Below are 110,033 nucleotides of genomic sequence, written 5' to 3' on the forward strand. Positions count from 1 at the left end.
CGAGTCGATCTTGGTAATTCATAGAAGGGATTGCGAATACAATTTTATCAATTGCATGATTCTCGACCACACCTTCTAATTGTTCGAGCGTTCCCAACACTCTTACACCGTTAACTGTCAGATTTTGAAGATGACTGTTATCATCAATAAACCCAACTGGATTCATACGATGATTATCTGACTGATTGATTTGACGGACTAACATACGACCCGCTTGACCAGCACCGATAATCAACGTCCTTTTTTCAGTTTTACGCCGCTTCATTTTTCTCCCGCCTAGAACAAGTCGGCGATCTTGCTTCCAAGTCACATAAATTCGTGACCCCAAACGAATGCCTCCTAACATTAGAAGAGATAAACAGAAACTAAGGAATAACATTCTTTCCATTGCTTCTCCGTAAACAGCAAATTGAAGGAGATACAAAGTCAACGTACTCATCATAAGCGTCACGGCAAGACGGATGGCTTCTGACATGCTCGCAAAACGCCATGCGACTCGATAAAGACGACTGATACCGGCCATCACGATAAATAGCGCGCTGTATAATAAAGCAGATTCTACAAAATGATTACGATCCACATTTTCAATAAATTCAATTGGATATAAAAAGAAGTATGTGACGAACATTGAAGATAAAATAGCCATAATATCAAGAAACACTAGTACGCTTGTTCGAAATGATTTTCGACTTAACTCAGGAATCAACATCTGTTTTCCTCCTTACTTCACTGGATTCAAAGAAGATTGTTCTTCCATCAGTTCGGTCATCATTTTTAATACATCGTCTCGGAGATCGTCTCTCTTTAATGCAAATTCAAGAATTGTTTGAATAAACCCTAATTTTTCTCCAACATCATAGCGTTTGCCATTGAATTCGTAAGCATATACACGCTCAACTTCATTCAAGCGCGTGATTGCATCTGTCAATTGGATTTCACCACCCGCTCCCGGGACTTGTGTTTCTAAGAAGTTAAATATTTGAGGAGTAAACAAATATCGGCCTAAAATGGCCAAATTCGATGGTTCTGTACCTGATGCCGGCTTTTCAACAAAAGATTCAACTTTATGTAAACCGCCTTCAAGTGACGCCTGTGGATCAACAATCCCATAACGATGAGTTACGTCGCGTGAAACTGGTTGAACTCCGATAATCGAACTCTCCGTTTTTTCGTACTGTTTAATCAATTGTTTTGTACAAGGGATTTCCGCCTGAACAATATCATCTCCAAGCATAACGACAAATGGTTCATTTCCGACAAACGCCTTTGCCTGCAAAACCGCGTGGCCAAGTCCCATCGGTTTTGACTGACGAATGAAATGAATATTAATATTGGTCGTTTCTTCAACCAACTTTAAAAATTCAGACTTCCCTTTTTCAATTAGAATTTGTTCGAGTTCTGGAACTGAATCGAAGTGATCTTCAATAGCGCGTTTGCCTTTACCGGTCACAATCAAAATGTCTTCAATTCCAGATTCAACGGCCTCTTCAATAATATATTGAATGGTTGGCTTATCTACAATTGGTAACATTTCTTTTGGCATTGCTTTTGTTGCTGGTAAAAAACGTGTTCCTAATCCTGCAGCCGGAATCACAGCTTTTTTAACTACTTTGCTTGCCATGATGCTCCTCCTCTATGGATAAATATACATTCTCTGTCTGATTCATAGAAAAAAGGATGTAACTTACATCCTTTCAAAATTATATTTTCAGATTATCACTTTAGACCTAATATAAAAACATACGAGGAGTAAAATAAACCTAAAATCGTTCGACAGTTGTCGACAAAAGAATCATATTTTTAGATGAATTGTCAATAATTAGTCTTTAACAACAAGTGAATTATTTTTTCCATTTTCCTCGCCAGTTTTTAACCGGTAGCGTCGGCGGATCGATAAATACGAAGTCATCCTTCATAATTGCTTCCGCATTGACTACGTAATTTTCCCACTTGTCTTGACCAAGTTCTTCACGAACAACTTTCTCGACTTCCTTCCAATAAAATGTTCGGCGGCCTGTGCTATGGGCATCTGATGCGATTAAATGGCTGAGTCCGTTACGAAGGAAAGCAAATGCGAGCTCTTTCACGTTCTGACCGAACTCTCCGGTCAAACTACTCGTCGTAATCTGCGAAAGCGCACCAGACGAGACAAAATCCATTAACCGTTTTGGGTTGGTTGCGAACTCTTTATTACGCTCGGGGTGGGCGATAACTGGCGTGTACCCTTCCGTTTGAAGCCCGAAGAATAATTGTTCTGCATAGGCTGGTACTGAGTCACTCGGAAACTCCACTAAAACGTAACGAGATTCGGCAAGTGATAAAGCCTTACCTTGCTCTAATGATTCAACAAGATCACCAAAGATTCGAATCTCTTGTCCAGCGTACAGATCGAGGTCGATTCCTTCTTGTCGCAAAACATTCTGTAATCTCGTGACAGCATTCGATACATCGAGCTGGCTTGTGTCAAACTGTGGATGAAACGCGTGGGGGGTGACCACGATTGCGGTCACCCCTTCACTTACGGCGCGCTTCGCCATCTCGACCGCTTGTTCGACTGTTTCCGGACCATCATCGACGGCCGGCAATAAGTGACAATGGATATCAATCATGGCACGCTCTCCTTTTATTCATATGCGTAGTAGTAATAATAATCGTCGCTACCTTGTGGCTCGCGTTTGTTCAAGACGACACCGAGGATATGTGCCTCTGCGAGTGTCAATTGTTCTTTCGCTTTGACAACCATCTGGCGATCCGATTTATCACAACCGACGACAAGAACGACACCGTCAACCTTTCGAGCTAAGAGGCGCGTATCCGCTACTTGCATCATTGGAGGGGCATCTAAAATGATGACATCATAGTTTGCTTTCAGTTCTTCTAATACACGATCCATCATCTTCGAAGATAATAACTCCGATGGGTTAGGCGGAATCGGTCCAGCCGCAATCAAATCTAAATTCTCGATTTGAGTCGTATGCGTCGCTTTATCGACAGTCGTCTTTTTAGCAAGCACAGTTGAGAGACCAATTCCATTTGACAAACGGAATGTAAAGTGGGCAGTAGGACGACGCATATCGCAGTCGACGAGTAACACACGTTTCCCTTGCTGTGCATAGACGACAGCAAGGTTTGATGACGTCGTCGACTTTCCTTCTCCTGACGAGGCTGACGTGATAACCATCGTTTGTAACTCGTCATCAATTGCCGTAAACTCCAAATTTGTTCGGATGGTCCGATACTGCTCTGAAATCGGTGACTTTGGCTTCAGAATCGTGATTAACTCTCGGCCTGACTTGTCATATTGTGTATGTTTATTTTTCTTCTTTCCGAACTTAAACATGGGCTCGTTCACCTTTCACGTTAGCTTGACGTTGTTGACGCATTTCGACTTTATCGATTACAGGGATTGATCCAAGAACCGGGAGTTCTAAAATGTTTTCAACGTCTTGTTCCGTCTTAATACGACGATCTAATACAACTTTAAGGAACGCGATGGCAACACCAATCATTAAGCCAAGAATAGTTGCGACCGCTGTATTCATCAGGACATTTGGTTTAACAGGTAACATTGGGACTGAGGCATTTGACAGAACTTTCACGTTATCCACGCTCATCAATTCTGGCACTTCTTTCGAAAAGACATCGCTGATTTCGTTAGCAATGTCCGTTGCTAGCACAGGATTTGTATGTTGAACTTTAATGTTGATGACTTGTGAGTTTTGTTCACTATTGACCGTAATTAAGTTTGCAATATTGTCAGGGGCACCCATTACATTTTCTTGAACCTGCTCTAAAATGGCTGGACTTTGAATGATGACCCGGTATGTGTTTACTAACGTTACTGATGACTGAATTTGGCCACTATCGATCATGTTGTTTTGCGATTCTTTAGGAGCAACCAATACTTGCGTCGATGCCTCATATGTTGGACTAATGACGAATGAACTCACTAAAAAGGCAATAAGCGCCGCGATGATTGCTAAACTGATGATGAGCCCTTTGCTCCGCTTTAAGATGGAGAACAACTCTCCAATAGAAATCGTTTCTTCTTTCATGCTCTTGTTTTCTCTCCTCTGTTTTAAAAGTCACTGCTGGAAAAAATCCGCAGATAATATTTAACAATCCCAATACCAAAACATTATAGCAAATTTCCTCATAGATGATGACCCATTTTTTAAATTTTGGTTTTTTTGGTATGTAAATCTGATAAACTTTGTTAGGAAGAACTTAACAAAAGGAGGAGACAATAGTGCACGTTAGTGAGCGCCTACTCCAGTTGTACGCAGACACGGATGCATCAACACGTACAAAATTGCAGAATACGATTAAACAAAATTTAGGGGACGGTAAACCGTTAAGTGTGTCCTACGAAGAATTGACGGGGTTATCGGATGCGACGCTACCCACAGAAGAAAAATCAGCGAAAGACTTCGCTGCTTGGATTAACGATGGCAAAAAAGATGCCATGTTCCTTCAATACTATATTTCTTTACTTGAAATGCATGAGAATGTATTAAACAAAGAAGCGACGATTCCTCAATCAAAATCAATTGATGAGACAGTAGCCAAGGAAACACCTATTGAGAAACAGGCACCGGCACTGATTCCCGAACCAACCGTAGTTCAAGATTCAAAACTGAAAGAAAAATCAACTGTCTCTAAACCACGATACACACCTGAAATTCCAGTTCCATCACGCACCGAGCGAGCAAAGTACAATCGAACAATCGAACCAGCCCGTCCACGTCGGAAATCCAGAAAATGGATTGTAACTCTCTTCTTCTTCGCTTTACTCATAGGAGGCGGATATATCGGGTATCCATATGTAGTGGACCTGTTGGAACCAAAACAAGAAGCCGAAATCGTGAAAGAAGCACCGAAACCGGATCCTGAACCGGTCGTCCAAGAACCAGAAACAAATTACGTCTGGCTGGCCTCAAAGAACGTCAACCTTGTCTCGGAACCGAACGGCACGACCGTCACGTATATTGGTGACATCGGTGACCGCTACGAAGTGTTGAACGAACAAGACAATCATGTCGAAGTAGATTTGGATGGGACGACAGCTTGGGCCCCGCTCGATGCTGTCACAACTGACTGGCCGACGCGCGATTTGACGGACAGTGCTTTGCTCGACTGGGTGAACACGAATTTGAACAACGAGTGGCTCAGCGAGTCGGCGCCTAACTTTTTTGCCATGAACGAAACGGCACTCACGGAGACAATCGGCGTTCCTTATGGTCGGGAGACGGATGCGTTGAATGCTTACGCCTTCTATAACGACGGTTTCTTCGTCATTCAACAGGACAAGGTACACGCCATTGACTGGACGAACACGCAAACGACGCGTGAGGCGTTCAGCCCGCTCGGTGAACCGATTCTTGAAACGGACGATGCGATGGTATATGAGAGTGAGACGTACTCACTCCGCTTATTCGAAGGTACGAACGGACAGACACGGGTACGACTGACTGAAAAATAAGAGAGTTTCACGGAAGGAGCAATCCCCATGAACACGATTCTTGTTACAGGAGGTGCCGGTTATATCGGTACCCATACCGTTTTACAATTACTTGAAACCGGCCACGACGTCATCGTCCTTGACAACTTGTCGAACAGCCGTCGTGAGGCGCTCGAGCGCGTCGAAGCATTGACCGGGAAATCGGTCACGTTTTATCTCGGTGACATCCTCGACCGCGAACTGCTCGAACAAATCTTTTTGACGCATACGATTGACGCCGTCATCCATTTCGCCGGACTGAAAGCTGTCGGTGAATCGGTATCCGAGCCGCTCCGTTATTACGAGAACAACGTCGTCGGCACGACCGTTCTCTTAGAAGTGATGAACGCGTTCGATGTGAAACGGATCGTCTTCAGTTCATCGGCGACCGTCTACGGCATGCCGGAACGGACCCCGATCGACGAGTCGTTCCCGCTCAGCGCGACGAACCCCTATGGCCGCACGAAACTGATGATTGAAGACATCATGCGCGACCTCGCCGTCGCCGACCCGTCATGGAGCATCGCCCTCCTCCGCTACTTCAATCCGATTGGCGCCCACGAATCGGGCCAGATTGGCGAAGACCCGTTTGACATCCCGAACAACTTGATGCCCTACATCACCCAAGTCGCCGTCGGTCGCTTGAGCGAATTGAGCGTGTTCGGTGACGATTACGACACACCGGACGGGACCGGCGTCCGCGACTACATTCACGTTGTCGACTTGGCCGAGGGTCACTTGAAGGCGCTCGACTACGTCATGGACCACACGGGTGCCGAGGCGTTCAACCTCGGGACCGGTACCGGCTATAGCGTCCTCGACCTCGTCCAAGCGTTCGAGGCGGAGAGTGGGAAAGCTGTCCCGTACAAAGTGACGCCACGTCGTCCAGGCGATATCGCCATCTGTTTTGCTGATCCAGCGAAGTCGAAACGTGTGCTCGGCTGGGAAGCGAAACATGACGTCCGCGCCATGTGCCGCGACGCCTGGAACTGGCAATCGAACAACCCGAACGGATATCGCTAACACCAAAACGAGTCCTCATCTTTGTCGATGAGAACTCGTTTTTTTCATTGTTTGATCCAAGCTACCCCATACACATCGAGTTCAATCGTCTCGATGGGTTCACCTGTGAACAGATTCGTCCCTCTCGCTCGCACGTTTACTGGCTCATTTCCGACGTTCGTATACAACATGAGCGTCTCCCCTCCGCCTTTCCGCTCGACCGTGAAGACGCGCTTATCAGACGTATCGATTCGCTGCTCCGCGTACGGTGAGAATGCCGGATGTGTCCGTTTGACGTTCAACTGGCTGATGATGCCAGAGAACACTTGCAGGCGGTACGGATTCGTCTTCAGCTCTTGGATGAGCGCATCGTGGTCGACCGGTGTCTCGACACCGAGCAGTGTTCGGTAATCGACGGTCGGGATGCCTTGGAGCGAGAACAGGATACTGTGCGCTGCGAGAATCATGTCGACGCTCGGCTCAATCAAATTTTTCTCGAACGGGTCACGCTCGTGAATCGACAAGAAGTTAAAGTATGTCTTCCCTGCTTCCGGCGCCTCGATCCGATTCGCCCAGTCGGACAACTTCTTGGCGTCACCTTGCGCGAAGGCGAGCATCGTGTGCGAGGCGAGGTCGAAGTGACAAATCGCATCAGCAACGCTGATGTATGAGCCGTGTGCCTGAACGTCTCCTTCATAGGCGAGAATCAATTGGCCGTTCGGTTTATAGTGATGGAGCACCGCGTGCCACAATTCGATGACGCGCTGGATGCTTTCTTCCGGCATCCCCCGGAACGACTGCACGTGGACACGCAGTTTCGTCGCGCCTTGGGCGAGCCGCTCGATGAAAGCGTCCGTCTCCTCGAGCAGATTGAACTGTAACTCGTTATAGACGTCAGGCTCCGTATCGTACATGAGCTCGAACTCATGCTTGAAGCGTCCGAGGTCCTCATATAATCGGATGCGCGGATTGATGGCCGTATCGGTCGGTTTGGCAGGATACGGGAACAGCGAGACGAGATACAAATCGCTAATCGACGCCTGGACGTGTTCCTTCAACAGGTCATGGAGTGCGTCCAAGTCGGGACTTCCATCCGTCGTGACGGCGTTCGCGTCCATCATGAGCACGCTCGTCTTCTCGCTCACACCTTCCCCGTCGTGCCAATGATGACCATCCCACTTCATGAACAGCTCCTGCCAGTCCTCTGATGTATGGTCATCCTCTAATCGGTTGATGATCGGTTCAACAGTTTCCCAAAGCATGTGATCCCTCCTCAGTGTCTCTTTATCAGTCCCACCGATACACGATTTTCAAACGCAAAAAAAGCCGTCCCTAAGGACGACTCAGTTCATCAAGCGCTGTAACTCCGCTTGGACATCGGCGAGTGAGGTTTCATTCGGATGCCAGTAATAGATGCCGTCCGACTCCAGACCGCCCGCTCCTTCGATGCGGAGCGTGCTGGCATTGCGGAACGCCTTCATATAGTCCGTCGACAACGCCACGAGCTCATTGAACTCGATGTTCGTCTTGGCCCGGTTGCCGGCGACGTCTAACAGCTTCGTCACTTTGTCGACCGAGAAGTCAGAACGTCCCTTCTCGACGATGGCCGCGACGACGGCGCGTTGCCGCTCTTGGCGGCCGAAGTCACCGTTCGGGTCGTCGTAACGCATGCGGGCGTACGACAATGCCGAGGCGCCGTTCAAATCGACCTGTCCGACTGGATACGAGTAGCCGTCCGACGAGAACGCGAAGTTGTTCGTCACCGTGATGCCGCCGAGCGCGTCGACGACCTCGGTGAACGCCTCCATGTCCGCCTCGACGACATAGTCGATCGGGATATCTAAGAGCGCTTCCACCGAATCCATCGCCATCTCGGCCCCACCGAACGCATAGGCGTGGTTGATCTTATCGTTCATACCTTTGCCGACAATCTCCGTCTTCGTATCGCGTGGGATGCTGAGCATTGCCCCTTCGTCCGTCGTCGGATTGAGCGTCATGACGATGATCGAGTCACTCCGTCCCTGCTCCCCGTCACGGCGGTCAATCCCGAGCAGTAACACCGATACCGACTCCTTCTGTTCAATCGTCTCGACTTGTTTCCGTTCCTCGCTGATTTCCAAGTTGTCATTTACTTTCGTCACCGTCTCGTTGACGTCCCGGTACATCGACCAGACGAACAAGCCCCCAGCGACGAGGAAAACCGTCAAGACGCCGAGCGTGATCGCCAACGCCTTTTTCCAGCGTGATTTCTTCTTATGTCTCGCCATGCGTGCACCTGCTTTCAAAATCGTTAGATATGGATATAATTCCCGCTTCACGTGTTGTATTATAGCACATTGTCAAAAAATGCTAACCATATCTTTTCAATTTTCATGGGAAATGTGTCTTATAGCGGGTACGCCTCATGTGTTCGCGCCAGCCCGCGTTGATTTCGGCCCCAAGCAGCATCGTCGCAGCCGTCAAGTAGAGCCAAATTTGCAATAAGATAACGATGCCAATCGTCCCGTACGTGTCCCCGAACATCGAGAACCGGTCGACGTAGATACTATAGCCCGTCGACAGCATCTGCCAGGAGATGACGGCAAAGACGGCACCTGGGAGCGTCTCCGTGAATTTGACGTGTTGTTGCGGGGCGATTTTATAAAACATCGAGAACGCAAAGATAAGGATGACGGTCGACAACGTATAGCGCGCTAAAGTCGCCAACCGATCGAAGTCCTCGAGCCGTGGGAACCACGTATACATGAGCTCGACGAACTCACGGCCGAAGATATGGAACACAATCAAGATGACGGCACCGACGCTGAAGGCGATGAGCGTAAGCAAACCAATCAAGCGACGAACGACGTAGCTCCGGGCCTCCGTCTCCCCGTAGGCGAATACGGTCAGTTTGACGAGACGGGCCGTCCCGTTCGATGCCGACCAGACGGCGATGATGGCCCCGATTGAGACGAGGCCGGCGTTGATGTTGCCGCTGACGTCATAGACGATCGACAGCATGTCGCGCACGCTCGAACCCGGGATGAGAATCTCAATCTGTTCGATCAACAAGGCGTCGTCGATGCCGAACCACGCCATGACGGCGAACAAGAGGACGAACGTCGGGAAGATGGCAAGAAACCAAAAGAACGCGAGCGTCGCGCTATAGTCGTTGATATGGTGGTCCTTGAACCGATGGCGGACGTCGATGACAAGACGGGTCAGGCGATCGAGCACTCGGGTCACTCCTTTTCTATTTATTATGACATAAAACAAACCGCCCCATCCGATTGGATGAGGCGATGCGTCACTGTTCCATCAATTGTCCGAGATACGACTTCACGTCTTCGAGTGAAGTGGCGTCCGGGTTCCAGTAATAGATGCCGTCGCTTTCTTTCCCGCCCGTTCCTTCGAGGCGAAGGACGTCCTGGTTTTTGAAAGCAGCCATATAGTCGCTCGAGAGCGTCCGGATGTCTTTGAACGTCATGTTCGTCTTGGCGTTGTTGCCGAGCACATCGAGCATGTTGTTGAACTTCGAGATGGAGAAGTCGTCTTTGCCTTTATTGACGAGCGCAGTGATGACATCACGTTGGCGCTCTTGGCGACCGAAATCTCCGCTCGGGTCGTCATAGCGCATACGCGTGTACGCGAGCGCCTCTGAACCGTTGAGCGTGAGTGCGCCCGGTTCGAACGTGTGCTCACCTGACGTGAACGCCAAGTTGTTCGTCACGTTGACGCCGCCGAGAAGGTCGACCGTGTCTTGGAAGCCCTTCATATCAACTTCGGCCACGTAATCGATCGGGATGTCGAGCAAGTTCTCGACCGTGTCGAGTGCCATCTCGGCCCCACCGAACGCGTAAGCGTGGTTGATCTTGTCAGAAGTCTCTTTGCCGACGATTTCCGTCTTCGTGTCACGCGGGATGCTGAGCATCGCGCTTTGATCCGTGTTCGGGTTGAGCGTCATGACGATAATCGAGTCGCTGCGACCTTGCTCGTCGGCACGACGGTCGACACCGAGAAGAAGAACCGAAATCGGTTTTTTGTCATTGATCGTCTCCGGTTGCATGCGCTCCGGGCTGAGGCCTGTCGAGTCGTTCAACCGCTCGACAGTCGAATCGACTTGATTATATAGATAGGCAGCTGCACCGGCTCCGATGAGCAGGAACAACCCTACGACGAGTCCCGCAATTTTTGCGATCCGTTTCGCTGGGGAACTCTTTTTACGACGTTTTTTCACTCGCTTCTTTTGCTCTTCCATGACTTAACACCTTTCATAAACCATTTTTATAAAAATACCAATTTTTATTTTAGCATGTAACCGTCTTTCATAACGTTATTTTTATAAAAAAGGGAAATTGATACAGCAAATTGGGAACGTATACATTCGTTGTTACTTATCGGTCTTTTCTGACGAACCATTGAGTGTTTTCTCCGCATTATTTTTCTCGACACCTTCACGCTCCAAGCATTTAGTCGCAATCTTGTCCGATTTGTACGTATAAAGACCCACTTCTCAATCATCAAACATCCGAAATCGTGTCAACTTTTTGTCGAATATGCTGTTTTATAGGTATGTTTCCTTATATTCAAACACCGTGATGAGACAAAGGGATTATTTTTTGTAATAATTGGCTTATCTATGATGAAAATACACATATAAATCCATTAATTGGTTGGAGGGGTTGTCAGATGCGCTACGTCGTCACTTGTTTTTTAGAGAAAGAAGAACCTTGTGTGTTTACGGTATATGGGGAGTCCAAACAGGATGCCGCTTTCACGTTTGAAAGAACGTTGAACGAGGCGAGCCCGCTCAACGACTATGTGGAGTTAAGTGACGGCAAGAAAGTGAAAGTCGGATCGATCCTCGCCTACCGCATCGATGAGGTACAGCCCCTCTTTTAAAGTCCATCCATTTCGGGTAACCCTTATAAGGAAACCAAATCAACGAACGGGGTGAACCGATATGGAATTAGGGATGATCGGACTTGGAAAGATGGGCTTGAACTTGGCGCTCAATCTGACGGATGGTGGACACCGTGTCCTCGGTTACGACCCGGGCAACGTGTCGACGAGCCAATTCGAGACGAAACAGTCGCTCGATGAAGTCGTCGAAGGGCTGAAGACGCCGCGTGTCGTCTGGGTGATGGTGCCGGCGGGCGACGTGACGGAGCACGTCTTGAACGACCTACATGCGTTGTTGTCACCAGGGGATATCGTCATCGACGGCGGCAACTCGAACTATAAAGAGTCGATGCGGCGGGCCGAGCAGTTCAAAGACAAGCTCATCTACTTCTTTGACGTCGGGACGAGTGGCGGCATGGAAGGGGCGCGACACGGCGCCTGTACGATGATCGGTGGGGATTTGGAGGCGTTCGGCAAAATCGAGGAGTTGTTCCACGACGTGTCGACGGATAACGGTTACTTGTACGCCGGACCGAGTGGCAGTGGTCACTTTTTGAAGATGATCCATAACGGCATCGAGTACGGCATGATGCAGGCAATTGCCGAAGGGTTCGAGATTCTTGAGAAGAGCCCGTTCGAGTATGACCACGAGCAAGTCGCCCGCGTCTGGAACCACGGCTCGGTCGTCCGCTCGTGGCTAATGGAGCTGACCGAGAGCGCGTTCCATAAGGACGCGAAGCTCGACGAAATCAAAGGGGTCATGCATGCCTCAGGGGAAGGCAAGTGGACGGTCGAGACGGCGCTCGAGTACGGCGTGCCGGCTCCGGTCATCGCGATGTCGCTCATGATGCGGCAACGTTCGCTCGAAGAGGACACGTTCTCCGGGAAAGTCGTCGCCGCCCTTCGAAACGAGTTCGGCGGGCATGCGGTTGAGAAAAAATAGTGAGATCAAACTAGTACTCGCTCTGATTGTAAAAGAAAGATTTCAGTCAACGATTCGACTGAAATCTTTCTGTTTTTTTGTGCAATATTTTCTACTGTGATAAATGTCTCTTTTATAATTTTCAAGGAAAATGTTACTACGAATGGAAAGTACAGCGATTAACGTCTTAAATATACTATAATCTGTAAAATTCTAACCTTTAAAATTAGCTTATGATGAAAGGAGCACCGTATCTTGTGTTGAACAAGGAGTGGAAAAACATGTTGAAACTTCATGAATATCCGTTAAACGTCTCGAAAAATCTACACAAAGCCACAAGGGAAATCCTTTATCGCCAACAGACGAACGATTGGCGAGATGTCGATTACACCTTCAATCGAATCGCCGACCAAGCGCTTCGCATCAGTGAACAAGATTCTCGTTTCCAATTCGAAGGAGAGACGATGCTGTATGGACCGATGACCATACTCAAATTAACACGCACGTTCCCGGATGGTGGGGAGATCTCGTTCCAAATGATGTATCAACAGGAAGTAGACGAGGCTTATTTTGTCATTCGCGTATTGGATTACATAAGTCGTTTGAAAACAGCCTGGTTGCCGCCTGGCTTTTTGTGCGCCGGACCGCACACTTATCAACACGTCCTCCAGTTCGAACCTTGCTTAGTCGACGAGCATTTCATTGAACACATCATCGATTATATGATGAAGCAGAAAACGTTGATCGAGAAACGCATCAAACGCTACGGAAAACCTGTGCATCCAAGCGACACTCGTCCATTCTTCGGTGAATAAGCATCAAAAAGGCAGCCTCGGCCGCCTTTCTCATTCCATTGTATTGCCTTCGGCCGGGATTGGCGTCTGCTTCAATAGGTTCGCGAAATGGTACAAGTTGTACGCCATGACGCGTCCATTCTTTTTCGTGAAGGCGTTGTCGCGCCCGGCATCGATGTACGAGTCACCCGGTCCGGCCTCGCCGACCCAGTACGCATCGACGTTCGGTGGGACGGTGAAGCCGATATGTGACAGGCCATACAGGATCGAAGCACAGGCATGTTTCGCCCCGTCCTCATTCCCCGTCACGACGACACCGCCGACCTTGTTGTAGTAGATGGCCTGGCCCAACTCGTTCGTCAAGGCGCTGCCCCCATACAACCGCTCGATGACTTGCGTCGCGACGCTGCTCTTCTCGCCGAGCCAAAGCGGTGTCCCGATGATAAGGATGTCGGCGGCTTTGACTTTCTCAAAAATCTGGGGCCATGCATCCCCGTCCCCTTCATCCTCGGTCACGCCGAACGCGACGTTGTAGTCGACGACGCGGACGATTTCCGAGTCGACCCCGAGCTTATCGAAGTGCGGGATGATATCCTTCATCAATCCTTCCGTATGCGAGGTCGTGTCCCCGCCTTTTAATGAACAGTTCAAGAATAAGGCTTTCATCGAATCCCTCCTTAAGTAATCAACAGTTTAATGTTCCCGGCCCGTAGAAAGATTAATCTCGTCGACACGCTTGCCTTCACATGGGAAAATTAGGATAGACCAGATTCGGGAGGACTTGCCAATGACACGTTTCATTCATATTGCCGATTTACACCATGCGAGACATACCGGGAATGCCATCACGGCGAACGGACGAGTTTTACCGTCCAAGCTGAGAAGCTCGCCCAGATCGCGGAAGTCATTCGACATGAAAACATCAAGGCGGTGCTCATCGCTGGAGACATCGAAGTGAGCGACCCCGAAGATTTCGTCTCGTATTTGAAGACATGGACCGCCCTCGGTGCATCCGTCTATTTGGTATACGGGGACCATGATATCCATCGGCTCGCTTACGACGACTGTTGGCGTCAGATTGAGCACGTGCATAGCTTCCTTCGACCCGGGTATGTCTTCGATGAAGCGCTCGGTGCCGCGATTTATGTGCTCAGCTGTGAGACGAACCAGACCGGGTTGAAAGAGGATGTCGCAAGGACACCGATGCGAGACGACCCGTACCCGAACATCTTCCTCGGTCACGGGGACCGACAACGGTTCCCCGCATCCGTCGTCGCCCGGCTCGGGTTCAGCTATTACGCCCTCGGTCATCATCATCGCTATGAGGTCACTCGACGTGGCGGTGTCGACCTCGTCTATCCCGGTCATGTCTTCTCGGTGTGGGACGGATGCGGCAAGGCATGGCCGACCGGCTATGTGATCGGTGAAGTCACGTCGTCAGGGATCACACACGAGTTTCGACCATTCACAGGTCCAGAGACGCGACGGCTCAGTTTCAATCCGTTCAGCCGGGACGGGTCATGCCTCTTGCTCACGCGCGACAATCTCGAGGGCCCGTCGGAACAATGGATTGAAGAAGACGAAACGGTATTACGCGAGCTCGTCCGCTCCACGTTAGCCGACTATCTTGATGATTATTTCGTCACACCGAGCCAATCGACAGGTTTTCCGACGCGCCGGCTGTCGATGACCGGACGAACATTGCTGGAAGACGATGAACGATTCGAGGAATTTTTCGCCCGCAGTTTTAAGGCGACGAAGACGACCCAATAAAAATGACCCCCGATGGTTCCATCGGGGGTCGTTTTACAAACATATGTTCGTTTTATGGTACAGCGCAAACAAGCGCCTATATATTCGCTTTTTCTATTTTTAGCTTAGCAAATCCCGCAACATAAGTCTATTCTTTCTCGGTCCAACTCCCTACAGTAAAGATAGACTCTTGAAAGGAGCACAACGATGGAATCATACCGCTGGGACCTCAACCTGAAGGTCCGCTTGTTCGGCGAAGGCCTGTTCAATCTGTTGTTTTGGATGTACTTCCCGTTCATCACCGTCTATTTTGCCCAAACGCTCGGCGTCGAGCTGGCCGGTCTGCTCATGGCCGTACCACCGCTGTTTCTTCTAATCGGTAGCTTAATCGGCGGTTCGCTGGCTGACGAGATCGGACGCCGTCCCGTCATGCTCGTCGGGACGTTCGCGCAAGGGTTCTTGTTCCTCGCCTTCGCCTTCTCGACGAACGCCTACGTCGACTATGTCACCTATATCGGCATCGGTTTCATGGGCGCCATTTATAAACCGGCGAGCTCGGCCATGGTCGCTGACCTCGTGCCAACCGAACATTTACGCGACGTGTTCGCGACGTTCATGGCGTCGAACAATATCGGCGCCGTGCTCGGTCCGATTCTCGGGGCGGTCCTCTTCTTCGAGCATCGCCAGGCGCTCCTGTTCGGTTGCGCTCTCGTCCTGTTCGGGTACGGCATGCTGCTCGCGGCGCTCACCCGTGAGACGCGGCCGGGCTCACCTGAGAAGACGGTCGCCAAAACATTCCGCACGCAGGGGCGGTCGTATGCGACGATTTTGCGCGATCCGTTGTTCCGCCTCTATTTGATTGCCGGGGTGTTCGCCTTGATTCCCATCATGCAGCTCGACGTGTATGTACCAGTCTATTTGATTGAACAGGCCCCGGCCACGTTCGACGTGTCGAACACCGTCCTGTTCGGATGGCTCGTCGCCTATAACGGGCTCTTGTTCGTCGTTTTCATCATTCCCGTCACGCGCGTGTTCCGGGCGTGGGACGAACGCCGCGTCTTCCTGTTGTCGACGTTCCTCGCCGGGTTCGGGACGTTCCTCGTCGCCTTCTCGTCGAACATCTGGTATTTGCTCGTCGTCACGACCGTGTTCACGTTCGGCGAGTTGATCCGCTCCCCGGTCAGCCAAAGCTTCGTCAGCCGCTATGCCCCAGAGGCGTCACGCGGACAATATCTCGCGGCCGATACGCTCCAAAACACGATTGGCAAGTTCCTTGCGCCGGTGACGGTGCTCGCCTCGGGCTTCGTCTCCCCGCTTGCCGTCTTCACACTCATTTTATTGTCGGCGCTCATCGGGATGGCACTGTATGCCCAACTGTTCCACCAGCTCACACAACAAGACGGATGACCGCGGTCATCCGTCTTTCGCCTGTCCATCGAATAATTCCTCGCCCCGCTTCACCCGACCGTCGGGATACTTGTAAGCGACATGCTCGAGCGACAGCTTCGTCGGCGTATCGAGGCCGGCCGCGGCCGTCATGTTATAGAGCCCTTCGCGGAGCGAGATAATATAGTTCGTCACGCGGTAACTTTTCTTGTCGACGACGAGGGCGTGCTGCAGTTTCGGGTCGGTGGTCGCGACGCCGACCGGGCATCGGTTCGTATGGCACACTTGCGCCTGGATGCAGCCGACGTTGAACATGAGACCCCGAGCGATATTGACGCAGTCGGCCCCGAGCGCGAGCGCGACGGCGATTTTGTCTGCCGTGACGAGCTTGCCGGAAGCGAACAAGGTGATACGGTCACGAATCCCATATTGCATCAGTAGTTGATGCACATACGGGAGTGCCGCCTTCAACGGCAGTCCGCCCGAATCGGCAAGCTCTTGGTACGTCGCCCCGGTCCCGCCTTCGCCGCCGTCGACCGTGATGAAATCGGGGTGTTTCCCGGATGACGCCATCTCTGAAACGAGCGCCTCGACGTCCGCGAGGCGTCCGACGACGAGCTTGATGCCGACGGGTTTGCCGCCGATGTCGCGCAACCGCTCGATAAAGGCGAGCAGTTCGCGGTCCGTCTTGAAATCAGAGAATCGGTTCGGGCTGTCAATCGTCACACCGACTTTGACGTTCCGGATGCGGGCAATCTCTTCCGTCACTTTCGCGCCATCGATATGGCCACCCCTCGTCTTCGCACCTTGGGCGAGCTTCAACTCGAAGGCACGCACTTGCGGAATCTCACTCTTCGTTTGGAACGCCGCTTCCGAGAATGTTCCGTCCTCGGTCCGGACGCCGAACAGCGCCGGCCCGATTTGACAGATGAGGTCGACCCCGCCTTTCAAGTGATGGTCTGACAGACCACCTTCCCCGGTGTTCATCCACGTCCCTTTGGCCCGGCCGAGCCCAATCGACAGCGCCGTGATCGCGTTCTCGCCGAGCGAGCCGAAACTCATCGCGGATTGCCCGACGAGGCCGCGGACGCGGAACGGTTCCCGGCACGTCTGTTTCCCGATGACGATGCTGTCTTCTTCCATCAATAAGGACGGGCCGACCTCGCGTTCGACGATTCGCTCTTTCCGCGTGAACAGGTTGTCCTCCTCGACTTGATAGAGGTGCGTCGTCACGGTCTCGCTGTTATCGATGCGGAGCTTGTTCCGGTTCGTCGGATAGAGCACGTTCTGCAGATAGAACCCGCCCCGCTCGAAGTCTCGCTCCGAGCCGAACCCGATAATGCGCGACTTATATTTCCCGGAAATAACGGCCGCCTCATAGTCGTTTCGCGAGAACGGTTTCGCCTCGTTGTCGTTCAAGAACAAGTATTGGCGCATCTCGGGCTCGACCTTCTCCAAGATATAGCGTACCTTGCCGAGAATCGGGAAGTTGCGGAGGACGGAGTGCTCACGCTGGTGGCGGTCCTTCCGCCAGAGGTACAAGATGAACAGGAACGGGGCGGCAATCGTCGACACCATCAGGACGAGCACGATGGCGAGCATCGTCGTATTCACGGACATGAGTGGTTCCTCCCTCACGTATAGTCCTTATCCGATACCACGGGTCCTTCCGAATGAAACGAAAAAAACCGACGTTTCCGTCGGCCCTTACTTCTTGATCAATTCGTTCGCTTTGTCGACTTTCTCTTTGTCGTGTTTCAATTGCTTCTCGATATCGTACGCCATGTACATATCGTTCTTGATCATATAGTCGGCGATCTCGGCATGGTCTTCGATCGCTTGGTTCAATTGCTTGATGAGCACTTTCCGGACCTCGGGTGACGCCGTCTCGGTCACGGCCACCGCATAAGCGCGGACGGCCGACTTAGCCGTGATGAGCAGATCGGTCGCAATCAATTCGTCCCGTTGTTTGCTGGCCCGTTTCAAGTTTTCCGTGATTCCCATCCGTCTCTCCTCCTTACGCCTTCTTCGGCAACAGTTGTTTCAGTTCACTGATCGCTTGCTCGGTGTTCTTCAAATGTTTGCGGGCGATCTTCTGCAACTTCTCGTCTTTGATGAGCGGTTCGCTCACGTATCCTTTGACGAGCCCCGCTTGCTTCAGCGTCAACATCTCATGAATCTCTAACACTTCATGGATGGCGAGTTTGTTTTTAGCCATGTCCGTTCCTCCTTTTAGCGTGTCGAATGAATGTGCGCTTCTTCGCGCTTATGCTTGAGCAACCAACCGTGGAACACGAACTCGACGACCGCGGTCACTAACGCCGTGTACAGCGCAAGCAATACGAAACTCGTCTCGGTCCCGATATCGAAGTCGAGAATCCACAGGAAGAACCACGTCAAGAAGAAGCCGAGGGCGAAATCGGCCGCTGTCGCAATCAAGTTACCGAATTTCCGTAATACGAACATGTCGCCCACCCCATAGGCGATCAGTCCGACCACTATCGAGATCCACGCGGCGTGGTACCAAGGGACATCGAACCCGAGCGTCAAAATCGCGATGAACACGACGAGTAACGTCCCTAGTTTCAGACTCAGCGCTTTTCCATGATTCACTTGCATCGATGTTCCCCCTTTCCCCGTGATGGCGTTTGTACATGGACCCTCTTTCCGTTCCCATAACTATTCAAACGAAAAGTTTCACGGTCATTATCGGACGAACATGATGAGAGTCAAACCATCACAATGGAAAGGTGGACTGTTAAATGCTGGACCTCAAGTCGGCTTCGGTAATGACTTGATCTCATGATTTTCTAGAAATATTTACAAATTGATTTCATGCCTTGTCCGGAAGGGATTTGACGGCCGGTCCTTCAATGACTTCCCCGTTCGGTTTGAAACGCGAGCCGTGGCAAGGACAGTCCCACGACCGCTCGGCCTGGTTCCAGTTGACGGTACAGCCCATGTGCGTACAGGCCGACCCGACCATCGAGACGTGTCCGTCGGGATCCCGGTAGGCAGCGACGTGTTCGCCATTATGTTTGACGATGGCACCTTCATCGAGACCGAGCTCATCCACTCGTTTGTCCGCCGGCTTCAATTTTCCTTTGACGAGTTCTTTGGCCACATCGGCATTCGTCTTGATGAATCGGGCCGCGTCCGCAAGCTTCCATTTCGAACGTGTCGGATCATACAGCTCCTCATAGCGGTTCGGTTGATTCGTGACCAGGTCGGCAATGAGTCGGGCCGCCACGATCCCTTGGCTCATCCCCCATTTCGAGAAGCCGGTCGCGACAAACACGTGCGGCGTATCGTTCGTCATCCGCCCGATGTATGGCACTTTGTCGAGCGTGATCAAATCTTGCGCCGACCAATGATGGGTGAACGTCTCGGTACCGAAATGCCGTGTCCCGAACTCGCCGAGCTTCTCGTAACAGGCCAACGTCTCTTCCTTATGGCCCGTCAAATGGTTCTCGCCCCCGAACATGGCCATCTTCTTGCCATTGTCGAGTTTGACGTGCCGGAGCGAGCGGCTCGGCTTGTCGACGCTGATGAACATGCCTTCCGGGAACATGTCGACCTCGGCCGAGACGACGTATGAACGCTCGACTTCCATCTTCGCAAAATAGAGGCCTTTGAAGTCGTTGAACGGGAAGTGGGTCGCGACGACGACGTCTTGCGCCTCGATCGTGTGGCCCGTGATCGTATCAAGTCGGTTCGGCGTCCCGTATTCGATGCCGGTCACCCGGGTCATCTCATAGAGTGTCCCTCCGAGCTCGAGGAACCGGTCCATCAGCCCTTGTAAGTATTTAACCGGATGAAACTGGATCTGGTCGCGCATGACGGTCGCCTTCTTGACGTCGTACGGCAACAGACCGTTCACTTCGTCCGTGGCGTCACCACCGTCGATTCCGAGTTGTTCATACGCCTCTTCTTCTTTCTCGAGTAGTTTCGCCGAGCTCGAAGACGAGAGAGAATACATATAGGCGTGCTGGCGCTCGAGGTCACAGTCGATGTTCAGTGTGTCGACTTGTTTCTCGAGGAAACGGAGCGCGTCCATGTTGGCCTCGTAATACAGTCGGGCGTTGTCTTCCCCGAGCGATTTGACGAGCTCCGTATAAACGACGCCGTGCTGGGCCGAGACTTTGGCCGTCGTGTAACCAGTCGTGCCAGTCGCGAAACGGGCCGCTTCGACTAGAACAACCTGCTTGCCTTGCTCAACCAACTGCAGTGCGGCGAGTACGCCGACGATGCCAGCCCCGACCACGGCAACCTCTGTCTTGACGTCTTCGTTGAGCGGTTTCAGCGTCTTTACCTCGACGTCGCGCCAAAACGATTTCGGAAAATCTTGTAACATACGTGTCCCTCCTCCAAGAAAATTCAACGGTTTCGAATGCATGGATGAATTACCCTTCATTCGAGAACGAGAAACAAAAAAAGAGACCTGGCTCAGGTCTCTTGGCTCAGGTCTCTTGGTCGCTCGGGATGACAATCTCATCGAACTGTTGGTCACGGCAAAGGGTGATGGCCTGCATCGCAAGCTGGTAGTCCACTTCCGGCAATGTGATCAGCTCGGTCGGGAGCACCCACTCCTTGTTGTTGTACAGATGGATGACGAGTTTGACGAGAATGAAATCCTGCTTCTCGAACGTGTTGTCGTCGATGATATTGGCCGTACTGATCTTGCCTTGCTCAAGGTCCATGTACGGCAAGAGGAGGTTCCGTACCCGCTCATTCCCGGCAATCACGTATAGGGCGGAGAAATACTCTTTCTTGACGTCTCCGGGATTAATGAGGCGCTGGGCCAACTGTTTGAACACGTCGTAGTGCTCGGTCGTCAAGAAGTTAAGGTTATCCATGTCTGTCGTTCCTCTCTGTGTAAGCGAAAATCAATCTGTTTATACTAATTCCACCCTTTTGCACTTTATAACCCTCTGACAATGCTTATACCCCCACCTGTATCTGCCAAATCTTTTCAAAATTTTAGGTTTTTATTTATTTTGAGAGTGGAACTATATCCTTGTCGTGCATTTACCAGTTGTTCAAAAAAGGAGGAGTTCCATGTTTCGTCATCAGAAGGAATTGCAGTTCGAAGTGAAAGTCGATCGTCCCGACCCACAGCTCGCCCGTCAAATCCAAGAGGTGCTCGGCGGTCAGTTCGGGGAAATGACCGTCATGATGCAGTACTTGTTCCAAGGCTTCAATTGCCGCGGAGAAGAAAAGTATAAGGACATGCTCATGGACATCGGGACCGAGGAAATTGGGCACGTCGAGATGTTGTGCGCCCTCATCTCGCAACTGCTCGACGGGGCGTCACCGGACGACCAGGCCGAGGCGGCGAAAGACCCGGCGACGGCGGCCATCCTTGGCGGGATGAACCCGCAACACTTGATTGTCAGCGGGCTCGGCGGACTGCCGACGAACTCGAACGGGGTACCGTGGAACGGGTCGTATATTGTCGCGAGCGGTAATTTGCTCGCCGACATGCGCTCGAACTTACACGCCGAGACGCAAGGCCGGCTCCAAGTCGCCCGTCTGTACCATATGACGAAAGACGAAGGCGTCCGGAAAGTGTTCCGCAAGATGCTTGCCCGTGACCGCTACCACCAATATCAATGGATGGCGGCCATCGATGAGCTCGAAGAGAAGAACGGCGTCATCGTGCCAGCAAGTTTCCCGGCGAAAGACGAGAAAGAAGCCGAGAAACACGGCCTCGAGTTCTGGGACTTGTCGGAAGGCGACGAGTCGAGCCAAGGCAAATGGGCGACCGGCAGCGCGCCGGACGGTGCCGGCGACTTCGTCTATTTGAGCGACCCGGCCCCGCAAGGCCAGAAACCGGTCATGGACATCCCGGACAAGACGCTCCATCACGATTTGGACGCCCCGGGCAGTGTCGAGAAAGTCGTCAAGAAAGTCGCAGATCAAATCAAACGGAAATAAGAAAAAGGCTGGCCCGAGGGTCAGCCTTTTCACATGCGCCGGAGCGAGATGGCTTCGCGCATCTTCTGGAGCGATTCCCTCCCCTCTTCCCCGCGTCGCATCATGACGACGGTGAACAAGGCGTCAATCAGACTGAGCTCGGCGATTCGGGAGGCGAGCGCTTCGGAGCGGAACTCCGTCTCTTGCGACACCGTATAGAGGGCGACGTCACACAGTTTCGATAGCGGTGACTTCGCGTAATTCGTGATGGCGATCGTCGGGACGCCACGCTCGTTCAACACTTTCGCCACGTCGAGCGTGTCTTTCGAGGCGCCCGAGTGCGAGATGAGGACGGCGACGTCGTCTTTCGTCAGCTGGGACGCCGACATGAGCTGCATGTGCGACTCGAGGTTCGCCGTGACGAACAATCCGCTCCGGACGAACTTATGATACGCGTCGAGCGCGATGACGGCCGAGCCCCCGCTGCCAAAGAACTCGATGCGCTTCGCCGACAGCAGCAGGGCGACCGATTTGTCGAGCGAGGCTGCGTCCAAGATTTGCCGTGTCGCCTCGAGCGTCTTCACGTTCGAGGTGAAAATTTTCTCGGCGATCTCATGTGGCGTGTCTTCGTTTGAGATGTCTTCATGGATGTCTTGGAGCGGCGCGACGACGTCGGTGGCGAGCGCGATCTTCAGCGCCTGATAGCCTTTGAAGCCGACGCGCTGACAGAAACGGAACACGGTCGACTCGGCGACGTCGAGGTCGTCGGCGACTTGGTTGATCGTATGGTGGATGATGCGTTCGGGCTGTTTCAAGATATAGTCGGCGATGCGTTGCTCTTTCTTGCTCAGTGTCGTATAGGCGCCACGGATGCGGGCCAGGCCGTTCATCGATTCCATGTGTCTCACCCTTTTTCTTTTTACGATACCGTTTCGAAAAAAAATCCGCAATTAATGACACAACTCCTTCACCGAAATGAATGCTTTACAAAAAGGAAAATAATTACTTTCGACGAACTCTTTGAATATGTTCGCACATGTAATACATAGGAGGTGATGTGTTGTTAGCGGAAATCAAAGGCAAAGTCAGTCGTACCGGTTCAAATTTATCAGAACGGTTGGAGGACAATTTAACGGGTAACGTATTTGGCGCGTTACGCTACATCCCATTTTCAGAAGGTATCGGAAAAATATTAGCAAATGCGGTTACTTCATCGGACATCAAATTGTGCATTCACCAAATCAACATTCAGTACTGGGCAAATGTAATTGAATTTTGGCCGTACGATCAAGATGGGGAACTAGACGCGCTAATAACTTTTGAAGATACGATTATCGGAATCGAAGTAAAATTCTTGAGCGGCCTTTCCTCGGTAGATGAGACAGACTCTATTCCGACAGAAGAGAGTAAACATCAATTGGGGCGAGAATCTCGAATCATTTCACGAAAAGGTGGTAAGAAAAACAAAATACTGCTTTTTGTGGCAGATCGACATATGTGCAGATTTGTTTATCAAGACATTAAAGATTCTAAACACGACATCATCGAGAAAGACGTCATGCTTGGCTATGTGTCTTGGCAAGACTTCTTGCATGAATTGAAACAATTGAATGGTCTCGACCCCTTTCAACAAATCATCATCAAGGATTTAATCGATTTGTTGACTCGGAAAGGATTTGAAGACTTCATCGATATGAATGTAAACCGTGCGCCCATCGTCCATGGAAATGCATACTTTAATTTTGCTGTATCCCATCACGTTGAAATTGATTTTACGACAGACCAATCTATCCACGAGGAGCTTTATTATGAACTCAACAGATAATGTTAGAAACGCCTTTCACGTCGTCTACAAAACCTATGAGAATGTACATAAATTGATGGATTATACGAAAACCATTGCACCCGAGAAGAGTCATTATGTAAGTGTTGTCGATAAGTTCCTACGCTATAAATCGGACAATGATTTCGCCGGTTGGTTTATCGGCGACTTCATCCTCATCTTCCAAGATCGAGATCATAGCGAATTTGAAAATGAATGGCGGGACGGACCTCTGTATGTTATGGAAATCGAGTTATACGATGAAGATTCAGAGATGAGCAATACGACTCTTCCATGCATTCGCTTATCTAAATTTATATATGACACCGAAACGATGCAGGGTTGGAGTAAGGGATGCTCGCCTGCAAACCATTGGAGATTCTTCGACCCTCTCCATAATAAAAACACGATGCAAATCACAGTCAAAAATGATTTTTCCATCCTTACTCCACTTAATCAAGATTACAGTCATCGGAACTACTGGGATGTAGAAAAAATAATTACCAAACAAACCCCTCTGATGGATGTCACTGCCGACAACGTCGTCGACAAGATCTTTGCTACGTTTGATTCGCTTTAACCTCTTCGAACGTTCCTCCTTTGTTTATAGGAGGGACGATTTTGTTTGAACACAAACGTGTTTAGAATCAGGCATCACGCGGTTCTCCACTTCTTGCTCAGTTTTTGTTAACGATTACACCTATGGGAAAGAGGGAAATGTAGTAGTCGGGTACGACACTCATTTCAATCGAGGTCGTCTGTTGAATCAGCCCTTCACTATTCATGTTAGGAAGTGATGTGTGTGTACACGATTGGCGTCGATATCGGGACGACGAGCACGAAAGCCGTCCTATTTCATAACCAGCAACAACTCGCGGTACATAACGTGCTGTACCCGCTCCTCACCCCGGACACGGAGACGGCCGAGCAAGACCCGGTCGTCATCTACGGGGCCGTGCTCGAGGCGATTTCTGCCGTCCGCGCCAAAGCCGATGGTCCGGTCCGATTCGCTTCGTTCAGTTCGGCGATGCATAGCTTGATTGCGCTCGATGCGTCAGGTCGTCCGCTCACCCACAGTATCACCTGGGCCGACAGCCGGGCCAACCCGTATACGCGAGAAATTAAACTCGACTTCGATGCGAGTGCGCTCCATATGCGTACCGGCACACCGGTCCATCCGATGGCGCCTCTATCGAAGCTGCGTTGGTTAAAAGCCGAGCATCCGGACGTGTTTGGCCAGGCGGCCAAGTTCGTCTCCATCAAAGAGTACGTCTTCTATCGCCTGACCGGGCGCTTCTTCATCGACCACTCGATCGCCTCGGCGACGGGCCTGTTCAATTTGAAAGAATGCGACTGGGATGCGGAGGCGCTTGACGTCGCCGGAGTCACACCGGAGCAACTGTCCGAGCTCGTGCCGACGACCGAGATTTTAACGCTTAAATCGGATGTTGTTGAGACGCTCGGCTGGGACTTCCCGCTCGTCATCGGGGCGAGCGACGGGGTGTTGTCAAACCTCGGGGTTGGGGCGTTCGAACCCGGTGTCGTCGCCGTCACGATCGGGACGAGCGGTGCCATCCGCACGGTCGTCCGGGAACCGGTCGAGGACCCGAAAGGACGCATCTTCTGTTACGCCTTGACCGACAAGCATTGGGTCATCGGCGGGCCGGTCAATAACGGCGGCATCATCCTGCGCTGGCTCCGCGACGAGTTCGCGGCGAGTGAGGTCGAGACGGCGAAACGGCTCGGGATGGACGCGTATGATGTGTTGACGCGCATCGCCGAGACGGTCAAGCCGGGCTCGGACGGTCTGTTGTTCCACCCGTACTTGATGGGTGAACGGGCGCCGCTTTGGGATTCGAACGCCCGCGGCTCGTTCTTCGGCTTGAGTATCCACCATAAGCGTGAGCACTTCATCCGCTCCGTGTTAGAAGGCGTCATCTTCAACTTGTATACGGTCATGCTGGCTCTCGACGAGTTGACGGGCGCACCGAATCGGATTCACGCGACGGGCGGGTTCGCCCAGTCAAGCTTGTGGCGCCAGATGATGGCCGACATTTTCGATACGCCGGTCGTCGTGCCGGAGAGCCATGAGAGCTCGTGCTTAGGTGCCGTCATGCTCGGGGAGTATGCGTTTGGGGACATCGACGACTTCACGGCCGTGCCGCAAGTGACTCATGAGCATGCGCCCAATCATGAAGCAACAACGATTTACCGGGAGTTGCTGCCGATTTATATCCGGCTCTCGCGTCATCTCGCGGAAGAGTATGAAGCGATTGCCGCGTTTCAGCGAAAGCATGTATGAAAACATCCAAGATTCCTCTAGATTGAGGAATCTTGGATGTTTTAGTAGATTTATAAATTTCGTTTCAGGGTAATTGCGCAATCTGTAATATAAAATAAACTAGTATTGCTTTTATAATTGTTCATCCATAACTAATAAAGGAGTCTTAGGTATATGACATATTATCAGGAAGTTGATGATGAGTATAAAACGATTAAACGTCTATCACAAAAACTAATTAATGCTAGCGCTAACCAAATTGTGTTAAACATCGGCGATAACACTATATCAGGAGTACACGGAGTCAAAAGAAAGTTGCAATATATTAATGAGCCATTCCAACTTCTCTCGGATTACCTCTCTTATACTTTTGAATTACATAATAAAGAATTAGAAGTTTCTCTTCAAATATACGAAAACATCAATAGTCATTATCGAATAAACTGCTTCAGCAATTATGGATCAGCATCGGGCCCATTATTTTCAATAAACTTAACTACAAGTTACGAAAATGATGTAATTACATTCAAACAAAAAATAAAATTCTCAGACCGAATGAAAGGCGATGCAGAAACAGCCAAACGCATCCGATTAAAAAAACAAGAAAGTATTAATCATTATTTACGGACAATTGGATATGATGTTGACAACAAGTCGAATGAGCTATATTTAGGTATGTATGATTGTAAGAACAATTCATTTATAGATACGACAGCAGAAAAACTAATTCATGATTTCTTGACCATTTCTATACTTAAAGGACATTACATGGGTAATAAAGGATACCAGTTTGAAGATTTCCCCGCGATATCTTAAGTAAATAGGCAGGTCATCTGGTTAGATGTCCTGCCTATTTTAATACTTCTTCACCGCTCGTACGTCACCATGACGAACTGTCCGGACGCGCGTTGGCTCGTCAGTTTCAACTTCGTCTCTTTCGTGCCTTCCGGGAAGAGCGGAATCCCTTCGCCTAATACGACCGGGGCGATAGCAACCTCATAGCTGTCAATCAAGTCGTGCGTCATTGCGGCCTTGATAACCTCGCCTCCTCCGACGATCCAAATGTCTCCGTCGATGTCTTGCTTCAACCGTTTGACGAGCTGTTCGATCGGCTCGTCAGTGAATGTGACGTGCTCGGCTTCCCGGTCCGGACTCCGCGTCAAAATATAGTTCGGAATCTTATCGTATGGGTAACCGTCCGGCTCAAGCACGAGAACTTCCTCATACGTCTTCCGCCCCATGATGACCGCGCCGACCGTTTGGAAGAAGTCCGCGTAGCCGTTGTCCCCTTCTCCCTCGACCGCGAACAACCAATCGAGTTGGTCGTTCGGGCGGGCAATTTTTCCATCTAAACTCGTCGCGATATATAAGACGACGTTTGCCATGATGAATTCCTCCTTGATTCGTGATACATTCAGCTTACTCGACAAACACGACAAAACATGACGGGAATGGATAAAATGAAAAAACGACATCTGCACTTGATTCGATTGTTGAATCGCGGGCAACGGTTCACAGCGGATGAGCTCGCTCTTGAGACAGGTGCCTCGGTTCGGACGATTCAACGCGACATGCTGACGCTCGAGGAACTCGGCTATCCGATTTGGAGCGTCCCCGGAACAGGTGGTGGCTATGAGATGTTACCGAATCGGCTCTTGCCCCCGCTCCAGCTCCGAGAACAGGAAGCGGTTGCGCTCTACCTCACCCTCAAATGGATGGAACAAATTCCGGACGTGCCGTTCGGTGACATGCGGGACACGCTGTCGGACTGGTATGTGAACGAATTGCCCCACGACCTCGAGATGAAAATCGCCCGGCTCGAAAAGAACATCCTTTGGCTCGGAAACAAAACCGTTCCACCGGCCCCATTCACGAAAGACGTGTTTCAAGCGGTCGAGCAACGGCGGAATATCGAGATGACATACGCGACGACGAAAGGATCACGCACGTTCACCGTCACTCCGGTCGGGATGGCGCTTCTCGATCTGAAATGGTACGTGTACGGCCTCTCGGAGTACGGACTGCGCCAATATCGCATCGACCGGATCGAAGCGATGCGCCTACTTGATGAGACGTTCGAAGCGGACGACTTGGCGATGCTCCTCGAGGCGAGTAATGAACGAATCGGTGTGACCGTTCGGCTCACCATCACCCCGCTTGGCCGTCGTCTACTTGAAGACGTATTACCCGATATCGGCGAAAAGAATGAGTGGGACGTACCGGAAGCCGAGCTCCCGTTCTTGTCGCGACAATTGCTAGCGGCCGGGGCGGAAGTCGAGGTCTTAGAGCCGACTGAACTGAGAGAGATGATGCGGGAGCACGCCGAAAGGTTATGGGATATGTATGAATAAAAAATGGGCTCATACCAACAAAGGTTTGAGTCCATTTATGAGTAGTGATAACGGCATTGTAAAATCTCTACATATTGATTTGTAACTCGATAGACGATTCTGTGCTCTGAATCAATTCTACGACTATAGAAACCTTGTAAGTTCCCTTTTAATGCTTCTGGTTTACCAATCCCATTCAAATTTCCGTTTCTTCTAACATCCTCGATTAACAAATTGATTCGCTTCAATTTCTTTTTATCTTCTTTTTGCCAATACAAATAATCTTCCCACCCATTGTCAGTGAAAAATAAAGATTTACTCATTCATTAATTCTCTTTCTGTAGCTTCATTATGTTCAATCTGTTTAATAGATTCTAATAGCCGCTCTGCATTCTTCGGGCTTCTTAACAAATAAATGGTTTCCATTAAGCTCTCGTATTCTTGTTCCGACATAATGACCGCATTTTCACTATTCTTTCGTGAGATGACAATCGCTTCACTATTTTCGTGAACTTGATCTAATACTTTTTTGAAGTTTTTACGTGCATCACTATAGGTAATTGTAGACATTATAACCACTCCTTCCATGTTCCAATTGTACTTTTTTTTGTACAATAAAACAACTGACCGATACTACGTGAACTACTCACCACTTGCTTGCTTCGCAACCTGAAGTGGGAGCTTCTTGGGAAGATCGTACTTTTACTAGCTACGATTATTGACCAAGCTCATCGGGCAGTCCCTGCCCTGAAGACATGATATCCTCGGCGAGGCGCAACAGGTTGAGGCTCGCATTGACGTCGCGGTCGTGGTGCGCGCCGCACGCGGCACATGTCCACTCACGGATATGCAGGCCCTTCCTGCCACCGTTCTCGCCGCAGGCCGAACAGACCTGGGTCGAGGCGAACCACGGGTCGGCCTTGATCAGCGTCCGCCCGTAGAATTTGCATTTATATTCCATCTGGCGGACGAACTCGCCCCACCCGGCGTCCCCGATCGACTTCGCCAGGCGGCGGTTTTGCATCATCTCCCTCGGTCTCAGCGTCTCGACCACGACGACTTGGTTCTCGTCGACGATGCGTCGCGACAGCTTGTGGAGGAAGTCGTTGCGCCGGTTTTTGACCTGCTCATGCTTCTTCGCGAGGAGGAGCCGGGCCTTCTCACGGTTCCTGCTGCCCGGTTTCTTGCGGGAGAGTGCGCGTTGCGCTCGTTTCAGCCGCGCTTCGGCCTGTCGCAGGTTGCGCGGGTTCGCGATCTTCTCCGTGACGAGGGCGTCGTTCGTCATGGTGGCAAAGTGTTCCAACCCGAGGTCGATCCCGACCGTGTGCCCGGCCGGGACCCACGGCTCGTCGTCCTGCTCGACGAGGAGCGACACGAAGAATTTGCCCGTCCTCGTCATCGACACGGTCGCCGAGCGGATCTCGCCGTCGAAGTCGCGATGCTGTGTGAACCGGATGAACCCGACCTTCGGCAGACGGACTTTTCCCGCCTCGATGCGGATCGTGCCGTGCTGGTTGTTCGTCGTGTAGGACGCGCGCGATTTCCGTCTCGACTTGAACACCGGGAAGCCGGCCGTCCCGGCGAAGAACTTCGCGAACGCCGCGTCGAGGTGCAGCTTCGCGTTCGCGAGCGCGAGGCTGTCCGCCTCGCACAGGAACGGGAACAGCGGCTTGTACGAGGCGGGTGTCGGCAGTTTGCGCTTCGGCCCGTCGCCCGCCTTCGCCTCCTCGTAAATGGCGATGCGGTCCTCGAGCAATTTGTTGTAGATGAAGCGGGCGCAGCCGATCGTCCGGACCAGGAACTCGGCCTGTGCCACGGTCGGGTGGAGCCGGTATTTATAGCCCTTCAACATGTTTCCCCTCCTCTCGGCCGATGATTGTGATGAACGCCTTCCTCATCCGATACCCGCGATGGGGGAAGGGAAATCTGACAGAATAACGAACTTATGTTCTTTATATCTGTCACAGGGGTAGCCCGTGGATGTGGGACCAGGTGATTCATCTCCCACCTACGCTGGGCTTCGCCCGAGACGCTTAGAGGTGGGAGAATTCTCGCCAAATTTAGTTAAATTTGAACAAATAAGAAAGGTGTTTTCTAATATGTACTCTTAAAATAAATAAAAAGATAACCCCTTGGACTCATATTACAAATGTAATTTAATGGTAAAATCGATATGTGGCTATCATAAAAAAGGAGTCTTGTTATGAATTATAAACTATCATTCTCCACGCTATTCATCTCAATCAGTGTCATCTCATTGTTCGCTATCATGGTGTACCTTAACGTCTCGACGCTCGAGCTGAACGAGACGATTGGTTCTGGGCTGTTCTACTTGAAAGGCTATTATGAGGAAGGCAACATGATTGTCACCGAGCAAGGGATTGGCGTCATCACGCTGCCGCTCGCTATCGGTCTCGTCGCTTCGACACTCATCAAAGGCGCTCAATTTTATCGTGCCTCGTCGGTTATGAACTAACCTTCTCATCTCGGACAAAGAGCCCAACCGTAAATCGGTTGAGCTCTTTTTTCAATTCGCTTGGTCCATCTCTTTATGCAGTTTGAGCAACTCATTCTTGTACAAATCCGAGCGTCCTCCAAAGATGGCCTGGATGTTATTTTTCACTTTCACGACCCCGGCTGCCCGAGTGCCTTCAACTCGTCCTCATCGATTTGGGACACATCTTTCAATTCGATACGGAGACGTGTGAAACAGGCATCGATATCGATGATGTTGTCACGGCCACCGAGCGCCTCTTGAATGGCAAGTGCCGTCGTTTGGATTGATGTCTTTCCTGATTTCTTTTCATTGTAGTCTTTGCGGGTAAACAGTTTCGTCTCTTGCTCCCCTCGACCTGGCGTCGCCAAGTTCCATTTTTTAATCGCGAACGTGAAGATGCCGTAATAGACGAAGAAGAATCCGGCCCCAACGACGAGGTTCATCCACCAGCGCGGCGTCCCTGGCAACACATTCACCAAGACATAGTCAATCAATCCCGAGCCACCGGCCCAGCCGATATGGGCGTCAAGAGCGTACATGAGCGCAAACGACACCCCTGTCAACACACTATGCACGACGTAAAGAAGTGGTGCAATGAATAAGAACGTGAACTCGATCGGTTCGGTGATCCCGGTCAAGAACGCCGTCCCTGCCGCTGCGAGCAAGAGGCCACGCACGACGGGACGCTTGTCCGGGTCGGCCTGACGGTACATGGCGAACGCCGCTCCAAGAAGACCGAACATGACGATTGGGAACTTGCCGGCCATAAAGCGTCCGGCCGTCACGTCGACACCTTCTGCGATTTGGGCGAGGAAAATATATTGATCCCCGCTCACAATCGAACCGTCAACCGTCGCCGTGCCGCCAAGTGACGTCCATAAGAACGGTGCGTACCAGATGTGATTTGACACTCCCACGATTGAAACCGTGGGATTCTGAAGTGCTTGTGCGAGCGCAGTCCATTTCTGTTTTGCTCAAGCCTTCAGATGAGGGTGTGCCATCACCCCTCCTGAGACAGACCCTATAGGTTCTCAGGCTGATGGACTGTTACCATCCATCACAGGTCGTTGCAGGTGTGCCCACCTGATGTTTTAGCGTCTTTTACGTGACGACAGGCATCGTTTTACCGGTCACATGGTTTCGTGACCGAACCGGATACGATTCTCAAGGAGCGATGGACACGGGCGTTTTAGAGACTTGTACTTGTCTATGGGATATATATACCCGAATGTCGGATGTTTTTCACATCCGAACTCACGTTCATTCCATGCCTAAAGGCGGGCTATGCCCGGTATGGGCTTTCCCGCTCGTAAAATCTGTAATCCGGTCGGAATCAATAAGCGTTCGAGCATTCCGTATAACCCGACGTAAGCCGGATTCGTCGCATCACTCGCGATGACGTTCGCCATCGCTGTGAGGCCGGTTTGAATCGGCGGCCAAATGAGCATCATAAAGAAACCGAGCAAGTTGGCGAAGATACTCAACCCGATTTGAAGCATCCCGGCACTGATCGTTTCGACCGTCCCGTTCTGTAAAAACGTCCAACTTTCTGCAAGCGGACCTGTTAGCGCCGCGCCGAGACCAAGTAAAATACCGGCCGCCGGCAAGAGCGCGACTGGTACCATGAGCGCCTTCCCGAATTTTTGAAATACCCCGAACCATTGACTCATTTGATTCACTCTTCATATGTAAGCGTTATCAATTCACAAAACGAACAAAGGGGAATAACTCCCCTTCGTCTTTAGCGTGCGATCGTCTCCCGTTGTTTGAGGGCCGGCCAATAGTTTTCGTTCTCGTTAATCAAATCGTCAAGGATTTGACGGGCGACCGGCGCATCGACGACGGTCCGGTTGAGCGTGAGTGCCTGGAGTGCCTTTTCATAGCTGTTCTCGAAATAGGCGTCGACGACGAGCTGTTCGTAGGCGAGCTGTCCTTCAATCATCCCTTTGTAGAAGCGAGGAATGTGTCCGAGAGCGAACGGCTTCGGTCCACGGTTCGTGAGCATCGCCGGCACTTCGACCATCGCATCATCCGGCAAGTTAGCGATGATGCCGTCGTTCTTCACCATGACGATGAAGATGTCGCCATTGTTGTAGGCGAGTGACGCTGCGACGCGAATCATGTAGCAACCGTGGATGTCGACTTCAAGATGCACGTTCTCAAGTGAGTCGTCAGCGATGATTTGATCGCACATCGAGAAGACCCGTTGCTGGCGGCCGTTGATGACTTGACGGGCCCGCGTGTTCTCCACGTCTTCCTTCTCCACCATGTCGGACGGATACAAATAATACTGAAGATACGTGTTTGGCAAATATTCCGGGAAGTCGGTGAGCATCTTCTCGACTTGCTTGAACGTCTTGATCCAAGATGGGTCGTTTGCGATCTCTGCGTCTTCTGGGATGAACCCGTCCTCTAAGATGGCGCGCTTGATGTCTTCCGTCAACTCATTGCCTTCTTTGTCATAGATGCCTGTGAACCAACCGAAGTGGTTGAGGCCGAAGTATTCCGGCACGAGATCCCAAATCTCTTTGCCGAGAATCTTCGCGTAGCTTACCATGATTGCGGCCGGCATATCACAGATATTCAAAATCTTTTTGTCATTCGGGTAGGCACGCTTCAACGCCTCGGCGACGATTGCGGCCGGGTTCGTATAATTTAAGATCCAACCGTCCGGTGAGCCTTGGCGGATGTCTGCGACGAGATCAATCATGTCCCCGATCGACCGCATCCCGTACGACATCCCGCCCGGTCCACACGTCTCTTGTCCAACCACGCCGTGACGGAGCGGAATCTGTTCATCTTTCTCGCGCATCTCCAGGCCGCCCGTTCGAATTTGAACGAAGAAGAAGTCCTTGTCGCGGAAGGCGTATTCTTTGTCCGTCGTATACTCGAACAGCTCGAGCTCTGGGTAATGCTCACGCAAGATGATTTCAGTCGCTTTGGCGACACGCTCCTGGCGCTCACCATCCGTATCGTAAAACGTGATTGAACGTAGTGGGAAGTGACCCTTCTCTTCGATCAAGCTCATAATCATACCGATTGTGTACGTGCTGCCGCCACCGACGACGACGAGGCGTTGTCCTTGTTTCATGTGTGCGTTCCCCTTTCAAATACATATCTTATTGATTACAATACAAATTTAATACATATTATTTTAAATGTCAACAATATTTTTGAAAACGTTTTACTTTGTGTATACTGGAAGTATGAATTTAGGTCGAAATCGGAGGGTCAGTCATGAAAGCAAAATCACCGCTCTACCAACAAGTCGCCCACAAAATGCGCACGTTTATCGAGTCCGGCACGTGGGCGCCCGGTGAGGCGATCCCGACCGAGGCTCAACTGGTCGAAGAGTTTAGCGTCAGTCGAGTGACTGTCCGGCAGGCGGTCAAATTACTCCAAGAGGAAGGTCTCTTATGGAAACGACAGGGCAGCGGCACATACGTCCAGTCCGAAAAGATTGAACACAACATGTACGAATTAAAAAGCTTCACAGAAGACATGAAACGAGAAGGGAAAGAAGTGACGAACAAAGTACTCACCTTCACGTTGCAGCCACCGAGTGAGAAAGTGCGAGAGGCACTCGAACTCGAAGATGACGAGCTCGTCTTCTACGTGAGGCGCCAACGATTCGCAGACGGCGAACCGCTCATCGTCGAGGACACATACTTGCCGCTAAAGCTGTTCCCCGACTTGACGTACGAAGTGATGTCGCAATCGAAGTACGCCTATATCGAAGAAGTCAAACAGTTCAAGATTGCGGACAGCGTCCAAGAGTTCATCCCGGTGCTCCCGACAAAAGAGATTGCCGAGATGCTCGGAGTGAGTGAACGAACGCCCGTACTCAAAGTCGAACTCTATTCGTTTCTTATGGATGGCAGTCGGTTTGAGTTCACAGAAACGTATTTCAAGAGTGAAGAATACCGCTTCATCATCCGCGCCGGACGAAGACATTAAAAAGGACCTGTGAATCACAGCGATTCACAGGTCCTTCGTCAGTTAATGACGATCGACAATTTATAATTGACGTACTTGCTGAGCCCGTCCAAAAAGGCGTTCAGCTCTTGGTTCGACGGGAATCGGCACTCTAAGACGTAGCAGCCGTCCCCGCTCACCTTGTAGTTATTGCGGACGTACGGCCGGTGCTCCTCGAGGAATAGGAGATACGGGTCGTGAAACGTGCTCGATGTGAAGATGGTAATCATCGCGTGGACCGGTAACCCGAGCTTGTCCTCGTTCACGCGAATCGTATACCCTTCGATGATGCCGAGATCTTCGAGCTTCTTGACGCGCGTCGCTGTCGCCTGCCCGGTCAAGTGCACGTGTGCCCCGAGTTCTTTCATCGTTATCCGGCTATTCGCCTGTAACGCCTCGAGGATGAGGCGGTCTGTTGGATCGAGCATAGGTGACTCCTTTCACGATTCAAGCCAATCCGTCCAAACACTTGATTCGTGTTATGTATGAAACGACGGCTACTTGTTAGACTGTACATACATTATAGCTAAAAGGAGAGATTTTTCTATGCACGTGCAACTAATCCGTAATGCCACACTCCGCGTCGAATACGCCGGAAAGACGTTCCTCATCGACCCGTTCCTCGGGGAAAAAGGCGCCTATCCCCCGTTCCCGAACTCGGAACGGCAAGACGCTAATCCATTGGCCGACCTGCCAATCGCGATCGACGACATTCTGACAGGCGTCGATGCCGTCATTTTGACCCACCTGCATCTCGACCACTACGACGAGGTCGCGAAACAAGTTCTGCCGAAAGCGATCCCGCTGTTCGTGCAAAACGAGGACGATTTAACTGTCATCGAAGGCGACGGCTTCACGAACGTGACCATGTTGAGCGACACGACAGCATTCGAAGGAATCAGACTCACGAAGACAGCAGGGGAGCACGGTCGCGGACCGATTTTAGAAATGGCCGGTTACGTGTGCGGTGTCGTCTTCACCCATCCTGCGGAACAGACGCTCTATGTCGCCGGGGACACGGTCTGGTATGACGAAGTCGCCAAGACGATTCAGGCGCATCAACCAGCAGTCATCGTCGTCAACGCCGGGGACAACCAATTCGTCGAAGGCGGGTCGCTCGTCATGAACGAACAGGACGTACGCCATGTGCATGAGGCGGCTCCAGCCGCGACGATTATCGCGGTCCATATGGAAGCGGTCAATCATTGGAAGTTGTCGCGTCCTGACTTACGCGCCTATGCGGCTGAACATGGATTCGCCGAGCGACTGATCATTCCTGAAGACGGCGAGATGATTTCACGCTAACGATACGATGCCCCTGACCTCCCACGTCAGGGGCATTTTTAGCTTCATCTTTGAATCCTTTTTGTGGTATTCTATGCTTCATACCGATGCCATGTCACCCGTTTTTTGCCTCGAGGGAGTTTTATGAGAATGAAGAAACGCGTCATTTTGCTTATGTCTATCTTTTTGTTAATCAGCTCCCTCACACAGGCGGCGATTCCGAAACCGAAAGCTTATAACGACCGTAGCCTCATCTATTTGACGCTCGATGACGGGCCGAACCGGAAGACGGGAGCGCTGCTTGACGTCTTGAAGAAGCATCGGGTCAAAGCGACCTTTTTCATCCTTGGGAAGAACATCGAGGGGAATGAGCATCTCATCCGACGCATCGTCGCTGAAGGCCATCTGATCGCCTTGCATGGGATGACACACGTGCGCGAGGAGTTTTACGCGTCGCCGATGACGGCTGTTCGTCAAATGAAGGACGTGCAACGTCTCATTTATGAAGTGACAGGCATCCATACGAATATGGCTCGTACGATTTACGGTAGTGACGCAGGCATGACGCCTGCGCACTGGCAAGCGATGGACGAGGCCGGTTTTGAGATTTGGGACTGGAACGTAGGCAGTCTCGATCACATCTATAAGAAAGACAACGCGCCAATCGAGCAGCGTGTGTTCAACCGGCTCGAGGCAAATTTCGAGATGAATATCGCCTCGATCATCTTGGCACACGATCACTCGATGACACCGCAAGCGCTCGATACAATCATCCGCTACGCGAAAGAACGCGACTATGAGTTCCGGACATTAGAAGGGGTTCATCCCCCATACAACTTTTTCAATCCGTGGGAACCGAATCAATAAAGAATGCCCCGCATCGATGGATGCGGGGCATTACTATTACATCTCTAATTCTGTGAACGCGAGCGGGACGAGCTCTTCCAGCGTCACTTCTTTCACGTCGGCGTTGCCGTTCGTGAGCAACACTTTGAAGTCCGGGTCGCCGAACTCGACGAGCACTTGGCGACAGATGCTACATGGCGGCAAGAAGTCGACCGTGTCACCTGACACCGCGACGGCTTCGAAGTCGCCTTTTTTATAACCTTGCGCGACCGCTGTGAAGATGGCCGTGCGCTCGGCACAGTTCGTCGCACCGAACGAGACGTTCTCGACGTTGACGCCGTCGATGACCGTTCCGTCCTTCATAAGAAGCGCCGCTCCGACGCGGAAGTTTGAATACGGCGAGTAGGCGTTCTCTTTCAATTGGCGGGCACGCTCGACTAATTGTTGTTGGTTCATGGGATCATTGTCCTCTCTGACTCGAAATGAACTGATGCCAGTTCCCGGCCTCTCTTTTTTGGGCAGGATTCTTAGCATACACCGCCACCTATCACCACGTCAACGACTTTTTGATGACGCTTTCACTTTAGTCGCAAAATTTTTGCCAGCTGTTCGTTCATCTCATTCGATTCAACTGTAAAATCACGTTCGGCCCAATGGATGATCATCCCGACGATGGCGTTCGCTTGATACGAACAGAACAACTCATGGTCAATCTCATCTTGCTTGTGCGCCGCCGTGTCGCGGAGGAGCAACTTGCGCACCTCGTCGAACAACATGTAATAGTACGCGAGCGGCACATTTTTCGAGAAGACGATGCGATAGAAGTCGACGTACGTCTGGACGTGATGAAAGATACGGATTGTCGACGGTTCAAGCTCACGCGGATTGAGCAGCTTCACATGACGATACGGCTCCTCATACGACTTGGCGAGGTCGGCGGTGATCTCTTGGAAGTACTCCTCGAATACGTCCTCGACCCGGGCATAGTGCAAATAAAACGTGCCCCGATTGACATTTGCCACACGACAAAGTTCCGAAATTGTCACTTGTTCGAGTGAACGATTCCTCAATAATTCGACGAGCGCCTCATGAAGCGCTCGTTTTGTTTTGATGACACGCAAGTCCGACTTCATGATTCGCACATTCCTCTCAACAGTTATGGCCTAAAATGTTGATTACTCAACAGTTCCTCATTTTTTGATGATTGTAAGCGCTTTCTAACATTCATTATAATAGTTATTGAACACATGTTCAATTAAAGGAGGAGACAGTCATGCGGTTATCGGGGAAAGTGGCGATTGTCACAGGTGCAGCATCAGGAATGGGGAAAGCGATCGCGGAGCTTTACGCGAAAGAAGGATCTCGCGTCGTCGTCTCGGATATGAATCTCGACGGGGCACAGGCCGTCGTCGAGGGGATTTCGGGCGAAGCGTTCGCCATCCAGACGGACGTCACGTCTGAAGAAGCGTTGCAGCAGTTATTCGACGAGACGGTGAAGACATTCGGTCAAGTCGACATCCTCGTCAACAACGCCGGCATCATGGACGGGATGGAGCCCGTCGGTGAGATCTCGAACGAGCGCTGGGAGAAAATCTTTGCCGTCAATACGGTGTCGGTCATGAAATCGATGCGCATCGCCGTCGACTTGTTCACGAAGCAAGGTCACGGCGTCATCGTCAACAATATCTCGGCCGGCGGCTTGTACGGCGCTCGGGCCGGCGCGGCCTATACGGCGTCAAAACACGCCGTCGTCGGATTGACGAAGAACACGGCGTTCATGTATGCCGACCAAAACATCCGTTGTAACGGAATCGCACCGGGCGCGGTCGCGACGAACATCGGCTCGACGATGACGAACATGAGTCAGGCCGGGTTCGGTCGCCAGCAACTTGGGATGGCCATCAACCCACGCATCGGACAACCAGAAGAGATTGCTCAGCTCGCCCTCTTCCTCGGCTCGGACGAATCGAGTTTCATCAACGGTCAAGTCGTCGCCATCGACGGCGGTTGGACCGCGTACTAAACCAAAAAATGAGCCACATCCAAACGCGGGATGTGGCTCATTTCTCGTTATAGCTCCCCTCTCCGGTTCATCCGGATTAAGAGATAAATCAAATACGGCGCTCCGACCATGCCGGTGATGACACCGACCGGGTAGCGGGCCGTGAAGGCGAACTGACCGATGAGATCGGCTGCGAGTACCAAGATGACCCCGACGAGTGCCGCCGGGATGATCGTCGAACGCCCGTCCCCGACGAGCCGCTTCGCAATCGGTCCCGCCAGGAACGCGACGAACGCGATCGGTCCGGTCGTCGCCGTCGCGAGCGCCAGCATGAGCACCGAGGCGACAATGAGCAGGACGCGCGTCTGGTTCGTCTTGACACCGAGCGACGTCGCCGTCATCTCCCCGAGCTCTAAAATCTGGAGCTGTCGGCTGAGTCGGAGGATGACCGGGAGGCAGAGCGCGACCGCGATCATGAGCGGCGGGAGCGTCTCCATCTTCACCCCGTTCAAGCTACCGCTCAACCAGCGCATCGCCGTCCCGACATCGTTTTGGCGGCTGATGAGCAACAGATAGTTGATGACCGCTGTCAGCATCGCCTGAATCCCGATGCCGACTAAGACGAGCCGGCCGATCGAGAAGACGGCGCCTTTCGACAAGAAGTAGATGGTGAGGACGGTCAACAGCCCGCCGATGATCGAGATGATGGAGACGAACGTATCGCTCGCCTGTAAGACGACGATGCCGAACACGGCTGCCGCACTCGAACCGGTCGTGATGCCGATGACGTTCGGATTGGCGAGCGGGTTACGAAGCATCGTCTGGAACACCGTCCCGGCGATCCCGAACGCGAGTCCGGCGAAGACGCCGGCGAGCATGCGCGGCAGACGGATCGTGCCGACGGCGAACGAGGCGCCCGGTACTTGTTCCCCGAACAAGACACGGACGACGTCCGCGACCGGATAAATCGTGTTGCCGAGCATGAGCATCGTCGCGCTCAACGTAAGGGCCAGCGCGAACAAGACGAGCGTCACGAAGACGGTCCGTTGCCGGCGCTTACGACTGTTATGGATGATGGGTTGAATCGATTGGTTCGTCATACGCCCCGCACCTTCACTTTCATCGTCAACGCGATCAAGATCGGGGCCCCGACGAACGCCGTGACGATCCCGACTTCGAGTTCACCGGGACTGCCGAGCAACCGTCCTGCCACGTCAGCGAACGTCAATAAAATCGCACCCGTCAGTGCCGACATCGGGATGATATAGCGTTCATCCGCTCCGATGACCAAGCGGACGAGATGCGGCGCGAGTAAACCGATAAAACCAATCGGTCCAGCCAGTGCCGTCGCCGCCCCGCACAAGATGACACCGGCGAACGAGGCGATCCCTTTCAACGTGCCGATGCGGACACCGAGACCTGTGGCGAGCTCTTCCCCGAGCGCCAAGATGTTGAGGGACGGTGCCGCCAAGATGGCGATGACGATCCCGCCGATAAAGAACGGCAGGAACGTCATAATCGAATCCATCGTCCCGGCCCCGACGCTACCGACTTGCCAGAACCGGAACTGGTCCATGACGTTCGAGCGCGGAATCATGATGGCCATGACGAGTGACGACAAGGCCGCACTCGTCGCCGCGCCGGCCAAGACGAGCTTGAGCGGCGTCGAGCCGCCCCGTCCGAGCGACCCGATGCCGAACACGAACGCCGCCGTCAAGAGCGCCCCGACAAGTGCGAACCAGATATAGTCGCTCGCGGTCGAGATGTTGAAGAAGGCAATCCCGACGACGACGAACAGCGCCGCTCCCGTATTGACCCCGAGAATGCTCGGGTCGGCGATCGGGTTGCGCGTCACCGACTGCATCAATGCGCCCGAGACACCGAGTGCCGCCCCGCACATGAAACTGAACACCGTTCGAACGACCCGCTGCCGGACGATGTCCGCTTCATACGACTGAACAGCCGGACGGAATAAACCGTCAAGCAGTTCATCCCATCCGACTGTCCGTGAGCCGAAAGCAAGCGAAGCGAGCATACAGACGACGAGCAGGACGAGCGACCCTACGATGAGGAGCCCGAACCGTCTCGGCGTGTGTAACTTCTTCGGCATATTCATTTGATTACTCGACTTTCGCGAGTGCTTCAGACACGAGTTTCACATAGTCGTCAATCGTATATTCGATCGAGAGTGGTGATGGTGTCCCAGCAGCCGCGAGCGGCGTGTTGTCTTCGATCATGACGACCGAACCGCGTTTGATGGCCGGCACTTTGCTGTAGAGCGGGTCAGCTTGAAGTGCTTTCAACGTCTCTTCGTTCCCGTAGGCGACGAAGATGTCGACGTCGTTCAAGATGTCAGCGTTCTCTGAGCTGAGCTCGAGGTAGAAGCTGTTTTCATCTTTGATTTGGCTCGTGATGTTCTCAGGGTACTCCATGCCGAGCTCTTCGATGAAGGCACCGCGTGGGTCACCCGTCGTGTAGATGTAGAACTTCGACAGGTCGTCTGGGCTGAGCGCGACGAATGCCGCTTTCTTCCCTTTCATCTCCGGTACTTCAGCTGCCTTGTCGGCGATGAGTTTCTCTGTGTCTTCAATCAACTGTTTGCCTTCTTCTTCCATGCCCATGGCCATTGAGTCGTAACGAACCGTGTCCTGCCATGATGACACCCAAGGCGTCTCTTGGTATGCGACGACCGGTGCGATCTCTGTCAACGTGTCGTAATCTTCTTGCGTGATGCCTGAGTAGGCAGCAAGAATGACGTCCGGCTGTGAGTCGGCGATCGCTTCGAAGTCGAGACCGTCCGTATCTTGATAGATGTTCGGCTTGTCTTCACCGAGGTCTTTCAACTTGTCAGCCGTCCACGGCAACATGCCGCTGCCGTCTTGGACACCGTAGTTCGCAGCCGAGAAACCGACTGGTACGACGTCGAGCGCGAGCGCCACGTCTTGGTTCGACCAACCGACCGTTGCGACACGTTCTGGCTTCTTGTCGATGACCGTCTCGCCTAACGCGTGTTTGATTGTGATTGGATAGCCTTCTGCCGTCTCAGCAGATTCATCTGTCGTGGCTGCATCTTCATTGTTCGCGCCGCATCCTGCGAGCACGAGCACGAAAGCAGACATGATGATGAACATATGTAGCATTTTCTTGTAGCTGTTCATGTTCGAATCCCCTTTTTTCTCTATGACAACGTTTTACGCCGACACTGATAATCATTATCATTTATGAGTATAGGATGAATCCGGGAGCGCTGTCAATCTGAACTTCAAGATATTCTTTAGAAAATAAAAAGAGCCCGCATCTCTCTGCTTTTGAGCGATGCGGGCTTTCGTCATAACGTTTGATTCGCCAAATTGATCAGTTGTTGGATCGGTAAGCGGGTCTCGTCGTCAAGTTCGACGGAGTTGCCATCGATGTAATAGATGATTCGGGCGGTGAAGCCGTCCTTGTTGATCCACCATAACCCTTGGGACGTCGATTCTGCCTCATCATAGAAAGCAGAGGTCCCGTCAGCAAGTACGTATTGGTCTCCGTATGACGAGATGTCCTCCATGTCTTCAGGTTCATCGACGACTTTATCGACGATGTAGCGCAGCTCTTGTGCCGTCTCCTCGTTCACATAACGAAATACGAAACTATGAAGATAGTGCGGCACTTGAATGTCGACTTCTGTGGAACGCTGAGTGATTTCAAACGGAAACGCAATCGGTTCTTCAAACGCGTGTTCAATCGACGGGTTCGGTGGGTCTGGCCAGTCCGTCGCCAGTTCAACCAATGCCAAAATGACAATCAGCCAACCTAGCAACCTCATCAACCGTTTCTTGTTCATCTGTCTTCGCCCGCTTCATCATTGAATTTGATTCCACGATTGATGATACGCCTCACTGCTTCCCTTGGGTAGACGAGAATCGAACGTCCGGTCAATGAATCGAAATTATCGTTGCCTACGCATCACATCCGCGATCGGACACCCTTCCCGCTCGAGCTCCGAGACGATGCGCGTATAATCCGTTTCGTTTCGATTCTGACTCAGCTTGAACGCCGCCTGCATCTCCGAAATGTCGATGCGGAACCCGACGACGCCATATTTCTGCCGCTGCACCGGCTCGGACAGTTCCTCCCAGACGACGGCGTGCTCCCGGTCCCCTTCATGGTCTTGAAGCAGTCCGGCCAAATCTTCCTCGAGTTGGTCCGCATTTAAAATGGTGGCCTGTCCGTATGCATGGACGGCCTGATAGTTCCACGTCGATACATCCTCATGTCCGTACCACGACGCCGACACATAGGCGTCCGGGCCTTGGACGATCAAGAGGACGGTCTGGTCTTCAATCGTTTGCCACTGTGGATTGTTTTTGGCGATGTGTGTCGTGAACCAGACGCGGCCCTCTTCCTCATGGAAACGGAGTGGCACGTGCGTCGCGATCGGTTTTTGGCCATCATACGTGACGATGGTGCCGAACGGATGCGCCTTCAAGAAATCATGCACTTCTCTCGGATCGTTCACGGCGTAAAGTTTTGGGACGTACATCGTATTCCTCCTGTCTGGTTCGTTCATCAACTGACTGGCCCTCCCGTATAATTCATGCCAACTAGGGTAAAGAGTAGATGACGCGATTCAACTAAGGAGGAATCTCTATGAAACCGACGAGTGAACTACTCACCACTTGCTTGCTTCGCAATCTGAAGTGGGAGCTTCTTGGGAAGACCGTGCTCTTACTAGCCACGGTTATAGACCAAGCTCGACGGGCAGTCCCTGCCCTGAGGTGTTTCGGTCGGCGAGGCGCAACAGGTTGAGGCTCGCGTTGACGTCGCGGTCGTGGTGCGCGCCGCACGCGGCACATGTCCACTCGCGGATATGCAGTTCCTTCTTGCCGCCGTTCTCGCCGCAGGCCGAACAGACCTGGGTCGAGGCGAACCACGGGTCGGCCTTGATCAGCGTCCGCCCATAGAACCTCGCCTTATATTCCAATTGACGGACGAACTCGCCCCACCCGGTGTCCCCGATCGATTTCGCCAGGCGGCGATTTTGCATCATCTCCCTCGGTTTCAGTGTCTCGACCACGACGACTTGGTTCTCGTCGACGATGCGTCGCGACAGCTTGTGGAGGAAGTCTTGTCGGCGGTCTTTGACCTTTTCATGCTTTTTTGCCAACAGGAGTCGCGCCTTCTCGCGGTTCCTGCTGCCGGGCTTCTTGCGGGCGAGGGCGCGTTGCGCTTGTTTGAGCCGCGCCTCGGCCTGTCGCAGGTTGCGCGGGTTCGCGATCTTCTCCGTGACGAGGGCGTCGTTCGTCATGGTGGCAAAGTGTTCCAACCCGAGGTCGATCCCGACCGTGTGCCCGGCCGGGACCCACGGCTCGTCGTCCTGCTCGACGAGGAGCGACACGAAGAATTTGCCCGTCCTCGTCATCGACACGGTCGCCGAGCGGATCTCGCCGTCGAAGTCGCGATGCTGTGTGAACCGGATGAACCCGACCTTCGGCAGACGGACTTTTCCCGCCTCGATACGGATCGTGCCGTGCTGGTTGTTCGTCGTGTAGGACGCGCGCGATTTCCGTTTCGACTTGAACACCGGGAAGGCGGCCGTGCCGGCGAAGAACCTCGCGAACGCGGTGTCGAGGTGCAACTTCGCGTTGGCGAGCGCGAGGCTGTCCGCCTCGCACAGGAACGGGAACAGCGGCTTGTAGGAGGCCGGTGTCGGCAGTTTGCGCTTCGGCCCGCCGCCCGCCTTCACCTCCTCGTGGATTTTGATGCGGTCCTCGAGCAATTTGTTGTAGACGAAGCGGGCGCAGCCGATTGTCCGGACCAGGAACTCGGCCTGTGCCGCCGTCGGGTGGAGCCGGTATTTGTAGCCCTTCAGCATCTCTCCCCCTCCTCTCGGCCGATGATCGTGATGAACGCCTTCCTCATCCGATACCCGCGACGGGGGAAGGGAAATCTGACAGAATAACGAACTTATGTTCGTTATATCTGTCACAGGGGTAGCCCGTGGATGTGGGACCAGGCGATTCATCTCCCACCTACGCTGGGCTTCGCCCGAGACGCTTAGAGGTGGGAGAATTCTCGCCAAATTTAGTTAAAGCATTCGTGTTCGATGTATATGGGACCTTGTTCGACGTCCATTCCGTCAAGACGGCGTGTGACGAACAGTTCCCCGGAAAAGGTGACCAAATCAGCCAAGCGTGGCGGACGAAACAGCTCGACTACTTCTTTACCCGCCACATCATGGGGCGCTACGAGGACTTCTCCGTCGTCACGCGCGACGCGCTCCGGTATGCATTGTCAGCGGCCGAAGTGACGTGGACGATCGAGACGGAGGACGCATTGATTGCCACTTACGCCGACCTGTCGCCATATGAAGAGGTTGAAGACGTCTTGCACCAACTTCATCATAAACAGACCATCGTTCTCTCGAACGGGACGGACGCGATGCTCGCGGAACTCATCCAAAACGCCGGTTTCACCGACCTGTTCGACGAACTCGTCAGCATCGACGGCATCAAACAAGCCAAGCCGTCACCGGCCGCCTACATGCATTGGTTCAAGAACAGCGGGCTGAAGCGGGACGAGGTGCTGTTCCTGTCCTCGAACGGATGGGACATCGCCGGTGCGAAGAACTTCGGATTCCACACGGCTTGGATCAACCGCGACGGCAAACCGATCGATATGCCCGACCTGGCCCCTGACGCCGTCTATGAGGACTTGTCCGGGATACTGGAATGGGTCACGGACGAAGCGGCTTGGCCATAATCAAATCGACTTGGGCGTCGTCGCCCATATAAAACGTGTGCGCCCCGGTCTGGACGAACCCGTGCTTTCGGTAAAAGGCGAGTGCCTTATGGTTATGTTCCCACACGCCGAGCCAGATTTCACGTTTGTTCAGCTCACCCGCGCACGTGATGGCCTGGTCATACAACGCCTTCCCGACGCCACTTCCTTGGAACTTCCGTCGCACATAAATCCGTTCGAGTTCGAACGCCTCTTCGCCCATGGCCTCGGTCTGGGCGTTGTTGGCGTTCACTTTTAAGTAACCAGCTACTTCCCCGTCGAGTATGGCGAAGAAGAACTGTGAGTCTGGATTCGAAAGCTCTTTTTTAAGTTGCGCTACGTTGTACGCCCGCTCGAGATACGCGGCCAAATGCGCCGGGTCATTCTCCGCTTCGAACGTTTCCGTGAACGTCTCGATGCTGATGGTGCGAAGTGCGTCAACGTCTTCGATTGTGCAAACTTTGATAGTGATCATGTTTCGTCCCCCTCTAGTAGTCTCGTTTCTTCCCTTTCTTCACCGCGTCCCAATCCCCTTCGATATTGTGGCGGACCCGCTTCAACAGCCGGAGTAGCTGCTCGGCTTCCTGGTCGCTCAGCCCGGTGAGCGCGACATCCGTCGAATGTTCGTGCTCTCGGATGATGACCGGATACAGCGCCTTGCCCCGTTCAGTCGGGACGAGCCGCTTGATTTTCTTGTTGTGCGGGTCGTCCTGCTTCGTGATCAACCCGTTCGTCTCCAACTTTTGAATCGCCCGCGCCGCCGTCGTCCGATCGACTTTGATCAATTCGGCGAGCTTCTCTTGAATGATGCCCGGCTCTTCACAAATCCGGACCAAATACAGATATTGCCCTTTCGTCAGCTCGAGCTCCTTGAACTCGATATTGCTGATCGAGTCGAGGGCACGGGCAATCATCCCGATTTCACGCAACTGGTCTCTCATATAGTCCTCCTGATTGTTGTATTTGCAATATGTTACGTTCAGTATAATTGATTTAGTTGCATTTGCAACAAAAAAGTATTTTGGGTATGAACTTTGATTATGTGAGAAAATGAAGGTATCATTCCACGAAACGAGGGGATCTCATGGCACACCGCATTTACACGACGAGCTTCGCGAGCGTCTATCCGCTCTACGTCGCGAAAGCCGAACGAAAAGGACGGACGAAAGACGAAGTCGATACAATCATCCGCTGGTTGACGGGCTATGACGAGGCCGGGCTCGAACGCCAACTCGCTGCCGAGGTCGATTTTGACACGTTCTTCGCCACCGCACCCAAGATGAACGAAGACCGCGCCTTGATTAAAGGTGTCGTCTGCGGCGTCCGCGTCGAGAACGTCGAGGAGCCGCTCATGCGCGAGATTCGCTATTTGGACAAACTCGTCGATGAACTGGCCAAAGGCATGGCGATGGCGAAGATTTTACGAGGAGGCGACGTCTGATGGACTATACGATACTCGTCGACGACAAGCGGCTCGACGCTTTCATCCGTTTAATTGACGCCATCGATGCGAACTTACCGGCCGGGTTCGAGAAGACGACCGACGGGAACGGCATCCATTATGTCGTCCCGCTATCGGCGTATCCGTCCGGGTATCACGTCACGCCGGGCACCCCGCTCCCATTCTTGAGCGTCATCGCCCAGAAGAACCATGTCGCCGTGTATCATATGGGCGTCTATAGCGACCCGGAACTGCTCCGCTGGTTCGAGGAGTCATACGCCGCCCAAGTGCCGACGAAGCTCGACATAGGCAAGAGCTGTATCCGCTTCAAAAACGTGAAGCATATCCCATATGAGTTGATGGGTGAACTCGTCTCGAAGATGACACCAGAACAATGGATTGCTGCGTACGAATCACGCTAAAAAAGGCAGTTCGATTTTTTCTCGACCTGCCTTTCGTTTGTCGTACCGTAAATTTATTTGTCATTTGACGCATCTCGTCTGCCATGTTCGACAGTTCTTGGGCCGAAGCCGTGATCTCTTCCATCGACGCCATCTGTTCTTCCGTCGCCGCCGAGGTGTTCTCGGTTTCGGTCGCGGTCGTCTCCGTGATGCCTTGGATCTCGTTCACGGACGTCAAAATTTCGGTCGCCCCGACTGCCATCTCTTGAACGGCGCCCGACACTTCCTCCACTTTTTGTCCGACCTCTTCGATCGCCCGCTTGATATCCTCGAACGCGTCGCCCGCTTGTTGGACGTTCGTGACGCTATGGCCCATCTCGCTCTCGACGATGTGCATCGTTTGGACGGCTTGTTTCGTCTCCGTCTGCGTATCCCCGATCAAACCGGAGATGCGTTTCGTCGCGATTGCCGACTCTTCAGCAAGTTTCCGAACTTCTGAGGCAACGACGGCGAATCCACGTCCTTGGTCGCCGGCCCGGGCCGCTTCGATGGCCGCGTTTAAGGCGAGCAAGTTCGTCTGTTCGGCGATGCCAGAAATCGTACCGGTGATACTGCCGATTTCTTGCGAACGAACATCGAGTTGACCGATGACCGTCTGCAACGCCTTCACTTTTTCGTTCATCGCCTCGAGCTGGGACTCGAGCGTCTCAATCAATTCGTTGCCGGTCCCGACTTTTTGAAGTGCCCCGTCCGACAGTTCAGTCATATGCTGGGCACTGTCTGAGACGTGATGAATCCCGTTCGTCAGTTCAGTGAGCGTGTTGCTCGATTCCTTCACACGCGTCAATTGACGGACCGAACCGGAGGCGATCTCCTCCATCGTGACGGCGACCATCTCAGTCGCTTTTGTCGTCTCTTCGACGTTCGATTTCAAATCATCTGATGACGTCGCGACGCGCCCGGCTGTCGCCGTGACGTTGCCGATCAAGTCGCGAAGACTATCTTTCATCTCGTTAAATGAGTAGGCGAGCGAACCAATCTCGTCACGCGACGTGTACGTGCTGTCGACCGTCAAGTCACCGGCTCCGGCACGGCTCATCAGTCCATTCAACTCACGGATTGGGCGGACGATGAGGCGCGTGATGTAGACACTGAGCCCGATTGAGACAAGTGCCCCGAGGGCGACAAGCGCCCAGAACAACGTGACCGATTCCGTCCGCTCGTTCTGCATCGTCGTGCTTGCCGTCTCAGCTTCTTGATTGATGCCGTCCATGACGACCGTTGCCGTCTCGACCAAGTCTTGACGGACCGGTCGCAAGTCACTCATATAGACGCGATAGGCCGCCGTGTTCTCATTTCGAAGCACCGGCTGAAGCACGAGTTCGGTCCCTTCGAGATAGGCTGCAATCTCGGCATTCAAGTCTTCGACTCGACCTTGCATCTCGGCATCTGTTGAGGCGAACGTCTCGTTGAACAGTTCGAGGTTCGTCCCGATGCTATCACGCCGTTCCTCGATACTTGCCTCTAGTTCTTCATTTCGAGACGCATCCGTCGTCAGCATCAATTCGAGCAAATACCCGTCCAAGGCACGGTTGTCCGTCCGTATCTGACCGAGCGCCCGAATCGGCAGCACCCGCTCTTCATATAGTTCTTCCCCCGCATCGGCCATCCGTCCCATCAAGACATGACTGAGCGCCGCGATGATGACGAGCGTTGCAATGAACACGGTGATGAGCACCTTGACACTCCCACGATTGAAACCGTGGGATTCTGAAGTGCTTGTGCGAGCGCAGTCCATTTCTGTTTTGCTCAAGCCTTCAGATGAGGGTGTGCCATCACCCCTCCTGAGACAGACCCTATAGGTTCTCAGGCTGATGGACTGTTACCATCCATCACAGGTCGTTGCAGGTGTGCCCACCTGATGTTTTAGCGTCTTTTACGTGACGACAGGCATCGTTTTACCGGTCACATGGTTTCGTGACCGAACCGGATACGATTCTCAAGGAGCGATGGACACGGGCGTTTTAGAGACTTGTACTTGTCTATGGGATATATATACCCGAATGTCGGATGTTTTTCACATCCGAACTCACGTTCATCCCATGCCTAAAGGCGGGCTATGCCCGGTATGGGCTTTCCCGCTCGTATAATCTGTAAATTTTTTAGACATATTTAAATTCTTCATGATCATCCCTCCTATCTGCTTTATCTTAGGAAAGCAGCTTCACGTGAAGCGTGATCGCACATGCGTTGACCTAAGTTTCCATTTTCAGCGCCGCTACCTGCTCATCAGCACATTCGGCACCCATTTGTAAGCTGGCTCACCTTCATTTGAACGAAAAATGCGCTACGATAAATAAAAGAATGATCGATACGAAAGGAATGATTCCCGTGCCACGCTGGCTCAAACTCAGTCTCATGCTCGCCGTGTTCGGGAGCATCTTCTATATCACGCACTTCCATTATGAGCTTCGCCCGTCTGACGTCCGTGACGTCGTCTTGTCGTTCGGCTGGTGGGGTCCGGTCGTCTTCTTCCTCATCTATGCGATCGGCCCAATCATCTTCTTGCCGACATCCGTGCTGTCACTCGGGGCCGGTCTCGCCTTCGGGGTATGGCCGGGCGTCCTCTATATCATCTTCGGGGCGACGGCCGCGGCCGTGACCGGGTACGTCATGGCCCGACTGTTCGGCCGTTCCGTGCTCAAGGTCGAGAGCTATCCGTGGTCGGAGAAACTGTTCACGCAGATGGAACAACGTGGTTTTCTATACGTGTTTGTCTTGCGGCTCATCCCGCTCGTCAGCTTCGATTTACTCAGTTACGCCGGCGGCATTGCCAAAGTCAAATTCAAGTCGTTTATCCTGGCGACCGTGCTCGGCATGATTCCCGGGACACTCGCCTACAGTTTTCTCGGCGCGAGTCTCGCCTCGGGAAGCATCACCTTGGTCGTCATCGCCGCCCTCGTCTTCGTCACGTTAATCGGCGTCACCTACTATTTCCGGGAACCCGTCAAGCGGTGGCTCGGGCTCACGTCAGACTAGAGAAGCGCAATCGCTTCTCTTTTTTTGTGTCGGCGTGTAAAAACGATAAACATTCGGGCCAATCGGACGATACTCTAGTAGCTATATCGACCCATCACCAGGAGGAATCTATATGAGTTCTACGAAACGCAATCAATTAATGCTCGTCACAACGTTCGTCATCGTCTTGACGTCTGTCACCGTCCATCTGCTCCACCGCTTCACGGATTTTGCCTATACGTATACCGTGCTCCGAAACGGTGCCGTCGGTTACGCATATCCCATCGCGACATGGGTCCTGTTCGCCGTTCCAATCATGCTATTGATCGCCATGGTCGTCAGCCAACGTGTGAAACCACAGCTGTTCCCGCACTTGATGATGCTCACGCTCACGTTTTCGAGCATCTCGACCGTCGCCGGCGGGCAAGGGCTCGTCGAATATCACTTCTCGATTTTCGTCGTCTTGGCGATTCTGTCGTTCATGCGTCGTATCGACTTAATCGTCTACAGTACCGTCATCTTCGCCGTGCAGCATCTGGCCGGCTATTTCTTGGTCCCCGAGATCATCTGTGGGACGGCCGACTATCCGTTCAGCTTGTTGCTCGTCCATGCGGTCTATCTCATCTTACTGAGTGCCGTGCTCATCGCGCAGATTCACTTCCGTAACCTTGAGTCGTCCCGTGTCAAAGCACAAGAAGACGAGACCCGTCGTTTGCTGAAGCAAGCCGTCACCGATGCGAGTCAACTCGTCATGACACTCAAAAACCATGCGACCGAGCTCGAGACGGCCGCCAACCAGTCGCTCGAGTCCGGAGAACAAATCGCCGTCACCGTCGATCCGATTGTCGCCCACGCGACCGAGCAAGAGACGTCGATGAACCATGGGGCCGATGAGATTCAATCGATTCGCTCCCTCACCGCTCTCATCCAAGAACGGATGACCCAGACGGCCGCCTCCTCGTCACGCATCGCGTCCGATGCCATCGCTGGGAACAGTGACATGCAACGGATGGAGACGAAAGTCGAAGAAATCATCAGCGAGTCGGAGCGGCTCGAACGTGTCGTTGCGACGATGTCGAACCGATCAACCGAGATTCAAGCCATCCTACAACACGTCGAGACGATTAGTGACCAAACGAACATGCTCGCCTTGAACGCCTCGATTGAAGCCGCTCGGGCCGGTGATGCCGGTCGTGGTTTCGCCGTCGTCGCTTCTGAGGTCGGCAAGCTCGCCGTCCAGTCTCGAGATTATGCAGCCGAGATGACCCGCGTCCTCGGCGGACTGATGGATGACACGACCGTCGTCCGCGATTCGGCACAGTTGTTCAAACGCGCGACCGAGAACTGTCAAACCGTCTCGGCCGATGTGACTGCCGTCTTCCATCGTTTGACCGAAGATGTCTCCGAGATCGACGGTCAAATCAGTTCGATTCAAGAGACACGTCAACGCGTAACGTCGCAGATGGAGACGCTCGAAACGCGCCTCGCGACGACGAAACGAGCGGCGAGCGAACTGCAGCAACAGATTCAGCACGTCGCCGCCGCGACCGAGGAACAAGTCGCCATCCAAAAAGAGTTGAGCCACATGTCGGACCGCCTCGCCTCGACCGCGAGCACGTTAGAAGACGTGACCGGTCAGCTCGAAGCCCGAGCGAACTAAAAAACAGACCGCGAATGTGGAAACTCGCGGTCTGTTTTTATGAATGGCTGAAGAATGAAATTTTTGCAGTCGACCGAATGATGAGTACCGATACGAGCATGAGGATGGCCACGATTCTAAAGCCCATATCCCCGATGACATTGAATTCATATCTCAGCCCGAACAATAATCCTAATCCTAAGACAACGCCGATTAAGAACGTCATATTTTTCATGTAATCGATTCTTCCTATGTACGTCTATGATTATCCATTTATTGTTAGTATACCGGATGGGGATGACGTGTGCACAAATATGTGAAGACAAATCACTAATATTCATCAAAAAACGTCACGTTCTCGATGTTCGAAAACGTGACGTCACGATCGTTTATAACGTTGATACGAGCTTTTGAAGCGCCTCTTTGAGCGGCGTCACCGGACGACCGAGTACCAACTCGAAATCATTCGACTCAACTTCGAGCGAGCCGTTGCGGATACTGTCTTGAATGCCGACGACGATTGGAATCGCTCCTTCCGGCACACCAGCGCCGCGCATGACGCCAGCATAAGCGTCAGTACTCACTTCTTGGAGGGTCACTTCACGCCCGAGCACTTCACTGAGCGCCTCGACGAGTTCGGCTTGCGTATGGAGCGGGCCGGACAACTCGAAGATGTTCTGTTCGAAGTCATCCGCGAGGAGCACGTTCGCTGCCGCTTCAGCGTAATCGTCTTGCAACGCCCAACCAACCTTCCCATCACGGGCAGCCGTCACCCAAGGTGCACCGGCAAGCACGCCTTGGATGCTACCAAGTTCGTTTTCTAAGTACCAGTTGTTGCGCAAGAACGCGTGAGGGATCCCCGTCCGCTCGATTGCGCCTTCCGTCTCGACATGTGGCGGTGCCATCAAGTTTTGGCTCTCTGTCGCGTCGGCGAGACTCGTATAGGCGATGAACGATACGCCTGCGCGCTCGGCCGCCTCGACGGCGTTCGCATGTTGACGGATGCGCGTGTCGTTGTCCCCGTCCGCCGAGATGATGAGCAGTCGTTCGACACCTTTGAACGCTTCATCGAGCGTCTCGGGCTTGTCGAAGTCCCCATGTCGCACATCGACACCTTTCGCTTTCAGTGCTTCCGCTTTCTCCGGATTGCGGACGCTGACCGCGAGTTCACTTGCGGGTACCGACTTGAGTAACACATCGACAATTTTCGAACCGAGTCTTCCGGTCGCACCTGTGACTAAGTATTTCATAAATCATTTCCTCCCTTTAACCTGTAATTAAATCAGTTACATGTAATCACAATAGTTACAGCATCTTCGTTTGTCAATTGTTTGTTCCCTGTTATACTAAGGATGTAACCAATTCACTTACATGACTTGTGCAGAAAGGTGGTAGCCTATGTCCATCAGTAGCCGTTTCGCGGTCGGCATTCATATCTTGACGTTGATCGAGGTCAATCAGGACGGCGTCACCTCGTCTGACTTTTTGGCCGGTAGCGTCAACACGAACCCGGCCCTAATCCGAAAAATCATGGCCATGTTGAAGAAGGCCGACTTGATTGAAGTGAAGCCTGGCGTCGCCGGAGCCAAACTGACGAAAGACTTGACCGAGATTTCGCTCTATGACGTCTATCGCGCCGTCAGTGTCGTCGAGGAGAACGAGTTGTTCAGTATCCATGACAACCCGAACCCAGCGTGCCCCGTCGGCCAACATATCCAAGCGACAATCGAGCCGATCTTTATCCACGCCCAATCGGCGATGGAATCGGTATTGAAGCATGTGACCCTCGCCGATGTCGTGAACGATGTCGCAACGAAAAGCCAAGCAACCTGAAGAGAGGTTGCTTGGCTTTTTTTCAGATGAGTCGATATTTTTTGAAGCTATTCGCGAGCCCGTCTTGATCACACGCATCCGTCACGTCGTCCGCGACACGCTTGACCTCGGGTTTGGCGTTGCCCATGGCGACACCGACCTCGACGTATTCGAGCATCTCGATGTCGTTCAACCCGTCCCCGTAGGCGAACGTCTGCGCTCGCTCCAACCCTAGATGTTCGAGCAACGTCGCAATCGCCGTCGCTTTATTGACGCCCAGGATGGACAGCTCCCCACTGTTGGCCCCGAATACGGCGACCGTGCTCGGGATGACGGTGAAGCGGGATGCGAACTCTTGCTCGATGACGTCGAGCGGGACGGATGAGCCGAGGAACGAGATTTTGTTCACATCGGGACGGACGAGGTCGACCCCTTCCATCATCGCGTCATGAAATGGCTTTAAACCGCGCTCGATCGTCGCGCTTGACCTCGGGGTGTTCCACCGCAAGGCACACGAAGTCTCGCTCCGTGAGGCATGGACATGGACGTTCGTCTGGATCGGGATCGCCCTCGCGTTCGGCGGATGGTTGTTTTACTCACAAGGTGGCACGGCCGCGACCGAGTATGCGAGCGTCTACTTCATCGAGAAGGCGCTCGCCATCGATAACGTGTTCGTCTTCTCGCTCGTCTTCGCCTACTTCGCGATTCCGCTCAAGTATCAGCATAATGTGTTGTTCTGGGGCATTCTCGGGGCCATCTTCTTCCGGGCCGTCTTCATCGTCGCCGGTGTCTCACTCCTTGAGAACTTTGGCTGGATTTACTACGTGTTCGGTGCCTTCCTCGTCTACACAGGATGGATGATGTTCAAAAATATCGGTAAAAACGAGTCGCTTGAAGAGAACAAGACGATCCGTTGGCTCGAGCGACGCTTGCCGATTACGCAAGACATCTCGTCCGGCAAGTTCACGCAGCGCCTAGGCGGCAAGCTGTTCTTCACGCCACTCTTCATCGCGCTCATCTTTGTCGAAATCTCGGATATCGTCTTCGCCGTCGACTCGGTCGCGGCCAGCTTCGCTTACTCGCGTGACCCGTATATCATCTTCTATGCGAACATCATGGCGATTCTCGGACTCCGTAGCCTCTACTTTGTCCTTGCCAACTTGATCGACCGCTTCTACTACTTGAAGCACGGACTCAGCTTCATGCTTGTCTTCATCGGGACGAAGATGATTTTCGGCGATGTGTACAAGATGCCGATTTGGATGTCGCTCGGGACGATCGTCCTCGTCATCTCGATCAGCGTCGTCTATAGTTTTTATAAAACGAAACCAAATCAACAGACAAACGTATAACAAAAGGGAGACGTGCTAGCCTCCCAGGTGGTTCACTTCTCAATTGTGGGTAAACCTTTAGTCTAGCAAACATAGAAAAGGTGGTAACGAATGTTTGACCGTATGGGTGATGTGAGTATTGGACTCGTCTTCGGGATCGTGTTGATGTTTCTATTCAACAGTCTCTGGGGACTTGGAGTCGGCGTGATGTTAGGATTCTTTTTCCTCGTCGCACCGTGCTCGACAAACCGCCGTACTAGAAACTATATACCGCAGACAGACTAAACCGGGGCACATGCTTCGGTTTTTCTTCTGTATACTGGAGAAAACCCTTTAGGAGGAGCCATGAATTATTCAATGACGGAACTGACGGAGGCGAAGCGGCAAATCGATTCGATTCTCCAAAAACTGAACGAGACGGTGAGGACGCTCGAGGCGAAAGACTCCCCTGAGCGATTCAAATCGCAGGTGACCCTCGCGAAACGACGGATTGATGCCCTCACGTTAGCGTTATATCTGATCGAAGAGAAGCTTCACAAGGACTTGTGAGAAATTTGGTTCAAATTCAAGAATTTTGCACATTTTGCACATTGTCGCATAGGCAATGCATACACGTTGCTTTACAATTTCACTTGAAGGCGTTTTAGGAACGTTTCAGCAGAAGATAGGGGGCGACACCGATGACACACAACCTTGAACCGATTGCTTCGTCTTTTTTTGAAGCGCACGACGACACTCGACCTGATCCGACCGAGCGAGACTGGACGAAACCGGATGGATTTGTCCAATCCTTGCTCGACAAGTCGCAGGCGATGGTCTGCTTTTATGAACCCGCGACGAATACGTTCTTAATGAATGAGAATTTGGCTCGACGCTTCGAGGTTTCGAAATCAAGCACGCTCGAGTCTTTTCTCGCGCGATGCCGGCAAATAGAAGTCGTACCGCGTGAACAGTTTGAGGCTTTCTTCCGCTCGATTTGCTCATCTGAGCCGGTCTCGACGCTCGAATGCTCGTTCGATACACATCTTTTTCAAGTCGTCCCATACTTTATCAATAACCCGGACGGCGTGTTCCTCACATGGTACGACCATACCGAGACACTTGAGTTATCTTTACGGAAAGAAGTGTTCCTCGCCGAGTTGTCACACGAGATTCGCACACCGTTGACGGCCATCAAAGGATTCACCGAACTGTTATTGCATCAACCGCTCACGCGTGAGAAGCAAGAGAATATGTTACGGCTGATTCAACAAGAGACTGAACGGCTCGAGCGGCTCACCGAGCATTATTTGGATTTTCAACGCCATGATGCGGTCGTGCTGAACGGACACATGGACGACGTGTCCGTCTCCCACATGTTAGATGAAATTCTTGCGACATTTCACGCGACGACCGCAACCCATACCATTTCCATACAGATCGAGCCAGAAAACATGACCATCGTCGCTCATGCGGATCGGGTCAGACAATGTCTGCAAAATCTTATTCATAATGCGATCAAGTATTCACCGCAAGGCGGCAATGTGTCTATATCGGCGTTTGAAGAGGCACATGAGATGGTCATTCAAATCCGTGATGAAGGCATCGGCATCCCCGCAGACGCGTTGCCTAAATTGTTCGAACGTTATTATCGAGTCGAATCGGAGGCTCACCGTGCCATCAAAGGGACCGGGCTCGGACTTCAAATTTGTAAACAATGCATGGACGCCCACGGCGGGAGTATCCACGTTGAATCGGTCGCCGGTAGCGGATCCACGTTCACCTTACGTTTTCCGCAACGCCCTTGAAAAAAGAGAAGGATTTGGTCATGCGACCAAATCCTTCTCTTTATGAGCGAGCGGATGCTTGCGGCTGTCCGCTTCTTTCATATTCCCACCGTGCCAACTGTTCTAAAATCGGATAAAGGGACTCCCCTTCTTCTGATAATCGATATTCGACCCGGGGCGGGATTTCCGAATAGACGGTACGGATGATCAATCCGTCTTGTTCGAGCTCTCGCAACTGACGGGTCAATGTTCGCGGGGTCGCTTGCGGGAACAGGCGGCAGATTTCATTGAACCGCTTCACGCCGAGCGTGCCGAGCCGATGCAGAATCAACATCTTATATTTCCCGGAAATTTTTTGGACAATCGTTTCGACAGGGCACGTTTCCATGGAACCACTCCTTCAGTATCTTTAAGGATAGTATACGTCAAATTTGTGCGTACTTCTATTCTTGTACATAAACAAGTGCGCTAGAGATATCTACTAGACAAAGGAGTGAATGTGATGCATATCGCAGTATTCGGAGGCAGCGGACGGACGGGGCGTGAATTGATCACTCAGGCTCTCGCCCATGGTCATCATGTCAAAGCGCTAGTCAGAAGCCCGAAAAAACTTGATTTGACCCATGACCGGTTGACGATTGTGAAAGGAGACGCCGAAAACCGGGATGATGTCTTCCGGACCGTTGAAGGAACGGGTGCGGTCCTCATGGCTCTCGGCCATACGAAGACATCGAACAAGGACGTATTGGAACAAGCGACATCCCACGTCGTTGCCGCCATGCATGCGTACAACGCGACACGCGTCGTCAATTTGACAGGTGCGACGGTCAAAGTACCGAAAGACGTCAAACAGAAACTCATCAGCCAGTTCGCCGAGACGCTCATGAAGACGTTCGCGGGCGATTTACTGCGCGACAGTTACGTTCAAAAAGGAATCCTCGAGGCGAGCGGGCTCGAATGGACGATCGTCCGGGGACCTCGCCTATTAGAAGGACCTATGACCGGAACGTATCGGACCGGTTACTTCGCGTTTGACAAGTCGATGATCGACCGGGCCGACGTCTCCCATTTCATGTTGCGCGAACTCGAAGAGCGTCAATACGTGCACGAATATCCGCTAATCGGAAACTAACAGACGTGGCCGCATTATTCGGCCACGTCTGTTTTCGCCTCAGATTCCACGTTCGCTTTCGCTTCTTCCTCTTCTTTCTCCAACTCTTCAATCAATCGCTTCATCTCAGCGATTTCTCGTTCTTGCGCTTTGATGATTTCTTCTGACAACTGTTTCACGCGCGGGTCTTCGATTTCCGCCCGTTCGCTAGTCAAAATGGCGATGGAGTGGTGCGGAATCATCGCTCGCATCCAACTGACGTCATCGACCGTGGTCTGGCTCCGGACGAGCCATAACGACAAGGCGAAGACGAGCGCGCTCACGCCTAAGATGACGGTGTTCAGCTTCTTGTTCTTGTACATGCCCCACATGAACAGCAACATGACGAACGCCATGACCGAGCCCATGATGAGCGCCATATACAAACGTGTCTGACTGAAGAAGACGTGGTCGAATTGGAACACGTTCAAATACATGAGCCAATACATGAGGAATGTCGACACGAGAATCATCACTCCGAATTTCGCATAAGGTTTCATTGTTCTCTCCTGCCTTTCTATTTATTTGCTTCTACGTATTCCTTTGCCTATTCTTTTTTCGTTAAAACCCCATGATTCATCTAGTCGAGCGAGCGTTCCTACCATTTCACTTCTTTTTCACAAACAGGGGCTATACTGTCAAAATGGACTTTGCCGACAAAGGAGACATCAAGACGTGTTAAAAAACCTGCAAGACCTGTTGACAGAGCTGAAACAGCTTGTGACATGGACGTATTTAGACAATCCTGCCGAAACGATGATTGAAGGCATTTCCTTCTCCTCCAAAGAAATTAAACAAAATTTTTTATTCGTCTGTATATCAGGGTATCGACGTGACGGTCATGACTACGTGAACGAGGCAATCCACAACGGGGCCGTCGCCATCATCGCCGAACGTCCGATCGAGGCCCGGGTGCCTGTCATCTACTGTAAAGATACGAAACATGCATTAGCTGAACTCGCCAGTGCGTTCTATGACCATCCATCGACGCAACTTCGTCTTCATGGCGTCACCGGGACGAACGGAAAAACGACGACGACCGCCCTGGCACATCAACTGTTCGACCAACTCGGCATATCCGCCGGCTTGATCGGCACACTCGGTATCACCTATTCCGGTCAGACGTTCGAGACACCGAACACGACACCCGATTCGCTAACCATCCACCGCCACCTCCACACCATGGTCGAGGCCGGCGTGACGGATTGTCTGATCGAGGTCTCGTCACAAGCCATTGCGGAGGGACGTATCGCGAACTTGTCATTCGAGACGACCTCGTTTCTCAATCTGTCGCACGACCATTTGGATTACCACGGCACGATGGAGACGTATGCGTACACGAAAGCCCAATTGTTCGCGCAATTATCGGATGTGGGTTGCGGCATCGTCAATGGTGACGACCCGTATCATGAGCTCATGCGATCCGTCGCACCACCTCACGCGAGGCGGTTCAGGTTCAGCCGTCATTCGTCTGTAGCCGATTTAACCGGTCAGACGGAAGCTGACCGTTTTATCGTTCGTATGGACGGAGAGACGGCGTTGTCTGCGCCCCCGTTCCTAGAAGACTATAACCTCGACAACACGTTATGTGCGATCAGTATCGTCCTTCAAACGGGTGTCTCTTTAAAAGAAATTGTCCCTCACCTCTCGAACTTAACCTTGCCGAGCGGGCGACTCGAGAAAGTGTCGGACATCACGACACCCGTCTATATCGACTACGGACACACCCCGGATGCCATAAAAAAAGTCGTGACATCGCTAACGGCCCGTCATTCTCGCGTGCTCGTGTTGCTCAGCGCCGCCGGTGAGCGAGACCGGATGAAACGTCGGATGATGACCGGCGTGGTCGCCGCTTCAGGTGCCGACTTCATCTTGACGGTCCACGACCCGCGCCATGAAGATCCCCAGCAAATCCTCGACGATTTAGCGGATGGACAGTCTGCCGAACTCGCCCGTTTCGATGAGCGTGAAGAAGCCATCCGTTTCTTCTGTGAGCGGATGGTAGACTATGACTGTGGGGTCCTGTTCGGGAAAGGACATGACCGCGTCGAGCGCATCGAAGACGTCCTCGTGCCGTTCGACGAATCGGAGCTTGTCCGACAATTCTTTACAAGGAGAACGTAGCACGACTCTCGAAATTGGTAGGAACGATGGACGAAAACAAAAGGAGGACAACAGATGAACATCTTGATTGTCGATGACGAAGTGAAAATGAGACGGCTCCTCCGCTTATTCCTCGAAGGGGACGGCTACACTTGCATCGAGGCCGCGGACGGACGAGAAGCCATGGAGCTGCTATCTGAACGTCCGGACTTGGTCATGTTGGATATCATGATGCCCGGTGTCGACGGGATCACGTTGTGTCGCCAAATCAAAGCACTCGACGCCGAACTACCTGTCGTCTTATTGACGGCCCGCTCGGATAGCGAGACGACGATCCGCGGATTGGACGCCGGGGCTGACGACTATGTCACGAAACCGTTCGAAGGCAACGTGTTGTTGGCCCGGATTCGTGCGGTGTTACGACGGAGCCGCGTCACGAATGTGAATTATGGACAATTGCGCTATGAAGAAGCGAGCGGACGCATCCTGTATCAAGAGCAAGAAGTCGTCATGACGCCGAAAGCGACGGCCATCTTAAAGTTGTTTCTGCAACATCCGAACCGGTTGTACAACCGGATGGATTTATATGACTTGGTATGGCCTTATTCGTCCGAATCGGACCCGCGCACGGTCGACGCCCATATCCGTATGATTCGCGACAAACTCGGCGAGGCCGGCTTCCCGATTGACGATTATTTGAAGACGGTGTGGGGACGCGGCTATCGCTGGACCGAGGAGCGGTCGGACTCATGACATTCCGACGCAATAGCCTCCCGTTCCGAATCAGTCTGATTTTTTTATTGACGACGTTATTGATTGAAGGTGTCTTGTTCTTATTGCTCTACCATACGCTCCTCGGTGAACGTGTTGTCGAAGAAATCGACCGGCTCGAATCGAGAGCGGAAAGCCATGCGAGCGTACTGGCGATGAGTTTTGATGAAGAGACGATTGGCCACGTCGCGACGATGGAGAGCGAGACCGATACGAAAGTCGCCATCACCGCTCCCGACCACTCGATTCTACAGACATCCAACCGCTTCCCCGACCCGCTCTCGGTGCTCGTCCAAACGGAAGCGGACCGAGGGGATGCCGATGTGACGACCATCCTCGAAGACGATTGGGAGAACGAACCGTATCTCGCAGTACGGACCCCGATTGATGCGATGGAAAATGCCACCCGTTACGGGTATGTGTATATGTTTCTACCGACCGAGATCATTCATGGCATCAGCCATCGGCTCCAACTCCGGTTTCTTTATATCACCGGCATCGCCCTCGTCATCACCATCATGACGTTCGTCTTGCTGAGCCGGTTGATTTCAAACCCGATTCAGCTGTTGCGCCGAGCGACCGAGGATGTCTTGACGAATCCCGAAACGTTGACCCTGCCGACGACTCGAGAAGATGAGATCGGCGAGTTGGCCCGTTCAATTGAAGCGATGTCGCTTGAACTGGATCGTCTCCGGAAAGAACGAAATCAGTTCTTGTCGGACCTCGCCCACGAGATTAAAACGCCGCTCACGTATCTGCAAGGATATGCCGAAATCGCATCCAAACCGCAGACGCCAGAGTCGTTAAAAGAACAGTCGATTCAGACGATTCTCGAAGAGAGCCAAGCGTTGACCGAGCTCGTCGAGAACGCGTTCCAGCTCGCCCAGTTGGACGAGAACACGTTCACGTTGCATCGCGAACCCGTGGCCGTCGATGCGCTCTGCGACGATTTGCAACGCGTGCTCACCACGATGTTCCGAGTGACACCGATCGCGTTTGCTAGTAGCACCGATTGCTCCTCCAAGGACGTCGTCTTACAGTTAGATCGACATCGCATCTTACAAGTGTTCCGCTCCATCGCCCACAACGCGATTCAACATAGCGAGGCACGCCACGTCCGATTCGATATGCAACTTACGGATGAAGCACTTCACTTCACGATTCAAGACGATGGGAAAGGTATCCCTCAAGAAGATCTGCCTCACATCTTCGATCGCCTGTACCGGGTCGAAAAATCACGTTCCCGTCGTACGGGTGGCAGTGGACTCGGGCTTGCCATCGCCCATCAAATCATCCGGTTGCATGATGGTACGTTGACCGTCGCCTCTGATTCATCTGGGACGATGTTCACCATCACTCTTCCGCCCCACTAAAAAAATCCGGCACCTGAGCTCAGGCGCCGGATTTTTTTCATTTCACTTTCCCTGCTTGCAACAGTTGCGTCCATTCCTCGTCTTCAAAGACGTACACACTGTTATCCGATGTCGCTAGCAACAATCGCCCGTTTTGGCTGACCAGTTCGATCGGGACGCTGTCCGCGTTCAGCGAGGGCAGCTCAACGGTCGTCTCCGTCTCGTCGGTCAAATCCGAGACCACAAGATCGAACGAGGCACCGTCTTTCGTGATTGACGCCAATTTCCCTTTCGTCGATGCCATCGTGACGATATTCTTCTGTTCCAGGAACGGCTCGAACGTATCTCCCCCGTCATCTGAAACGAGGATGCCATCTGGGCCATAGACGAAGACGCGTTTCGGTTCGCTCGCATCGGCCGTGATACCGGCGATGCCACGACCTTCGATCCCGTCCATCTTCATCGGCTCAAACGAGACACCGCCGTCGAGCGAACGATAAAAACCTGGCGCGAGCTCTTTTGTCGCTTGTTCTAAATACACGTAAAGGCTCTCGGATTCGAAGCCCGCACTCATATAGTGAAAATCGGCCTCGCCCTCTAGCGAACGAATTTCGAGCGTCTCGCCTTTCTCGGTTCCACGGACGACGCCGAGCGGATTCTTATACGGCGAATCCTGCGCCGGGTGACCGCTCGCGTAAAAGCCGTCCGCGACGAGCTCAAAGCCCATATAGTCATGCCGGTTCGACGACAACTCGTACCAGCCGTCTTCCCTGAATTCCATCAGTCCCGTATGCGTCGCGATGACCGGGCGTCCGTCTTGCCAAAAACCGGCACCGTGAATATGGGAGACCGCGGTGCCTGTTTTTGTCGCTGTCCAGTGGTCTGTCGTCTGTTCGGTTGTCGATTTCTCTTTCTCAACAACCGGTGCAGTGGTCTGATTCTCTGTCGGATCCGCACCGCACGAGGCAAGTAATACGGTCGTCACGAACATCGGTACGAATAGCTTTCGTTTCATTCTAGTTCCCTCCATTTTTAGCATCCTACTCATTATAGAGACTAAAGATGAAAGAATTGTTAAAGTTTGAGCGTCCGGGCATTGAGCGCGACGATGACCGTACTGAGGCTCATGAGCACGGCACCGACGGCCGGTGACAAAAGAAGGCCGAGCGGTGCCAGCACACCCGCTGCGAGCGGGATGGCGACGATGTTGTAGCCGGCGGCCCACCAGAGATTCTGAATCATCTTGTTGTACGTGTTGCGAGACAAGTCGAGAATCGACAGCACGTCTTTCGGGCTGCTCCGGACAAGAACGATATCGGCCGTCTCGACGGCGACGTCGGTCCCGCTCCCGATGGCGATTCCGACATCCGCTTGGGCCAAGGCCGGTGCGTCGTTGATGCCGTCCCCGACCATCGCCACTTTGCTGCCATCGGCTTGCACGGTTTGGACTTGCCGTGATTTATCGTCCGGCAATACTTCTGCGTACACTTCATCGATGTGAAGTTGCGACGCGACCCAGTTCGCCACTTTCCGGTTATCCCCGGTGAGCATAATCGAGCGGACACCGCGCTCTCTCAACGCTCGGACCGTCTCTTTCGCCTCATCGCGAACCATGTCCGCCAAGGCGATCATGCCGACCGATTCCCCGTCGCGAATCGTGAAGACGACGGTCTTCCCGGCGGCCGATAACTGATCAAATGCCGTTTCATCGATCGATAGCTCGTGCTCGCGAATAAAACGAGGACTGACGACTTGAACGTGTGCCCCATTCACGCGACCTTCTAGACCGACGCCCGTGATGGAGGCGAAATCGACGACCTCAGGTAACGTCAAACCTCGCTCTTCCGCTTCGCGAAGAATCCCTCGTGCGAGCGGATGTTGCGAGGCCGTCTCGACGGCGGCAGCCAGACGCAACACTTCATCGTTCGTATACGAGGATGCGGCTTCAATGTCCGTCACCCCAAAATCACCTTGCGTCAGTGTGCCCGTCTTATCGAAGATGACCGCATCGAGATGACGTGCCTCCTCGAACTGGGTCCGGTTCCGAATCAACAGCCCTCGTTTCGCGGATAGCGACGTCGAGACCGCCACGACAAGCGGGGACGCAAGGCCGAGCGCATGCGGACATGAGATGACCATGACGGTGACCATTCGCTCGACGGCCATACTGACCGAGTAGCCGAGAGCGAGCCAAATGACGAACGTCAGCACCCCCGCCCCGACGGCGACATAGAACAAAAGCTTGGCGGCCCGATTGGCCAGATTTTGCGTTTTTGATTTGGACTCCTGTGCTTCTTTGACCAAGTCGATGACTTTCGACAAGTATGTGCTCTCTCCCGTGCTCGTCGTTGAAATCGTCATACTTCCTTCTTGGTTGATTGACCCGGCGATGACGACATCTCCCGTTTCTTTCTCAACGGGCATCGACTCCCCGGTCAACATCGACTCATCGACCGTCGTCCGCCCTTTCAGCAGTTCCCCGTCGACAGGGATCTGCTCGCCCGGTTTGACGAGAATCAAATCCCCCGCAGCGAGCGCCGAGACGGGAACGTCTTCGATATCACTCCCGTTGATGCGGTGCGCCACACTCGGTAATAGACGAACGAGCTGTTGCAACGCGTTCGAGGCACCCATGATGGAGCGCATCTCAATCCAATGCCCGAGCAACATGATCACGATCAACGTCGCCAACTCCCAAAAGAAGTCATGTCCATGCCCATACCCGAACACGATAGCGACACTATAGAAGTACGCGACGCTGATGGCCAGTCCAATCAGCATCATCATCCCCGGGTTTCGTTGACGCAATTCGTCGATGCTCCCTTTCAAAAACGGCCACCCTCCATAGACGTACACGATCGTCGCCAACACGAATAGCGTCTGCTTTTCATAAGTAAACGTAAGTTCGAAACCGGCCCACTCTTGAATCATGTCCGACAAGATGAGGATTGGAATCGTCAGTCCTAACGAGACGAAAAATCGACGCTTATACTCTTCAATCATCCCTTCATGTCCGCCGGCGTGCGAGTCATGCGCTTCTCCGTGTTCATGATGAGATGACGCGTGGTGTGAATGTTCCACGTTGACCACCTCCTATGTATACCATATACCCCTATGCAGTATATAAAAACTAAATTTCCCGTTTAACAAAAATTTCATAAGTTGTTGGTATAACTAAATAGGCTATCGCTTTAACTAGAAAGGATGATGCCTTTTGAACCGCGTCATGAAATGGACTATCGGGATGGTTATCGTATGTATCGTGATTGGACTGCTCCTCCTGTTGTTCACGTTCGCTCCTGGAGGCTGGATGATGGGAAACGGATCATTCATGGGAGATCGGGACAATGGCGGCATGATGCACGGCAATGGTGGGATGGGACGTGGGAACACGATTGACCTCATCACCTCCGACGAACCAGCTCAACCGCTTCCGATTCCGAAACGGCTACAACCTGACCGCGTCACAGACGAGGCGCTTTATTATACGGTCCGCACTGAACGTGGCGAGCATCGCTTCTTCGACGAAGGCGTCAACACCGAGACGCTTGGCTATAACGGGACTTTACTCGGCCCAATGATTGAGTTGCCAGCTGGGAAGACCGTGTATATCGACACGATCAATCAGCTCGCCGAGCCGACCTCTTTCCATTGGCACGGTCTCGTCATCCCTGGAGAAGAAGACGGCGGACCGCACCAACTGATTGGCCCCGGTGAGCAAAAACAAGTTCGTCTCGAGATTGACCAAGAACCGGGCACGCTTTGGTTCCATCCGCACCCGATGGGCGCAACGGCCGAACAAGTATACCTTGGTCTGGCCGGACTCTTGTACGTAACGGACCAAGCGGAGAACGGGTTGCCAAACGAGTACGGTGTCGATGACATTCCGCTCATCGTCCAAGACCGTCTCTTCACAGACGACGGACAACTCGATTACGACCGCCAGATGAACGTCGATGGCACGGTCGGCGATACGTTGATTGCGAACGGTGCCATCAATACGACGTTCGACGTGACCACGAACACGTTACGCGTCCGTCTCGTTAACGGCTCTAACGCTCGGAACATCGACTTCTCGTTATCGAACGGATCGTCATTCACTCAAATCGCGACCGACGGCGGGTTGCTCGACAAACCCGTATCACTCAAAACGTTGACGCTCACACCTAGCGAACGAGCCGAGATATTAATCGACTTCTCAGACTTGTCGCTCGGGGACGACCTCGCTCTTCAAGCAGACGGGATTCCGTTCACGACGTTCACGGTGCGTGACGAGGTCGATCAAGACGGCGAATGGAGCGATGCCTTTGACGGAACGTCTGCGTCTAACGAATCAAGCGTTGCCGACCGACGCCTCACGTTGTTCGGGATGGGCAACATGGTGTCGATTGACGGCAAACAATTCGACCCCGATCGAATCGACATCAACGTCCAACAAGGTTCGACCGAGATATGGGAAATTTATAATCGAGAAGACATGATGGGCGGGATGACCCACCCGTTCCACGTCCACGGCGTCCAATTCCGGATACTTGAACGGGACGGCCAACCCCCGCCTGACAACGAACGCGGTTGGAAAGATACGGTCGCCGTCGCACCGGGCGAGAAAGTGAAAATCGAAATGACGTTTCGGGAGACAGGGACGTTCATGTATCACTGCCACATCCTGGAACATGAAGAAAACGGGATGATGGGACAGTTGAAAGTAAACTAATCACACGTTAATTGGAGGGAATAGGAATGAAGATAAACAAAAAACTTGGAATGATGACGATGGCACTCTCACTGAGCGGTTTGCTCGTTGCTTGCGGCGAAGATGAAACGACGAACAATGACACGAACATGAATGACCAGATGGAAGAGACGATGGACGGGAACGACCATTCAGGAATGGATATGTCCGGGTCTGGTGACGTCCCCGAAGGCTTGAAGTCAGCGGAGAACCCGACGTTCGCGGTCGGTGACAAGGCCATCATCACAGAAGCCCATATGCCAGGTATGGAAGGAGCCGAAGCGACGATTGTCGGTGCTTACGACACGGTCGTATACAGCATCTCGTATGATCCGATGCATGGGGGTGAACGTGTCGAAGACCATAAATGGATTATCCATGAAGAAGTCAAAAACGCCACGACCGAACCATATGAGGTCGGCGATGAGATCGATGTCGAGGCTGAACATATGGAAGGAATGGGCGGCACGACGGCAACCGTCGATTCGGCTGAAAAGACAACCGTCTATATGGTCGACTTCCCGTTAGAATCAGGTGAAGAAGTGACCAATCATAAATGGGTCACCGAGGAAGAACTGTCGGCACCATAATCGAAATGTTTATCTGAACGTGGTCACGCCTTCTCCGTAAGGACAGGCAAACTAAGCCGAGGCTCCTGCCTCGGTTTTTCTTATGTATAGGAGGAAGCATTTAAGGAAACAACTGACAAAAATAATTGATTCTCATCGGTCTTTTTTATTTAGGCCAAACTAATTAAAATTACCCTGTTTTTCAAAAGCTAAACTATGAAAAATCGGAGTTTTTTTGAATATTAGGCATATATTCTTTTACCAACAAAACGTTGTATGTCTCAATTACGTTGGTACAACTCGACTTTTCCCACTACACTGTCGTTTTCATAACGATTATACTTTTTTGAAATATAAATGACATATTAGAATCTATTTTTTGATGGTAAAATTTTTTTGTAAGGTAATTATCATTGTTCTGTCGCATTGTTACATAATTGAAAGGATTTACCATACTATGAAAAAACAACTGATGACGATTACATTAGGCGCCCTTCTTGTTTCCGGCTTGACACTTCCCGCTTCGACACCGGTAGAGGCAGCTACATCGTATAAAGTCAAAGTCACGACGAATGTGCTGAACGTGCGGAGCGGCCCATCGACGTCTTACCAAAAAGTCGGCAGTGCCAAACTCGGCCAAACGTTCACCTATCTCGGCGCGACCGGTTCATGGACGAAAATCAATTATAACGGCAGTACAAAATACGTCTCGAGTACATATGTAAAAAAATATAGCAGCACATCACTCCAAACGGCGACAGCGGGCAAGCTCCTCATGCCGACAAAAGGTACGTTGACGCAAGGGTACGGCCCGGCGAGCGGAAAATATGGCTACACGTTCCATAACGGCATCGATTTGGCGGCCGCCAAAGGCACGACGGTCCAATCGGCAGCATACGGCCAAGTCATCGTCGCCCGGAACTACGGCGCCTACGGCAACCACGTCATGGTTTCACACACGATCAACGGTCAAGCCTATACGACCGTCTACGCCCACTTGGACCGCTTGAACGTCGTCAAAGGACAGAAGGTCGCCAAGGGTGGGAAAATCGGTACGGTCGGCAACACCGGCAACTCGTTCGGGAACCATCTCCACTTCGAGGTCCATAAAAACAAATACGTCTATAGCAGCTCGACGGCTGCCAATAGCGTCAACCCATACACGTTCTTCTAAGCCTGACGCCTTCCTCGCATCCTCGAGGGAGGCGTTTTTTCCTAGAATCGAGACCGAATCGTCCAGGTGTCCCGATCATGACCGGTTTTTAGCTAGGCCTATGGGTGGTATAGGGAATTAAGCCGGAATATCGTATAATGAATGGGAATGCTACGCACTTACTTACTTTCATAATATAACCTTTGATGGAAAGGAGGTTCTCTCATGAATCGAAAGTCATTTTATCCGGCACGGCGAAATCATGGACGGTCCGCGAGCAGTCGATCCGTCGTGACGAAGCGCGCCCGCTCCCCTCACGCCTTCCCGATCGCCTCGCTCGTCGAAGAGGTGCAGGATGCCGTCTGCTATATCGACTTCACACAGAACCATCTGTATTCGAATGAACAGCTCCGTGCCATCTGTCCGTCGATGGAGACCCGTCGCTTTCCAAGCATGGACGATATGACCCGTTTCTTTTATGAGACGCTCGAGCGGAACGGGGCCGATATGACCGACGTGACGCTGTTTTGGGATGAGCTGTTGACGAACCGGTTCGGCTGTTGCCCGAGCATGGATGCGAAGTCGCTCCGCATCGGCGAGCGGACGATGCAAGTCATTTCGAACTTCACGCACACCCCGCGTGGCGTCTTCATCATGTGGCGCGACATCACCGACTCGATCCGATTCGAGGAACAGAAGGATGCCTTCCTCGCCGAGCTGTCCCACGAGTTCCGCTCCCCGCTCACAGCCATCAACGGCTACGCCGAACTGCTCATGTACCAGCATAGCGACAACGACAAGACGCACGGGATGTTGACGCTCGTCAAACGGGAAGCCGAGCGGCTCGAGCGCCTCGTGGACAACTTCCTCGACTATCAGCGGGTGAACTATTCCGAAGAACTGTTATCGACGTCGACGTTCGCCTTGCGACCGGTGCTAGAGGACGTCGTCGCCCACTACAAGGCGACTTCTCCCCAGCACGACGTCATCTTGTCAGCCGACGACGTGACGATCGAGGCCGACGAGGAAAAACTGTTGCAGTTGCTTCACAACTTGATTGGCAACGCCATTAAGTACTCTCCGGACGGCGGCACGGTCTATGTCGAGATGACGACCGAGGGCGACACGTACGTCCTGTCGGTACGGGACACGGGGATCGGCATCCCGAGCGACGCCATCCCGTACGTGTTCGACGAATACTACCGAGTCGACTCGGACGCCCACCGTCCGATCAAAGGGACCGGGCTCGGTCTCCGCATCTGCAAACGGATCGCCGAGGCACACGGTTGGGGCATTCACGCCGACTCGGTGTACGGAGAAGGGACGACGTTCTCCATCTATCTGTATTCCCACAGCACAACGAGTACGACGCTACTCACGGAACAAGAGACAACCGACTAAAAAGGGTTTGGCCGAGGCCAAACCCTTTTGTCATGCTGCTTGATCGCTTGACATGTCGCACTCGAGCCCTTGTTCGCGCATCGCTTTCGCGTGGCGGAAGAACAAGCCGAACAGTGTGACCGTACCGATTGTGGCCAAAACATACGGGAGCACCCCGTCCATCTCGAAGCCAATCGGTGCCGTCAAAATGTAGAACCAGACGACATACAACATGAACGTCCCCGGCAACAAGGCGATCCAGTAGTTCCGTCCTTTGATATACAAGTACGTCGCGCCGACGAACAAGGCGATGACCGCCGTCGTCTGGTTGGCCCAGTTGAAGTATTGCCACAACAGACGGAAGTCGACTTTCGTCAAGATGAACGACAAGACGAAGAGCGGGAGCGCGATCCACAACCGTGACGTGAACTTCTTCTGGACGATGTTCAAGTAGTCAGCGATGATCATGCGGGCACTTCGGAACGCCGTGTCGCCTGACGTGATCGGCAAGACGATGACACCGAGGATGGCGAGCGTGCCGCCGATGCTACCGAGCATGAGCGTCGCCACTTCTTGGACGACGAGCGCCGGCGTGCCGGCATTGATCATGGCGAGCAGTTCACCCGGCTCGAAGATGGCCATGGCGGCAGCCGCCCAGATCATGGCGATGACCGCTTCGACGATCATCATGCCGTAAAAAATGCTGCGACCGTTGCTCTCTTTCATCGTCGTCCGCGAGATGATCGGTGACTGCGTGGCATGGAAGCCTGACAGTGCCCCGCACGAGATCGTGAAGAAGATGAGCGGCCAGAGCGGCAAGCCGTCCGGATGCATGTTCGTCAACGTCATCTCCGGGATTTGATAGCCTTGCGTGAATAGACTGACGGCGATGCCGACGGCGCTCAACAAGAGAAGCGCCCCGAAGAACGGATAGATGCGGCCGATGATTTTGTCGACCGGGAGCAGTGTCGCCAAGATGTAGTAGGCAAAGATGCCGAACGTGACGATGGCGAGCGTCGAGCCGGTGCCGTCGAACAAGTTGTTAATCATATTGGCCGGTGACGTGACGAACACGGTCCCGACTAAGAGCAGCAAGAGCAACGCGAAGCCGTTGACGACGTGGCGGAGCGACCGACCGAGGAACTTCTCGGCGAGCTGCGGCAAGTGCGCCCCGTTGTTGCGAAGCGAGATCATCCCGGTCAAATAGTCATGTACCGCGCCGGCGAAGATTGAACCGAGCACGATCCACAGGAATGCGACCGGGCCATACAAGGCGCCCATGATCGGACCGAAGATCGGACCGACACCGGCGATGTTCAACAGTTGAATCATCGAGTTTCGCTTCGTCCCCATCGGCACGTAGTCGACGCCGTCCTGTGACGCATAGGCGGGCGTCGTCCGCTCTTCTTTGATCCCGAACGTCTTCTCGACGTACCGGCCGTAGACGAGATAACCGAGCAATAACAGTCCTAACGCTAAGAAAAATGTAACCATCGGGTGGTCCTCCTATATATAAGTGATTTATGATTTCTTCATGTGAAATATATCACATGATTAATATAGCAGGGTCCTTGTCTGTTGAATAGATGAATTTGCTCACAATTTCACATGAAAATATAACTGTTCATCGTTTAGACAAACGTTGCAGTTGAGCCATTTTTATGAAAACGTTTACTTTTAGAATGAATCGATTCCAAACCGGGAACAGTCGAACAGAGAGAAGCAGAAAGGATGATTTTCATGAAACGTCAACGTGGCTTTTTGGCACTCCCGGTCGCCGTCGCCTTTATTCTCATTTTCGGGCTGTTGTTCGACAACTGGTGGCTCGGACTCGGGATTGGCATCGCGATGTTCTTCGCGTTCCAAGGGACGAAGAAGAAGGCTTGAAACTTTTTGAGGCGGCGCCCGTAGTAACTGGACAAAGGAGGCATGCTCCATGTCCAATAAACAAACGACCGGCAGCTACGCCTTTCCGATCGCCCTCGGCGTCGGTGTCTCGACTGCCATCGCGCTCGATCACTACTTGATTGGACTCGCAATTGGCGTCGGGTTGTATTTTGCTTTTAGTGATTCACCGAAGAAGACATGACAAAGCCCGCTTCATTGAGCGGTCCCTGTCATGTATATCTGTGTCTCGTACGGTAGCAGTTAATCACTCTCATTAAGGAAGGCCGATGTAGATGACATCTAGGAAACCTTTACCCAAGTTTCAATTCGCTTTTGCTTTACTCATATTAGGAGGTGTCTTTTTCCTTCTTCATGAGGTAGATCAGCGAGAAAATTTTTTGAATGAAACGTTAACTGAGCATTTTTCAATCGATAAGAACGCCTATGATGTCGAGTTCAGCATGAATCAATTTGGGTACTTATATCGCTTGAATTTCGAGGACGAAAAGAGAGTCGAGTATGAATTTTTCGTCAAAACCAATCAAGAGAAAGAGTACGTCGTCACCTATTATGGACATAATTCAAAAGGCGATTCACCTTTGAAAGAAGATGAATTTACCACGCTGAACAAAGAATACTAAATTTAGAGAATTGCCATGAGAAAAGGCCAGCTGATGCGAACACGTCGCGCCAGCTGGCCTCTTTCTTACATATCGATTGAGTTATATCCCAGCCTCACTTCAATGATGCGACCTCGATTGGAACCGCTCGACCTCGTCCGTCATGATGGCGTCGACACCAGTCATGTCTGGCAGCTCGCTCGGGTCATTGATGGTATACAGGCGAAGCAACCGATTTTGTTCGCGGAGCGTCATCCAGTCTCTTGTCCCCATAAACTCCGGCTGGGCGTGGACGGCCTCGGCCCCGATCCGCTCGACGAACTCGATCAAATTCGGATGCCCATCAGTTGTCAGGACGGCGATCCTCGCCTCACGGGCGATATCCCGCAATCGGATGAGCGTGTCTGGATTGAATGAAGAGAAGACGACACGTTGTTCGAGCTTGAACTCGGTGACGGCGAGCCACGTCAGATACTCGATCCCGTCATAGTCGAACCGGTCCGTCTTCAGCTCGATGTTGAGCGTGACGTCGGTCGGTTCGAGCAAGACGAGCACTTCCTCGAGCGTCGGGATTCGTTCCCCGCTCTCCGTCCGGAGCAAGCGGAGCTGCCGGAGCGTCATATTTTTGACGAAACCGCTCCCGTTCGTCGTCCGGTCGACCGTCTCGTCATGGATCACGACGAGACGTCCGTCGCGCGTCAATTGGACATCGAGCTCAATGCCGTCGACGTGAGGCAACGCCGCCTTGAACGCGCAGATTGTGTTCTCCGGATACTTGGCGCTATAGCCGCGATGTGCGTAAATCAACATATCATTGTCCCAAGGTGGAAGTTGTCTCATCGGCCGCGCGCTTCAATGCCTCTTCGACCGATACGCCTTGGTATAGGCTCTCCATGGCGTTGACGACGCTTTGACGTGACTGCGGGAACGTCGAGATGAGCGCGCCTTGTGTCGCCGGTGAGGCTTTCGTCTCACTCAATTGATCGACCGTCACTTTCAGTTGCGGATACTCGGCCCACATCTCTTTGACGATCGGCTCGTCATACGCCTCTGGGTTGATGGCGAAGTAGCCCGTCTCGACGTGCCATTTGGCCTGTGCTTCTTTCGACGCCGCATACTTCATGAACTCCCATGCGCCCTGCTTCGTCTCGTCGGCGATGCCGTCACCCATCCAGAGCGAGGCCCCACCGATGATGACACCTTCCCGATCGGCTTCGTTCGGCACCGGCAAGTACGACGCCCCGACTTCGAAGTCAGCGTTGTCCGCCACGGTACGAATCCCAGCCGACGAGTCGAGATACATGGCAACTTTCCCTGATTGGAAAGCGGCACGCATGTCGTCCCAGTTTTGACCGACGTTCATGAATGTCTTCTCGTCATACATCTCTTTAATCAAGTTGAAGGCGTTCTGCCCTTCTTCCCCATCAAAGACAGCTTTCGTCGGTGCCCCGCTACGGCCGTTGTCGTTGTCGACATATAACCCGCCTTGCGCGGCGACAAGTTGCTCGAAAAACCAACCGTAGTTGAGCATCGTGAAGCCGGTCTGCCCGTCGGTCGTCAGTGCCTTCGCCGCTTGCTTCAGCTCGTCATACGTGCGCGGCGCTTTCTCTGGATCGAGGCCTGCTTTTTCGAACGCATCCTTGTTGTAGATGAGTACTGGTGTCGACGAGTTGAACGGCATCGAGTACTGCTTGCCGTCGACTTGGTAATAGCTCAAGATGTTCTCTTCCCAGACGCTCGTATCGAAGTCCTCTTTGTCGATGAACTCCTGGACCGGCGTGATTTTGTTCGAGTCGATCATATACTTCGTGCCGACCTCGAACGTCTGCATGATGGCCGGTGCGTCCGGTGACCCCGCGACGGCGTTGAACTTCGTCAGCGCCTCTTCATACGTGCCTTGGAACACCGGTTTCACTTCATATTCTTCTTGCGACTCGTTGAAGGCATCGACTTGGTTGTTGAGCGCGGTCTCTAAGTCCCCGCTCATCGCGTGCCAAAACACGACTTCCGTCTTTCCGTCCGTCGTCGTAGTCGCCGCGGCCTCTTCCGCTTCTTGACTGCCACATGCCCCGAGCAACAATACCGAACTAGCCAACCCTGCGAATAACGCTTTCTTTTTCATCATATATTCCCCCTATTATTTGATCGCGCCTTGTGTCAAACCTTCTTGTAACTGCTTTTGTCCTGCGAATAACAGCATCAGCGTCGGGATGATGATCAAGATAACCGCCGCCATGACGACACCCCAATCCGAGGCGACCTCGTTCGACTGCATCTGCTTAATCCCGATTTGCACCGTGCGTGCCTGCTCCGTGTTTGTCACGAGGAGCGGCCATAAGTACATGTTCCATGTCGTCAAGAAGCTATATACCGACAACGTGACGAGCGGTGTCTTCGAGACCGGCAAGACGACGTTCCAAAAGAAACGGAAACGGCTGATGCCGGCGATTTGTGATGCCTCGTACATCTCGTACGGAATCGTCTTGAACTGTTGCCGGAGCAGGAACGTCCCGAACGCGAGCGCGAAGAATGGCACCGACAGCCCCCACACCGAGTTGAGCCAGCCGAGCGACTGGATCGTCAAGAAGTTCGGTACCATCGTCGCTTCCCATGGCACCATCATCGTCGCGAGGAAGAGCATGAAGATGATCCCTTTCCCTTTGAAGTCGATGAAGACGAACGCGAAGGCGGCAAGACTCGACAAGACGACTTGGCCGACCATAACGAGGAGTGCGACGACGAGACTGTTCCATAAGTACGTCATGAGCGGGATCCGCTCGAACGCGGCGACATAGTTGTCGAACGTGACGTCGCGCGGGATTAGGTTCCCTTTCAACACTTCGCTCCCGTCCATCAGGCTGATCGAGAACGCGTAGGCAATCGGGAACAGCATGACGACGGCGCTCAAGACGAGGAGCGTATACGTGACTACTTTCCGGAGCGTCATTGGTAATGCACCTTCCTTTCGACGAGCTTGAACTGGAGCCACGTCAACAGGAGGACCGTCAAGAACAAGAGCACGGCCTGCGCACTCGCCCCGCCGACGTTATAGTTGATGAACGCGTCCTTATAGATGGCGTAGACGATGACGTTCGTCGAGTTCGTCGGGCCGCCTTTCGTCAGCAAATCGATTTGTCCGAACGTCTGGAACGCATTGATGAGCGAGATGATGCCGACGAAGAAGAGCGTCGGGGATAACATCGGGATCGTGATGGCCCGGAGCTGGGTCCAATATCCGGTTCCGGCGATGTCCGCACTCTCATACAATGTCCGGTCGATGTTTTGCAGCCCGCCGAGGAGAATCAAGAACGTGAAGCCGATATTCATCCAGACGGTCGCGAGCGACACGGATAGAAGCGCGTACTGCGGGTCAAGTAGCCACTGCACCCCGCTTGCCCCAACCACTTCCAAGAAGCGATTGAAGATACCGATCGACGGGTTGTACATGAACATCCAAATGACGGATGAAGCTGCGACGCTCATCCCCATCGTCGCCGAGAACGCTGTCCGGAAGATGCCAATCCCGCGCAGCTTCTCGTTGGCGAGGAGCGCCAGACCGAGCGCGATGATGATCGTGAGTGGGACGGTCAACAGGACGAAGCCGACCGTCGCCTGGATGCTCTGCCAAAACGAGGCGCTCGTGAACAGTTTGGCGTAATGTTCGCCGCCGACGTAACTGAGTGGCGTCCCTTGCGTGTCCGTTTGAAAGAAACTCAAGTAAATCGTCCGAAACAACGGATAGACGAGAAAGATCCCAAATAACGCGATCGACGGGGACAAGTAGAGGAGTCCGCTCGTCGCGTCTGATAATCGGGTCCGGACGCGTTGTCTCGGAAGGGCGACCGTCATTGGAACACCTCCAACGCTTCGAACAGTTTCGGTTGCCGCGGTTCGATGCGATTCCCCGTCGCGTCAAACAGTGACATCTGTTTCGGGTCGACGTAACAGGCAATCTTCTCCCCAATCGCGAGCGGCCATTGTCCGGGCCATTTGGCGAGCCACTCGACGCCGCCCATGTCAAAGGCGAGAATCGTCTCCGTGCCGAGCACTTCGATATTTTTCAGTTCGGCGTAGAACGTGATCTCGTCTTTCGCCGGCGTGATTTGTTCCGGCCGGATGCCGAGCGTCGCCGTATCTTCTCGCGTCAGCGTGTTCGGGTGGAATAGACGCCCGTCCGAGGCGACCCAGCCCTTGTCACTCCGTTGCACCGGCGTCAAATTCATCGGCGGTGACCCGATGAACGAGGCGACGAACGTGTTCGCCGGCTTATTGTACAAATCGAGCGGTTGACCGACTTGTTGGACCTGGCCATCGTTCAACAGCATCATCCGGTCGGCCATCGTCATCGCCTCGACTTGGTCGTGCGTGACGTAAATCATCGTCAGCTTGAGCTTGCGTTGCAGCTGCCGGATCTCCGAGCGCATCTTGGCCCGAAGTTTCGCGTCCAAGTTCGAGAGCGGCTCGTCCATGAGGCAAATCGGCGACTCGGTGACGATGGCCCGGGCCAAGGCGACCCGTTGCCGTTGCCCGCCCGACAGTTCGCGCGGCTTCCGCTTCAAATAGTCCGTCAGTCCGAGCGTCTCGGCCGCTTCCAAGCAACGTTCGCGCTGCTCGAGCTTCGTCAGTCCTTTCGTATGTAACCCGAACGTGATGTTTTTCTCGACGGTCATGTGCGGATAGAGCGCATAGTTTTGGAATACCATCGATAGTTGCCGCTCGCTCGGTTTCAGTTCGTTCGCTGCGACGCCGTCGATGCGGAGCGTCCCGCTCGTGATCGACTCGAGCCCGGCGATCATCCGGAGCATCGTACTCTTGCCGCATCCCGACGGTCCGACGAGGGCGAAGAATTCACCGGCCTCGATCGTCACGTCGATGCCACGGATGACTTCCGTCTCGTCGTATGACTTTTTGATATTCTGCAGTTGAATCGATTTCATATGATATCCTCCTTCATTCCTTGCGACGCCCAAAGCCGCTCGTCCCCGGTCGAGACGGCGAACGCCCCGTGAGCGAGTGCTTCATGCACGTGAATCGGTTTCCGGATCATCCCGCCCGTCACAATCGGCAGCGAGATGTGTTCCGCGACGTGCTCGATGACACTCGGGATGAGACCCGGCATCAGTTCGAGCGCGTCCGGCTGTTGGTCTTTCACCATCTTGATGCCTGAGGTGATGGCGTCCGAGTCGACGAGGAACAGGCGCTGCACCGTCATCAGGCCGGCCCGTTTGGCGTGTTGGATGACAGACGCCTTCGTCGTCACAATCCCATCGGCGCCGACCCGTTTCGCCAAATAGTCGATGCCGTCCCGGTCGAGGCTGATGCCGCTAATGCGTTCGGCGTGCAGGAACACGGTCCGATTCTCACGCTTCAAATGGGCGACGTAGCGGTCGAGCGTGCTGAGCGTCCCCATCATGAGGAACGTCGTCGTCACGTCCGACTGCAGGAACTTCTCGAGTTGTTTCGGTGATTTGATGGAGGCGATCATCTTCTCTTGTCCGATCGTGCGAAGTGTTTCATTCACTTGAATCATCCTTCCCTAAAAAAAGGACCAACAGAAACAGGACGTCATCGACGTACGGGCTTCTGTTGGTCTCTCGAATGTTCTACCAGTTGCTATTCACTTGGCATGAGGGGTCTCACAAGTCATATCGTACCGGATGAATGTAAAGCGGCCGTGAAGCAGATGCAAAAGTTTGTAAAGATGACGTAAAAAAAACGACTCATAATGAGTCGGTGTCGTCGAGCGTCTGTCTCGCTTTCGCCAAGATGTCGGCTTTGACGGCATCATCCCGGCCTTGCCAGTTGCGGATCATCATCTTCATGCGCTGGTTCTTTTCGAACCGCTCCTCGTGCTTGTCGATGAAGTTCCAATAGAGGGCGTTGAACGGACAGGCGTCGTCTTCGGTCGTGTGTTTCGGGTTATACTTGCAGCCTTTACAATAGTCGCTCATCTTGTCGATATATTTCCCCGAGGCGATATACGGCTTCGTCGCCAACTTCCCGCCATCGGCATGGAGCGCCATCCCGAGTACGTTCGGCAGGACGACCCAGTCGTAGGCGTCGATATGCATCTCATTGAACCAGTCGCTCGTCTGTTGAGGAGACACCTCGAATAGCGTCGCGAAGTTGCCGAGCACCATGAGCCGCTGGATGTGATGGTTGTGCGCCCGCTCGATGACGGGTTTCACGCTCTGGTGGACACAGTGCAGGTCTGTCTTTGCGTCCCAGAAATAGCTCGGCAAATCGCGCTCATGCTTGAACGTGTTGACCGATTCATAACCCGGCATCGACGCCACATAAACGGCACGCATGTATTCTCGCCAGCCGAGGAGTTGACGGACGAATCCTTCGACCGAGGCGAGCGGTGCCTCCGACGCCACCGCCGCCTGGACGACCTCGTCCGGTGTCAGGAGCCCGATGTTGATGGCCGCGGACAACAGGCTGTGCGACATGTTTTGATTGTCCGACAGCATCGCGTCCTGATACGGACCGAACGTCTCGAGACGTGCTTCGACGAAACGAGCGAGCGCACGGCGTGCCTCACTTCGCGTCACCGGCCAGACGAACGGAGTGATGTCTCCGGGGTGGTCGGCGAAGTCCGTCTCGACTTTTCGGATGACCTCTTTCGTGATCGCGTCCGGCCGGAAATGGATCGGTGGTGGGAACGTAAGTCCTGCTTTCGGCGGCTGGCGGTTGTCCGCATCGAACGACCACTTGCCACCCCGTGGCTTCCCGTCTTCGAGCAACACATCAAACCGTTTCCGCATCTGGCGATAGAAACGATCCATACGCCACGGCGTGCTGCCAATCGTGTCGACCGCTTCCTTCTTCGTTAAATAGAAGAGCGGCACGTCCGAATGTTCGACGAGCTTGTGCTTCTGACCGAACTGTTGCAACTTCTTCTCCATCGCGGCATCAGTGACGGCCGTGTAATGGATTTCTTCCGGTTCGTACCGTTTGAAGTGGTCGTCCCATGCGTCCTGGAACGAGTCCGCCTCGTGATAGTCGACGGTATAGCCCTTTTCTCGCAGTTCCTCCGCGAAGTGGCGCATCGCCGAGAAGATGAGGACGAGCTTCTGTTTATGGTACGGCCGCCACGTCGCCCGTGATGTCGCCTCGATCATGACGATGACGTCATCCTCCTCGATGTGATTGAACAGCTCGAGCTCATGCGACAGTTGATTGCCGAAGATCCAAAAGGAACGCATCGATTCAACTCCCCTCCCAAAATGGTTATGCTACACTCAATCTACATCTACTGGATACGGAAAGGAATGGTTCGATGCGCTTCATGCGTCTCCAAACATGGATTGACAGTCAATACGAGAATCCACGCGGCATCGTCGGGACGTATATCGGTGAGAAGATGGTCCGGCAACACCGGGTCGAAGTCGATTGGACGATTGAACAACTTCATATTCAGCCCGACCACCGCATCCTCGACCTCGGTTGCGGGGCCGGCGACGCACTGGCGCAGATGCTACGTGGCTATAATCACGTGCATGTGACCGGACTCGATCGTTCCCCGACCATCGTCCGCTCGGCGCTCCGACGAAATCGAGTGGACGTGCAAACCGGGCGAGCCGAAGTCGTCCAAGGCGACCTCGGGACGTTCCCGTTCCCGGACGCGCAGTTTGACCGCGTCTTCAGCATCCACACACTCTACTTTTGGGAAGACGTGCCGGCGGTGCTTGCCGAGATTGATCGCGTGCTCGCACCAGGTGGGTCATTCGTCATCACTTACTGCGATGGGAAAGCTGACGTGACGTGGGATGGCATCGCATCCATCGTGCGGGAACAGTTCATACCCGCCGCTTCCGCGCTCGGTCTGACCGACGTCATCGAGACACGAGGTCCTGACTCGCGTGATTATCATACAGTCGCCGTGTCCGGACGAAAGCCCATCTAACGTCAACTCCGACTCTTCCGGGTGACCGCAATCCCGCCGAACCCGCTGATGATGGCGATATAAAACCCCAAATCATAGAACCAGCCGGTGTTGTTCACTTCATAGACGCGATACGTATCATTGAATAAGCCTAAGATGAGTGACACCGGTGCGATCCAACCGTGCCAAATCCCCCAAAAGAAGCCGGCCGGGTCGGTCGTGTACGTCCCGTCGCCCGGCACACAGCCGCCGAGGACGACAATCAAACTGAGCATGATGGCCAATAATCCGATTCGTTTCATCATAAATCCCTCCTGCTATGAGTATTCCCGGTTTTGCAGAATTCAGTACGGTCTAACGTGCGCCAGACGAACGAAAAACAAGCAGCGACTCATGATGAGCCGCTGCTTGTTTGTGTTACCGCCAAAGTTGGACCGTGTTCGCGAACTCGATATCGGTCGCGATTTCCCCGTCGAGGGCATGTAAATCGAAATCCTTGCCGTCGAGCCACTCCCGAAAATCGAAAATGACAGGGTCGCGGTCGCCACCGAGGGCGAACCACGTCTCGAGCGTCTCCGGGAAGTAAGCCGCCGTGTGAATTGTGCCAGCCCAGCTCTTATACAGCTCCGAGAAGACGCCCTTGTCCGAGTCGTTCATGAGCCGGAACGCGCTCTCGGCGTCCTGGACGATATGTTGATACATCTTGATTTCCATCATCCGACGTGTTGAATCGTCGAGATGGTAACGGTTCTCGTGTTGTAGCAGCTCGAAATGGTTCGTGCAGATGTTCGACTCGCGGACACGAATATCGCGCGGTGTCGCTTCGATGACGCGTGTCTTCGACGACTTGTCGTGGACGACATACGTGAACGAGCCGCGGTGCGGAATCTCTTGAAGCAGATCGACCGCTTCCTCGACCGTGGCGCACGTCTCGAGAATCATTCGGCCGATCATCTGGCAGACGAACCCATCTCCAGGCCGCCGGCGGTTGATAAAGTTATAACCCATGGCGAGCCCTTTCTCGTTCATCCCATCCATCCGGCCGGTGACACGCGAGACGGGACCGATGACGGCGTAACCCTCATCTGGCTGGAACACGTTATAGCGTCCATCGTACGTCATCGGATGGTAGTCATAGTTGCGGACGAGGAAGTTGTCCCCCGTCAAAATCGAACAGCCGCTGACCGGGTTATTGACCCGGAAATGACCGAAGTGAAGGAGCGTGTCGGCGAGCGTCAACTCGAGTTCGTCCTGCAGACCGAGCAGTTCTTCCCAAATCTTTGGGGCAAATCGATCGAACGCTTGCTTCGCCTCGCGCTCATCAATCTCAAAGCGCGGGACGCGGAGCTTCCATTGGTCGGTCCGATTCTCGAGCAGCTTGCTGCGCTTAATATAAGTACCTTGAAAGCGGCCAAAGTCATAGTGACTGCCGCGGAATTGTGTGAGTTCACTTGAGACACGTTGCATGAAAAAACCTCCCTTGCGCCTAGTATAACGGACGCAACGGAGGTATGTCTGACTTGAGACTGTTCACAACTTGAACTGGCGGCTCATGCGTTGCATCTCCTCAGCCGTGTGCGACAAATCTTTGACGAGCCGGTTCATCGTCTCGCTCGTCGCCGACATCTGTTCGGTCGAGGCGGCCACTTCTTCGTTGCCGGCCGTACTCTCTTCCGAGATGGACGCGATATCCGATAGACCACGTTTGATGTCGTCTTGGTTCGTCTTGACGCGTCCGAGCTGCCCTTGCATCGAGTTCGTCAGGCGTTGCATCTCCCGCACGCTCTGCTCGATCTCATTGAAGGCGCGCTTCGTCTCCTCGAGCGTCCGCTTGCCGTCCTCGGCGGCGTGCATGCTGTCCGTGAACGTCTCACCGAGCGCAATCGAGTTTCGTTTGACGCTACCAACGATTTCCGAAATCTCACTGACCGACCGGGCGACGCTATCGGATAACTTGCGAATCTCGGAAGCGACGACGGCGAAGCCTTTTCCATGCTCCCCGGCACGAGCCGCCTCGATGGCCGCGTTCAAGGCGAGCAAGTTCGTCTGCTCCGAGATTTGACGAATCATCGTGACGAGCGCCGTCACTTCGTCCGCCTGTTGTTCGAAGTCCTTCACTTGGCCTTGCGACTCGCGCACTTGCAGATGGATGTTCGTCATCTTGCCGACGGCATCCTCCATCAGTTCGAGCCCTTCTGCCGTCACCCGACTGACGACTTCCGCTTGTTCGCTCACGCCGTTCCCGTCGTGCGCCGTCTGGTCGACGAGTCCCGAAAACTCATTCATGTGTCCGTACAGTTTCATCGTCAGCACGCTCTGATTCTCGACACCGGCCGCGATTTCTTCCATCGTGAACGCGATTTGACGCGAGGCATCGTTCACTTCTTCCGAGATACTCGCCACGTTGCCGCTCTCATCGCGCACCGTCTGAGCGGACGTCTGCAATCCCGAGATCAAGTCGCGGAGCATTTTCGTCATCTGATTCATCGAGGCGGTGAGCCGCTTGATCTCATCGTTCGCTTTCAACTGGATGTTGTCCATCTCCCTGGCCGCTGTCGCCAAGTCGCCGCTCGCGATATGGGTCGCGACACGTTCGAGCTCACGGAGCGGTCGGAGTTTCCAGCCAAGGTAGCGCCAGATGATGACCGAGACGATCCCAAGCAAGATGACGAGTCCGATGAGAATCGGCGGCAAGCTCTCTTGCAACACGTCTTCCGTCACCGCGGCGACGTCACTCGCCCCTTTATCGATTCCAAGGACACCGATCACGTTCCCGCCTTGTTTGATTGGAACGAGCACGGTCATATAGTCCCCGTACTCTGGATCCTCGACAATCGGTGTCGTGACGGTCCCACCTTCAAACGCCGCTCTCGCATCTGCAAACGACGTCGCTGTCGTCGGCGTTCCGATATCGACCGCGTCGGCCGCGCTCATCCCATCGACGATGATTTGAAGCTCTTCGCCGTCGGCTGCGAGTGTGTACACATACATGGCCCCGATTTGCGTCCGATACGTGTCGAGCTGTTGCCGAAACTGCTCGAACCGTTCATCTTTCGTCGGATTCTGTAAAAAGGCCGCATACGCTTCCGTGTCGATCGCCTCGCTGATGCGGGCCCCGTCCGCCAACAGGACCGCTTGCATCGAGCTCTGTACCGTATGCTTCGTGCTGACGTACTGCAGCACGCCGAACATGACAATCAGCAGCGTGATGAATGCCAACATCATCGCCAAAATCCGTGTCTGCAGTGACTGTGGTTTATTTCGTTTCATGTGATTCCCTCCATTCGTCCTTACTCCTTATATCGGACGACTGTCGCGAAGAGTCCACAAAAAAACGGATGATTTTCGACAAAAATCATCCGTTCGTTCATTCATTTGTCGAATCTACAACCTCGAGCGGCATCGACACCTCGGCCTCGCCTTCTTCTCCGATATGGAAGAGCGGGAGGGTCTCGGTAACGAATAGGTCAGGGTTCAAATCCGCTTGATAGACGTACGTCCGGACGTCCCCTTCGCGTTCCGCGACGAGTTCACCGAACGGGATTGGGACACGGGTGCCATCGACTTCATAACTGATGATCGTCGGCGGATCGAGGCGACGGTCTTCGAGCATCCGAATCGTGAACAGCATCGTCGAGCTGTTCGTCCGCTCGAGCGAGACCGCAATCGATTCCGATTGACCGGCCCGTTTTTCAATCATCGCATCTTCGACGTCCTGCTCGAACACGACGTTCTCTTCGGCCGGGTCATCTTGCACTTGTTGGCAACCGACGATGGTCGCCAATCCGAGAATCAAGGCAATTACCAATACGCGCATCTCGTTCTCTCCTCACTTCAAGGCGAAAGTGAGTTCCGCTTCACAAGCAACTTCTCCATCGACCGTCGCCACGGCGCGCCCTTTACCGATTGGTCCGCGCACTTTCAAAATCTCGACCTCGAGGCGCAATTGATCGCCCGGGACGACTTGACGTTTGAAGCGACATCCATCGATACCTGCGAAGAACGCGAGCTTGCCGCGGTTCGACTCCTGCTTGAGCATCGCGAACGCGCCGACTTGCGCAAGCGCCTCGACGATCAACACGCCAGGCATGACGTTATAGTCTGGGAAATGTCCATTGAAGAACTCTTCGTTCGCCGTCACATTCTTTAATCCAACGGCCCGTTTACCTTTTTCGACCTCAAGAATCCGGTCGATGAGCAAAAACGGGTACCGATGCGGAATCACTTCTTTAATCTGTTCAATCGTGTACATGGTTCCACCACCTTTATGATGTTAGCCAAAAATCGGTGATATGGCGCCACGTGTCGATGTTGAACACGTCCTTCCACTCGCCTCCGCCAATCACGCTGTACCCGATGATGGCTCCAATCGCAAGCATCACGAAAGCCAACAACAGGACAACGATGACGCGTAACAAGATCGGGAAACGTCGATGGTTCGATAATCGTTTCCGCTCCGTCCGCTCTTTAGACTCGGTCTGTTCCGAGCCGTTTTGTTCTTCGTTCGCCACGTCCATACATCCTTTCAGCTGAATTAATTATAACATATTAGTACCAGGTAATAAAACTGTTGCATGAGTTCTATATAAGTGTAACGTATCTACCATACGTCGAACAAGCGCCCGGCCTAGGGCAAGGGCGACGCTTCTGTGAAAAATACTGCCCGTTTCCACCTATGCTGTGCTACCGTAAGAGTATTCATCATTTAGGAGGGTTTATTTTTATGTGGAAAGAATTCAAAGAGTTTGCAATCAAAGGCAATGTAATTGACCTCGCCGTCGCCTTCATCCTCGGGGCCGCTTTCACGGCCATCGTCACGTCGCTCGTCAATGACATCTTCATGCCGTTCCTCGGCATCCTCATCGGTGGCATCGACTTCTCGACGCTCGCGGTGTCGGTGCTCGGCGTGAATGTCACGTACGGTAACTTTTTGCAAGAAGTCATCAAGTTCTTCCTCATCGCCTTCGCCTTGTTCATGATGGTCAAAACATTGAACCGTCTGAAGCGCGAAAAAGCGGTCGAAGAGGCTCCCGAACCGGAACTGTCGCGTGAAGAGCAGCTTCTATCTGAAATCCGTGACTTGTTAAAAGAGCGTCCATAACGTAGTAACGCCTGAACCAAAGTCGGTTCAGGCGTTTTTGTCGAGGATCGACATCACTCGGCTGACGGCGTCCGTGAGAAGCGGTTCTGCCTGGTGCATCGCCTCGGCGAGCGTCATTACCCGGGATATGATAGGAAACACGGCACGGATTCCGTCGTCCGGAACGGCGATTACGTCTGTTTGACCGGCGAAGACGAGCGTCGGGACACCATATGCGTGGGCGAGGCACGCCAAACCGTATGGCGCTTTCCCATGAAGGGATTGCTCATCGAAGCGACCTTCTCCTGTGATCAACCAGTCGGTCGTGCGCAGTTTCTCTTCCAGGTTCGACCAGCGTATGACTTCTTCAATACCGCTCACGTACCGGGCACCGAGCTGATAGAGCGCGAAACCGATGCCTCCGGCTGCGCCCGACCCAGGCCGCGTGGCCAAATCACGTTCGAAACAACGGGCGTACGTGGCAAGCAGTTCGTCATAGCGCACGACGTCCTCTGGCGCTAACCCTTTCTGCGGACCGAATACGGCGGCCGCCCCAGATAGACCGAGTAACGGATTCGTCACATCCGAGGCGATGCGCCATTCGACATAACCCGCTTCCGGGAGTAGTCCCGACCAGTCGATACGACTGACGCGCTCGGTTTGATGCGGGAACGGTCCAATGACATGTCCAAACTCATCGAAGAAGCGGATACCAAGCGCCTCGAGCAAACCCTTTCCCCCGTCGACGGTCGCGCTCCCGCCGAGACCGACGGTAATGCGTGTCGCCCCGCGCTCGAGCGCATGTCGGATTTGCAAACCCGTTCCGTACGAACTATAGCGCCACGGGTCGAGCGTATCGACGAGTGTGAGCCCGGACGCCTCGGCGACTTCGATGACTGCTTCTCGCGTCAGTTCTAACCAACCGTATCGTGCTTGTCGCATCGTCCCATCAAGCGACATGACGTCTTGCGTGATGGTCTCGGCATACGGATGTGTCAGGAGCCACGCATCTAAAAAGCCTTCCCCGCCGTCTGAGATCGGCACCTCGATGACATCGTGTCCAGCGAGCGCCCGTTCAACCGCTCGGTTCGCCTCCACACTCGTCATCGACCCTTTGAACGAATCCATCGCCACGACAATTCGCATGTCCATCCCTCCTCCTCTTCAGTGTAACGCAAAAACCGCCCTTCCGAGGAAGAACGGTCTGTGATTAACGGAGTGACGTGACGAGCCCCATCATCTGGTCACTCATCGATAACGCCCGTGAATTCATCTGATACGCGCGCTGCGTGATTGTCATATCAGTCATCTCTTTCGTCAAATCGACGTTCGACGATTCGAGCGTCCCTTCAATCAACAGATTGCCGAGCGGACGGTCAACGTCCACCGCCAAGTCGGCCGCATAGACGTTGTCGCCGAGTGGACGAAGCGCAGACGTGTTGCGCACCTCGACGATATCGAGGCGGCCGAACTCCTGCTCGACGCCGTTCACGCTCGCGACGACCATCCCGTCTTGACGGACGCGGTGCGCCGTCGCCTCGTTCGGCATGACGATCGGGTTGCCATCCGCACCAAGAAGGGCGTTGCCGTTCACGTCGACGAGTGCCGTTGTCTCACCGACCGAGAGTTGCATGTTCCCGCTTCGGGTCAATCCGACACCGTTCTCCGTCTCGACGACGAAGAACTGACGGCTCGCTTTCAAGAACACATCAAGGCCGCGGTCGGTCTTGCGGATTTGGCCGATATTGAACTGTTGGCTAATGTCGGCGATATGCCCGCCGACACCGATGCGAATCCCGTTCGGCGTGTCACGACCGACTTCGAGTTCGGCGCGCGGTTGGTTGTCATACGCTTGCGACAAGAGCGAGGCAAAATGGGTCTGTTCCCGCTTGTAGCCGGCTGTATCGACGTTGGCAATGTTGTGACCGGTCACATCGAGCTGACGTTGGAGCTGCGTGAGCGACGAGACCGAGTTATAGATTGATTGCATGGGCTTCCTCCTTAACGAATCCGAGCGATTTCAATGGCACGCTCAGCACTCTTGTCATACGCTTGGACGACTTTTTGGTTCGCCTCGAATTGACGGTACGTCGTCATCAAGTCGGCCATCGTGCGGTCGAGATCGACGTTCGCCTCTTCAATGAATCCTTGCTGAAACTGGACGTTCGCAGCGGGTGGGGCGTCTCCATTGACCCGGTAATCATTCCCGACTTGCTCGAGTGTCGTCAAATCATTAATTTGAACGGCACCGAGCGTCGCCACGTTCTGACCGAGTGACGTAATTTGTCCGTCACCTGTCAGCGTGAACTCACTTGACGGCAACCGGATGCGCTCACCTGTGTCCGAGAGGATGTAACCGCCGTCTGCCGAGCGCAAGAAGCGCTCCTCATCGACCGCGAAGCGTCCGTTTGTCGTATAGAGCGTCTCGCCGTTCTGTTCGACGGCGAACATGGCGGCACCCGTCGCGTCAGCCGGTACCTTCATATATACGTCGGTCGGGCTACCTGTCTCCGAGATGCTGCCCGTCGAGAAACGTGGCATCGTCTCTTGTAAATACACGCCTGTTGACAGCGTCCCGACCTCGCCTTGCACGCGTGAGCGCGCATTGCCGGGGTGGCTCACTTGGGCGAGCAACATTTCAGGGAACGAGCGGAGGACGCCGTTGGACGCCTTGAACCCTGGTGTCCGGACGTTACCGAGGTTATTGCTCAAAATCTCTTGTTGGCGCTGAAGCGCGTTCATCGCGCCCGCCGCCGTATATAATCCGCGTAGCATGGTTCGTCTTCCTTTCGTCGTTCAAAGTCTTCACTCTGTATATCGTACCAAAGGAACGTTTCATTCACCGTTTTTTGAAAAAAACTAAAAAACCACTTCGCGATGAAGTGGTTTTCGTCAACCGACAATCGGGAGTTCGACCGTCATGGTCGTCCCGTTCCCAAGTTCTGAACGGACGCTGATCGTCCCGCCGTGCGATTCGATGATTTCTTTACAGATAGCAAGTCCAAGGCCGGTGCCTCCAATGTTGCGACTCTGCTCGTTCTGCACACGGTAGAACTTCTCAAACAGTCGTTCGGCATCTGCCGGTGCCACACCCATGCCCTCGTCTTCGATGGCGATCCGGATGACATCGTCCTCGCACGAGACGTTAACGGCGATGTTCCCGCCGTCCGGTGAATATTTAATGGCGTTATTCACGATAATTGAGAACACTTGACGCAGTTGCGCCAGGTCTCCAGACACGCGAATCGTTTCATCGCAGTCGAAATGAAACGCATGCAATTCGGTCGAACCGGCGTGGATTTCGAGGATATCGGACAGCATTTCAAACAAATTCTCGATTTTAAAGTCTTGCTGGCCTTTACCGGCTTCCATTTTCTGCACGTCAAGCAAATTGCTGACGAGCCGTTCGAGTCGGGTCGTCTCACTATGGATCATATTCAAGTAGCGTTTCTGCTTCTCTTCGTCGACATGTCGATGCTCAAGCAGTTCGTTGACACTCCCACGGCTAAAGCCGCAAGCCCATCCCTTCAGGATGGGTGGGATTCTGAAGTGCCCGTGCGGACGCAGGCCATTTCTGTTTTGTCCGAGCCTTCAGATGAGGGTGTGCCATCACCCCTCCTGAGACAGACCCTATAGGTTCTCAGGCTGGTTGACTGTCACCATCAACCACAGGTGCGTACCGGATGTTCATCGCACCCACAATATCTCTGTGTTTCTTGAATCCGCACGGACACGAATATGTTCGATCTTTCGCTTTGTTTCGGCTCCCGCAAGAAGGACATGTCTGAGATGTGTGTGCAGGGTTGACATATTCGACCTTGATTCCTTCTAACTTCGCCTTGTATTCGATGAATGTGGCTAAGCGATGGAACGACCAGGTGTGCAGGTTCTTGGCGTTTTTACGGCTTGTTCTTGCCGTCTGTCGGATGTTCGCCAGTCTTTCGAGGCGGATGACAGAAATATGGTTCTCTTTTGCGAAGTCGACGATCTCACGGCTCACCTTGTGATCCTTGTCTCGCATCCAGCGTTGCTCTTTGTTGTCCAGCTTCTTGATCGCCTTCAGTTTCTTGTGTTGACCGAGCCCTTTCCATTTCGCCCGGAACTTGCGTTTCATGTACTTGTTCTCGCGCCCGTTCCCGAAAAAACGCACCTTGTCACAGCCCGTGGACGCTACGGCAGGGACTTTCAGGCCGAGGTCGACCCCTAGCACCTTCGTTCCTGTTTTTTCTGTCGTACGAACCGTGACGGCGATCTGGGCGATCCATTTGTCCGACTTCCTCGTGATGCGTAGCGTGCCCCGTTTGTTGGCGAGGAGCGTGGCGTTCCGGTTGTCCGGGTCGACCATGTCGGCGCGGATGGCCGTCTTCTTCACGTTCCCCTCGATGATGATCGGGAGGGAGACCGACTCGAAGTCGAACGAGTAGTTCTGGTTGTTCCAGGTGCAGTACGGCTTCTTGAGGACCGGGACGACCTGGAAGTCCTTCTTCTTCGCCCTCTTGAACACGCTCTTCGCGTCCTGGATGGCCTGGTTCCTGACGGCGCTCGGCAGGTCCGCCGTGACATGTTTGCTCGTCAGTTTCAAGCTCTCCCGGGCCTGCACCATGGCCGCGACGAGCTGGTTCGCCGTGCGGATGTAGGTGTCCATCATCCGCTCCAAGATGGCCTGTTGCGCTTTCGTCGGATGGAGTTTGATGTTCACGGTCAATGTCTGCGACACGGTCTCATCCCCTTGTCTTTTGATCCTCGACATAACGTTTGATGGTCTCGCTGGAGACGTTTCCCGCCGTCGACACGAAGAAGGATCTCGTCCAGAGGCTCGTGAGATGTGTGAGGTGTGGGAATTCCTCCCTGAGCCGCTTCGACGAGACGCCTTTGATGCGCGCCATGATGTCGGACGGGCTGATGGATGGCAATGCGGATAAGAAGAGATGTGTGTGGTCCCGGTCGCACTCGATGGCGAGGAGGTGGATGTCGAGCCCTTCGCAGACGTCGTGGACGATCTCTTTGAACCGTCGCTCGAACAGGTCGTCATCGAACAGTTTTCGGCGATACCTCGGGCAGAACACGAAATGATAATGGAGCATCGACACGGTGGTGTTGGTTCTTCGATAGTTGTTCATACGTTCATTGTATCACTTCGTTTATTTAAGAGATACACTTTCTCGCGATAAGATCATACTTGTTGATTTCTGAAATTCCGACTAGCGGAACTCCGAAATCAAGCTCACGTTCATCCCACCACTGAAGCAGTGGGCTTTCTCGTTCGCAAATTCTGTAAAACACCGTGAGGACTTGGCGGCTAATTCGTTGTTCGATCCAGCGTTTCATATGTGGCCTTCTTTCATATCAGGGATTGATCGGATTGGGCAATACAGTATGTTCGGCTATTCAAAAAAGTCAGTTTCGTGTACGATAAGAAAACATTCATCACTTTTATATGTGAACGAACAGGGTCAGTATATCGTTCGTTTCTCACAAGAAACTCACAAATCATGAAGGGAATATTCAGATGACCCCTAAATCGATTGGGCTGGATTCTGTTGATAGTGATCCTTGCGCTCGGAGGCGGACTAGTCTTGACGCGAGGACAGACGATCGAAGATTCTGTCCCCGTCACCCAAGGAACGGCTGATAGTTGTTCGCCCATTTGATTTTCCATCGCGATCAAGTCGTGAACAAATGGCTCATCGCAGAGACGCTCTATCCAGAGATTGACGAACCGCAACGTGCGCTCCACAACGTCTACAATCTCGTCTATCGGTTGAAGAAGACGCTCGCCGAATACGACTTGAGCATCTCGGTCCAAACGATCAACAACGGTTACTCGCTCCACTTGGATGATGCGTGTGCCTGCGATTATCATGACTGGCTGGATGCGAAAGATAAACCGTTCCCGCAAACGGACTTGGCTACCCGGCTCTATGTCGATAAAGATTATACATGGTATTGAATAAGAGCTCTTCCCGACATTGTGGGACAAGCTCTTTTTAGCGTCCGACGAAACCACCGTCGACATGAAGATGTTGGCCGTTGATCCATGCCCCGTCCGGCCCCACGAGGAAAGCGACGTAACGCGCCGTATCCTCTGGCGTGCCGACACGTCCATGGGGGAAGAGCGGCGCAAGTTGTTCGCGAAGCGCGTCATCAATCCAACCCGAATCGGTCGGACCCGGGTCGAGTGCATTCACGGAGATCCCGTACTGCCCTGCCCCATTGGCCAGTGCTGGCGTGATGGCGATCAACATGCCTTTTATGGCGATATAGGCCAAGTTGGAAGCATCCGCTCCCCCGGACACCATGAACAAGATGCGTCCGTCCGTATGCCCCGCCTGTTTGTATCGTTCGATGAAGGCAAACGTCAGATCGATTGTTCTTTCGTTGTTGATGAAATAATGGCGACGTAACGTCTCGGTCGTGAACGTATCGACACTCACGTGCCGCTCATACGTCGCATTGTTGATGAGGCGGCTCGGTGTACCGAGCGCTGCCTCCACGCGATCGAGCAATCCTTTTGCGTCTCCAGACGACAAATCGTACGGTTCATGGGCAACGCGAGCCCCTGATGTCTGTAATTCGTCGATGAAGCTTTCAATAAAGTCCGGTTCCGCTCCGACGCCTTCCGTCCCGTCAAAGGGGCTCCAGTGCGTCAGATACAAGTCATGGCCTGCCGCAGCAAGCTTTCGAGCGACAGCGGCGCCAATACCTTTGCTACGACTGACCCCGGTGATGAGTGTGAGTGGTCGTGTCATTGAGTCCTCCCCTTTCGCGTGCTAGCAAGGCACGTATTGACCCTCCTCCTATCCTCAGTCTATCCATTTATAGGAAATTTGAACAGTCTTCACGCAAAAAAGGTACGACGCCTGTAGACGTCGTACCTCCCTCTTCTTACTTCAAACGATCCAAGTGCTCCAGCATGATGCCCGTGCCATGAGCAACGCTGAGCGTCGGCTCTTCGGCAATCATGACCGGCAAACCGACACGCTCGGCGACGAGCTGATCGATGCCGTGGAGGAGCGAGCCGCCACCTGTCATGATGATGCCGCGGTCGATGATATCGGCCGCAAGCTCTGGAGGCGTCTGTTCGAGAACGCGCTTCGTCGCTTCAACGATCTCGTTCGCCGATTCGGCCATCGCCTCACGGAGTTCTTCCGACGTGATGGTCACTGTCCGCGGAAGCCCACGCACCATGTCACGACCTCGGATATCCATCGTCTCGTTACGGCCGCCTGGGAAGACCGTCGCAATCTCTTTCTTAATTTGCTCGGCCGTCCGCTCACCGATGACAAGCTTATGTTTGTCCTTGATGGCGCGGAGGATGTCCGTATCGAAACGGTCCCCGGCGATTTTAATCGTTTCACCGCAGACGATATCGCCCATCGAGAGGATGGCAACGTCTGTCGTCCCGCCACCGATGTCGACGATCATATGGCCGACCGGCTTCCAGATGTCCATGCCCGAACCGACCGCTGCTGCCTTCGGTTCTACGGCGAGGAAGACTTCTTTCGCGCCGGCCTTCTCGGCCGCCTCACGGATCGCTTTCGCTTCAACCGGTGTCACGTTTGCCGGTGTACAGATGAGCATGCGGATGCCGCCAAAGAAACCGCGGACTTGGATCTTCTCGACGAAATGGCGAAGCATCTCTTCGGTTGTCGCGAAGTCAGCGATGACCCCATCACGGAGTGGACGGATGGCGACGATGTCACCTGGCGTACGTCCGACCATCTGATACGCTTCCGTTCCGACAGCGAGTACTTTCCCTGTCGAACGCTTGATAGCAACGACGGATGGCTCGTCGAGGACGATGCCTCGACCTTTGACGTGGATGACGACGTTTGCTGTTCCTAAATCAATCCCGATATCTTTTGAAAACATGGTGTGTAGGTTCCTCCGTTCGTTACTTCATTGAAAAGAGCGAGAAGAGTCTCTCCTCGCTCCTATGAGTCTATTAATTAGTTCTTGACCATTTCTTCGGCAACTTCGACGTTCCCTTGAATCCGCTCGATATCAGCACCAAGCGCTTGCAGTTTCTTGTGGAAGTCGACGTAGCCACGGTCGATGTGGTAGAGATCGCCAACGCGTGTCTCTTCGTCCGCGATGAGTCCCGCGAGGACGAGGGCAGCACCGGCACGAAGGTCAGTCGAGACGACTTCAGCACCTTGGAGGCGAACGCCGCCTTTGATGATCGCCGAGCGTCCTTCGATTTTAATGTCTGCGTTCATACGGCGGAATTCTTCGACGTGCATGAAGCGATTCTCGAACACTGTTTCGGTGATGACCGATGTGCCGCCAGCTTTTAAGACGAGCGCCATCATTTGTGCTTGGATGTCAGTCGGGAAACCAGGGTGTGGCATCGTCTTCACGTCGACCGGCTTCAACACATCCGGTGCGATGACACGCATGCCTTCTGACGTATCCTCGAACTTGACGCCCATTTCTTCCATCTTCGAGATGAGTGGGCGAAGGTGCTCGCGCTCAGCGCCGATGACTTCGATGTCGCCACCTGTGATCGCTCCAGCAACGAGGAACGTACCGGCTTCGATGCGGTCAGGGATGATTGAATGCTCGGCACCATGGAGTTTCTCCACGCCTTCGATTCGAATCGTTTCTGTACCGGCACCGCGGACGTGTGCGCCCATACCGTTCAAGAAGTTGGCAAGGTCGACGATTTCAGGTTCTTTGGCGACGTTCTCGATGACCGTTGTTCCTTCAGCAAGGACTGCCGCCATCATGATGTTCTCTGTCGCGCCAACAGATGGGAAGTCCAAGTAGATCTTCGCACCTTTCAAGCGACCGTCGACCGAAGCTTCGACGAAACCGTTGCCGATGACCGTCTTCGCGCCCATTGCCTCGAAGCCTTTTAAGTGGAGGTCAATCGGACGTGACCCGATCGAGCAACCGCCTGGCATTGCGACACGCGCATGCCCAAGACGAGCAAGGAGAGGACCCATGACAAGGATCGAGGCACGCATCTTGCGGACGTACTCAAGCGGCGCCTCGTCTTTGATTGTGCCCGACGCATCGACAGTGACTTCGTTATTCGCTTCGTCAAACGCAACCTCTGCACCGAGGTGGCGAAGTACTTTGTTAATCGTGTACACATCAGCGAGGCGCGGCACGTTTTGAAGTACCGACTTTCCTTCGCTTGCTAAAAGAGTGGCAACCAATGTTTTGAGTACGGCGTTTTTAGCTCCTTCAACACGCACAGTACCTGACAATTTACGTCCTCCACGGACTACAATCAAATCCTTCATATCTCTCTTTGTCCTCCAACTTCGTTGTTTTTTTGTTTTATACGTCGATATCCGCTACCGGATGTGGTTATGTCGATTACTACGATGGTTTGTAACACGTGACGCTTCATCAGAGAGAAAAATAATAATAAAAGCACTCATAAAATTCTGATGAAAAATTCGTCATGTCAGACGAATTTATCCTACACGATAAACATATAAGAAACGTTACAGCAGGATTACAGTTTAGTAATCGTTTCCCTTCCTACTGTAATGGTGCGAGCGCCTGGGCCAATCGGATATACTCCAAAAAGAACTGGGCGATCAGTGAACCGAAGACGACGGCCACGAGGACACGCAAGACTGCTGCTTGCGGACTCCTCACTTGATTGAGCAAGCGGTCCCATTTGACCGGCATGAGCGCCCACCAAGCGACGTAGATCGCTACGACGTAAATGACGAGCGATAACACGGTGTTCAACATCGACGATTCCCCTCTTTTCAAAAATTCGTACCATTTTTAATCATAGCATGTCACGTCAGAGAAAAAAAGACTTAGCGTTTAAGTGAGTGGTGGAATGGGTTCATCCGATCAACTCGCTTTCTCTCCATAAACCGCATACAAAAAGGAACGTCAATCGGCGCATGGCCTTAGTACAGTAATTGACGTCCCTTCAACATTTCAAACATTATTCACTTCGCCATCATACGTTTGGCTCCATCGAATCGCCTCGACATAGTAACGTGACAAGTCAGGCGCTGTCTCCTCGACAGGCACGGTCAATTGCTCGTAGGCGAGGACCATGTCGAGTAAACCGCGCAACTCGTTGTCTTCTCCGAGGAGCGCTGCCTTGACGATTGGTTCGACCGGCAGCTCCGAGACGAGCGTCTGCATCTCCTCATCCAAAATCACATCGAGCGACGAGAAAATCCCGGTGATGAACGCATCGAACGCCGTCACTTGCGGCAACGTCTCGACAGCGATCAGCTCCATCATCTTGCCCCGGATCACACTCTGTTTAATCAATTCTTTCGATTCGGACGTCTGCAGCTCCCGAAGCAACATCAAGTACGACCAGCGTCGCATCTCATCGAGACCGATTCGTGCGACGGCCTGCTCGATCGATTGAATCGTATGACGACCTTTCTGATAGACCGTGTTGACCGAACGCAACATCTTATACGACAAATCCACACTGCGTTCGATTTGGCTCGCGATGCGGCGGAAGTTCGGCTCTGGCTTGTCGAGCTCTTTCAACACTTCGACGAGCGTATGCCGGAGCGGATGAACCTCGGCACCGTGGACGACCGTCGGCCGGCTGAAGAAATAGCCTTGGAACATGTGATAGCCGAGTTTTTTGGCGATCTCATATTCAAACGGCGTCTCAATCTTTTCCGCTAAAAATTCGACGCGATGCCCGAGCGCATCGATCAGCCGCTTCTGTTGGTCGATCGGTGTTGCTTGATAATCGATTTTAATGATATCGGCGAGCCCGATGAGTGGGCGATACTTTTCCTCGAACACGAAATCGTCAAGCGCGATCGTGTAGCCTTTCCGACGTAATGAACGCAAAGCGGCCAACACTTTCTCGGTCGGTTCGACGTGCTCGAGCACTTCGATGACAAGTGTCTGGCGTGGCAATAAGGCCGGCACTTCACTTTCGATCAAGTTTTGCGGGAAGTTGATGAACGCCCGCGTACCTTCTGTTAGCTCTCGAAAGTTGAACACCATATAAGCGTTATGGATGACGTCAGCGGTCGCGAGCGAATCGTCGACGTGCTCAAATATGTTTTTCTCGCTGCGGCGATATAACAGTTCGTAGCCACAGACACGTAGTTTTTGGTCAAAGATTGGTTGGCGTGCAACATAAACTTTCATTCCCTTTAGCTCCTTTACCGTAGTTCCCACCTATATTATCGGATAAGGCGCCCCTCCCTTCCACTATTTGGGCGTGAAACTTCTGATGCTTTTGACCTATATATACAGAAGGAACGTTATCCATTTGGTCTAGACACAAAAAATCTCCCCTGCGGCTGCAGGAGAGATGTTGGTTATTCTTTGATATCGCGAATGCTCAAGCGGTTGATCGCTTTTTTGAGCGCGAGCTCCGCGCGACGGAATTCGAGGTCCGAGAGCTTCGTGTCTTGGAGACGACGCTCGGCACGAACTTTCGCCGCAGAAGCGCGGTCGTAGTCGATTTTATCCGCCATTTCGGCTGTTTCAGCTAAGATCGTCACCGTGTCGGGACGAACTTCCATGAAACCGCCGCTGAGTGCGATCAGCGTGCGTCCACCATCTTCGTGGCGCAGTTTGAGAACTGAGATATCGAGCGGTGTCACCATCGGGATGTGTTTCGGTAAGATACCGAGTTCACCGGTCACCGATTTTGCGACGACCATCCGTGCCTCGCCCTCATAGGCTGCACCATCCGGGGTGACGACGTTGACGTGAAGAGTATTCATCGTCTAGTTTCCCCCTTCCGTGTAGGTCTTAGACCAACGTCTTCGCTTTTTCGATGACGTCTTCGATTGGACCAACGAGACGGAATGCATCTTCTGGAAGATCGTCGTGTTTACCATCGAGGATCTCTTTGAAGCCGCGGACTGTCTCTTTAACTGGTACGTACGAACCTTTTTGGCCTGTGAACTGCTCAGCCACGTGGAAGTTTTGTGACAAGAAGAACTGAATGCGACGCGCACGGTGAACCGTGAGCTTATCGTCTTCAGACAACTCGTCCATACCGAGGATTGCGATGATGTCTTGAAGTTCTTTGTAACGTTGAAGCGTCTGCTGGACGTTACGGGCTACTTCGTAGTGCTCTGGTCCGACGATGTCAGGCGAGAGGGCACGTGAAGTCGATGCGAGCGGGTCAACGGCTGGGTAAATCCCCATCTCCGAAAGACGACGCTCCAAGTTAGTCGTTGCATCAAGGTGAGCGAACGTTGTCGCTGGAGCCGGGTCAGTATAGTCATCGGCTGGTACGTATACGGCTTGAATCGATGTAACCGATCCTTTAGCTGTTGACGTGATCCGCTCTTGAAGCATACCCATTTCCGTCGCGAGTGTCGGCTGGTAACCTACGGCAGATGGCATCCGACCGAGAAGGGCCGAAACTTCCGAACCTGCCTGTGTGAAACGGAAGATGTTATCGACGAAGAGAAGAACGTCTTGTCCTTGTTCATCGCGGAAGTATTCTGCCATTGTAAGACCCGTCAAGGCTACGCGAAGACGCGCGCCCGGCGGCTCGTTCATCTGACCGAAGACCATCGCCGTTTGCTTGATAACGCCTGAGTCCGTCATCTCGTGGAACAAGTCATTTCCTTCACGCGTACGCTCGCCGACTCCTGCGAATACAGAAATCCCGCTGTGCTCTTGCGCGATGTTGTTGATGAGTTCCTGAATGAGAACGGTTTTACCTACACCGGCACCACCGAAGAGGCCGATTTTACCACCTTTGATATAAGGTGCGAGAAGGTCGACGACTTTGATCCCTGTTTCCAAGATCTCAACTTTTGTCGACAATTCATCGAACGTCGGTGCGAGACGGTGAATCGGTGACCGACGGACAGTCGGTGATACTTCTTTATCGTCAATCGGGTTACCAAGTACGTTGAAGACACGACCGAGCGTCTCTTCTCCGACCGGTACTGAAATCGGTGAACCTAAGTCAAGTACTTCCATGCCGCGGCGAACGCCGTCCGTTGAGTCCATCGCAATCGTACGGACCGTGTCATCCCCAAGGTGAATCGCCACCTCGAGCGTCAAGTCGACACTGACATCTTGCGCCGATTCAGCCACATGCGTGACTTTGAGGGCGTTGTAGATGTTCGGTAAGTGGTTGTCGAACTTAACGTCGATAACTGGGCCCATGACTGCGACTACGCGGCCTTTCATGCCGTATTCGTTCATCGTGTTAGCCTCCTACAATCTAGAGGGCGTGCGCTTATTCAAGCGCAGCCGCACCTCCGACAATCTCTGTGATTTCTTGTGTGATCGCCGCTTGACGCGCGCGGTTGAACTTGAGCTTGAGTCCACGGATGAGTTCATCCGCGTTGTCCGTCGCGTTCGACATCGCCGTCATCCGAGCCGCGTGCTCCGATACTTTCGCATCGAGGAGCGCGCCATAGATGAGTCCTTCCGCGTAACGCGGGAGGAGCGCTGCTAAGATCGTTTCTTCTTCTGGTTCGTATTCATACATCACATTAGATGCGGTCTGTTCGATATTCCCAAGCGGAAGCAATCGAGCGATCTTCACTTCTTGGCTGATGACAGAGATGAATGAGTTGTAGCAAAGCTTCAATTCATCAATCTCGCCTTCACTGAACGCGCCGACCGTCTGTTTGACGATCTCTGCGACTTCAACGAATGATGGCTGGTCGTTGAGTCCTGTCATGGCACTGTATACCGGAATGTTACGGGCCTTGAAGAACTGAACGCCGACCTTCCCGATCACGTACAGACGGTATTCGTCTGTTGAACCGTGTTTGGCTTTCAACTCGCGATACACGTCACGAAGGACGCTGGCGTTGTATCCACCAGCAAGTCCGCGGTCTGACGTGATGACGATATAGCCGGTCCGTTTGACGGGACGGACTTGAAGCATCGGGTGTGTTGCGCCTGAAGTACCGCCGGCAATCGACGAGATGACTTCCTGCAACTTGGTCATGTACGGCTTGAAGTTGGCGTTGCTCCCTTGAGCGCGGTTCAATTTCGAGGCCGACACCATGTTCATCGCTTTCGTGATTTGCTTCGTGCTTTGGGTCGAGGTGATCCGCATCTGGATCTCACGTAATGATGCCATTTCGATTCACCACCTTAATAGACGCTCGTCACCGGATTAAACCGATGGCGAGAACGTCTTTTTGAATTCCGTAAGTGCATCGACCATCGCCTCGTCAGCAGGAAGGTTTCCTGTTTGACGGATTTCACGGCAGAGGTCCGCACGGTTTTGGTCGAGCCATGCGTTCATTTCTTTTTCGAAACGACGGATGTCTTCGACTGGGACGTCATCGAGATGACCTTTCGTGAGAGCGTAGATGATGATAACTTGCTTGTCGACCGAAAGCGGTGCGTTCAAGTCTTGTTTCAAGACTTCAACAGTCCGTTGTCCACGGTTGAGCTTCGCTTGTGTCGCTTTGTCGAGGTCCGACCCGAACTGGGCGAACGCTTCGAGCTCACGGTATGACGCGAGGTCAAGACGGAGCGTACCCGCAACTTTCTTCATCGCTTTCACTTGAGCCGAACCACCAACACGCGATACCGAGAGACCGGCGTTGATCGCTGGACGTACCCCTGAGAAGAAGAGGTCCGACTGAAGGAAGATTTGACCGTCTGTGATCGAGATTACGTTCGTTGGGATGTAAGCCGAGATATCCGACGCTTGTGTCTCGATGAACGGAAGTGCTGTCAATGAACCGCCGCCGAGTTCGTCGTTCAACTTCGCCGCACGCTCAAGAAGGCGTGAGTGGAGGTAGAAGACATCCCCTGGGTAGGCTTCGCGGCCTGGAGGACGACGGAGAAGAAGCGAGAGCTCACGATAAGCTGCCGCTTGTTTCGAGAGGTCATCATACACGACGAGGACGTGTTGTCCGCGGTCCATGAAGTACTCACCCATCGATACCCCAGCGAATGGTGCGAGGTAAAGAAGTGGGGCTGGCTGTGAAGCCGATGCCGAAACAACGATCGTGTAATCGAGGGCGCCGTTTTGACGGAGCGTCTCAACTACGCCACGGACAGTCGATTCTTTCTGACCGATTGCGACGTAGATACAGACCATGTTTTCTTCTTTTTGGTTGATGATCGCGTCGATTGCGATCGAAGTCTTACCAGTTTGACGGTCACCGATGATGAGCTCACGCTGACCGCGACCGATTGGTACGAGGGCGTCAATCGCCTTAATCCCAGTTTGGAGCGGTTCGTGAACTGACTTACGGGCCATAACGCCGTAAGCTTTACGCTCGATCGGGTTATATGTGTCCGTCACGATCGGTCCGAGACCGTCGATTGGTTGTCCGAGCGGGTTGACGACGCGTCCGAGGAGCGCTTCACCGACTGGAACTTCCATGATGCGGCCCGTACGTTTTACCGAGTCGCCTTCTTTGATGCCTTTGTAGTCGCCAAGGATGATAATCCCGACGTTACCTTCTTCTAAGTTTTGCGCCAAGCCCATTACGCCGTTAGAGAACTCTACGAGTTCCCCCGCCATAACGTTATCGAGTCCGTATGCACGAGCGATACCGTCACCTACTTGAATGACTGTACCTGTCTCACTGACTTCGATTTCAGAACCGTACGAAGCGATCCGCTCTTTTAGCAGGGCGCTGATTTCTTCAGCTTTGATCGTCATTGAATTCACCCCTATTTCTTACGCATTCAACAATTCACGCTCGAGGCGTGTTAGTTTGTTTTCGATTGTGTCATCATACGTCGTGTAGCCGATCTGGACACGGAGTCCACCGATGACGTCTTCATCGACGACGTTCTTCAATTGAAGCGTCTTGTTCATCTTCTGACCGAAGACGAGTTCGACTTCTTTCAACTCTGTTGCCGACAACGGGTAAGCACTCGTGACGAACCCTTCGGCGATGCCACGGTAGTCGTTGATGTAATCAAGGACGTAGCGCGACAAGCCGCGAACTTCGCTCGCACGGTCGTTTTCGACCATGACGAGAAGTGTGTTGAGCACGATATCTGTCATGTCACCAAAGCTATGTGTTAAAAGCTGTGCAAGCTCGCTGTCACTGATTGCCGGATTCGTTAAGAGATCCGTGAGTTCAGGAGTCGCGTGGAGCACTTCATCGAGCAGACGCACTTCCGCTTCGACTTGGTCGAGCGTGCCTTGTTCCCGCGCTAAGTCGAAGAGCGCTTTGGCATAGCGTTTTGCTAACGATGTGTTCATCAGTTAGCACCTTTCGCTTTAGACAGGAAGTCTGTAACGAGGGCACGTTGTTTCACTTCGTCGCCTTTAAGGTCTGACTGAAGGACGTGGCGTGCGGCCGAGAGCGCCTGTGTGACGACTTCGGTCTGGAGCGATTGCTTCGCGAGCTCACGCTCACGTTCGATCGCTTTACCCGCCTCGATCTTGATTTGTTCGGCTTCCAAACGCGCCTGCTCCACCAAGCGTGCTTGTTCCGCTTCTGCTTGACGACGGCTTGAATCAAGCATTTCTTTCGATTCTATACGTGCTGCGCTTAACGCGTCACGTTGTTCGACTACATATGTTTCCGCATCTTTGCGGCTCTTTTCAGCGAGCTCAATTTCGTTCGCTACATACTCTTCACGCTGTCTCATCATTCCAAGGAGTGGTCCCCAAGCAAATTTCTTCAACAGGGCCAAGAGTACGAGGAATGTGAAAAGTGTAAAGATCATATCCAGGATGCGGAGGCCTTCGCCGCCAGCACCAGCTGCAATCATCATCGTATCCATGCATACCCTCCTCTTGACTAAATAAGTGAGGGAGACACGCTCCCTCTTACGTTGTTCTCGTTAACTCGTAATCAAGAGTTGAGGAGAAGGAAACCGACAGCCACACCGATGATCGGGAGGGCTTCAACCAAACCGATACCGATGAACATTGTTTGACGAAGTTCGTTTTTGAGTTCTGGCTGACGTGCTTGTCCTTGTACTGTTCCGTATACGATGAGACCGTTACCGATACCAGCCGCGAGTGCTCCAAGACCGATAACGAGTGCTGTTGCGAGAAGATTCATTTGTTCCATTGTGTATATTCCTCCTAAAAGTTAAGTAAATAGTTTTTTTGTTCAACGCTTTGGCGAGACCTTCCCGAATTAATGCTCGGCAGAAGCTTTATGCCCGATATACACCATTGCAAGCGTCAGGAAAATGTAGGATTGGATAACCCCGATAAAGATTGAGAAACCTTGCCATAAAATCATTGGGAGAATTGCGAACACAGCACCGAGCGGGTTAAGTGCCCCTTCTGCGGTAATTGCGAGTCCCAAGATGATGGTAATCATGATTTCACCGGCAAAGATGTTACCGTAAAGACGCAGACCGAGCGTCAAGGTGTTCGCAAACTCCTCGATGAGCTTGATCGGCAATAAGAACCAAACCGGCTTCACGAATTCCGCCGAGTAGTGCTTCAAGCCGTGTAGCTTCACGCCGTAATAGTGCGACATTGCAACGACGAGTGTCGACAATGCCAACGTGACGTAAGGATCGGCCGTCGGTGAGTTGAACCATAGATAGTGACCAGAGATGACGTTAAACGGTAGACCCATTAAGTTTGAGAAGAGAATGAACAAAATCAACGTCATTCCAAACCCGATAAAACGGCCACCTGTCTTCCAGTCCATCGCACTCGAGATAATCCCGCGTGTGAATTCTGCGAAGAATTCCATTAAGTTCTGCTTACCCGTCGGCTTCATAGCCAAGCGTCGCGTTCCCCAAACGGCAAACGTAAATACGAGTAGTGATGCGATCAGCACCGTAATGACGTTCGTCCAGCTCCCATATAACGTATAATCTCCGAGTTGTAGAGAATATGTGGGAAACTCATGACCCATTAGTATTCACCTCTTTTCCTGCTGAGCTGGGCAAGTGTGAACTCGCCAAATTGTATGATGTGGCCGGCGATTAGACCAGTTACCACCGCTATCAGCGATACTCGATCCTCATAAAAGAGACCGACTATCACGGCTAGTGCACCGACTGCCATCCTTGAAACAGTCCCGTGCGACTTCGGGCGTCGTCCATGTTCGATCACGTCAAACATCCGAATGACGCTTCGATTCTGCATATGTAGAATGATGAGACTGGCGACCCCGCCTAAGAACAAGCCGAGAAATACCGGTTTGTACATAGGGACGATGAGCGCTCCGATGAGGAGAATGGCGAACCATCCGATAAACCACTTCGTATAGCGTTTCATCAACTGCTGTTGTGCTTTTCTGTCTACTTGCACTTGTTCTAAGTTCATTCGTCCTCTCCTGTCAGTAAACTTCGAAGGGTGAGAACTAGCGCCGTGATCCCAAAAGCCATTCCGAGAAGCACTGACACATTCCAACCAAACGTGCCCCAAATTTCACGTCTCGCCCCGTATTGGCCAACGAGATAACCGATGACGATCGGTCCAGCGAGCGCGGTCGAGATTTGAGAGGCAAGCGAGGCATAAGATAGGTAACGATTGTCTTTTTTCGTCATCCCCATCCCCCTTTCGAGCTGCCGAGCCATGCATCTTCTCCATCGGATTCACACTCGCGTGACCATCAAAAGTCACACAAGTTCAGAGTACTGGAAATGGCATAAGAAGTCAATTGATTTCACAATTATAAAAGCGCTTTAAATCAAGTCGTATCAAGGCTTTTACGCAGTTCATAAACTAAATTAAAATCATCAAATTTTAAGAAAGTATGAAGAAACGGTGAAATAAAAATGTTGACTTTATAACATTTCACATTACGAACCAGATGAAGAATAGTTCAGTTATACCTTCACGTTTTGGAAATTACAATGCAAAACGGCTTACGTTCACAAAAGGTTTTGAAACAAACGTTGACCCGATTTTGAAATCGTTTACATCGTCCTGTATCAGTATACCGATTATCTTTTTGTCATGTCGAGGGGTTCTGACGAATTTGTAGTGATGAATATCACACCGCCTTTTCCGAGCGGTCAATCGCCTGGAAAGCCCTTCCTATCAACCCGAAATGGGTGGACAATACCAGTTCGAATGGCTACGATTACGATGTAAGCGCTATCTAAAAATGTGTCGATTTTGTGACTTTCGAAACCGACGCCCGCATCGAATGCATGTTGATGCGTGTGAGGAGGAACTGGAATGGATTGGATGGCCCAGCTACGCGAGGAAATTGACGCCGACGTCGTCTTCACGGACTCGACGACCCGACTCGCCTATTCATTTGACGCGACGCCGAACTATCAAGCGATGCCAGACGCGATCGTGGCCCCCCGCTCGACCGAGGACGTGCAGGCCGTGTTGCGGCTGTGCCACGAACACCGGATCCCCGTCGTCCCACACGGATCGGCGACAAATCTTGCCGGCGGCACGACGCCGCTTTCAGGTGGTGTCGTCATGGACTTCCGTCATATGGACAAGATTGTCGAGATCGACGAGAAGAATTTGACGGTGACGGTCGAACCGGGCTGCATTACCGCCCATTTGGCACAAGCCGTCGAGGCGAGAGGCCTGTTTTATCCGCCGGACCCGAGTTCGATGAAAATCTCGACGATTGGCGGCAACATCAGTGAGAACTCCGGCGGCTTGCGTGGGCTGAAATACGGGGTCACGGCCGATTATGTGCTCGCGCTCGAGGCGGTATCACTCCGAATTGACGCCTGTTGAATAATGTTGTCGATATCCTCACGAATCGCCGCATCGACGTCCCGGAACTGGTTGATATAGTCGGTTCCGCTATAGCGACGCGCGTTCGCTGTCAGAACATCCCCCGCTTTGATGAGTTCAATTTGAGATTCGTGGAACGCCTCCATCTGTCGGATGACATGAATCGTCTCCGACAACGAGCGCTTCGTCGCTTCATACTGTTCGAGTGACAGGGTGTCTTGATTATATGTATAGCCTCGGACCGACAGCTCTTGATCGAGCAACAGCCGGAGCAGCTCTGAGGCGGCGTTCGCAATCGGGATCGCCTCTTCGACGATACGACGGTTCTCTCGTTCGATATCTTGAAACGCGCTATAGCTCCAGATGCTCGTCAAAAACAGTGCCATCAAAGAAATGAGCAAATATCTTTGTAGTAGTGAGAATTTAGTCTTCACGGCGTCTTTTCTCTTTTTCATGATCGGACCGCCATACGGTCCCTTCCTTTTCTACTATCGGTCGTGACTCGCTTCACCTCAACTATTTTGAATCGATCGCGGCACATTCCACAAAAAAAAGAGGATCACTCGGATCCTCTCTGTACGGGTTCATGCTTATTTTGTTCCGAACAAACGGTCACCCGCGTCACCGAGTCCTGGGACGATGTAACCATGGTCGTTCAACTTCTCGTCAAGTGCGGCGAGATAGATTTCGACGTCTGGGTGTTCAGCTTGAACACGTTCCACACCTTCAGGGGCTGCGCAGAGGCAAGCGAGCTTGATCGACTTGGCACCGTGCTTTTTAAGCGCGGCAATCGCATCAGCGGCCGAACCACCAGTTGCGAGCATCGGGTCGACGACGATGAAGTCACGCTCTGTGACGTCCGTCGGCAACTTGAGATAGTATTCGTGCGGCTCGAGCGTCTCCGGGTCACGGTATAGACCGATGTGACCGACTTTGACGTTCGGCATCATTTTGAGGAAGCCATCCACCATGCCGAGGCCTGCCCGTAAAATTGGGACGATTCCCAATTTCTTGCCGGCGATCATCTTCTGTGTCGATACAGAGACCGGTGTCTCGATTTCTACATCAGTAAGCGGAAGGTCGCGTGTAATTTCGTATGCCATGAGTGACGAGACCTCGTCTACGAGTTCACGGAACTGCTTTGTCCCCGTCTCTACTTTGCGCATAATCGTCATCTTGTGCTGAATCAATGGGTGGTCATAAACGTGTACTTTGCCCATCATGCTTCACTCCTCTCTCAATCTCTCTTGAGCATTGTACCCTAACTTTTCTGAGAAAGGTAGGGTCAACTTCTGTTTTCTAAGAGGTCAGACGAAACCCGAAGGAACGGAATCGATCCCTCGGGCTTCAGATGACACGTCGATCAGAATTTGAAGAAATTCAGAAAACCGGCCGTCTTGTGTTTCACTTTTCCACACATCTTGCCTTTGGCGGCCTGATGGTGTTTTGACGTTTCATGCTTGGCGGCATGTTTTTTAGCATGCTTCTTTGCAAGTTTTTTTGCCTTCTTCTTGTCTTTCTTCTCTTGCTTCAACTCAGCTTTTGTCTTTTGTGTCGACTTCTCTTTTGACGCAGTCTGGTCATTCGTCGACGGAGCCGGTTTCGTCGTTGTCGTTGGCTTAGCGACTGGCGTTGTTGCCGTTTCTGTCGCAGGTTTGGTCGCGGCTGGCTTCGTTGTTGCCGTTGTAGCCGGCTTTGTCGTAGTCGTTTCAGCTGGCTTCGTTGTTGTTGTAGCCGGCTTTGTTGTAGTCGTTTCGGCTGGCTTTGTCGTCGTCGTTGTAGCCGGTTTCGTCGTAGTCGTTTCAGCTGGCTTCGTCGTTGTCGTTGTAGCCGGTTTCGTCGTTGTCGTTTCAGCTAGCTTCGTCGTTGTCGTTGTAGCCGGCTTTGTCGTAGTCGTTTCAGCTGGCTTTGTCGCCGGTGCTACCGCGACTGGCGCTGGTGTCGGCGCCGTGTCTTTCGTACGTGTCACAAGTCCCGCGTTCCAGTTCACGTAAGCATCCGCTTCATGGAAGTGGATGAAGCCAGAATCTTTGGCGAGCTTGTGGCTGTCCGCGCTAAGACGTGTCGAAATCGTGAGCGTCTTGACCGAGTGCTTTGCGTCGACCGCTTGTAGTTTCTTGATCATGTTTTGTGACCAAGCGTCGCTCTTGATCGTATCGGCATTGAAGCTCTCCCACATGATGCCGTCGACATATGGCGCCGTCGATGTTTCAAGTGTGTCGAAGCCCCAGTTTTGGACCATGGCGATATCCCCATAGCGAGCCCGTGCTTGTTTCAAGAAGTTGACGAGGCCGTCACGTTGTTGCTTGAGCACCGTCGGGTTGTTCAAATGTTCGTTATCGATATCACCGACCGTGTCCATGAACACGCCATCGATGCCTTTGGCGATGACTTGGTTTTGGATTTCCGTAAAAAGTAACCCTTGGAAGTGCGGCGAAGCGATGTTCGTCAAGTACGAATCCCATTCCGCGTAATGGACACGTTGTCCGTTACGCGTAAAGAAGTCACCTGACTGAAGTTTTGACATGAGACCGGTGTTCCATGTCGCGACTTCCATGACGCTAATATAACCGAGCACTTTCGTCCCGCGTGCTTTGATTTGCTCCACTTGTGCTTTCGTGTAATGGAGCGGCTCAATGATGACGAGATCGTAGTTCTGCATATCTTTTAGAATCGCTGCCGTTGGATGGCCATAATACACTTGATAGTTCTTCACACCGTCGAGTGGGTTCATGGTTTGTGCCCCCGTTTTAGACATGTTCAGACTAACAATTAACAACACTACCGTTAGAGACAACATTAACTTTTTCAATTTCACTACCTATTCCTCTCCTGATGACTGACAAAACGTGGTGACGGACGATGATGGTTGAATGGAGTTGTGTCTCGTTGCTCCCCCTTTTCTTTCTATTCAAATGACGAGAAGGTTAGTGCTGTGTGTTTTATGGATCTATCGGATTCGTGTATGTAATGTTGAACCTTCGCAAAAAAAATTATAGGATAGTTTTTCACGAAAACATAGTGTCAATTTGACAACAAAAAACCGCTTCACGACATGAAAGTGTCATGAAACGGGTAAAACGATAAGTTATTCGGTCATATGTAAGTATTTAGCGTTGACTCTAATTCGAGACGATCAATCAAATAGACTCGTTCCGTCTCGACGTCCATCAATTGAAGGATGTCTTGCCCTTCCTCCATCCAGACGTCAAACCGTTGTTCGGTCAACTGCTCATAGAGCGCGAGCGTCCCGCATCGTTCCCCGGTTGGCTGTCCACTACTCGGCTTTACATGGGACAACAATTCAAATAGCTCGCTCGTACTCGGTCCACCGAGATGGGCGATTTTCGTCTCCGTCTCATACGTCGCCAGACGCATCGTCTCTTTTGGCTCCGATACAATCGTCAATTCCCCGGCGCCAGGCCGTTTCACTGTGCCCCACACCTCGATTACGGTTCCGTAACGTTCCGACAACTCGACCGATGCCCGTTCAGTGAAATCACGGATGGGCACATCCGCTAGGACGACCCGCTTCAACAGCCTGCGCTCATTCGCAGTTGATGCAAAAACGGCTTCCGTTGAGTCGATGGCGACATATTCGCCCGTGAAGACGGCCGGTAGCACGGTACGTTCCCATGCTTCTTCCCTCCCCATCTGTAACGTGATTCGATTGTCGGCCAATTGAGTCAAGAAGGCGACCCCATCGTTCTTTCCGCTCTCAAAGACGAACAATCCGGGCTCAATCATTTGCCCTTTTGCTGCCCCATCCTGAAAGACTTGGTACGTGACGTGGAGCGCCCCCCGGTCCGGTGTCTCATACCGGAAGACGGATTCTGGGATGATCGTCTCGTGTGCCTTATTGACCGAGAAGGACTGTATCACATTTTCGACGTTCGGTTCAGGAATGAACGACAGCGTATCTCCGACTTCGATTTCAACAGGATTCGCCGTAACGGCAGCCTCGAACGCCGCGATCTTGTCCGTGCGGAAGACCCGTGCGTTTTGCTCGTCACTGTTCAAGCACGAGACGTAGTGCGACTCCCCGCTCCGCCAATATTTGACGGTCTTGCTGCCTAATTCGTCGTAGAAAGGATGACGGAATGTAATGGAGGCCACTTCAGCCCGACGCATCGGCAACACGTCCGTCGGTTTTTGCTCACAGTAGTTCAATAATCGCGACTTCAAGGCGGACGTCAACGGGATGTCTCGGTCTTGGTGAATCGAATACGTCGACAATGACCGCAAGTTGAGCGCGTTCGTCTCGTTTGCGCCACATCCGCTTAAAAAGATGCTGGCAACGATCATCATCCATAAGACGTGTTTCATTCCGCCCCCTCCTTTCACATTTATTTGGGTACTATCACCTAAAATTTTCTTTTTCACTTTATCATACAATAATAATTACTTATATAGTTAGAAGAACAAACAAAAAA

General features: G+C 52.8%; 123 protein-coding genes and 2 pseudogenes (1 of these 125 only partly in view). 43 read left to right on the forward strand and 82 right to left on the reverse strand.

Annotated features, from left to right (window positions below; all coding sequences use genetic code 11):
- The 5 genes from KNP02_RS03390 to KNP02_RS03410 form a co-directional block, all read right to left on the reverse strand.
- Nucleotides 1-709 carry the start of a polysaccharide biosynthesis protein gene (locus KNP02_RS03390; protein ID WP_251129268.1) on the reverse strand. Its footprint begins 1,175 nt before the window's first position, so only the first 709 of its 1,884 coding nucleotides appear in the window; its start codon is at nucleotides 707-709; its stop codon lies off the left edge, out of view.
- Between the two features lie 12 nt (nucleotides 710-721).
- The gene (galU, locus tag KNP02_RS03395) at nucleotides 722-1,621 is read right to left on the reverse strand and encodes a UTP--glucose-1-phosphate uridylyltransferase GalU (RefSeq protein ID WP_214708991.1); all 900 of its coding nucleotides are present in this window, start codon (nucleotides 1,619-1,621) and stop codon (nucleotides 722-724) included.
- Nucleotides 1,622-1,841: 220 nt separating this feature from the next.
- Entirely contained in the window at nucleotides 1,842-2,609 is a 768-nt protein-coding gene (locus KNP02_RS03400) for a tyrosine-protein phosphatase (protein ID WP_214708989.1), read from the reverse strand.
- Between the two features lie 14 nt (nucleotides 2,610-2,623).
- Complete coding sequence (locus KNP02_RS03405; RefSeq protein ID WP_214708987.1) at nucleotides 2,624-3,340, reverse strand: CpsD/CapB family tyrosine-protein kinase; 717 nt, start codon at nucleotides 3,338-3,340, stop codon at nucleotides 2,624-2,626.
- Nucleotides 3,333-4,055, reverse strand: a complete 723-nt coding sequence (locus KNP02_RS03410; protein ID WP_214708985.1) for a YveK family protein — start codon at nucleotides 4,053-4,055, stop codon at nucleotides 3,333-3,335. The genes KNP02_RS03405 and KNP02_RS03410 overlap by 8 nt, the downstream gene beginning before the upstream one ends.
- A 194-nt stretch (nucleotides 4,056-4,249) precedes the next feature.
- On the opposite strand from KNP02_RS03410, the gene KNP02_RS03415 reads away from it, so the two are divergent.
- Both KNP02_RS03415 and galE read left to right on the forward strand, forming a co-directional pair.
- Nucleotides 4,250-5,482, forward strand: coding sequence for a flagellar basal body-associated FliL family protein (locus KNP02_RS03415; RefSeq protein WP_214708983.1), 1,233 nt, complete (start codon nucleotides 4,250-4,252; stop codon nucleotides 5,480-5,482).
- A gap of 27 nt (nucleotides 5,483-5,509) precedes the next feature.
- A complete protein-coding gene (galE, locus tag KNP02_RS03420) occupies nucleotides 5,510-6,523 on the forward strand; it encodes a UDP-glucose 4-epimerase GalE (protein WP_214708981.1) in 1,014 nt (337 codons plus the stop codon).
- A 44-nt stretch (nucleotides 6,524-6,567) separates the two neighbouring features.
- Here the strand turns inward: galE and KNP02_RS03425 are convergent, their stop codons facing one another.
- The 4 genes from KNP02_RS03425 to KNP02_RS03440 form a co-directional block, all read right to left on the reverse strand.
- Nucleotides 6,568-7,764: an alpha-amylase family protein gene (locus KNP02_RS03425; protein ID WP_214708979.1), complete on the reverse strand. Its 1,197-nt coding sequence runs from the start codon at nucleotides 7,762-7,764 to the stop codon at nucleotides 6,568-6,570.
- Nucleotides 7,765-7,845: 81 nt separating this feature from the next.
- Nucleotides 7,846-8,769 carry an LCP family glycopolymer transferase gene (locus KNP02_RS03430; protein ID WP_214708977.1) on the reverse strand — a complete coding sequence of 308 codons (924 nt, stop codon included), beginning with the start codon at nucleotides 8,767-8,769 and terminating at the stop codon, nucleotides 7,846-7,848.
- A gap of 103 nt (nucleotides 8,770-8,872) precedes the next feature.
- Complete coding sequence (locus KNP02_RS03435) at nucleotides 8,873-9,718, reverse strand: YihY/virulence factor BrkB family protein (protein WP_214708975.1); 846 nt, start codon at nucleotides 9,716-9,718, stop codon at nucleotides 8,873-8,875.
- Between the two features lie 70 nt (nucleotides 9,719-9,788).
- Nucleotides 9,789-10,739 (reverse strand): LCP family glycopolymer transferase, encoded by a 951-nt coding sequence (locus KNP02_RS03440; protein WP_214708973.1) that lies wholly within the window; start codon nucleotides 10,737-10,739, stop codon nucleotides 9,789-9,791.
- Nucleotides 10,740-11,170: 431 nt separating this feature from the next.
- Here KNP02_RS03440 and KNP02_RS03445 point away from each other — a divergent pair, with 431 nt between their 5' ends.
- The 3 genes from KNP02_RS03445 (at nucleotide 11,171) to KNP02_RS03455 (ending at nucleotide 13,120) form a co-directional block, all read left to right on the forward strand.
- Nucleotides 11,171-11,383 carry a hypothetical protein gene (locus KNP02_RS03445; RefSeq protein WP_214708972.1) on the forward strand — a complete coding sequence of 71 codons (213 nt, stop codon included), beginning with the start codon at nucleotides 11,171-11,173 and terminating at the stop codon, nucleotides 11,381-11,383.
- 61 nt (nucleotides 11,384-11,444) lie between these two features.
- Complete coding sequence (gnd, locus tag KNP02_RS03450; RefSeq protein WP_214708970.1) at nucleotides 11,445-12,326, forward strand: phosphogluconate dehydrogenase (NAD(+)-dependent, decarboxylating); 882 nt, start codon at nucleotides 11,445-11,447, stop codon at nucleotides 12,324-12,326.
- 260 nt (nucleotides 12,327-12,586) lie between these two features.
- Nucleotides 12,587-13,120 carry a hypothetical protein gene (locus tag KNP02_RS03455; RefSeq protein ID WP_214708968.1) on the forward strand — a complete coding sequence of 178 codons (534 nt, stop codon included), beginning with the start codon at nucleotides 12,587-12,589 and terminating at the stop codon, nucleotides 13,118-13,120.
- Between the two features lie 30 nt (nucleotides 13,121-13,150).
- Here KNP02_RS03455 and KNP02_RS03460 read toward each other — a convergent pair whose 3' ends face one another.
- Entirely contained in the window at nucleotides 13,151-13,765 is a 615-nt protein-coding gene (locus tag KNP02_RS03460; RefSeq protein WP_214708966.1) for a flavodoxin family protein, read from the reverse strand.
- A 219-nt stretch (nucleotides 13,766-13,984) separates the two neighbouring features.
- On the opposite strand from KNP02_RS03460, the pseudogene KNP02_RS03465 reads away from it, so the two are divergent.
- Nucleotides 13,985-14,872: pseudogene (locus KNP02_RS03465) on the forward strand (metallophosphoesterase family protein); the annotation flags it as partial.
- A 186-nt stretch (nucleotides 14,873-15,058) separates the two neighbouring features.
- Nucleotides 15,059-16,258 carry an MDR family MFS transporter gene (locus tag KNP02_RS03470; RefSeq protein ID WP_214708964.1) on the forward strand — a complete coding sequence of 400 codons (1,200 nt, stop codon included), beginning with the start codon at nucleotides 15,059-15,061 and terminating at the stop codon, nucleotides 16,256-16,258.
- Nucleotides 16,259-16,264: 6 nt separating this feature from the next.
- Here the strand turns inward: KNP02_RS03470 and KNP02_RS03475 are convergent, their stop codons facing one another.
- From KNP02_RS03475 to KNP02_RS03500, 6 genes are all read right to left on the reverse strand, one after another.
- Entirely contained in the window at nucleotides 16,265-17,857 is a 1,593-nt protein-coding gene (locus KNP02_RS03475) for an FMN-binding glutamate synthase family protein (protein ID WP_214708962.1), read from the reverse strand.
- Nucleotides 17,858-17,944: 87 nt separating this feature from the next.
- Nucleotides 17,945-18,241 (reverse strand): spore coat protein, encoded by a 297-nt coding sequence (locus KNP02_RS03480; protein WP_214708960.1) that lies wholly within the window; start codon nucleotides 18,239-18,241, stop codon nucleotides 17,945-17,947.
- A 13-nt stretch (nucleotides 18,242-18,254) separates the two neighbouring features.
- A complete protein-coding gene (locus KNP02_RS03485; protein ID WP_214708958.1) occupies nucleotides 18,255-18,455 on the reverse strand; it encodes a spore coat protein in 201 nt (66 codons plus the stop codon).
- Nucleotides 18,456-18,469: 14 nt separating this feature from the next.
- On the reverse strand, nucleotides 18,470-18,856 hold the full coding sequence (locus tag KNP02_RS03490) for a DUF2512 family protein (protein WP_214708956.1): 387 nt from the start codon (nucleotides 18,854-18,856) through the stop codon (nucleotides 18,470-18,472).
- Nucleotides 18,857-19,070: 214 nt separating this feature from the next.
- Nucleotides 19,071-20,591 carry an FAD-dependent oxidoreductase gene (locus KNP02_RS03495; RefSeq protein ID WP_214708954.1) on the reverse strand — a complete coding sequence of 507 codons (1,521 nt, stop codon included), beginning with the start codon at nucleotides 20,589-20,591 and terminating at the stop codon, nucleotides 19,071-19,073.
- Nucleotides 20,592-20,697: 106 nt separating this feature from the next.
- On the reverse strand, nucleotides 20,698-21,093 hold the full coding sequence (locus KNP02_RS03500) for a hypothetical protein (RefSeq protein WP_214708952.1): 396 nt from the start codon (nucleotides 21,091-21,093) through the stop codon (nucleotides 20,698-20,700).
- Nucleotides 21,094-21,295: 202 nt separating this feature from the next.
- On the opposite strand from KNP02_RS03500, the gene KNP02_RS03505 reads away from it, so the two are divergent.
- Entirely contained in the window at nucleotides 21,296-22,174 is an 879-nt protein-coding gene (locus tag KNP02_RS03505; protein WP_214708950.1) for a manganese catalase, read from the forward strand.
- A 29-nt stretch (nucleotides 22,175-22,203) separates the two neighbouring features.
- On the opposite strand, the gene KNP02_RS03510 is transcribed toward KNP02_RS03505, so the two are convergent.
- Nucleotides 22,204-23,052 carry a MurR/RpiR family transcriptional regulator gene (locus KNP02_RS03510; RefSeq protein ID WP_214708948.1) on the reverse strand — a complete coding sequence of 283 codons (849 nt, stop codon included), beginning with the start codon at nucleotides 23,050-23,052 and terminating at the stop codon, nucleotides 22,204-22,206.
- A 161-nt stretch (nucleotides 23,053-23,213) separates the two neighbouring features.
- Here KNP02_RS03510 and KNP02_RS03515 point away from each other — a divergent pair, with 161 nt between their 5' ends.
- The 4 genes from KNP02_RS03515 to KNP02_RS03530 all read left to right on the forward strand — a co-directional run bounded on the left by KNP02_RS03515 (nucleotide 23,214) and on the right by KNP02_RS03530 (nucleotide 27,072).
- Nucleotides 23,214-23,978: a hypothetical protein gene (locus KNP02_RS03515; protein WP_214708945.1), complete on the forward strand. Its 765-nt coding sequence runs from the start codon at nucleotides 23,214-23,216 to the stop codon at nucleotides 23,976-23,978.
- Nucleotides 23,962-24,555 carry a hypothetical protein gene (locus tag KNP02_RS03520; protein ID WP_214708943.1) on the forward strand — a complete coding sequence of 198 codons (594 nt, stop codon included), beginning with the start codon at nucleotides 23,962-23,964 and terminating at the stop codon, nucleotides 24,553-24,555. Before KNP02_RS03515 ends, KNP02_RS03520 begins: the two co-directional genes overlap by 17 nt.
- Before the next feature lie 216 nt (nucleotides 24,556-24,771).
- The gene (gene gntK, locus KNP02_RS03525; RefSeq protein WP_214708941.1) at nucleotides 24,772-26,277 is read left to right on the forward strand and encodes a gluconokinase; all 1,506 of its coding nucleotides are present in this window, start codon (nucleotides 24,772-24,774) and stop codon (nucleotides 26,275-26,277) included.
- 153 nt (nucleotides 26,278-26,430) lie between these two features.
- Nucleotides 26,431-27,072, forward strand: coding sequence for a hypothetical protein (locus KNP02_RS03530; RefSeq protein ID WP_214708939.1), 642 nt, complete (start codon nucleotides 26,431-26,433; stop codon nucleotides 27,070-27,072).
- Between the two features lie 50 nt (nucleotides 27,073-27,122).
- Here KNP02_RS03530 and KNP02_RS03535 read toward each other — a convergent pair whose 3' ends face one another.
- A complete protein-coding gene (locus KNP02_RS03535; protein ID WP_214708937.1) occupies nucleotides 27,123-27,641 on the reverse strand; it encodes a dihydrofolate reductase family protein in 519 nt (172 codons plus the stop codon).
- Nucleotides 27,642-27,716: 75 nt separating this feature from the next.
- Here KNP02_RS03535 and KNP02_RS03540 point away from each other — a divergent pair, with 75 nt between their 5' ends.
- Complete coding sequence (locus KNP02_RS03540; protein ID WP_251130729.1) at nucleotides 27,717-28,607, forward strand: helix-turn-helix transcriptional regulator; 891 nt, start codon at nucleotides 27,717-27,719, stop codon at nucleotides 28,605-28,607.
- Between the two features lie 35 nt (nucleotides 28,608-28,642).
- Here KNP02_RS03540 and KNP02_RS03545 read toward each other — a convergent pair whose 3' ends face one another.
- From KNP02_RS03545 to KNP02_RS03555, 3 genes are all read right to left on the reverse strand, one after another.
- Nucleotides 28,643-28,909, reverse strand: a complete 267-nt coding sequence (locus tag KNP02_RS03545) for a Txe/YoeB family addiction module toxin (RefSeq protein ID WP_214708933.1) — start codon at nucleotides 28,907-28,909, stop codon at nucleotides 28,643-28,645.
- The gene (locus KNP02_RS03550; protein WP_128123417.1) at nucleotides 28,902-29,156 is read right to left on the reverse strand and encodes a type II toxin-antitoxin system Phd/YefM family antitoxin; all 255 of its coding nucleotides are present in this window, start codon (nucleotides 29,154-29,156) and stop codon (nucleotides 28,902-28,904) included. Before KNP02_RS03550 ends, KNP02_RS03545 begins: the two co-directional genes overlap by 8 nt.
- A gap of 145 nt (nucleotides 29,157-29,301) precedes the next feature.
- Complete coding sequence (locus KNP02_RS03555; protein WP_214751445.1) at nucleotides 29,302-30,438, reverse strand: RNA-guided endonuclease TnpB family protein; 1,137 nt, start codon at nucleotides 30,436-30,438, stop codon at nucleotides 29,302-29,304.
- 351 nt (nucleotides 30,439-30,789) lie between these two features.
- On the opposite strand from KNP02_RS03555, the gene KNP02_RS03560 reads away from it, so the two are divergent.
- The gene (locus tag KNP02_RS03560) at nucleotides 30,790-31,062 is read left to right on the forward strand and encodes a hypothetical protein (protein WP_214708929.1); all 273 of its coding nucleotides are present in this window, start codon (nucleotides 30,790-30,792) and stop codon (nucleotides 31,060-31,062) included.
- A 149-nt stretch (nucleotides 31,063-31,211) separates the two neighbouring features.
- Here the strand turns inward: KNP02_RS03560 and KNP02_RS15065 are convergent, their stop codons facing one another.
- From KNP02_RS15065 to KNP02_RS03575, 3 genes are all read right to left on the reverse strand, one after another.
- On the reverse strand, nucleotides 31,212-32,000 hold the full coding sequence (locus KNP02_RS15065) for a PTS transporter subunit EIIC (protein ID WP_353047322.1): 789 nt from the start codon (nucleotides 31,998-32,000) through the stop codon (nucleotides 31,212-31,214).
- Nucleotides 32,001-32,354: 354 nt separating this feature from the next.
- Nucleotides 32,355-32,753, reverse strand: coding sequence for a hypothetical protein (locus tag KNP02_RS03570; protein WP_214710240.1), 399 nt, complete (start codon nucleotides 32,751-32,753; stop codon nucleotides 32,355-32,357).
- Between the two features lie 71 nt (nucleotides 32,754-32,824).
- On the reverse strand, nucleotides 32,825-34,174 hold the full coding sequence (locus tag KNP02_RS03575) for a 6-phospho-alpha-glucosidase (RefSeq protein WP_214710200.1): 1,350 nt from the start codon (nucleotides 34,172-34,174) through the stop codon (nucleotides 32,825-32,827).
- A gap of 146 nt (nucleotides 34,175-34,320) precedes the next feature.
- Between KNP02_RS03575 and KNP02_RS03580 the strand changes: the two genes are divergently transcribed.
- Nucleotides 34,321-35,040, forward strand: coding sequence for a GntR family transcriptional regulator (locus tag KNP02_RS03580; RefSeq protein ID WP_214710202.1), 720 nt, complete (start codon nucleotides 34,321-34,323; stop codon nucleotides 35,038-35,040).
- A 38-nt stretch (nucleotides 35,041-35,078) separates the two neighbouring features.
- On the opposite strand, the gene KNP02_RS03585 is transcribed toward KNP02_RS03580, so the two are convergent.
- Nucleotides 35,079-35,486, reverse strand: coding sequence for an Lrp/AsnC family transcriptional regulator (locus KNP02_RS03585; protein WP_214710204.1), 408 nt, complete (start codon nucleotides 35,484-35,486; stop codon nucleotides 35,079-35,081).
- Between the two features lie 118 nt (nucleotides 35,487-35,604).
- Here KNP02_RS03585 and KNP02_RS03590 point away from each other — a divergent pair, with 118 nt between their 5' ends.
- Complete coding sequence (locus KNP02_RS03590) at nucleotides 35,605-36,363, forward strand: MBL fold metallo-hydrolase (protein ID WP_214710206.1); 759 nt, start codon at nucleotides 35,605-35,607, stop codon at nucleotides 36,361-36,363.
- A 129-nt stretch (nucleotides 36,364-36,492) separates the two neighbouring features.
- Entirely contained in the window at nucleotides 36,493-37,209 is a 717-nt protein-coding gene (locus KNP02_RS03595; RefSeq protein ID WP_214710208.1) for a polysaccharide deacetylase family protein, read from the forward strand.
- A gap of 36 nt (nucleotides 37,210-37,245) precedes the next feature.
- Here KNP02_RS03595 and KNP02_RS03600 read toward each other — a convergent pair whose 3' ends face one another.
- Both KNP02_RS03600 and KNP02_RS03605 read right to left on the reverse strand, forming a co-directional pair.
- Nucleotides 37,246-37,644 (reverse strand): cytidine deaminase, encoded by a 399-nt coding sequence (locus KNP02_RS03600; protein ID WP_214710210.1) that lies wholly within the window; start codon nucleotides 37,642-37,644, stop codon nucleotides 37,246-37,248.
- A gap of 122 nt (nucleotides 37,645-37,766) precedes the next feature.
- On the reverse strand, nucleotides 37,767-38,324 hold the full coding sequence (locus KNP02_RS03605) for a TetR/AcrR family transcriptional regulator (protein ID WP_214710236.1): 558 nt from the start codon (nucleotides 38,322-38,324) through the stop codon (nucleotides 37,767-37,769).
- A 137-nt stretch (nucleotides 38,325-38,461) separates the two neighbouring features.
- Between KNP02_RS03605 and KNP02_RS03610 the strand changes: the two genes are divergently transcribed.
- A complete protein-coding gene (locus tag KNP02_RS03610) occupies nucleotides 38,462-39,211 on the forward strand; it encodes an SDR family oxidoreductase (RefSeq protein ID WP_214710212.1) in 750 nt (249 codons plus the stop codon).
- A 47-nt stretch (nucleotides 39,212-39,258) separates the two neighbouring features.
- On the opposite strand, the gene KNP02_RS03615 is transcribed toward KNP02_RS03610, so the two are convergent.
- The 6 genes from KNP02_RS03615 to KNP02_RS03640 form a co-directional block, all read right to left on the reverse strand.
- Nucleotides 39,259-40,290: a FecCD family ABC transporter permease gene (locus tag KNP02_RS03615; protein WP_214710214.1), complete on the reverse strand. Its 1,032-nt coding sequence runs from the start codon at nucleotides 40,288-40,290 to the stop codon at nucleotides 39,259-39,261.
- Nucleotides 40,287-41,306 (reverse strand): FecCD family ABC transporter permease, encoded by a 1,020-nt coding sequence (locus tag KNP02_RS03620; protein WP_214710216.1) that lies wholly within the window; start codon nucleotides 41,304-41,306, stop codon nucleotides 40,287-40,289. Before KNP02_RS03620 ends, KNP02_RS03615 begins: the two co-directional genes overlap by 4 nt.
- Nucleotides 41,307-41,310: 4 nt before the next feature.
- Nucleotides 41,311-42,348: an iron-siderophore ABC transporter substrate-binding protein gene (locus KNP02_RS03625; protein WP_214710218.1), complete on the reverse strand. Its 1,038-nt coding sequence runs from the start codon at nucleotides 42,346-42,348 to the stop codon at nucleotides 41,311-41,313.
- A 170-nt stretch (nucleotides 42,349-42,518) separates the two neighbouring features.
- Nucleotides 42,519-43,016, reverse strand: a complete 498-nt coding sequence (locus tag KNP02_RS03630; protein ID WP_214710220.1) for a hypothetical protein — start codon at nucleotides 43,014-43,016, stop codon at nucleotides 42,519-42,521.
- Nucleotides 43,017-43,121: 105 nt separating this feature from the next.
- On the reverse strand, nucleotides 43,122-43,715 hold the full coding sequence (locus tag KNP02_RS03635; protein ID WP_214710222.1) for an FMN-binding negative transcriptional regulator: 594 nt from the start codon (nucleotides 43,713-43,715) through the stop codon (nucleotides 43,122-43,124).
- Nucleotides 43,716-43,913: 198 nt separating this feature from the next.
- Entirely contained in the window at nucleotides 43,914-45,047 is a 1,134-nt protein-coding gene (locus KNP02_RS03640; RefSeq protein WP_214710224.1) for an RNA-guided endonuclease TnpB family protein, read from the reverse strand.
- Between the two features lie 188 nt (nucleotides 45,048-45,235).
- On the opposite strand from KNP02_RS03640, the gene KNP02_RS03645 reads away from it, so the two are divergent.
- Nucleotides 45,236-45,934 (forward strand): haloacid dehalogenase type II, encoded by a 699-nt coding sequence (locus KNP02_RS03645; RefSeq protein WP_214710226.1) that lies wholly within the window; start codon nucleotides 45,236-45,238, stop codon nucleotides 45,932-45,934.
- Here the strand turns inward: KNP02_RS03645 and paiA are convergent.
- Nucleotides 45,909-46,427 (reverse strand): spermidine/spermine N(1)-acetyltransferase, encoded by a 519-nt coding sequence (paiA, locus tag KNP02_RS03650; RefSeq protein ID WP_214710228.1) that lies wholly within the window; start codon nucleotides 46,425-46,427, stop codon nucleotides 45,909-45,911. The genes KNP02_RS03645 and paiA overlap by 26 nt on opposite strands.
- Before the next feature lie 13 nt (nucleotides 46,428-46,440).
- Nucleotides 46,441-46,893: a MarR family winged helix-turn-helix transcriptional regulator gene (locus KNP02_RS03655; RefSeq protein ID WP_214710230.1), complete on the reverse strand. Its 453-nt coding sequence runs from the start codon at nucleotides 46,891-46,893 to the stop codon at nucleotides 46,441-46,443.
- A 143-nt stretch (nucleotides 46,894-47,036) separates the two neighbouring features.
- On the opposite strand from KNP02_RS03655, the gene KNP02_RS03660 reads away from it, so the two are divergent.
- Nucleotides 47,037-47,393, forward strand: coding sequence for a DUF2200 domain-containing protein (locus KNP02_RS03660; protein ID WP_214710232.1), 357 nt, complete (start codon nucleotides 47,037-47,039; stop codon nucleotides 47,391-47,393).
- Nucleotides 47,393-47,815 carry a DUF1801 domain-containing protein gene (locus KNP02_RS03665; protein ID WP_214710234.1) on the forward strand — a complete coding sequence of 141 codons (423 nt, stop codon included), beginning with the start codon at nucleotides 47,393-47,395 and terminating at the stop codon, nucleotides 47,813-47,815. The genes KNP02_RS03660 and KNP02_RS03665 overlap by 1 nt, the downstream gene beginning before the upstream one ends.
- On the opposite strand, the gene KNP02_RS03670 is transcribed toward KNP02_RS03665, so the two are convergent.
- Nucleotides 47,721-49,532 (reverse strand): methyl-accepting chemotaxis protein, encoded by a 1,812-nt coding sequence (locus KNP02_RS03670; RefSeq protein WP_353047320.1) that lies wholly within the window; start codon nucleotides 49,530-49,532, stop codon nucleotides 47,721-47,723. The genes KNP02_RS03665 and KNP02_RS03670 overlap by 95 nt on opposite strands.
- A gap of 626 nt (nucleotides 49,533-50,158) precedes the next feature.
- On the opposite strand from KNP02_RS03670, the gene KNP02_RS03675 reads away from it, so the two are divergent.
- Together KNP02_RS03675 and KNP02_RS03680 are read left to right on the forward strand one after the other, a co-directional pair.
- Entirely contained in the window at nucleotides 50,159-50,833 is a 675-nt protein-coding gene (locus KNP02_RS03675; protein WP_251129187.1) for a TVP38/TMEM64 family protein, read from the forward strand.
- A 112-nt stretch (nucleotides 50,834-50,945) separates the two neighbouring features.
- Entirely contained in the window at nucleotides 50,946-52,472 is a 1,527-nt protein-coding gene (locus KNP02_RS03680) for a methyl-accepting chemotaxis protein (RefSeq protein WP_214708545.1), read from the forward strand.
- Between the two features lie 37 nt (nucleotides 52,473-52,509).
- Here KNP02_RS03680 and KNP02_RS03685 read toward each other — a convergent pair whose 3' ends face one another.
- Nucleotides 52,510-52,686 (reverse strand): hypothetical protein, encoded by a 177-nt coding sequence (locus KNP02_RS03685; RefSeq protein ID WP_214708543.1) that lies wholly within the window; start codon nucleotides 52,684-52,686, stop codon nucleotides 52,510-52,512.
- Nucleotides 52,687-52,840: 154 nt separating this feature from the next.
- On the reverse strand, nucleotides 52,841-53,701 hold the full coding sequence (locus KNP02_RS03690; protein ID WP_214708541.1) for an SDR family oxidoreductase: 861 nt from the start codon (nucleotides 53,699-53,701) through the stop codon (nucleotides 52,841-52,843).
- Between the two features lie 148 nt (nucleotides 53,702-53,849).
- Here KNP02_RS03690 and KNP02_RS03695 point away from each other — a divergent pair, with 148 nt between their 5' ends.
- Nucleotides 53,850-54,284, forward strand: coding sequence for an Rrf2 family transcriptional regulator (locus KNP02_RS03695; protein ID WP_058764740.1), 435 nt, complete (start codon nucleotides 53,850-53,852; stop codon nucleotides 54,282-54,284).
- A gap of 22 nt (nucleotides 54,285-54,306) precedes the next feature.
- Here the strand turns inward: KNP02_RS03695 and KNP02_RS03700 are convergent, their stop codons facing one another.
- Nucleotides 54,307-54,771, reverse strand: a complete 465-nt coding sequence (locus KNP02_RS03700) for an HAD family hydrolase (RefSeq protein WP_251129188.1) — start codon at nucleotides 54,769-54,771, stop codon at nucleotides 54,307-54,309.
- On the opposite strand from KNP02_RS03700, the gene KNP02_RS03705 reads away from it, so the two are divergent.
- From KNP02_RS03705 to KNP02_RS03720, 4 genes are all read left to right on the forward strand, one after another.
- A complete protein-coding gene (locus KNP02_RS03705) occupies nucleotides 54,758-55,615 on the forward strand; it encodes a TerC family protein (RefSeq protein WP_353047319.1) in 858 nt (285 codons plus the stop codon). The genes KNP02_RS03700 and KNP02_RS03705 overlap by 14 nt on opposite strands.
- A gap of 90 nt (nucleotides 55,616-55,705) precedes the next feature.
- Complete coding sequence (locus KNP02_RS03710; RefSeq protein ID WP_214751448.1) at nucleotides 55,706-55,879, forward strand: hypothetical protein; 174 nt, start codon at nucleotides 55,706-55,708, stop codon at nucleotides 55,877-55,879.
- 60 nt (nucleotides 55,880-55,939) lie between these two features.
- A complete protein-coding gene (locus KNP02_RS03715; RefSeq protein WP_214708537.1) occupies nucleotides 55,940-56,143 on the forward strand; it encodes a hypothetical protein in 204 nt (67 codons plus the stop codon).
- Between the two features lie 131 nt (nucleotides 56,144-56,274).
- Nucleotides 56,275-57,381, forward strand: coding sequence for a sensor histidine kinase (locus KNP02_RS03720; RefSeq protein WP_214708535.1), 1,107 nt, complete (start codon nucleotides 56,275-56,277; stop codon nucleotides 57,379-57,381).
- Between the two features lie 40 nt (nucleotides 57,382-57,421).
- Here KNP02_RS03720 and KNP02_RS03725 read toward each other — a convergent pair whose 3' ends face one another.
- Nucleotides 57,422-57,748 (reverse strand): winged helix-turn-helix transcriptional regulator, encoded by a 327-nt coding sequence (locus KNP02_RS03725; RefSeq protein ID WP_138858809.1) that lies wholly within the window; start codon nucleotides 57,746-57,748, stop codon nucleotides 57,422-57,424.
- A gap of 114 nt (nucleotides 57,749-57,862) precedes the next feature.
- Between KNP02_RS03725 and KNP02_RS03730 the strand changes: the two genes are divergently transcribed.
- Nucleotides 57,863-58,492 (forward strand): NAD(P)-dependent oxidoreductase, encoded by a 630-nt coding sequence (locus tag KNP02_RS03730; RefSeq protein WP_214708533.1) that lies wholly within the window; start codon nucleotides 57,863-57,865, stop codon nucleotides 58,490-58,492.
- 14 nt (nucleotides 58,493-58,506) lie between these two features.
- On the opposite strand, the gene KNP02_RS03735 is transcribed toward KNP02_RS03730, so the two are convergent.
- On the reverse strand, nucleotides 58,507-59,010 hold the full coding sequence (locus tag KNP02_RS03735; protein ID WP_214708531.1) for a DUF305 domain-containing protein: 504 nt from the start codon (nucleotides 59,008-59,010) through the stop codon (nucleotides 58,507-58,509).
- A 175-nt stretch (nucleotides 59,011-59,185) separates the two neighbouring features.
- Between KNP02_RS03735 and KNP02_RS03740 the strand changes: the two genes are divergently transcribed.
- From KNP02_RS03740 to KNP02_RS03750, 3 genes are read left to right on the forward strand one after another with little or no spacing between them, the layout of a single operon-like run.
- Entirely contained in the window at nucleotides 59,186-60,634 is a 1,449-nt protein-coding gene (locus tag KNP02_RS03740; RefSeq protein WP_214708529.1) for a UDP-N-acetylmuramoyl-L-alanyl-D-glutamate--2,6-diaminopimelate ligase, read from the forward strand.
- A gap of 54 nt (nucleotides 60,635-60,688) precedes the next feature.
- Nucleotides 60,689-61,366, forward strand: coding sequence for a response regulator transcription factor (locus KNP02_RS03745; protein ID WP_138858806.1), 678 nt, complete (start codon nucleotides 60,689-60,691; stop codon nucleotides 61,364-61,366).
- Nucleotides 61,363-62,757: a sensor histidine kinase gene (locus tag KNP02_RS03750; RefSeq protein WP_138858805.1), complete on the forward strand. Its 1,395-nt coding sequence runs from the start codon at nucleotides 61,363-61,365 to the stop codon at nucleotides 62,755-62,757. The genes KNP02_RS03745 and KNP02_RS03750 overlap by 4 nt, the downstream gene beginning before the upstream one ends.
- 37 nt (nucleotides 62,758-62,794) lie before the next feature.
- Here KNP02_RS03750 and KNP02_RS03755 read toward each other — a convergent pair whose 3' ends face one another.
- Together KNP02_RS03755 and KNP02_RS03760 are read right to left on the reverse strand one after the other, a co-directional pair.
- On the reverse strand, nucleotides 62,795-63,751 hold the full coding sequence (locus tag KNP02_RS03755; protein ID WP_214708527.1) for a F510_1955 family glycosylhydrolase: 957 nt from the start codon (nucleotides 63,749-63,751) through the stop codon (nucleotides 62,795-62,797).
- A gap of 59 nt (nucleotides 63,752-63,810) precedes the next feature.
- Nucleotides 63,811-65,667, reverse strand: coding sequence for a heavy metal translocating P-type ATPase (locus KNP02_RS03760; protein ID WP_371819468.1), 1,857 nt, complete (start codon nucleotides 65,665-65,667; stop codon nucleotides 63,811-63,813).
- Nucleotides 65,668-65,950: 283 nt separating this feature from the next.
- On the opposite strand from KNP02_RS03760, the gene KNP02_RS03765 reads away from it, so the two are divergent.
- The 4 genes from KNP02_RS03765 (at nucleotide 65,951) to KNP02_RS03780 (ending at nucleotide 70,591) form a co-directional block, all read left to right on the forward strand.
- Nucleotides 65,951-67,450: a multicopper oxidase family protein gene (locus tag KNP02_RS03765; RefSeq protein WP_251130730.1), complete on the forward strand. Its 1,500-nt coding sequence runs from the start codon at nucleotides 65,951-65,953 to the stop codon at nucleotides 67,448-67,450.
- Nucleotides 67,451-67,476: 26 nt separating this feature from the next.
- The gene (locus tag KNP02_RS03770) at nucleotides 67,477-68,058 is read left to right on the forward strand and encodes a YdhK family protein (RefSeq protein WP_214708523.1); all 582 of its coding nucleotides are present in this window, start codon (nucleotides 67,477-67,479) and stop codon (nucleotides 68,056-68,058) included.
- A gap of 436 nt (nucleotides 68,059-68,494) precedes the next feature.
- Complete coding sequence (locus KNP02_RS03775; protein ID WP_029594720.1) at nucleotides 68,495-69,211, forward strand: peptidoglycan DD-metalloendopeptidase family protein; 717 nt, start codon at nucleotides 68,495-68,497, stop codon at nucleotides 69,209-69,211.
- A 204-nt stretch (nucleotides 69,212-69,415) separates the two neighbouring features.
- Entirely contained in the window at nucleotides 69,416-70,591 is a 1,176-nt protein-coding gene (locus tag KNP02_RS03780; protein ID WP_214708521.1) for a sensor histidine kinase, read from the forward strand.
- 30 nt (nucleotides 70,592-70,621) lie between these two features.
- Here the strand turns inward: KNP02_RS03780 and KNP02_RS03785 are convergent, their stop codons facing one another.
- Nucleotides 70,622-72,064, reverse strand: coding sequence for a carbon starvation CstA family protein (locus tag KNP02_RS03785; protein WP_214708519.1), 1,443 nt, complete (start codon nucleotides 72,062-72,064; stop codon nucleotides 70,622-70,624).
- 246 nt (nucleotides 72,065-72,310) lie between these two features.
- Between KNP02_RS03785 and KNP02_RS03790 the strand changes: the two genes are divergently transcribed.
- The 3 genes from KNP02_RS03790 to KNP02_RS03800 all read left to right on the forward strand — a co-directional run bounded on the left by KNP02_RS03790 (nucleotide 72,311) and on the right by KNP02_RS03800 (nucleotide 73,098).
- Entirely contained in the window at nucleotides 72,311-72,457 is a 147-nt protein-coding gene (locus KNP02_RS03790; protein ID WP_021066172.1) for a hypothetical protein, read from the forward strand.
- Between the two features lie 49 nt (nucleotides 72,458-72,506).
- Nucleotides 72,507-72,659 carry a hypothetical protein gene (locus tag KNP02_RS03795; RefSeq protein ID WP_214708517.1) on the forward strand — a complete coding sequence of 51 codons (153 nt, stop codon included), beginning with the start codon at nucleotides 72,507-72,509 and terminating at the stop codon, nucleotides 72,657-72,659.
- A gap of 91 nt (nucleotides 72,660-72,750) precedes the next feature.
- Nucleotides 72,751-73,098 (forward strand): hypothetical protein, encoded by a 348-nt coding sequence (locus tag KNP02_RS03800; RefSeq protein ID WP_214751451.1) that lies wholly within the window; start codon nucleotides 72,751-72,753, stop codon nucleotides 73,096-73,098.
- A gap of 99 nt (nucleotides 73,099-73,197) precedes the next feature.
- On the opposite strand, the gene KNP02_RS03805 is transcribed toward KNP02_RS03800, so the two are convergent.
- The 7 genes from KNP02_RS03805 to KNP02_RS03835 form a co-directional block, all read right to left on the reverse strand.
- Nucleotides 73,198-73,917: a glycerophosphodiester phosphodiesterase gene (locus KNP02_RS03805; RefSeq protein ID WP_214708515.1), complete on the reverse strand. Its 720-nt coding sequence runs from the start codon at nucleotides 73,915-73,917 to the stop codon at nucleotides 73,198-73,200.
- Nucleotides 73,889-75,202 carry an ABC transporter substrate-binding protein gene (locus KNP02_RS03810; protein WP_371819466.1) on the reverse strand — a complete coding sequence of 438 codons (1,314 nt, stop codon included), beginning with the start codon at nucleotides 75,200-75,202 and terminating at the stop codon, nucleotides 73,889-73,891. The genes KNP02_RS03805 and KNP02_RS03810 overlap by 29 nt, the downstream gene beginning before the upstream one ends.
- 12 nt (nucleotides 75,203-75,214) lie before the next feature.
- The gene (locus tag KNP02_RS03815) at nucleotides 75,215-76,024 is read right to left on the reverse strand and encodes a carbohydrate ABC transporter permease (protein ID WP_214708506.1); all 810 of its coding nucleotides are present in this window, start codon (nucleotides 76,022-76,024) and stop codon (nucleotides 75,215-75,217) included.
- Nucleotides 76,021-76,926 carry a carbohydrate ABC transporter permease gene (locus KNP02_RS03820; RefSeq protein WP_214708504.1) on the reverse strand — a complete coding sequence of 302 codons (906 nt, stop codon included), beginning with the start codon at nucleotides 76,924-76,926 and terminating at the stop codon, nucleotides 76,021-76,023. Before KNP02_RS03820 ends, KNP02_RS03815 begins: the two co-directional genes overlap by 4 nt.
- A complete protein-coding gene (locus KNP02_RS03825) occupies nucleotides 76,923-78,014 on the reverse strand; it encodes an ABC transporter ATP-binding protein (RefSeq protein WP_138858796.1) in 1,092 nt (363 codons plus the stop codon). The genes KNP02_RS03820 and KNP02_RS03825 overlap by 4 nt, the downstream gene beginning before the upstream one ends.
- Nucleotides 78,011-78,598, reverse strand: a complete 588-nt coding sequence (locus tag KNP02_RS03830) for a glycerol-3-phosphate responsive antiterminator (RefSeq protein WP_371819529.1) — start codon at nucleotides 78,596-78,598, stop codon at nucleotides 78,011-78,013. Before KNP02_RS03830 ends, KNP02_RS03825 begins: the two co-directional genes overlap by 4 nt.
- 199 nt (nucleotides 78,599-78,797) lie before the next feature.
- The gene (locus KNP02_RS03835) at nucleotides 78,798-80,285 is read right to left on the reverse strand and encodes a cryptochrome/photolyase family protein (protein WP_214708500.1); all 1,488 of its coding nucleotides are present in this window, start codon (nucleotides 80,283-80,285) and stop codon (nucleotides 78,798-78,800) included.
- Nucleotides 80,286-80,359: 74 nt separating this feature from the next.
- Between KNP02_RS03835 and KNP02_RS03840 the strand changes: the two genes are divergently transcribed.
- Entirely contained in the window at nucleotides 80,360-80,986 is a 627-nt protein-coding gene (locus tag KNP02_RS03840; RefSeq protein ID WP_214708498.1) for a class I SAM-dependent methyltransferase, read from the forward strand.
- Between the two features lie 2 nt (nucleotides 80,987-80,988).
- On the opposite strand, the gene KNP02_RS03845 is transcribed toward KNP02_RS03840, so the two are convergent.
- The 6 genes from KNP02_RS03845 to KNP02_RS03870 all read right to left on the reverse strand — a co-directional run bounded on the left by KNP02_RS03845 (nucleotide 80,989) and on the right by KNP02_RS03870 (nucleotide 85,482).
- Nucleotides 80,989-81,267, reverse strand: a complete 279-nt coding sequence (locus tag KNP02_RS03845; protein ID WP_214708496.1) for a hypothetical protein — start codon at nucleotides 81,265-81,267, stop codon at nucleotides 80,989-80,991.
- A gap of 115 nt (nucleotides 81,268-81,382) precedes the next feature.
- The gene (locus KNP02_RS03850) at nucleotides 81,383-82,432 is read right to left on the reverse strand and encodes a C45 family autoproteolytic acyltransferase/hydrolase (RefSeq protein WP_214708494.1); all 1,050 of its coding nucleotides are present in this window, start codon (nucleotides 82,430-82,432) and stop codon (nucleotides 81,383-81,385) included.
- Nucleotides 82,433-82,495: 63 nt separating this feature from the next.
- Nucleotides 82,496-84,235: a methyl-accepting chemotaxis protein gene (locus tag KNP02_RS03855; RefSeq protein ID WP_214708492.1), complete on the reverse strand. Its 1,740-nt coding sequence runs from the start codon at nucleotides 84,233-84,235 to the stop codon at nucleotides 82,496-82,498.
- Between the two features lie 97 nt (nucleotides 84,236-84,332).
- Nucleotides 84,333-84,782: a hypothetical protein gene (locus tag KNP02_RS03860; protein WP_214708490.1), complete on the reverse strand. Its 450-nt coding sequence runs from the start codon at nucleotides 84,780-84,782 to the stop codon at nucleotides 84,333-84,335.
- 12 nt (nucleotides 84,783-84,794) lie between these two features.
- On the reverse strand, nucleotides 84,795-85,217 hold the full coding sequence (fabZ, locus tag KNP02_RS03865) for a 3-hydroxyacyl-ACP dehydratase FabZ (RefSeq protein WP_214708488.1): 423 nt from the start codon (nucleotides 85,215-85,217) through the stop codon (nucleotides 84,795-84,797).
- Nucleotides 85,218-85,230: 13 nt separating this feature from the next.
- Nucleotides 85,231-85,482: a DNA-directed RNA polymerase subunit beta gene (locus KNP02_RS03870; protein WP_029594701.1), complete on the reverse strand. Its 252-nt coding sequence runs from the start codon at nucleotides 85,480-85,482 to the stop codon at nucleotides 85,231-85,233.
- Nucleotides 85,483-85,688: 206 nt separating this feature from the next.
- Between KNP02_RS03870 and mscL the strand changes: the two genes are divergently transcribed.
- Nucleotides 85,689-86,066, forward strand: a complete 378-nt coding sequence (gene mscL / locus KNP02_RS03875) for a large-conductance mechanosensitive channel protein MscL (RefSeq protein WP_131436364.1) — start codon at nucleotides 85,689-85,691, stop codon at nucleotides 86,064-86,066.
- Nucleotides 86,067-86,093: 27 nt separating this feature from the next.
- On the opposite strand, the gene KNP02_RS03880 is transcribed toward mscL, so the two are convergent.
- The 6 genes from KNP02_RS03880 to tnpA all read right to left on the reverse strand — a co-directional run bounded on the left by KNP02_RS03880 (nucleotide 86,094) and on the right by tnpA (nucleotide 91,165).
- Entirely contained in the window at nucleotides 86,094-87,191 is a 1,098-nt protein-coding gene (locus tag KNP02_RS03880; protein ID WP_251129189.1) for a glycerate kinase, read from the reverse strand.
- A gap of 64 nt (nucleotides 87,192-87,255) precedes the next feature.
- Nucleotides 87,256-88,035: a flagellar hook-basal body protein gene (locus KNP02_RS03885; RefSeq protein WP_214708485.1), complete on the reverse strand. Its 780-nt coding sequence runs from the start codon at nucleotides 88,033-88,035 to the stop codon at nucleotides 87,256-87,258.
- A gap of 11 nt (nucleotides 88,036-88,046) precedes the next feature.
- A complete protein-coding gene (locus KNP02_RS03890; RefSeq protein ID WP_214708484.1) occupies nucleotides 88,047-88,820 on the reverse strand; it encodes a flagellar hook-basal body protein in 774 nt (257 codons plus the stop codon).
- A gap of 117 nt (nucleotides 88,821-88,937) precedes the next feature.
- Nucleotides 88,938-89,480 (reverse strand): sensor histidine kinase, encoded by a 543-nt coding sequence (locus KNP02_RS03895; protein WP_251129205.1) that lies wholly within the window; start codon nucleotides 89,478-89,480, stop codon nucleotides 88,938-88,940.
- A gap of 205 nt (nucleotides 89,481-89,685) precedes the next feature.
- Nucleotides 89,686-90,762, reverse strand: coding sequence for an RNA-guided endonuclease InsQ/TnpB family protein (locus tag KNP02_RS03900; protein WP_214708480.1), 1,077 nt, complete (start codon nucleotides 90,760-90,762; stop codon nucleotides 89,686-89,688).
- A gap of 4 nt (nucleotides 90,763-90,766) precedes the next feature.
- Nucleotides 90,767-91,165: an IS200/IS605 family transposase gene (gene tnpA, locus KNP02_RS03905; RefSeq protein ID WP_214708478.1), complete on the reverse strand. Its 399-nt coding sequence runs from the start codon at nucleotides 91,163-91,165 to the stop codon at nucleotides 90,767-90,769.
- A gap of 515 nt (nucleotides 91,166-91,680) precedes the next feature.
- On the opposite strand from tnpA, the gene KNP02_RS03910 reads away from it, so the two are divergent.
- The gene (locus KNP02_RS03910; RefSeq protein WP_240731288.1) at nucleotides 91,681-91,995 is read left to right on the forward strand and encodes a helix-turn-helix domain-containing protein; all 315 of its coding nucleotides are present in this window, start codon (nucleotides 91,681-91,683) and stop codon (nucleotides 91,993-91,995) included.
- 37 nt (nucleotides 91,996-92,032) lie between these two features.
- On the opposite strand, the gene KNP02_RS03915 is transcribed toward KNP02_RS03910, so the two are convergent.
- The 15 genes from KNP02_RS03915 to KNP02_RS03985 form a co-directional block, all read right to left on the reverse strand.
- The gene (locus KNP02_RS03915) at nucleotides 92,033-92,794 is read right to left on the reverse strand and encodes an SDR family oxidoreductase (protein WP_214708476.1); all 762 of its coding nucleotides are present in this window, start codon (nucleotides 92,792-92,794) and stop codon (nucleotides 92,033-92,035) included.
- Between the two features lie 136 nt (nucleotides 92,795-92,930).
- Entirely contained in the window at nucleotides 92,931-93,917 is a 987-nt protein-coding gene (gene mreB / locus KNP02_RS03920) for a rod shape-determining protein (protein WP_021066145.1), read from the reverse strand.
- 77 nt (nucleotides 93,918-93,994) lie between these two features.
- Nucleotides 93,995-95,296 carry a UDP-N-acetylglucosamine 1-carboxyvinyltransferase gene (murA, locus tag KNP02_RS03925; RefSeq protein ID WP_029594691.1) on the reverse strand — a complete coding sequence of 434 codons (1,302 nt, stop codon included), beginning with the start codon at nucleotides 95,294-95,296 and terminating at the stop codon, nucleotides 93,995-93,997.
- A 244-nt stretch (nucleotides 95,297-95,540) separates the two neighbouring features.
- Nucleotides 95,541-95,759 (reverse strand): DUF1146 family protein, encoded by a 219-nt coding sequence (locus KNP02_RS03930; protein WP_021066143.1) that lies wholly within the window; start codon nucleotides 95,757-95,759, stop codon nucleotides 95,541-95,543.
- A 198-nt stretch (nucleotides 95,760-95,957) separates the two neighbouring features.
- Nucleotides 95,958-97,154 carry an EAL and HDOD domain-containing protein gene (locus KNP02_RS03935; RefSeq protein WP_214708474.1) on the reverse strand — a complete coding sequence of 399 codons (1,197 nt, stop codon included), beginning with the start codon at nucleotides 97,152-97,154 and terminating at the stop codon, nucleotides 95,958-95,960.
- 173 nt (nucleotides 97,155-97,327) lie between these two features.
- Nucleotides 97,328-97,738, reverse strand: a complete 411-nt coding sequence (locus KNP02_RS03940) for a F0F1 ATP synthase subunit epsilon (RefSeq protein WP_021066141.1) — start codon at nucleotides 97,736-97,738, stop codon at nucleotides 97,328-97,330.
- Nucleotides 97,739-97,766: 28 nt separating this feature from the next.
- Entirely contained in the window at nucleotides 97,767-99,185 is a 1,419-nt protein-coding gene (gene atpD / locus KNP02_RS03945; protein ID WP_021066140.1) for a F0F1 ATP synthase subunit beta, read from the reverse strand.
- A 34-nt stretch (nucleotides 99,186-99,219) separates the two neighbouring features.
- Nucleotides 99,220-100,077: an ATP synthase F1 subunit gamma gene (atpG, locus tag KNP02_RS03950; protein ID WP_214708473.1), complete on the reverse strand. Its 858-nt coding sequence runs from the start codon at nucleotides 100,075-100,077 to the stop codon at nucleotides 99,220-99,222.
- Nucleotides 100,078-100,113: 36 nt separating this feature from the next.
- The gene (gene atpA / locus KNP02_RS03955) at nucleotides 100,114-101,622 is read right to left on the reverse strand and encodes a F0F1 ATP synthase subunit alpha (protein ID WP_029594689.1); all 1,509 of its coding nucleotides are present in this window, start codon (nucleotides 101,620-101,622) and stop codon (nucleotides 100,114-100,116) included.
- 18 nt (nucleotides 101,623-101,640) lie between these two features.
- Nucleotides 101,641-102,174, reverse strand: a complete 534-nt coding sequence (locus KNP02_RS03960) for a F0F1 ATP synthase subunit delta (protein WP_021066137.1) — start codon at nucleotides 102,172-102,174, stop codon at nucleotides 101,641-101,643.
- The gene (gene atpF, locus KNP02_RS03965; RefSeq protein WP_214708470.1) at nucleotides 102,174-102,701 is read right to left on the reverse strand and encodes a F0F1 ATP synthase subunit B; all 528 of its coding nucleotides are present in this window, start codon (nucleotides 102,699-102,701) and stop codon (nucleotides 102,174-102,176) included. Before atpF ends, KNP02_RS03960 begins: the two co-directional genes overlap by 1 nt.
- 71 nt (nucleotides 102,702-102,772) lie before the next feature.
- A complete protein-coding gene (gene atpE, locus KNP02_RS03970) occupies nucleotides 102,773-102,985 on the reverse strand; it encodes a F0F1 ATP synthase subunit C (RefSeq protein ID WP_024370837.1) in 213 nt (70 codons plus the stop codon).
- A gap of 78 nt (nucleotides 102,986-103,063) precedes the next feature.
- Entirely contained in the window at nucleotides 103,064-103,801 is a 738-nt protein-coding gene (gene atpB / locus KNP02_RS03975) for a F0F1 ATP synthase subunit A (protein WP_021066134.1), read from the reverse strand.
- Nucleotides 103,801-104,214, reverse strand: coding sequence for an ATP synthase subunit I (locus KNP02_RS03980; RefSeq protein WP_214708468.1), 414 nt, complete (start codon nucleotides 104,212-104,214; stop codon nucleotides 103,801-103,803). Before KNP02_RS03980 ends, atpB begins: the two co-directional genes overlap by 1 nt.
- A complete protein-coding gene (locus tag KNP02_RS03985) occupies nucleotides 104,211-104,438 on the reverse strand; it encodes a hypothetical protein (protein ID WP_029594686.1) in 228 nt (75 codons plus the stop codon). The genes KNP02_RS03980 and KNP02_RS03985 overlap by 4 nt, the downstream gene beginning before the upstream one ends.
- 646 nt (nucleotides 104,439-105,084) lie before the next feature.
- Here KNP02_RS03985 and KNP02_RS03990 point away from each other — a divergent pair.
- Nucleotides 105,085-105,576: pseudogene (locus KNP02_RS03990) on the forward strand (FAD-binding oxidoreductase); the annotation flags it as partial.
- Here KNP02_RS03990 and KNP02_RS03995 read toward each other — a convergent pair.
- The 4 genes from KNP02_RS03995 to KNP02_RS04010 all read right to left on the reverse strand — a co-directional run bounded on the left by KNP02_RS03995 (nucleotide 105,552) and on the right by KNP02_RS04010 (nucleotide 109,926).
- On the reverse strand, nucleotides 105,552-106,055 hold the full coding sequence (locus tag KNP02_RS03995) for a CHASE3 domain-containing protein (RefSeq protein ID WP_214708464.1): 504 nt from the start codon (nucleotides 106,053-106,055) through the stop codon (nucleotides 105,552-105,554). The pseudogene KNP02_RS03990 and the gene KNP02_RS03995 sit on opposite strands and share 25 nt — an antisense overlap.
- 135 nt (nucleotides 106,056-106,190) lie before the next feature.
- On the reverse strand, nucleotides 106,191-106,820 hold the full coding sequence (upp, locus tag KNP02_RS04000; protein ID WP_021066126.1) for a uracil phosphoribosyltransferase: 630 nt from the start codon (nucleotides 106,818-106,820) through the stop codon (nucleotides 106,191-106,193).
- A gap of 143 nt (nucleotides 106,821-106,963) precedes the next feature.
- A complete protein-coding gene (locus KNP02_RS04005) occupies nucleotides 106,964-108,334 on the reverse strand; it encodes a glycoside hydrolase family 191 protein (protein ID WP_214708462.1) in 1,371 nt (456 codons plus the stop codon).
- A gap of 362 nt (nucleotides 108,335-108,696) precedes the next feature.
- On the reverse strand, nucleotides 108,697-109,926 hold the full coding sequence (locus tag KNP02_RS04010; protein ID WP_214708460.1) for a hypothetical protein: 1,230 nt from the start codon (nucleotides 109,924-109,926) through the stop codon (nucleotides 108,697-108,699).
- Nucleotides 109,927-110,033 lie beyond the last annotated feature (107 nt).

This window comes from Exiguobacterium sp. s40, from assembly GCF_018617905.1.
Taxonomy (GTDB): domain Bacteria; phylum Bacillota; class Bacilli; order Exiguobacteriales; family Exiguobacteriaceae; genus Exiguobacterium; species Exiguobacterium mexicanum_A.

What these genes read in the sequence shown, in the direction of transcription:
- galU (WP_214708991.1), bottom strand. Translation starts at nt 1,621, where the DNA reads ATGGCAAGCAAAGTAGTTAAAAAAGCTGTGATTCCGGCTGCAGGATTA.
- KNP02_RS03400 (WP_214708989.1), bottom strand. Translation starts at nt 2,609, where the DNA reads ATGATTGATATCCATTGTCACTTATTGCCGGCCGTCGATGATGGTCCG.
- KNP02_RS03405 (WP_214708987.1), bottom strand. Translation starts at nt 3,340, where the DNA reads ATGTTTAAGTTCGGAAAGAAGAAAAATAAACATACACAATATGACAAG.
- KNP02_RS03410 (WP_214708985.1), bottom strand. Translation starts at nt 4,055, where the DNA reads ATGAAAGAAGAAACGATTTCTATTGGAGAGTTGTTCTCCATCTTAAAG.
- galE (WP_214708981.1), top strand. Translation starts at nt 5,510, where the DNA reads ATGAACACGATTCTTGTTACAGGAGGTGCCGGTTATATCGGTACCCAT.
- KNP02_RS03425 (WP_214708979.1), bottom strand. Translation starts at nt 7,764, where the DNA reads ATGCTTTGGGAAACTGTTGAACCGATCATCAACCGATTAGAGGATGAC.
- KNP02_RS03430 (WP_214708977.1), bottom strand. Translation starts at nt 8,769, where the DNA reads ATGGCGAGACATAAGAAGAAATCACGCTGGAAAAAGGCGTTGGCGATC.
- KNP02_RS03440 (WP_214708973.1), bottom strand. Translation starts at nt 10,739, where the DNA reads ATGGAAGAGCAAAAGAAGCGAGTGAAAAAACGTCGTAAAAAGAGTTCC.
- KNP02_RS03445 (WP_214708972.1), top strand. Translation starts at nt 11,171, where the DNA reads ATGCGCTACGTCGTCACTTGTTTTTTAGAGAAAGAAGAACCTTGTGTG.
- gnd (WP_214708970.1), top strand. Translation starts at nt 11,445, where the DNA reads ATGGAATTAGGGATGATCGGACTTGGAAAGATGGGCTTGAACTTGGCG.
- KNP02_RS03455 (WP_214708968.1), top strand. Translation starts at nt 12,587, where the DNA reads ATGTTGAAACTTCATGAATATCCGTTAAACGTCTCGAAAAATCTACAC.
- KNP02_RS03460 (WP_214708966.1), bottom strand. Translation starts at nt 13,765, where the DNA reads ATGAAAGCCTTATTCTTGAACTGTTCATTAAAAGGCGGGGACACGACC.
- KNP02_RS03470 (WP_214708964.1), top strand. Translation starts at nt 15,059, where the DNA reads ATGGAATCATACCGCTGGGACCTCAACCTGAAGGTCCGCTTGTTCGGC.
- KNP02_RS03475 (WP_214708962.1), bottom strand. Translation starts at nt 17,857, where the DNA reads ATGTCCGTGAATACGACGATGCTCGCCATCGTGCTCGTCCTGATGGTG.
- KNP02_RS03480 (WP_214708960.1), bottom strand. Translation starts at nt 18,241, where the DNA reads ATGGGAATCACGGAAAACTTGAAACGGGCCAGCAAACAACGGGACGAA.
- KNP02_RS03485 (WP_214708958.1), bottom strand. Translation starts at nt 18,455, where the DNA reads ATGGCTAAAAACAAACTCGCCATCCATGAAGTGTTAGAGATTCATGAG.
- KNP02_RS03490 (WP_214708956.1), bottom strand. Translation starts at nt 18,856, where the DNA reads ATGCAAGTGAATCATGGAAAAGCGCTGAGTCTGAAACTAGGGACGTTA.
- KNP02_RS03495 (WP_214708954.1), bottom strand. Translation starts at nt 20,591, where the DNA reads ATGTTACAAGATTTTCCGAAATCGTTTTGGCGCGACGTCGAGGTAAAG.
- KNP02_RS03500 (WP_214708952.1), bottom strand. Translation starts at nt 21,093, where the DNA reads ATGGATAACCTTAACTTCTTGACGACCGAGCACTACGACGTGTTCAAA.
- KNP02_RS03505 (WP_214708950.1), top strand. Translation starts at nt 21,296, where the DNA reads ATGTTTCGTCATCAGAAGGAATTGCAGTTCGAAGTGAAAGTCGATCGT.
- KNP02_RS03510 (WP_214708948.1), bottom strand. Translation starts at nt 23,052, where the DNA reads ATGGAATCGATGAACGGCCTGGCCCGCATCCGTGGCGCCTATACGACA.
- KNP02_RS03520 (WP_214708943.1), top strand. Translation starts at nt 23,962, where the DNA reads ATGAACTCAACAGATAATGTTAGAAACGCCTTTCACGTCGTCTACAAA.
- gntK (WP_214708941.1), top strand. Translation starts at nt 24,772, where the DNA reads ATGTGTGTGTACACGATTGGCGTCGATATCGGGACGACGAGCACGAAA.
- KNP02_RS03530 (WP_214708939.1), top strand. Translation starts at nt 26,431, where the DNA reads ATGACATATTATCAGGAAGTTGATGATGAGTATAAAACGATTAAACGT.
- KNP02_RS03535 (WP_214708937.1), bottom strand. Translation starts at nt 27,641, where the DNA reads ATGGCAAACGTCGTCTTATATATCGCGACGAGTTTAGATGGAAAAATT.
- KNP02_RS03540 (WP_251130729.1), top strand. Translation starts at nt 27,717, where the DNA reads ATGAAAAAACGACATCTGCACTTGATTCGATTGTTGAATCGCGGGCAA.
- KNP02_RS03545 (WP_214708933.1), bottom strand. Translation starts at nt 28,909, where the DNA reads ATGAGTAAATCTTTATTTTTCACTGACAATGGGTGGGAAGATTATTTG.
- KNP02_RS03550 (WP_128123417.1), bottom strand. Translation starts at nt 29,156, where the DNA reads ATGTCTACAATTACCTATAGTGATGCACGTAAAAACTTCAAAAAAGTA.
- KNP02_RS03555 (WP_214751445.1), bottom strand. Translation starts at nt 30,438, where the DNA reads ATGTTGAAGGGCTATAAATACCGGCTCCACCCGACCGTGGCACAGGCC.
- KNP02_RS03560 (WP_214708929.1), top strand. Translation starts at nt 30,790, where the DNA reads ATGAATTATAAACTATCATTCTCCACGCTATTCATCTCAATCAGTGTC.
- KNP02_RS03570 (WP_214710240.1), bottom strand. Translation starts at nt 32,753, where the DNA reads ATGAGTCAATGGTTCGGGGTATTTCAAAAATTCGGGAAGGCGCTCATG.
- KNP02_RS03575 (WP_214710200.1), bottom strand. Translation starts at nt 34,174, where the DNA reads ATGAAACAAGGACAACGCCTCGTCGTCGTCGGTGGCGGCAGCACGTAC.
- KNP02_RS03580 (WP_214710202.1), top strand. Translation starts at nt 34,321, where the DNA reads ATGAAAGCAAAATCACCGCTCTACCAACAAGTCGCCCACAAAATGCGC.
- KNP02_RS03585 (WP_214710204.1), bottom strand. Translation starts at nt 35,486, where the DNA reads ATGCTCGATCCAACAGACCGCCTCATCCTCGAGGCGTTACAGGCGAAT.
- KNP02_RS03590 (WP_214710206.1), top strand. Translation starts at nt 35,605, where the DNA reads ATGCACGTGCAACTAATCCGTAATGCCACACTCCGCGTCGAATACGCC.
- KNP02_RS03595 (WP_214710208.1), top strand. Translation starts at nt 36,493, where the DNA reads ATGAAGAAACGCGTCATTTTGCTTATGTCTATCTTTTTGTTAATCAGC.
- KNP02_RS03600 (WP_214710210.1), bottom strand. Translation starts at nt 37,644, where the DNA reads ATGAACCAACAACAATTAGTCGAGCGTGCCCGCCAATTGAAAGAGAAC.
- KNP02_RS03610 (WP_214710212.1), top strand. Translation starts at nt 38,462, where the DNA reads ATGCGGTTATCGGGGAAAGTGGCGATTGTCACAGGTGCAGCATCAGGA.
- KNP02_RS03615 (WP_214710214.1), bottom strand. Translation starts at nt 40,290, where the DNA reads ATGACGAACCAATCGATTCAACCCATCATCCATAACAGTCGTAAGCGC.
- KNP02_RS03620 (WP_214710216.1), bottom strand. Translation starts at nt 41,306, where the DNA reads ATGAATATGCCGAAGAAGTTACACACGCCGAGACGGTTCGGGCTCCTC.
- KNP02_RS03625 (WP_214710218.1), bottom strand. Translation starts at nt 42,348, where the DNA reads ATGAACAGCTACAAGAAAATGCTACATATGTTCATCATCATGTCTGCT.
- KNP02_RS03630 (WP_214710220.1), bottom strand. Translation starts at nt 43,016, where the DNA reads ATGAACAAGAAACGGTTGATGAGGTTGCTAGGTTGGCTGATTGTCATT.
- KNP02_RS03635 (WP_214710222.1), bottom strand. Translation starts at nt 43,715, where the DNA reads ATGTACGTCCCAAAACTTTACGCCGTGAACGATCCGAGAGAAGTGCAT.
- KNP02_RS03640 (WP_214710224.1), bottom strand. Translation starts at nt 45,047, where the DNA reads ATGCTGAAGGGCTACAAATACCGGCTCCACCCGACGGCGGCACAGGCC.
- paiA (WP_214710228.1), bottom strand. Translation starts at nt 46,427, where the DNA reads ATGATCACTATCAAAGTTTGCACAATCGAAGACGTTGACGCACTTCGC.
- KNP02_RS03655 (WP_214710230.1), bottom strand. Translation starts at nt 46,893, where the DNA reads ATGAGAGACCAGTTGCGTGAAATCGGGATGATTGCCCGTGCCCTCGAC.
- KNP02_RS03660 (WP_214710232.1), top strand. Translation starts at nt 47,037, where the DNA reads ATGGCACACCGCATTTACACGACGAGCTTCGCGAGCGTCTATCCGCTC.
- KNP02_RS03665 (WP_214710234.1), top strand. Translation starts at nt 47,393, where the DNA reads ATGGACTATACGATACTCGTCGACGACAAGCGGCTCGACGCTTTCATC.
- KNP02_RS03675 (WP_251129187.1), top strand. Translation starts at nt 50,159, where the DNA reads ATGATCGATACGAAAGGAATGATTCCCGTGCCACGCTGGCTCAAACTC.
- KNP02_RS03680 (WP_214708545.1), top strand. Translation starts at nt 50,946, where the DNA reads ATGAGTTCTACGAAACGCAATCAATTAATGCTCGTCACAACGTTCGTC.
- KNP02_RS03685 (WP_214708543.1), bottom strand. Translation starts at nt 52,686, where the DNA reads ATGAAAAATATGACGTTCTTAATCGGCGTTGTCTTAGGATTAGGATTA.
- KNP02_RS03690 (WP_214708541.1), bottom strand. Translation starts at nt 53,701, where the DNA reads ATGAAATACTTAGTCACAGGTGCGACCGGAAGACTCGGTTCGAAAATT.
- KNP02_RS03695 (WP_058764740.1), top strand. Translation starts at nt 53,850, where the DNA reads ATGTCCATCAGTAGCCGTTTCGCGGTCGGCATTCATATCTTGACGTTG.
- KNP02_RS03710 (WP_214751448.1), top strand. Translation starts at nt 55,706, where the DNA reads ATGTTTGACCGTATGGGTGATGTGAGTATTGGACTCGTCTTCGGGATC.
- KNP02_RS03715 (WP_214708537.1), top strand. Translation starts at nt 55,940, where the DNA reads ATGAATTATTCAATGACGGAACTGACGGAGGCGAAGCGGCAAATCGAT.
- KNP02_RS03720 (WP_214708535.1), top strand. Translation starts at nt 56,275, where the DNA reads ATGACACACAACCTTGAACCGATTGCTTCGTCTTTTTTTGAAGCGCAC.
- KNP02_RS03725 (WP_138858809.1), bottom strand. Translation starts at nt 57,748, where the DNA reads ATGGAAACGTGCCCTGTCGAAACGATTGTCCAAAAAATTTCCGGGAAA.
- KNP02_RS03730 (WP_214708533.1), top strand. Translation starts at nt 57,863, where the DNA reads ATGCATATCGCAGTATTCGGAGGCAGCGGACGGACGGGGCGTGAATTG.
- KNP02_RS03735 (WP_214708531.1), bottom strand. Translation starts at nt 59,010, where the DNA reads ATGAAACCTTATGCGAAATTCGGAGTGATGATTCTCGTGTCGACATTC.
- KNP02_RS03745 (WP_138858806.1), top strand. Translation starts at nt 60,689, where the DNA reads ATGAACATCTTGATTGTCGATGACGAAGTGAAAATGAGACGGCTCCTC.
- KNP02_RS03750 (WP_138858805.1), top strand. Translation starts at nt 61,363, where the DNA reads ATGACATTCCGACGCAATAGCCTCCCGTTCCGAATCAGTCTGATTTTT.
- KNP02_RS03755 (WP_214708527.1), bottom strand. Translation starts at nt 63,751, where the DNA reads ATGAAACGAAAGCTATTCGTACCGATGTTCGTGACGACCGTATTACTT.
- KNP02_RS03760 (WP_371819468.1), bottom strand. Translation starts at nt 65,667, where the DNA reads ATGATTCAAGAGTGGGCCGGTTTCGAACTTACGTTTACTTATGAAAAG.
- KNP02_RS03770 (WP_214708523.1), top strand. Translation starts at nt 67,477, where the DNA reads ATGAAGATAAACAAAAAACTTGGAATGATGACGATGGCACTCTCACTG.
- KNP02_RS03775 (WP_029594720.1), top strand. Translation starts at nt 68,495, where the DNA reads ATGAAAAAACAACTGATGACGATTACATTAGGCGCCCTTCTTGTTTCC.
- KNP02_RS03780 (WP_214708521.1), top strand. Translation starts at nt 69,416, where the DNA reads ATGAATCGAAAGTCATTTTATCCGGCACGGCGAAATCATGGACGGTCC.
- KNP02_RS03785 (WP_214708519.1), bottom strand. Translation starts at nt 72,064, where the DNA reads ATGGTTACATTTTTCTTAGCGTTAGGACTGTTATTGCTCGGTTATCTC.
- KNP02_RS03790 (WP_021066172.1), top strand. Translation starts at nt 72,311, where the DNA reads ATGAAACGTCAACGTGGCTTTTTGGCACTCCCGGTCGCCGTCGCCTTT.
- KNP02_RS03795 (WP_214708517.1), top strand. Translation starts at nt 72,507, where the DNA reads ATGTCCAATAAACAAACGACCGGCAGCTACGCCTTTCCGATCGCCCTC.
- KNP02_RS03800 (WP_214751451.1), top strand. Translation starts at nt 72,751, where the DNA reads ATGACATCTAGGAAACCTTTACCCAAGTTTCAATTCGCTTTTGCTTTA.
- KNP02_RS03805 (WP_214708515.1), bottom strand. Translation starts at nt 73,917, where the DNA reads ATGAGACAACTTCCACCTTGGGACAATGATATGTTGATTTACGCACAT.
- KNP02_RS03810 (WP_371819466.1), bottom strand. Translation starts at nt 75,202, where the DNA reads ATGATGAAAAAGAAAGCGTTATTCGCAGGGTTGGCTAGTTCGGTATTG.
- KNP02_RS03815 (WP_214708506.1), bottom strand. Translation starts at nt 76,024, where the DNA reads ATGACGCTCCGGAAAGTAGTCACGTATACGCTCCTCGTCTTGAGCGCC.
- KNP02_RS03820 (WP_214708504.1), bottom strand. Translation starts at nt 76,926, where the DNA reads ATGACGGTCGCCCTTCCGAGACAACGCGTCCGGACCCGATTATCAGAC.
- KNP02_RS03825 (WP_138858796.1), bottom strand. Translation starts at nt 78,014, where the DNA reads ATGAAATCGATTCAACTGCAGAATATCAAAAAGTCATACGACGAGACG.
- KNP02_RS03835 (WP_214708500.1), bottom strand. Translation starts at nt 80,285, where the DNA reads ATGCGTTCCTTTTGGATCTTCGGCAATCAACTGTCGCATGAGCTCGAG.
- KNP02_RS03840 (WP_214708498.1), top strand. Translation starts at nt 80,360, where the DNA reads ATGCGCTTCATGCGTCTCCAAACATGGATTGACAGTCAATACGAGAAT.
- KNP02_RS03845 (WP_214708496.1), bottom strand. Translation starts at nt 81,267, where the DNA reads ATGAAACGAATCGGATTATTGGCCATCATGCTCAGTTTGATTGTCGTC.
- KNP02_RS03850 (WP_214708494.1), bottom strand. Translation starts at nt 82,432, where the DNA reads ATGCAACGTGTCTCAAGTGAACTCACACAATTCCGCGGCAGTCACTAT.
- KNP02_RS03855 (WP_214708492.1), bottom strand. Translation starts at nt 84,235, where the DNA reads ATGAAACGAAATAAACCACAGTCACTGCAGACACGGATTTTGGCGATG.
- KNP02_RS03860 (WP_214708490.1), bottom strand. Translation starts at nt 84,782, where the DNA reads ATGCGCGTATTGGTAATTGCCTTGATTCTCGGATTGGCGACCATCGTC.
- fabZ (WP_214708488.1), bottom strand. Translation starts at nt 85,217, where the DNA reads ATGTACACGATTGAACAGATTAAAGAAGTGATTCCGCATCGGTACCCG.
- KNP02_RS03870 (WP_029594701.1), bottom strand. Translation starts at nt 85,482, where the DNA reads ATGGACGTGGCGAACGAAGAACAAAACGGCTCGGAACAGACCGAGTCT.
- mscL (WP_131436364.1), top strand. Translation starts at nt 85,689, where the DNA reads ATGTGGAAAGAATTCAAAGAGTTTGCAATCAAAGGCAATGTAATTGAC.
- KNP02_RS03880 (WP_251129189.1), bottom strand. Translation starts at nt 87,191, where the DNA reads ATGCGAATTGTCGTGGCGATGGATTCGTTCAAAGGGTCGATGACGAGT.
- KNP02_RS03885 (WP_214708485.1), bottom strand. Translation starts at nt 88,035, where the DNA reads ATGCAATCAATCTATAACTCGGTCTCGTCGCTCACGCAGCTCCAACGT.
- KNP02_RS03890 (WP_214708484.1), bottom strand. Translation starts at nt 88,820, where the DNA reads ATGCTACGCGGATTATATACGGCGGCGGGCGCGATGAACGCGCTTCAG.
- KNP02_RS03895 (WP_251129205.1), bottom strand. Translation starts at nt 89,480, where the DNA reads ATGATCCATAGTGAGACGACCCGACTCGAACGGCTCGTCAGCAATTTG.
- tnpA (WP_214708478.1), bottom strand. Translation starts at nt 91,165, where the DNA reads ATGAACAACTATCGAAGAACCAACACCACCGTGTCGATGCTCCATTAT.
- KNP02_RS03915 (WP_214708476.1), bottom strand. Translation starts at nt 92,794, where the DNA reads ATGACACGACCACTCACACTCATCACCGGGGTCAGTCGTAGCAAAGGT.
- mreB (WP_021066145.1), bottom strand. Translation starts at nt 93,917, where the DNA reads ATGTTTTCAAAAGATATCGGGATTGATTTAGGAACAGCAAACGTCGTC.
- murA (WP_029594691.1), bottom strand. Translation starts at nt 95,296, where the DNA reads ATGAAGGATTTGATTGTAGTCCGTGGAGGACGTAAATTGTCAGGTACT.
- KNP02_RS03930 (WP_021066143.1), bottom strand. Translation starts at nt 95,759, where the DNA reads ATGTTGAACACCGTGTTATCGCTCGTCATTTACGTCGTAGCGATCTAC.
- KNP02_RS03935 (WP_214708474.1), bottom strand. Translation starts at nt 97,154, where the DNA reads ATGAAAGTTTATGTTGCACGCCAACCAATCTTTGACCAAAAACTACGT.
- KNP02_RS03940 (WP_021066141.1), bottom strand. Translation starts at nt 97,738, where the DNA reads ATGAATACTCTTCACGTCAACGTCGTCACCCCGGATGGTGCAGCCTAT.
- atpD (WP_021066140.1), bottom strand. Translation starts at nt 99,185, where the DNA reads ATGAACGAATACGGCATGAAAGGCCGCGTAGTCGCAGTCATGGGCCCA.
- atpG (WP_214708473.1), bottom strand. Translation starts at nt 100,077, where the DNA reads ATGGCATCATTACGTGAGATCCAGATGCGGATCACCTCGACCCAAAGC.
- atpA (WP_029594689.1), bottom strand. Translation starts at nt 101,622, where the DNA reads ATGACGATCAAAGCTGAAGAAATCAGCGCCCTGCTAAAAGAGCGGATC.
- KNP02_RS03960 (WP_021066137.1), bottom strand. Translation starts at nt 102,174, where the DNA reads ATGAACACATCGTTAGCAAAACGCTATGCCAAAGCGCTCTTCGACTTA.
- atpF (WP_214708470.1), bottom strand. Translation starts at nt 102,701, where the DNA reads ATGGATACGATGATGATTGCAGCTGGTGCTGGCGGCGAAGGCCTCCGC.
- atpE (WP_024370837.1), bottom strand. Translation starts at nt 102,985, where the DNA reads ATGAATCTTCTCGCAACAGCACTCGTTATCGGTCTTGGAGCACTCGCG.
- atpB (WP_021066134.1), bottom strand. Translation starts at nt 103,801, where the DNA reads ATGGGTCATGAGTTTCCCACATATTCTCTACAACTCGGAGATTATACG.
- KNP02_RS03980 (WP_214708468.1), bottom strand. Translation starts at nt 104,214, where the DNA reads ATGAACTTAGAACAAGTGCAAGTAGACAGAAAAGCACAACAGCAGTTG.
- KNP02_RS03985 (WP_029594686.1), bottom strand. Translation starts at nt 104,438, where the DNA reads ATGACGAAAAAAGACAATCGTTACCTATCTTATGCCTCGCTTGCCTCT.
- KNP02_RS03995 (WP_214708464.1), bottom strand. Translation starts at nt 106,055, where the DNA reads ATGAAAAAGAGAAAAGACGCCGTGAAGACTAAATTCTCACTACTACAA.
- upp (WP_021066126.1), bottom strand. Translation starts at nt 106,820, where the DNA reads ATGGGCAAAGTACACGTTTATGACCACCCATTGATTCAGCACAAGATG.
- KNP02_RS04005 (WP_214708462.1), bottom strand. Translation starts at nt 108,334, where the DNA reads ATGAACCCACTCGACGGTGTGAAGAACTATCAAGTGTATTATGGCCAT.
- KNP02_RS04010 (WP_214708460.1), bottom strand. Translation starts at nt 109,926, where the DNA reads ATGAAACACGTCTTATGGATGATGATCGTTGCCAGCATCTTTTTAAGC.